This window comes from Azospirillum agricola, from assembly GCF_020005195.1.
GTDB classification, from domain to species: domain Bacteria; phylum Pseudomonadota; class Alphaproteobacteria; order Azospirillales; family Azospirillaceae; genus Azospirillum; species Azospirillum agricola.
The window spans coordinates 531,762-625,000 of record NZ_JAIFZR010000004.1 but is presented as its reverse complement, the minus strand read 5'-3'; the positions used below and the strand labels follow the sequence as shown (position 1 = coordinate 625,000).

Here is a 93,239-nt window from a genome sequence, read left to right as displayed (position 1 = left end):
GTTAATAGTCGTGGGCCAGCGGGTGTGTGACGGATGGGAAAGCGTGTGCGGCCTTATCGGATTGGCCGCGCTGGGGACCCGTTCCAGGAAATAGCCCCCGCATCAGACCGTACCCCAAACCGACACAGGTGGACAGGTAGAGCATACCCAGGCGCTTGAGAGAATGGTGTTGAAGGAACTCGGCAAATTGCCCTCGTAACTTCGGAAGAAGAGGGCCCCGTTCGTGCGCAAGCATGGGCGGGGGGCACAGACCAGGGGGTGGCGACTGTTTACTAAAAACACAGGGCTCTGCGAAGCCACACAAGGCGACGTATAGGGTCTGACGCCTGCCCGGTGCCGGAAGGTTAAGAGGAGGGGTGCAAGCTCCGAATTGAAGCCCCGGTAAACGGCGGCCGTAACTATAACGGTCCTAAGGTAGCGAAATTCCTTGTCGGGTAAGTTCCGACCTGCACGAATGGCGTAACGACTTCCCCGCTGTCTCCAACACCAACTCAGCGAAATTGAACTCTCCGTGAAGATGCGGAGTTCCCGCGGTCAGACGGAAAGACCCCGTGCACCTTTACTACAGCTTTGCAGTGGTGCTAGGGATCTCATGTGTAGGATAGGTGGGAGGCTTGGAAGCATGGGCGCCAGCTCGTGTGGAGCCAACCTTGAAATACCACCCTTGAGGTCTCTGGCATCTAACCGCGGCCCGTTATCCGGGTCCGGGACCCTGCATGGCGGGTAGTTTGACTGGGGCGGTCGCCTCCCAAAGTGTAACGGAGGCGCGCGATGGTGGGCTCAGAGCGGTCGGAAATCGCTCGTCGAGTGCAATGGCATAAGCCCGCCTGACTGCAAGACTGACAAGTCGAGCAGAGACGAAAGTCGGCCATAGTGATCCGGTGGTTCCATGTGGACGGGCCATCGCTCAACGGATAAAAGGTACGCCGGGGATAACAGGCTGATGACGCCCAAGAGTCCATATCGACGGCGTCGTTTGGCACCTCGATGTCGGCTCATCACATCCTGGGGCTGGAGCAGGTCCCAAGGGTTCGGCTGTTCGCCGATTAAAGTGGTACGTGAGCTGGGTTTAGAACGTCGTGAGACAGTTCGGTCCCTATCTGCCGTGGGTGTAGGAGTTTTGCGAGGATCTGTCCCTAGTACGAGAGGACCGGGATGGACGCACCTCTGGTGCACCGGTTGTCACGCCAGTGGCATGGCCGGGTAGCTAAGTGCGGACGGGATAACCGCTGAAAGCATCTAAGCGGGAAACCCACCTCTAAACCAGACCTCCCTTGAGAGCCGTGACAGACCATCACGTCGATAGGAGGCGTGTGGAAGGGCGGCAACGCCCGAAGCTAAGCCTTACTAATCGCTCGATTGGCTTGATCCCTCACCGACAAAGCGCGCCGCGCGCAGCGGCAAGCCCGCTTCAAGCCCAGACGGCAAACGCCGTTTCGATCCTCAAAACACGTCACTTGCACGACAGCGCGAACGCGAAACGCTCCGGTTGGACGAGACGTCCGGTTCCTGTGCCTCGGTGACCTGGTGGTCATGGCGAGGTGACAAACACCCGATCCCATCCCGAACTCGGCCGTGAAAAGCCTCTGCGCCGATGGTACTGCGTCTTAAGGCGTGGGAGAGTAGGTCGCCGCCAGGTCTCCAAGGCACAGGGTCAAAACCAGACATCACAAAACTCTCCAAACCAAACGCTTCCGAAAACGCGCGCCATCTTCATCGAACACGCGACACCTTCACCGGTGGCCCGTTGCGTCACAGACGCGGCGGGCCATTTCGCGTTGGGGGCATCCGACCGTCTGATGCCTATGTTCCGGCCATCCAACCGGTCCCTTCATCACGCATCATGCCGCGCCATCGGTAATCGTTGCTGGGAATCCATAAGCGGAAATCCGCCGATGGATGGACGGTGATCAGCGGAGATCCGCCGATGGCACCTCCGTGTAGGGTTCATAGAAACAAGGCGCTTCAACGGTTTGTCGGTCAAACTGACGATGGCATGCCCCTTGCTCTCTTCCTGGTCAACCGCGGCGAAGGGCTGCGGATCACGACCCTGGGGAGAGAACGATGCTTCGCAAGAGCCTGCTTGCCGCCGCCATCGCCGCTGTTACGCTCGCCGCGCACGACGCTTCGGCCGCTGATCTGGTGCGGCTCGGCAATTTGAAATTCGCCCATTACGGGGCCGTCTCCTACATGAAGGAGATCGCCGGCAAGTACGACCTGAAGATCGAAGAACGGGTGTTCCCCAAGGGCATCGACATCCTGCCCGCCATTGTCGCCGGCGAGATCGACGTGGCCGCCAGCGCGGTGGACGCCGCCATCGCCGGTCGCGCTTCGGGCGTGCCCATCTACGCGGTGGCCGGCTTCGCCAAGGGCGGGGCGCGCATCGTCGCCAAGCCGGGTGCCGGGATCAAATCCATCGCCGACCTGAAAGGCAAGAAGGTCGCCACCCCGCGCGGCGGCGCGCAGGAACTGATCTTGCTGGCCGAACTGGCCAAGCACGGGCTGAGCTGGTCCGACCGCTCGGGCAAGGACGTGCAGATCGTCTACATGGCCTACGCTGACATGAATCAGGCCCTGCTCTCCGGCAACATCGACGCCATGTCGCAGTCGGAACCGCAATCGAGCCAGGCGATCAATAAGGGCTTCGGCGTCGAGGTCATCAAGCCCTACGACACCGAGCTCGGCGAGCCGGTCCGATCGCTGGTCGTGACCGAGGAGTTCTACAACAAGAAGCCCGAGGTGGCCGAGCGCCTGATCCGCTGCTTTGTCGAGGCGACGGCGACCTTCATCGCCAACCCGGAACTGGCCGAGAAGTACGTGCGCGAGCAGATGTTCAAGGGTCAGATCACCAGCCAGGACTTCAAGGACGCGATCGGCAACTCCCCTTACAGCTACGACCTCTCGGTTGCCCATGTGCAGGTTACGACCGACCTGATGCAGAAGTTCGGCGTCGGCCGGATGGACAATCCGCCCAAGGCGACGGAGTGGGTGAAGCTGGATCTGCTGGAGAGGGCCAAGGCCGCCGCCAAGCCCGTTGGCAGCAAGACCGCCGACACCAAGACCAACTGAGGCCCGTCCGGTGCCGGAAAGGATCGCACATGTCCCGAGCCAAATCCCCCTTCTCGCCCGCCGCCGTGCTGCGCGGCGCGCTCGTGCCCATGCTGGTCGTCGCCTTGTGGCAGGGGCTGTCCATGTCCGGGCTGATCAACCCGGTCGTTCTGCCCTCGCCGGTGGCGGTGGTGGAGCGCTGGTGGGCCTATCTATTGCCTCCCGATCCCTATGATCCGGCGCAGGGAAGCTGGTTCCTGTGGGCGCTGTCGGGCGAGATGCTGTTCGACGCCTGGTCCAGCCTGTACCGCGTGGTGCTGGGCTTCGCCGTCGGCGCGGGGCTGGCCCTGCCGCTGGGGCTGGCGATGGGCGGCAAGCCGCGCGTCCACGCGCTGATGGATCCGCTGTTGCAGATTTTGCGGCCGATCCCGCCCATCGCCTACATCCCGCTGGCGATCCTGTGGTTCGGGCTGGGCAACGCGCCGGCCGTGTTCCTGATCGCCATCGGCGCCTTCTTCCCGGTCCTGATGAACACCATCGCCGGGGTGCGACATGTGGACGGCATCTATCTGCGCGCCGCCCGCAACCTGGGGGTCGGCAGAACGACGATGTTCATCCGCGTCATCCTGCCCGCCGCGACCCCCTACATCCTGGCCGGCGCCCGCATCGGCATCGGCACCGCCTTCATCGTCGTGATCGTGTCGGAGATGATCGCGGTCAACTCCGGCCTCGGCTTCCGAATCCTGGAAGCGCGCGAGTTCATGTGGTCGGACAAGATCATCGCCGGGATGTTCACCATCGGCCTGCTGGGGCTGGCCATCGACATCGGCATGAACCGTCTCAACAACCATCTGCTGCGCTGGCATCGCGGGCTGGAAAACTGATCCTGGGGAGGAACGAAGGATGACGCCCATGCTGAAGACCATCGCCGATGGCCAGCCCTGGACCGGCGCCGGCACCGCTCCCGTCCAGATCAGCGTGCGCGGGGTGGAGAAGAGCTTCTCCGCCGGCGCCCAGCCCATCGTGGCGCTGAAGGACATCGATCTCGACATCCGAAAGGGGGAGTTCGTCTGCCTGCTCGGTCCGTCGGGCTGCGGCAAGTCCACCCTGCTGAACGCCGTCGCCGGCTTCCAGCCCCCGACGCGCGGCACGGTCAATGTCGATGGCCGCGTCATCACCGAGCCCGGCCCCGACCGGGGCATGGTGTTCCAGGAATACGCCCTGTTTCCCTGGATGACGGTGGCGCAGAACGTCGCCTTCGGCCTCGAGATCAAGACGATGCCAAAGGCCGAGATCGCGGAGCGGGTCGAGTGGCTTCTGGGCAAGCTGCATCTTCAGGACTTCCGCAACCGCTATCCCAAGGATCTGTCGGGCGGCATGCGCCAGCGCGTCGCCATCGCCCGCGTGCTGGCGCTCGACAGCCCCATCCTGCTGATGGACGAGCCCTTCGGCGCGCTCGACGCGCTGACCCGCCGCACCTTGCAGGACGAACTGCTGCGCATCTGGGAGGAGGTCGGCAAGACGATCCTCTTCGTCACCCACTCCATCGAGGAGAGCATCTATCTGGCCGACCGCATCATCGTGATGACCTACCGGCCGGGCACCATCAAATGCGACGTCCAGGTCGAGATGCCCCGCCCGCGCGACGCCTCGGCGCCGGAGTTCAACCGGTTGAAGCGCGAGCTGTCGCAGATGGTGATGGAGGAGCAGCAACGCTTCAGCCAGGACGAGATCCGCTCCGTCACGGCGGATTGACCGCGCGAAGGCCGGACCGGATGGCGCGCTCCTTCAGCGGGGCAGGAAGCGGGTCCGGTCCAGCCCGTGGCGCGCCATCTTCTCGTTCAGCGTGCGGCGCGGGGTGTTGAGCGTCTCCATCACAGCCTTGATGTCGCCCTTGCAGCGCTCCAGCGCCTGCTCGATTGCCCGCTTCTCGAAGGCGTCCACCTGATCGGCAAGCGCGCGCGGGGAGCTGGCCTCGCTTCCGGCGGCGCGGCGGCGCAGCAGCCCTGCCACCCCGCCGCGCCCGACCGCCAGCGTGTGGCGTTCGGCGAGGTTGCGCAGCTCGCGGACGTTGCCCGGCCAGTCGTGGGCCAATAGGGCGTCGATGTCGGCCGGCTCCAGGGGGCGGGGCTCGCGGCCGTGGCGTTCGGCGAACTCGGTGGCGAAATAATCGAAGAGCAGCGGGATGTCGTCACCGCGCGCCCGCAGCGGCGGAATGTGCAGCTCCGCCACGTTCAGCCGGTAATAGAGGTCGGCGCGGAATTTCCCCTCGTCGCTGAGGTCGAGCAGGTCGATTTTGGTGGCGGCGACCAGCCGAAGATCGATCGCGACCGATTTGTTGGAGCCGAGCCGTTCGATGGTCCGTTCCTGCAACGCGCGCAGCAGCTTGACCTGGATGGCGAGCGGCATGCTCTCGATCTCGTCCAGGAAGAGGGTGCCGCCGCTGGAATGCTCCAGCTTGCCGGCGCGGCGCTGGCTGGCGCCGGTGAAGGCGCCGGCCTCGTGCCCGAACAGTTCGCTCTCCGCCATGCTGTCGGGGATGGCGCCGCAATTGACCGGGACGAAAGCCCCCTTGGTGCGCGTGCCGAAATCATGCAGGCAGCGGGCGACCAGTTCCTTGCCGGTGCCGGTCTCGCCGTGGATCAGCACGCTGGCGCTGGTGGCGGCGAGATCCATCAGGTCACGCCGCAGTTCCGCCATGGCGGGGGAAGTGCCGACCAGCCGCGTCTCGATCCCGTCGCCGGCCGCGCGCAGGCGCAGGCCCCGGTTTTCCAGCACCAGCCGGCGTTTCTCCGCCGCCCGGCGGATCACCGCGACCAGATGATCCGGCTCGAACGGCTTCTCGATGAAGTCGTAGGCGCCGCGCCGCATCGCCTCCACCGCCAGCGTCACATCGCCGTGACCAGTCACCAGGATCACCGGCAGGTCGGCGTCGCGCTCCAGGGCGCGCGCCAGGACCGCCATTCCGTCCATGCGCGGCATCCGCACGTCGGTGACCAGCACGCCTGGGAAGTCGGGCGACAGCCGGTCGAGTGCGGGCTGCGGCGTCGCGAACCCTTCGGCGGCGAAACCCGCCAGTTGCAGCCATTGCACCACCGACAGACGCATGGCCATTTCGTCGTCGACGAACAGGACGGGGGATGCCTGGGGATCGGTCCGCATCTCAGATCTCCTCGGCGTCGGGAAGCAGAAGAATGAAGCAGGCGCCACCGTCCGGGTTGTTCTCCGCCCGCAACGTGCCGCCGAAATCGCGCACGATGCCGTAGGACAGCGACAAGCCGAGGCCAAGGCCTTGGCCGACCTCCTTGGTGGTGAAAAAGGGATCGAACAGCCGGGACCGGTGCGCCTCGGCGATGCCGGTGCCGCTGTCGCGGATGCGGATCTCCCACCCTTCCGCGACCGGACGGGCGGCGAGGTCGAGGCGGCGGTCGGCCACACCGTCCATGGCGTCGGCGGCGTTGCGCAGCAGATTGACGAAGACCTGCTCCAGCCGCACCGCGTCACCGCGCACCCGTGCCCCGGCCGGGATCGCCTGGATCACGTCGATCCCATCCTCGCGCAGACGGGGTGCGAGCAGGGCCAGCGCGCGGTCCATGGCGCGGGCGACTGGCACCGCCTCGACCCGCGCCGGCCCCTTGCGGGCGAAATCCTTGAGGTGGCCGGACAGCATCGCCATCCGCTCCGCCAGATCGCCGATCATGGCGAGGTTGTCGCGCACCAGCCCGGTCTCCCCCCGTTCGGCCAGCAGGCGGGTGGAGGCGACGAAGGTGCGGATGGCGGCCAGCGGCTGGTTGATCTCATGGGCCAGCGCGGCCGACATCTGGCCGAGCGCCGCCAGCTTGCCGGCCTGGACCAACTCCTCCTGCGCCTCCCGCAGGACACGGTTGGCGGCAACCAGCTCGGCGGTCCGCTCCTCCACCCGGCGCTCCAGAGTGACGCGTGCCTCGCGCTGAACGCGCAGGGTCTGGCGGCGCTGATGTCCCAGGGCCAGGAACGCGGCGGCCAGCAGCACGCCCATGGCGGCGAGGATCGCGGCGCCGGTCGCCCGTGCCCGCACCGGTTCAGGGTCGGACAGGAAGCGGATGGTCCAGCCGAATTCCGGCAAGGGCCGTTCCTGCATCAGGAACGACCGCCGGCGGACCGGCCGCGTGTCGGGGTCGCCCTCGGACGGATCGTCGGGCAAGCTGACGAGACGCGCGCCGCTCTCCACCTCCGGCCCGTCCTGCAGGCCGAGCGCCGCCAGTTCCGTCCGGTCGTATTGCCGCGTCCGCGCCAGTCCTTCCCGCACCGGGCCAGGCAACGGGCGCAGGGCGCGGTACTTCCAATCAGGATGGCTGGACAGAAAGACGATGCCGTGGCCGTCGGTGACCAGCACCCGCTCGCCGCCGGCCGCCCAGTCGCGTTGCAACGGCTCCAGGTCGATCTTGACCACGGCGACGCCGATCAGTCGCCCGTCCAGCCGGATCGCCTGCGACAGGAAATAGCCAGGCAGGCCGGTGGTGACGCCGATCCCGAAATAGCGGCCGGCGCCTTCCTCCACCGCCTGCCGGAAATAAGGCCGGAAATCGTAGGTCTGGCCGACGAAGCTTTGCGCTGGATCGGCCCAATTGCTGGCTGCCAGTGCGACCCCCTTGGCGTCCACCACATAGAGCGCCGCCGAGCCGGCCGACAGGTTCGCCTGTTCCAGCCGCCGGTTCACCGCATCCCGCCGGGCGTCGGTCGGTGTCTCGAGCAGGCCGAGAACCTCATGGTCGCGGGCGACCAGAACGGGAAGATAATCGTAGCGCCCGACGGCGTTGCGGATGCTGCTGGCGTAGAGCCCCAGACGCTGGTCGCCGTTCAGCGCCAACTCGGCGCGCGCACCGGTTTCCGCCCAGTGATAGGCCACCCAGCCGGTAAGCGCGGTGGCCGCCGCAAGCGTCAGGGCGATGAGCGCGACCCGGCGCCGCCTTGCGCCGCGTGGGTCAGGGGAGGTGGAGACGAAGGCCATCCCATGTCTATGCGGGCGACGTCCCGGACTGTCCAGCGCCGTGCTGCGACCACCCCCGGTTTTCCGGCGGGCGGAGCCGCTCAGGGGGCCCGGGATGTGGTGCCGCGCCCGAGCGGACGAGCGCCTGGAGGGGATGGGCCGAGCACGGTCATCGAGATACGCATCCATCCAGGCCACCGGATGGACGCGTATCAAACGCTTGAAGCTCCAAGTCAGGGCGACCGCTCGATTCCTGGAATGCCCATGATCTCTTCGGCCAGGAATTCCACCAGCAGCCTGACGCGCGAGACGCCGGCCCGTTCCGGCACGATCAACATGTTGAGTGGCACGGAGGGCGGAGCAAGGTTCGGCAGGATGGTTTCGAGACGGCCATCGGCAAGGAGGTCGTCCACCAGCCAGATATGGGCCGGACCGACGCCGCGACCGGCGAGATAGGCTTCGCGCGCGGCCAGCCCGTGATCGGTCCGCAGGCGCCCCCCGAAGGACACGAGGTGGGTTTCGCCGTCCGGCGCTTCCAGCGTGAGCGCATCGCTGCCGGCGATGTTCGACATGCGGATGCCTTCGAGACCCGCAAGATCGTCCGGCTTCGTCGGCCTGGCATGCCATGCCAGATAAGCGGGCGAGCCGACGAGGATGCGTCGGCTCGCCCCAAGCGTCCGCAGTTTCATCGAACTGTCGGCGAGCGGGCCGAGGCGGATGGCGATGTCCACGCCTTCACGCACGAGGTCGATGCGCTCGTCGGTCAGGCCGAGATCGATCGCGATTGCGGGATGGCGGTCCTGAAAAGCGAAGATCAGCCGGCTGATGTGACGGACCCCAAGCGCGGCCGTGCAGGACACGCGCACTGTGCCGGCTGACGCTCCACTCCCCATGCGCGCCTCGTCGCCCGCCTGTTCGACGAGGCGCAGGATCCGCAGAGCCTTGGCGTAGTAGCGGCTGCCCTCGTCGGTGAGTGTGACGCGCCGCGTGGTTCGGCTGAACAGCGCGACTCCGAGCGCTTCCTCCAACTCGCGGATATGCCGCGTGACGCTCGACTGCCCGATGTTCATCTCGCGTGCAACGGCCGACAGGTTTCCACGCTCGGCGACGCGGATGAAGGTGCGCATGCGTTCGAGGGTAACGTTTGATTGATCCATCTTATGGCATTGTCCTATCCATTCCCAATCCATAGCGGATCAATGGTCGTGCGCCTAGCTTGCGGAACATCCCCTCCCAAGCGAACAGGTGCTCATCATGAATGTGTTGATGGTCTTCGCCCATCCCGAACCCCGTTCCCTCAACGCCGCCCTGCGCGACGTCGCGATCAGGGAATTGGAGACCCGGGGCCACGCGGTGCGGGTTTCGGACCTCTACGCCATGAACTGGAAAACCGCGGTGGATCGCGCCGACTTTCTCAACCTCGACGCCGACGGGCGTCTGAAGGTGGCGGCCGCATCCAGCGAGGCCTTCATGGCCGGCGCGCTGACCGAGGACGTCAAGGTCGAGCAGGAAAAGCTGCTTTGGGCCGACACGCTGATCCTTCAGTTTCCGCTCTGGTGGTTCACCATGCCGGCGATCCTCAAGGGGTGGATCGACCGCGTTTACGCCTATGGCTTCGCCTATGGCGTCGGCGAGCACAGCGACCGGCGCTGGGGTGACCGCTACGGGGAGGGTCGCCTCGCCGGCAAGCGCGCGATGCTGATCGTGACGACAGGCGGCTGGGCCGAGCACTATTCGCCGCGCGGCATCAACGGCCCGATCGACGATCTGCTGTTCCCCATCAACCATGGCATCCTGCACTATCCGGGATACGACGTGCTGCCGCCTTTCGTCACCTACCGGGTGGATCGTCTCGACGAAGCCGGGTTCGCGCAGACGGCGGAACGCCTGCGCGAGCGGATGCGCACGCTCGACACCACGCCGCCGATTCCCTTCCGCCGCCAGAATGGCGGAGAATATCTGATTCCGAGTCTTCAGCTTCGCCCCGATCTGGGGAGTGCCGAAGCGACCGGCTTCTCGCTGCATCGGGATGAACGGAGCCCTTCGGAAAGCGGCTCCGGGAACGGATGATGCGGACGTGACCTGCGCCAGCGTTCGGGGGGGCCGCCAAATGCCGTGCCGCGTCCGAGCGCTTGATGCGGAAGGGTCCGGAGGGGTCGGGCCGTGCGGCGCGCGACGGCGAGCCTGTCGCGCGGAGCGGCAACCTCCGGGCCTGGATCGTCCGTCGACGCGCCGCCGGAGCGTGCCGCTCGCGCCGGGTTGGCGGCGCGGGGGCGCGCAATCCGGCGCGCGCCCGGCAGAACCCGGTGTCGCCGAACGGGGTTTGAAACCGCGCATCGGCCGGATGCGGCCTCGGCTTCCCACGTCCGCACTTTCGGTGGGGGACTCCAGCCAAGAGCCCTTCCATGGCTGCCCGACAACTGACCGTACGCTTTCCCACCCCGGAACCGATAAAGCAGTGCCAGCATCAATCTGATATGTTGGCTGAATGATGTTCATATTACCAATTGATCATGGAGGCATATTATCTTTTAAAGATGCGTTGCCGGTCACGCGCTTGATTGTGATTTGGGTGCGTTGTAAGAATTTGTACTGCGTCCGATTGGTGGTTCAGCATCCGGCGCCCGCTCTTTCACATCCCGGCCGACCGTTCGTGATGCATATATCCAACACCACCGTCACCCGCCGAACCATGCTGATGCTGCTCGCCGGCGCCCTGGCGCTGCTGGGAATCGTCACGATGTCGGGATGGCTGGCGGAAAGCACGCGGCAATACTCCCAGGCGGTGGGGCGGATGACCGCCATACGGGTTGCCGCCGGCACCCTTCTCAGCCAGTTGCAGGACGCCGAGATCGGGCAGCGCGGCTATCTGCTCACGGGGGACCGCCAGTATCTCAAGCCCTACGAAGCGGCCACCACGGCGGTGGACGACACGATCGCCCGTCTGCACGGCTTCGCCGAGGGGGAGGACGCCGTCGCGTCGGACATCCTCGACCGTCTCGCCGTGCTTGCGACGGCAAAGCGGACGGAATTGGCGGAGACCATCGCCTTGATGGAGACCGGGCGCCGGGACGAGGCCCTGGCCGTCGTGCGCACCGGCCGCGGAATGAGGTTGATGGACGAGGCCCGGCAGGCGCTTGCCGACCTGATCACTCCGGCCGATGCCCAACTCGCCGCCCAGCTCGCCGCCATGAACGGGCAGGCCAGGATGTCGCGCTGGGTGGCGGCGCTTGGCGGTCTGTTCATCCTGCTTGTCGTGGGCGGGGCCGTGTGGATCGTGCTGCGCTACACCCGCGACCTCGTGCAGGCACAGCACGCGATCCAGGCGCTCAACGATTCCCTGGAACAGCGGGTGGCGGAGCGCACCGTGGAGTTGCAGCGGGCCAACGATGAGATCCAGCGCTTCGCCTACATCGTCAGCCACGACCTGCGCGCGCCTCTGGTGAACGTGATGGGCTTCACCAGCGAGTTCGACAGCGGGCTGGCGAGCGTCCGCGCCCATCTCGACCGCCAGCCGCCCGACGGGGACGACGCGGCGGCGGCCGAGGCCCGCCGGGCGGCGACCGAGGACATGCCGGAGGCCATCGACTTCATCCGCGCCTCGACGAGCAAGATGGACCGCCTGATCAACGCCATCCTTGCCCTGTCCCGCCAGGGGCGTCGAACGCTGGTCCCGGAAGCCGTCTCGATGCAGTCCCTGCTGGAGAACGCGCTGGCCAGCGTCCGCCACCAGGCCGGCGAGCTGGGGTGCGCCATGGACATCGCCGGCCCTCTGCCATCGCTGGTGTCCGACCGGCTCGCGCTGGAGCAGGTCTTCGGGAACCTGATCGACAACGCGGTCAAGTATCTCGACCCCGCCCGTCCCGGCCGGATCACCATCCGCGGACGGGCCGAGGGAGACCGCCTCCTTTTCGAGGTCGTCGACAACGGGCGCGGAATCATGCCGCAAGACCATCAGCGAATCTTCGAGCTGTTCCGCCGCTCCGGCGCGCAGGACCGCCCCGGCGAGGGGATCGGGCTCGCCTATGTGCGGACGCTGGTCCGGCGCCTGCAAGGCGACGTCACCGTCGATTCGGTTCCTGGACAGGGCAGTGTCTTTCGCATAAGCCTTCCCAAAACCCTGACCCTGTCCCCGGAGACGCCGGCTCATGAAGCGTGACCCCCAGACGGTGTGCATCGTCATGATCGAGGACGACGAGGGGCACGCCCGGCTGATCGAGAAGAACATCCGCCGGGCCGGCGTGACCAACGAGATCCTCCCCTTCACCGACGGGACCAGCGCGCTCGCCCATCTGTTCGGTCCGGACGGAAGCGGCGAGGCCAGCGCCGGGCGGGCGTTTCTCATCCTGCTCGACCTGAACCTGCCGGACATGACAGGGGTCGACATTCTCGCCAGGGTGAAGACGAACCCCTACACCAAGCGCTTTCCCGTCGTGGTGCTGACGACCACCGACGACCGCCAGGAAATCCAGCGCTGCTACGACCTCGGCGCGAACGTCTACATCACCAAGCCGGTGAACTACGAAAGCTTCGCCAACGCGATCCGGCAGCTCGGGCTGTTCTTCTCCGTCATCCAGATTCCCGAGGCGGAGGGATGACGGAGCCCGGCGTCCGCATCCTCTACATCGACGACGACCTCGCCCTGGCGCGGCTGGTGCAGCGGCGGCTCGGACGGCGCGGTTACACGGTGGAGTGCGCGGCGGACGGCGAGGCGGGGCTGGCGCGGCTGGCGCAGGGCGGCATCGCCGTGGTCGGGCTGGACCACGAGATGCCGGGGGCGACCGGGCTGGACATCCTGCCCATCCTGCTGGACCGGGCCGACGCGCCGCCGGTCGTCTACGTCACAGGGGCCGGCGACACGCGCGTCGCCGTCGCGGCGCTGAAGGCGGGGGCGGCCGACTATGTTCCCAAAGAGGTCGGCGACGGCTTCTTCGATCTGCTGACGGCGGCGATCGACCAAGCCCTGGAGAAGGCCCGCCTGCGCCGGGAGCACGAACGGGCGGAGCAGGAGGTGCGCGCCGCGCGCGACCGGGCCGAGTTGCTGCTGCGGGAGGTCAACCACCGGGTTGCCAACAGCTTGGCCCTGGTGGCGGCTTTCGTGCAGATGCAGAAGTCATCCCTGTCCGATTCCGAGGCCCGCGCCGCGCTGGGGGAAACCCAGGCGCGGATCGCCGCGATCGCCGGCATTCATCGGAGCCTCTACACCTCCGGTGAAGTCCGCTCCGTCCGGATCGATGCCTATCTGCAAACGCTGTTGGCCGAGATGCACACCGCCATGGCCTCGCACCGGCCGGGCATGTTTGCCGTCACTGCCGACGCGATCCTGGTGCCGACCGACACGGCGGTGTCCCTGGCGGTGATCGTCACCGAGCTGGTCACCAACGCCTGCAAATACGCCTATCCCGAAGGCCGGTCCGGCAGCATCCGTGTCCGGGCGGAGACCGCCGGGGGGCAGCTCTCGGTGAGCGTGGAGGATGATGGGATCGGCTTTCCGGGTGGCGGCGCGCCGCAGGGAACCGGTTTGGGCACCCGCATCGTCCAGGCCATGGCGACCAGCTTGGGCGCCATGCTGCATCATGACCGTCAACACGCCGGCACCCGGGTGACGTTGACGATGCCCCTGCAACCGCTGTGACGCCCGGACCACGCAGGTTTCCCGACGGTTGCGTTTCCTGAGCGGCCGTGCCGCGGCGCAAACACCTTTCCATGACGAAGCGGTTCTCATGATCGTGTTGGGAATGGCGAGGAGGTCCCCCGCGCGGGCGGCGATGGCGAACGTCTGCGGGCATCCGGCCTGAACGTTCCCGGCGTCGTGCCCCTTGACCATGGAATTCCAGCCGGGTGCCGACACCGGGTGTCCCACCGAAGCCGGTGTCGCGGTCATGGCGAACTCGGGAGGCCGCCGGGTTCACCGCCTGGAATGGGGGCGGTTGGTTCCACAAGCGGCGCATTCCCACCCCAGCGGCGCATCCCTTCCTTGAGGTCCATGCGCGCTGTTGGGCTCGGAATCGGAGCATCGCCATGGCGGCGCAACCCAAACCGGATGGCTCTCGGGAGACGGAAACCCTTCCTCCACCAACGCGTGCCGCGTTGGGCAGATGGCTGCTTGCATCGGCTTTCAGAATTGCCTTGACCTTCTCGATGCATGGGTGCCTGCAAATTTATTTCTTATTTTTGATGTTTTGCGAAATTTTAATTTGTAGTGAAGCGCGTCATATATGTTTATAAAAGAAAAATATATTGTTTACTCTACTACATAAGGCGTGTCGTCCGCCATGGATATTACGATTTATTTGTGGAACACAACCTGTTGATGCAAATAATTCCACGGGTCCAGCGGGAATGGTTTTTCCCGCGTCACTATTGGCCCGGAGTTCATTGAATGTCCAAAATTGCTGACGGGTTCCTGAGCACCAGCGGAAACCAGATCGTTGATGCCAATGGTCAATCGGTTCGCCTGATTGGCGTAAACTGGGGTGGTGCCGCAGGTTCGCCGATCAATGCGCAAGGGGAAGGGGACACCCTCTATGCCCCTATGGGGCTCGATCAACGCAACTACAAAGACATGATGGATCAGATGGTTGCAATGGGTTTCAACACCATTCGCATCCCCATCAGCAACCGTATGCTCGATGCCGACGTGCTGATTGACGACCTTCAGCCAAGTCTTGGCGTGCGCGACCCTTTGCTGAGGCCCGACAGGATCTCCCAATGGCACAATCCTGATCTTTATGACGGCGGAAACGTTCTGACGCCGTTGAAGGTCTTGGACAAGATCGTCGATTATGCCGGCCAAGTCGGCCTCCGCATTATCCTTGATCATCATTTCACCAGCCATGAAGCATCCGCCTATACGGCCTTCATGAAGAATGGACTCTGGTACGATGATGACCCTCAGGGTCTTTCCAGGGTTTATGATCGGGAAACGGTGGAAAAGGATTGGGTTTTTCTCGCCAAACACTATGCCGGAAACCCCGCCGTCATCGGTGCCGACCTTCAGAACGAAACGACATCCATGGATGGGGGGAAGGCAACATGGGATGGAACCGGGTCGGCCACCGACTGGAAAACAGGCGCTGAGGAACTGGCGAACGCGATACATGCCGTGAACAAGGATTGGCTGCTGATCGTGGAAGGGATGGATTGGTCATCCAATCTCTCGGCCGTCGCCACTCAACCGATCCAGCTTGCAGACCCTTCAGCCATGAACAAGCTGATTTATTCTCCACATGCCTATAGCCAATATGACGAATGGAGAATTGATTATGCTCCGGGAAATACGGAAAGCGAGAAAATTCAGAACTGGGCAAACTCGTTTGGATCTCTGTGGGATTCGAGATTTGGGTATATCTACCAACAGAATATCGCTCCAATCCTTGTTGGTGAGTTTGGAATAGTCGTCTCCGACGAGAAAAAAGTGGCTTGGGGAGATAATCTTGTAAAATATCTGAATGGAGATTTTGACCTGAACGGCGTGAGCAATCTCGTCGGCAACCAACTGGGCATGAGCGCGACCTACTGGACATGGAACGCCGACGACAACAACGATGGCTACGGCCTTACCGAAGGAGAGTCCGGGGGGGCATGGCGGGACATCGGATACCAGTATTACCAGCACATTCGCCCTCTGATCCAGCAGACCGGGGGGTATCTGGAGTCGATCGGCGGTGTCGGAAACGACGCGCTGACCAGCGGCGGAGGCCCGGGCCAAGCCGTTTTCCTGGATGGCGGGTTGGGGAACGACACGCTGTACGGTGGCACCGGCGATGACATGCTTTTTGGCGGGGCCGTCAACGCCGACGCCGATCCGGCTGGCAATGCCACTGGTGGTGACGATGCACTGTACGCCGGCGACGGCAACGACCTCGCCGACGGTGGTTCCGGCAACGACACCGTCGATGGCGGTGCTGGCAACGACACCCTAATCGGCGGTGGCGGCAATGATTCGATCCTTGGCGGCGACGGCGACGATACCCTGTTCGGCATGGATGGCACCGACACCCTCCTGGGCGGTGCCGGCCACGACTGGCTGCGCGGCGGCACCGGGAACGACAGCTTGAATGGCGGACTCGGCGACGACACGCTGAACGGTGGCGCGGGAGCGGACACGCTGTTGGGAGGCGGCGGCGACGACACCATCGATTACGGCGGATCGGTCCATGGTGTGTCGGTCAACCTGACGACCAGCACGGCGGCGGGCGGGGACGCTCAGGGCGACGTGATCTCCGGCTTCAGCCACGCCATCGGTGGCGACGGCAACGACACCCTGTTCGGTGACGCCGGCGCCAACCGCCTCGCCGGCGGCGGTGGTAACGACACCCTGGTCGGCGGCGACGGCAACGACACCCTGATCGGAGGCGCCGGCAGCGACCTGCTCACCGGAGGCGCCGGGCTGAATCGCTTCGAATTCACCACCTACGGCAACGCCGGCTCGGCCGACCGGATCACCGACGCGAAGACCGGCGACGTCATCGCGGTGACCGGGCTGACCTTCACCGGAGCCGTGACGTCCGGAAGCGGCGCGGGGCTCGGGCTCGGCGGCATCCGCATCGAGGCGAGCGGCAACGACACCATCCTCCACATCGGCACCGACGCCACGCCGGGCAGCGATCTCGACATCGTTCTGGCCGGCGCCTATACGGCGGAAAACTTCATCGCCAGCGGTTCCACCATCACCATCACCGACGGGCCGCCGCCGGAGGAGCCGGCCTCGGTTTCCATCGCCCCGGCCGTCGTTTCCCAGGCCGAGGGCAACAGCGGCACGACCAGCTTCGTCTTCACTCTGACCCGGACCGGCAGCACGGACACGGCGAAGACCGTGCAATGGTCGGTTGCCGGGTCGGGTTCCGCCCCGGCGGACGCCGCGGATTTCGGCGGCACCTTCCCCTCGGGCACCGCCACCTTCGCCGTCGGAAGCCCCACCGCGACCATCAGCGTTGCGGTTCTCGGCGACACCGCCGTCGAAGCGACCGAAGGCTTCACCGTCACCCTGCAAGCCCTGCCCAACGATCCCACCGTTTTCACCACCGCGACGGCCCAGGGCGTCATCTTGAACGACGATTCCTCCCAGCCGACGCCTCAGACCTATTACCTGACCTCCGGACCCGACAACTGGACCGGCACCACGGTGGCCGATCAGGTCTTTGCCGGCAACGGCAACGACACGGTGGATGGAGGTGACGGCAACGACCAGCTGTTTGGCGAGGACGGAAACGACAGCCTGATCGGTGGCGGCGGCGGCGACCAGCTCTACGGCGGTGCCGGAAACGACACCCTCTGGGGCGGGGCCGGCATCGACCACATCCAGACGGGAAGCGGTACCGACACCATCGTCTTCAAGCTGGGCGACAGCTACGATTACGTGGATGACTTCACGGCCGGGGCCGGCGGCGACGTCATCGACCTTCGCTCCATCACCACGATCCACAGCCTGGCCGACCTGACCCTGACCCAGAGCGGCGCCAATGTCGCCATCGACATCAGCCCGACGGACGGGCTGACGCTTGGAAACCTCCAGGTCTCGTCCCTGGTCGAGGCCAACTTCCTGTTCGCCCCCTCGCAATGGTTCGGCACCAGCGGCGCCGACGTCATCACCGGCGGCGACGGCGTCGACCAGATGTATGCGGCCCAAGGCAACGATACGCTGTCCGGTGGGGCCGGCAATGACCAGATGTTCGGTGAAGACGGCAACGACGTCCTGTTCGGTGGTGCCGGCAACGACGTGATGTCGGGCGGAACCGGAAACGACACACTCGCGGGTGGCATCGGGAACGACTATCTGGTCGGCGGAACCGGCAGCGACACCTTCGTGATGGCTCCCGGCGATGGCTACGACTATGTCGGGGACTTCCAAGCCGGCAGCGGCGGGGACATCATCGATGTTCATTCCATCGCCGGCATGACCAGCCTTGGCGCGGTCATGGCCGGCGCGACCCAGTCGGGCAACGACACCGGCATCTATCTCGGCAACGGCACGGGCATCACGCTGGCCGGTGTCAGCCTCGGCAGCCTCACCGCCGCCAACTTCCGCTTCGCCGCAACGCCCGAGTACGGCACCGCGAACGCCGACCAGATGATCGGCACGGCCGGCGACGATGCCCTCATCGGGCTCGCCGGCAATGACACCCTCGTCGGCTACATCGGAGACGACAGCCTTCTTGGTGGCGAGGGCAACGACCTTCTGTCCGGCGGCGACGGCGCCGACACGCTCGATGGCGGGGCCGGCAATGATTACCTGGAGGGGGGAAGCGGCAGCGACGTGTTCGTCTTCAATCCCGGAGGCGGCTACGACTACATCGGCGACTTCGCCACCGCCGCAGGGGGAGACGTCATCGACCTGCGGGGCTGGACGTCGATCCACGGCATGGCGGATCTGACGCCCCACCTCACCCAATCGGGGAGCAACCTGGCCATCGAACTCGGATCGACCGACGGGATCACGCTCGCCAACGTGCAGATGTCTTCCTTGAACAAGACCCATTTCCTGTTCGCGTAACGGGGCACTGGGATCGGCGCTGGGCCTCCGCCCAACTTCTCCACCGGAAACGAGAGGGTGGGCGGGGGCTCGCGTGCTTCCGCCCATCCGGTGGTGCTGGCCTGGAGGGGCGGCACGGGATATACCAGGGCCTCCCAAAAGCCGTTGCCGGCTTCGCCGGGATCGGAACTGCCCTCACCCCGAGGTCTGGATGCCCCTGTCTCCCGTCTGGTCCGTCCGTCACATGGTCACCCGCATCCATGGCTGCGATCTGGCCGTCACATGGCGGCCGGACGGCTGGCTGTGGTCGGTGACGGTCGCCGGTGAACCGATCGCCAAGGGGACGGCGCGCAGCCAGGAAGGCGCCCAGGACGCGGCCGTCCGGGCGGCGCGACGGCATGTCGACGACGGCGGCAGGATGCAGCTTCCGCTGTTCTGAGCGGCGGACCGGCTCCGGTCAGAAGGCGTAGCGGACGCGGCAGTAGGGCATGTGGCGGGCGAGCAACTCGCGGAACATGGCGATCATCCGGCCCTTGAGGGCCGCCCGGTAGCGGACGTTGACGGCGCCGTTCTCCGAGCGCTTGGGCTCCTGCCAGCGCGGCGTCCACAGCCGCTCCTCCGCCTTGGGGTGCCAGCGCAGATTCAGGTCGTGCAGTTCCTCGTTGTGGGTGAGGAAGATCACCTCGGCGGCGATCTGGGCGCGGGCGCGTTCCGACAGGGCGGCGTCGACTTGGCTGAACAGTTCGGCGTAGGCGGCGGTCCAGCCCTCATAGACCACCACCGGGCTGAAGTTCAGGTGCACCTCCCAGCCGGCGCGGACGAACTCCTCGATGGCGGCGATGCGTTCGGGGATGGGTGCGGCGCGGACATCGAGCGTGCGGGCCAACTCGGCCGGCATCAGGCTGAAGCGGATGCGCATGCGGCCGGCCGGGTCGTAGTCCAGCAGGTCGCGGTTCACGTATTTGGTGGCGAAGCTGCCCTTGGCGTTGGGCAGGCGGCGGAACAGGGCGGTGAGGTCGCGGACGTTGTCGGAGATCAGGGCGTCGACCGAGCAGTCGCCGTTCTCGCCGACGTCGTAGACCCAGGCCAGCGGATCGACCTGGTTCGCGTCCGGCTTGGGCCCGAGCCGGCCGGCGTGACGGGCGATGGCGGCGGTGATGCCGTCGATGTTGACGAAGGTGGTGATCGGGTTGGCGTAGCCCTTGCGCCGCGAGACGTAGCAGTAGGCGCAGGCCATGGCGCAGCCGTTGGAATGGGACGGCGCGATGAAATCGGCGCTGCGCCCGTTCGGCCGCACGGCGAGCGTCTTCTTGACGCCGAGCACCAGCACGCTGCGCTTGGTGCGGACGTAGCTGTCCAGCTGCTCGGCGTCGCCGTGCAGGTCGGGGATGTTCCAATGCGAGGCGATCGTCACCCGCTCGGCGTCGGGGAAGCGGGCCAGGATGGCGCGGCCGCGCGGATGCTCGGCCGCCGCCGGCTCGGCGAGGATGCGGGTAACCTCCAATGGGGGCAGGGCCAGCGGGGGCAGGGCGGTGCTCATGGTCGCATTGTACACCTCGTCGCCATCGTTGCGCAGTCTGCCACGTTTGTTTCCCAATGCGGCGTTGCGATGTTGCGCCCAGGGGGGCGATGGAATGCCGCGTTGTCCCATTCACCTTTCGGGAAGCTCGGCCGGGATCCATGCCATAGAGGCCGGTGCCGACCGTCAGCGCGGAGAGCGGACGCTGCCCAAAAGGTAGCCAAACCCGCCGGCCAGGACCAAGCCCGCCATCAGCGCGGTTCCGCGCACGGCGCCCGCCCCGGCCACCAACCGCAGGCGGTGACGCGGCAGCCCGAAGCGGCCGCGCGTGCGGTGCAGGCCCTCCACCGGCTGGAACAGGTTGTCCGGCCGGCCGGGCCGCTCGCGCTCCTCCGTTTCCTGCCCCTCCACCGCGGCGTGGGCAAGGTAGCGGTCCCCGACGCCCGGCAGCAGGCTGTTGCCCAGGATCGCCTCGACCGTCGTCGTGCCCAGCCAGTAGTCGCGCTTGGGATGCTCGGCCGCGTGCAGGATGGCGTGGGCGATGTCCTCGGGCTGGAAGACCGTCCCCATGGGGCGGGCACGGTGCGGCATGTGGCTGCGCGCCCACTCGAACTGGGGGGTGTTGACCGCCGGCAACTGCACCATGGTGATCCGCACCCGGCTGCCGTCGTGCAGCAGTTCGGAGCGCAGGCTGTCGACGAAACCGACGATGGCGTGCTTGGCTCCGCAATAGGCCGCCTGCAAGGGGATCGAGCGATGGGCGAGGGCGGAGCCCACCTGGATGATCGTGCCCCGGCCGCGCGGGCGCATGGACCGCAGAGCCGTCTGGATGCCGTAGGCCGAGCCGAGATAGGTCACGTCGGTGACCCGCCGCAATTCCTCCGGCGTCAGCGCCGTCACCGGCCCGAACACCGTCACCATGGCGCTGTTGACCCACACGTCGACCGGTCCGAAAGTCTGCTCGAGCCGGTCGGCGGCGGCGGACAGGGCCTGGGCGTCGCTGACGTCGAGGGGCAGGACCAGCCCCCGTCCACCGAGCCGCTCGACCTCGCGCCGGACTGTTTCGAGCGCGTCGCGCGATCGCGCGATCAGCCCGATGGAGGCCTTGTGCCGCGCCGCGAAGGCCAGCGCCGTGGCGCGACCGACGCCGGCGGACGCTCCCGTGATGCAGACGACCGGACCTGACTTCATGCTCTGTGCCCTCGTGACAAGCAACCATGTGCCGGGTCGGCAACGCATGGCGATGGTTCAGGTTCCGGCGGCCGGTGGCTTTCGTGGCCGAACGGGCCTGTCCGCTGGACCCTGCCGTCACGCGGCGGGGGCGGGGCGCAGCAGGGCGATCAGCAGCAGGCCGCCGACGACGAGCCAGCCGATCACCAGGAAGCCGTCGGCGTAGGCGAGGACGTAGGCCTGCTTGCGCACCACCCCGGCCAGGAGCGAGGCGGCCCGTTCCGTGGCCTCGGCGTCGCCGGCCGAGCGGGCGGCGACCCGCGCGGCGGTGCCGGCGAGCCGGCGCACGGTGTCCGGATCGCCGGCCTGGACGTTCATGCCGAGCGTGAAGGAGTGGAACTGCTCCCGCACCCGCACGAAGGTCTGCATGAAGGCGGATCCCAGCTCGCCGCCCAGCAGCCGCGCGGTCTGCATCAGGGCGCCCAGCGTCAGGATGTGGGCCGGGGACAGGTTCTTGATGTTGAAGAAGATCAGCGACGTCATCGCGAAGGACTGGCCGAAGGCCTGGAGCATCTGCGAGGCGAGGAAGGTCTCGCCGATCCAGTCCGCCGTCAGGCGCGCGGACAGGAAGCAGGCCGCGCCGACCGCCGCGAAGCCCGCCGCCATGGTGACGCGGGCGTCGGCGCGGCGCAGCAGGGTGCCGATCAGCGGCGCCAGCAGGAACTGCGGCAGGGCGATCAGCAGCAGCGTGTCGCCGACCTCCATGGCGCGGTAGTTGTTCACGGTGATCAGGTATTGCGGGATCAGGTAGGCGGTGGACAGCATGACCAGCCGCAGCAGCACCAGCAGCAGGCAGAGCAGCGGAATGTTGCCCCGGAAGATCGCGCCGAAGGTGATCCAGGGGGTGGGGCAGGTCAGCTCCTGGACGACGAAGGCGGCGACCAGCAGCCCGCCGGCCAGCAGCAGCCCGACGACGAGGCCGGAGTTCAGCCAGTCCAGCCGGTTCCCCTGGTCGAGCGCGGCGTAGAGCAGGGCGAAGCCGGCGCTGGCGTAGAGGATGCCCCACCAGTCGGCCGTCGCCAGCAGGTCGCGCCGCGTCGGCTCGCGCGGCATCCCGACATACACGCACAGCCACATCAGCGGCGCCAGCAGGGCGGTGTCCCAGAACAGCCAGTGCCAACTCAGGTTCTCGATGACCCAGCCCTCGACGGAGGCCGAGAGGTTCAGCGACAGCTCGATGTTCATGGCGTAGACGGCGATGCCGTAGACCACGAAGCGCGGCGGCAGGTTGCGGACGATGAAGCCGATGGTCAGCGGGATGAAGGTGCCCGACGACAGGCCGGCGAGCGCCTGGCAGGCCAGCACGCCCGGCAGGCTGCCGGTCAGCGGCAGGGCAAGGGCCGCGACCCCGTAGCTGGCCGCCGAGACCAGCAGGATGCGCCGGGGGCCGAAGACCGCGCCGAAGAAGGCGGCGGCCGGCGCCACCGCCATCTGCGCCACCGTGTAGGCGGTGGTGATCCATGCCCCCTCGTCGAAGCCGGCGCCGATGGCGCCACGGATGTCGGCCAGCCCGAAGGCGGTGATGCGGGCGGTCAGGGTGGAGATGATGGCGCCCAGCAGCACGCCGAGGATGCCGACGACCGGGTGGTGGGTGATGACCGGAGCTGCCCTGCGGCGGGCGCCGCGGCGGAAGCGGAGAAGCAGGGGACGGCGCGCCTCGGCGGCCGTCACGACCCGCCCCCGCCGGCCGGGGCGGTTCCGGAACCGACGGTATCGCCCCTCGTCGTGTCGGCCCCCGAGGTGTCGATGCTGACCTCGACCGACATGCCCGGCCGCAGGCGGTCCATCAGCGGGTGCGGGGTGTCGAGGACGATCTTGACCGGGATGCGCTGCACGACCTTGGTGAAGTTGCCGGTTGCGTTCTCCGGCGGCAGCAGGGCGAACTGGCTGCCGCTCGCCGGGGAGTGGGACTCGACACGGCCCGTCAGCGGCGTGTCGGGGAAGCTGTCGACCCGGATCGTCGCCGGCTGGCCGACGCGCAGGCGGGTCATCTGGGTTTCCTTGTAGTTCGCGACGATCCAGACGTTGGGCAGCGGCACCAGGGTGATGATCTGGCTGCCGACCGCCACGAATTGGCCGGGACGGGCCTGCCGCTGGCCGACCATGCCGTCGGCGGGGGCGCGGATGGTCGTGCGGTCCAGGTCGATGCGGGCGAGCGCCAGCGCCGCCTCGCGCTGCTGCCGGGTGGCGCGCGCCTGCCGCTGCTGGACGTCCAGCCCGCCGAGCGTCGCCTTCTGCTGGTCGATCAGGGCGCGCCCGGCGCCGAGCGCCGCCTCGGCGCGGCGGGCCGCCGCCTGGGCCTGTTGCAGGGCCTGGAGGGTGCCGGCCAGCCCCTGTTCGGACAGATCCTGCTGGCGCCGCTCCTCCAGGCGGGCGCGCCAGGCGTCGGCCTCCAGCCCGTGGGCGTTGGCTTCGGCCTGGTCGATCAGGGCTTGCTGGGCGCGCTTCTGGATGTCGAGCAGGGCGATCGCCGCGTCCGCCGCTTCCAGCGCGGCCTCGGTTTCGGCGACGCGGGCGCGGTATTCGTCGTCGGCGATGACGGCCAGCGGGTCGCCGGCCTTCACCCATTGGAAATCGCCGACCGGCACCGAGCGGACGGTTCCGGAGACCTGCGCGGCCAGCGGCGTGGTGTCGGCCTGGAGGTAGGCGTCGTTGGTCGTCTGGCGGACGGCGGAGCCGACCCAGCGGTCCCAGCGGGTGACGAAGGCGGCCAGCAGCAGCAGGGCCAGCGCGAGCACGGCGCTGCGCACCAGCCAGGGGCTCCAGGCCACCGGCGCGGCCGTGGCCGGCGGAGTGGCGGCGGCCGGGGCCGCCAGGGCGCGCTCCGCGCCGTGGTCCGGCCCCCTATGGTCCGGCGGCGTCACCGCGCCGCCACCGCCCTGCGGACCTTGCCGACGTCGGCGGCGGAGACCGGTCGCGCGGCGTTGTCCCAGGCGTTGCGGATGTAGGTGACGACCACCGCCACCTGATCGTCGGACAGCCGCCAGCCGAGCGGTGGCATCGCCGGGGCGGTCGGGCGCGCGTCGGTGGCCACCCCGCGCGAGCCCTCCAGCACCAGCCGGATCAGCGTTGCGGGGTCGTCCGCCTGCACCACGCCGCTGCCGGCCAGGGTCGGGAACAGATGGGTCTGCCCGGCCCCGTCGCCGCCATGGCAGGCGGCGCAGCTGTCCTGGTAGATGGCGCCGCCGGCCCGCATCCGGTCGTCGTCGGCGGCCAGCCGGGCCGGGGCCTCGCCGCCCGGCGGCGGCTGGTCGAGCAGGTAGGTCGCCATCGCCGCCAGATCGGCGTCGGTCATCTTCGAGCTGGAGTTCCGGATCTCCTCCGCCATCGGCCCGGAGGCGATGGTGGCGTGGTTGGCGCCGGTCTTGAGGTAGGCGACGAGCTGCTCCTTCGACCAGTTGCCGATGCCCGTCCGCGTGTCGGTGGTGATGGCCGGCGCGTACCAGGCCTGGAGGTTGGCGCCCTCCAGCGCGCGGTCGTCTTCGTCGGCACCGAGCGCGGTCTTGGGCGTGTGGCAGGTGCCGCAATGGCCAAGCGCCTCCACCAGATAAGCGCCGCGGTTCCATTCCTCCGTCTTCCGCGGGTCGGGGCGGAAGCGGCCCGGCTCGAAGTTCAGCAGGTTCCAGCCGGCCATCGACAGCCGGATGTCGAAGGGGAAGGGAAGCTGGTTGACGTCCACCGCGTTGTTCACCGGTTCCAGCGTGGTCAGGTAGGCCCAGAGGGCGCGGACGTCCTCGTCGGTCATCTTGGTGTAGGCGGGGTAGGGCATCGCCGGGTAGAGCCGCTTGCCGCCCCGGCCGATGCCCTCGTGCAGGGTGCGGCGCAGGTCGTCCTCGGTCCAGGCGCCGATGCCGGTCTCGCGGTCGGGGGTGATGTTGGGCGCCACCAGCGCGCCGAAGGGCGTGTCGAGCCGCACGCCGCCGGCGTAGGGCTTGCCGCCGGGCACGCTGTGGCAGGCGACGCAGTCGGCGGCGACGGCGACGTAGCGCCCGCGCTCGACCAGCTCGTAATCCTGGCTGTCGGCCCGGATGGTGCCGGCGGCCGCGAACAGCGCCACGGCGGCGGCGGCGAAGGCGGCGGCTGGACCGAGCCTGCTCATGCCTGCACCAGCGGGCCGGGGGCCTTCAGGTACCGGCTGCGGATGGCATCGGCCGCCCGAAAGGCCAGCGCGCCCACCGTCCCGGTCGGGTTGTAGCCGGAATTTTGCGGGAACACGTTCGCCCCCACGGTGAAGACGTTCGGCACGTCCCAGCTTTGCAGGAAGGGGTTGACGACGCTGGTCGAGGGGTCGGCCCCCATCGCGGTGCCGCCGACCACGTGGGTGGACTGGTAGGGCACCACCGACCAGGGCCGCGTGCGCGGATACTCGACGACCTCGCGCGCGCCCATGGCGCGGACGATCTCCGCCACCTTCCCGGTGACGTAGGCCGACATCCGCACGTCGTTCTCGGGGAAGTCGAAGGTGATGCGCATCAGCGGCCGGCCGAAGCGGTCCTTGTAGGTCGGGTCGAGGTCGAGGAAGTTGCCGCGGTCGGCGTAGCTGCTCGCCTCGCAGCCGACGCTGAGGTTGCTGAGGTAGCTGTCGCGCATCGCCTTCTTCCACCCCGACCCCCAGGTCGGGCTGCCCGGCGGGGTCGGCCGCTTGGAGATCGGCTCCGCCCCGATCGGCGCGCAGCGCGTGCTGCCGCCGCCGAGGAAGCCCAGCGGGCCATGGTCGAAATTGTCGTTGTTGAACTCGTCGATCGCCATGCCGGTGGCGCCGCCGCCGATGAAGTTGTTGAAATTGTACTTCGCGGGATCGAAGAAGCCGACGGCCTGGTTGGCCATCTGGTAGCAGAAGTTCCGCCCCAGCGCCCCCTTGCCGGTCTGCGGGTCGTAGGGGGTGCCGATGCCCGACAGCAGCATCAGCCGGACGTTGTCGAGCATGAAGGCGCAGAGGACCACCAGATCGGCCGGCTGCTCGAACTCCTCGCCGGAGCTGTCGACGTAGGTGACGCCGGTCGCCTTCCTGCCCGTGGAATCGAGGTTGACCCTCATCACCTCGCACAGGGTCCGCGCCTCGAAGTTCGGCTTGCGCATCAGCACCGGCAGCACGGTGGTCTGGGCGCTGGCCTTGGAGTAGTTGGCGCAGCCGTAGTTGGTGCAGAAGCCGCAGAAGGTGCATTGCCCCATCGTCACGCCCAGCGGGTTGGTGTAGGTGCGCGACAGCAGGGCGGACGGGATGGGGAAGGGCTTGTAGCCCATGCTGGCGGTGGTCTCGGCGAACAGGGTGGGCCCATAGGTCTGCATCATCGGCGGGTTGGGGTAGTCGCGCTTGCGCGCGCCCTCGAACGGGTTGCCGCCCTCCTGTTTCTCGCCGTTCAGGTTGCCGGCCTTGCCGGAGATGCCGGCCAGATACTCGAACCGGTCGTAAAAGGGCTCCATGTCCTCGTAGGTCAGGCCCCAGTCCTGGATGGTCATGCCGTCGGGGATGGCCTGGGCGCCGTAGCGCTCGCCGTAGTGGGAGCGCAGGCGGAAGTCGGCCGGCGAGAAGCGCCAGGTGATGCCGGCCCAATGGACGCCGGCCCCGCCGACGCCGTTGCCGGGGTGGAAGCTGCCGAACTGCCGCATCGGCAGCGCCGTCTGGCCGACGTTGTTGCGCGCGGTGACGGTCAACTGCGCCGGCCGCAGCATCAACTCCTGCCGGGAGTTGTAGCGCAGCTCGTCGGGGGCGTAGCCGATGTTGAAGTCCTTGGCGGTGTCGCGCCAGGGCCCGCGCTCGATGGCGACGACGTCCAGCCCCTCGTCGCACAGCTCGTTGGCGAGGATCGCGCCGCTCCAGCCGAGCCCGATGATGACCACGTCCTTGTGGGGGAGTTTGCTCGCCATCCCGTCAGCCCTTCATCGCCCGGTCGCCATCGCCCAATCGCCCCGGCCGCCGATGGCGACGGGGGGAAGCGGGTATTTTTGGTTGTGCTTGAGAACATGGTCCCGGTAGTCGTAGCGGGTGCCGGGGAAGCCGATCATCCTCCAGCTCACCATGTCGCGGTTGCCGCCGTAGATCGGATCGGCGAAGAACCCCTCCATGGTGTTTTGCAGGATCAGGCTGAAGAAGCCGCCGGAACCCACCGGCCCGTCGAAGGCGACGGCGTCCTTCTCCATCTCGGTCAGCAGCGCGTCCTTCTGGTCGGGCGTCAGGTCGGTGAAGCCCTTGCCGGCCATCGTCCGGCGGCAATGCTCGTCGAGCGCCTTCAGCCCGTGCCGGTATCTGGCGACGGGGGTCAGGTCGCTCTGGTCGCCCTGGGTGGGAAGGCCGGGCTGGAAAGGCCCCAGCCTGTAGAGCCGGCTGGAATCGCCGTAATGCCCGGCGAGCTGGCGGTCGATGAACACCGCGCAGCCGGCGTCCTTGCCGCTGACGCTGAGGTCGTCGGCCGGAATCAGCCGCTCGACGATGGCCTCGACCAGTTCGCCCTCGCGCGGGGTGAAGACGGTCCAGGGGCCGGGCAGCACCCGCTCCGGCGGGTCCGCCGCGCCGGCGTCCCAGGGCAGGCCGGTTCCGAACAGCGTGCGCGCCTTGGCTCCCGACGCCGCCAGCGCCACCAGCCCCATCGCCGTCGAGGCGAGAAAGCGGCGTCGGCTGGTGTGGAAGGGATGGGGACTGCTCATTCTCGGCCATGCTCCCGTCAGCGTGGGAATCGCGGACCGGCGGAGCGTCGCCGGCACGCGGGTTTCCCGGCTCAAACGGTGCCTTGACGGCGTGGTTCCGTCCCCTCCCACGCATGGCTGTGCCGACGGAACAGGCGGGTGGGTGTACCCTGGCCTTCCGGGGTTTGGGACCGCTCCAAAGCGTCGATGCCGGACGCCGCCGGAGGGATGTCCCTTCGGCATTTCCCCGTGGCGGGGCCGCGCTACAGCAGAAGCGCCTTCTCGCGCGCGACGTTGCCGGAGAGGCTGACCACCGCCCGCTCGTCCAGGGCGCGGCGGAGACTGGGAAAATCGACGGTCTCCTCCTGCCGGATGTGTTCGGTGACGACGTGCTTCAGCTCGTGCGCCACGGCCAGCCAGCGCGGATCGTCCTTGGCCATGCGCTCCAGCGCAAAGAGGTGCATCTTCATCTCGGCGTGCTCGCCGTAGAGCCTCCGGGCGTCCTCGTCCAGATGGGCGTCGTCGCGCAGCATCGGGTAGACCACATCCTCCTCGGCCACCGCGTGCGCGGCCAGCCGCCGCTTCAGGCGCAGCAGAAGCTGCGTCCGCCGCACCGTCGCGTCGATGGGCGTCCGCACCATCTCGGACAGCAGGGCGAGGATGTGCCGGTGGTCGTCGGCCAGCGCGTCGAAGGGATCGCGCCCGGCGCTGGCCCGCGCCGTCCCGGCCATCTGCGCCACCAGCGGCGGCAGGAGCCGGCTGGCGATCACCGCCAGGGCCGCGCCACCCGCGAACGCCGCCATTCCCTGCATGGAAAACCAACCGCCAGACCGTGCCATCGCTCCCGCTCCCTCATGATGGTGACGCCGATGGATGGAAAACATGAGGCCGCGCGGGCCGTTCCGCCCACCCGCTTCCGTTGCCGGAAGGACCTGGGTCCGGAAAGCTCGGCCGGAAGCACCCCCGGGGGGCGGCCTGCACAATGGGCATATGCCACCCGGTCAGGGGAGGTTCCGCACCCCGCGCTGTTCAACCTGGGGTCCGGCACGCTTCGGACGGCCGTGGGGGAGGCCGGTTTTCATCCGGCGCCCCCCGCGCAACGACCATCAAGACGAAGGATGAGGCGATGACCAAGCAGACTGGCAACCAGGATCAGCCGAACCGGGCGGACAAGGCGCGGGCAGACAAGGCGCGGGACGAGGCCGAGCGGACCAAGCGGGCGGTCGACAGCATGGGCCTGGGCAACACCCCCCATGGCGGGGATGACCCGCAGCATGGGAACAACAGCAATCTGGCCCAGACGCCGCTGCCGTCGGACACCGGCGGCAAGGGGCATGTCGGCGACACCCCGGTGAAGGATCAGGCGTAGCGGGACCTTCCGGGCCGCGCCCGCACCGCCTGTTGACGTCGCATCAAACCAACGGGAGCGACTGATGAGCGACAAGCCGAAAGACGACCATGCCCCGAAGCCGGGAACCGACGACGGGCGGGACAGGACCCTGACGGAAAAGGAGGAGGACGAGGCCGGTGGCGCGAACAAGACGACGCCGGGCCCGATATACGACGTCTGACCATTTTCAAGCATGGAGAGCATCATGGACGACGAACCCGGCAAGGATCGGCCGACCCCAGGCGCGGTCGGCGGTCGGATGCCCGAGCCGCCGGCAACCCCGTCGCTCGGGCAGGAGCATGAGCCGCAGGGGACCGGGGTGAAGCGCCCGCCCGCCGGGCCGGCGGACGACAAGGCTGCGGACGACACGGCGACGGATGACCGGGCAGGCCAGACACGGGAGCCCGGATACGACGAGGCGTGACCGCGCCGGCAACCGGAACCAAGGAGGCCCCCATGTCCGGGGGCCTCCTGCTTTTGGATCCCGCCGTTTCTGAACGCGGGCGGTCAATGCTCAGCGGCCGGCGGCTTCACCGCGCGTTGACTCGACGGCGTCGAGGCAGCGTGCGGCGTTGGTGAGCGAAGCGGCGGGATCCTCTGACGCCAGAGCGGCCGTCACCCGGTCCCCGCGGGCCAGGAACAGGCCGTCGGACCGCTTGGCGAGCTGCGTGCACCGTTTCGCCGCCGAATCGCCGCGCAGGGTCAGCGCCACGCCGGCCGGCCCGACCTTGAGCGCCGCGATGCCAAGCCGCCGGCAGCGGCAGCGCAGGGTGGCGACGTCGAGCAGACCTTCCACCGTTTCCGGCAGCGTTCCGAAACGGTCCTCCATCTCCTCGCGCAGGGCATCGACGTCGGCGGCGTCGCGCATGCGGGCGATCCGGCGGTGCAGGCCGATGCGCAACTCTGGCTCCGGGATGTAGGCGGCGGGGATGGTCTGCGGCACCGCCACCGTCACCTCGGGTGTCCAGCCCTCGTCCGGCTCCCGCCGCAACGCCCGCAGCGCATCGGCGAGGATGCGCTGGTACAGCTCGGTTCCGACGGCGCGGCGATGGCCGGTCTGGTCGGTGCCCAGCGGGTCGCCGCCGCCGCGCTGGTCGAGATCGAGCAGGCTCAGCGCGAAGCCGCCGCCGAGGCTCTCGATCAGCTCCAGCGAGGCGAGCCGGCGGGCGGCGCGCTCCTCCAGCGGATGGTCGGGATCGGTCATCAGCCAGGCGTAGCCCTGGACCGCTCCCCGGCCCACCCGGCCGCGCAGCTGGTGCAGTTGCCCCAGCCCGAACAGGTCGGGACGGAACAGCAGCAACGTGTTGGCGCGCGGGATGTCGATGCCGGATTCGATGATCGGCGTCGCCAGCAGCACGTCGCTTTCGCCGTCGACGAAGCCCATGACGGCGTCGTCCAGCGCCTGCGGTCCCAGCCGCCCGTGCGCCACGGCGATGCGCAGGCCGGGCACCAGCGCGCGGAGCCACGCCTCCAGCGGCTTCAGGTCGGCGACGCGCGGGACGACGCAGAAGGATTGCCCGCCGCGCGCGTGCTCCCGCAGCAGGGCGGCGCGCGCGATCTCGGGGTCGCGGGGGATCACCGTGGTGCGCACCGGCCGGCGGCGGGCCGGCGGGGTGTCGATGACGCTGAGGCCGCGCGTGCCGGCCAGGGCGCCCTGGAGGGTGCGCGGGATCGGCGTCGCGCTGAGGGCGAGGCTGTGAACCCCCCTGGTGCGACGGCGCAGCGCCTCCTTCTGGTCGGCGCCGAAGCGTTGCTCCTCGTCCACCACCATCAGGCCGAGGCGCTGGAAACGGGCCTCCCTGGACAGCAGGGCGTGGGTGCCGACGACGATGGCCACGGAGCCGTCGGCCATCCCGGCGCGCACCCGCGCCGTCTCCGCCCCGTCCATCGCGCCGGTCAGCGGCTCGATGGTGACGCCGAAGCCGGCGAAGCGGCGGCGGAAGGTGTCCAGATGCTGGCGGGCGAGCACGGAGGTCGGCGCCATCACCGCGACCTGGAATCCGGAGAAGACGACGGCTGCCGCGGCCCGCAGGGCCACCTCCGTCTTGCCGTAGCCGACGTCGGCGCAGACGAGATGGTCCATCGGCCACCCCCTGGCCATCGAGCCGATCACGTCGGCGGCCGCGCGGGCCTGCCCCTCGGTCGGGTCGAAGCCGAAGCGCGCGGCGAAGCGGCGCATGCGGTCGGCGGGCGGGGCGATGACCGGCGCCTTCTCCCGCGAGCGGCGGCGCGCGGCGACGAGCAGCGCCTTGGCGGTGTCGGCGATCTCCCGTTCCAGAACGGCGCGGCGTTCCAGCCAGGAACCGTTCTTGAGGGTGTCGAGCCTGGCGCCGCTGTCGCTCGACCCATGGCGCCACAGCCGGTCGAGATCGGCGGCGGGCACCAGCAGCCGGTCGTCGCGGGCGTAGTCGAGAACCAGGAAGTCGCCCGCCTGGGCATCGCCGGTCCCGTCGCCGCGCTTGTCCGTCTGCCCAATGGTTTCCAGCCCGACCAGCCGGCCGATCCCGTAATCGAGATGCACGACGAAGTCGCCGGTGGACAGCTCCGCCGGGGCGAGCGGTGTCCGGATCGGGGCGTCGCGCGCGGTGCCCGCCGCCCGCCGGGGCGGCACGAGCACGGTGACGCTGTCGCAGACGAACCCGTCGGCTACCCGCAGCGGCATGACGGCGCAGCCGCCGGCGGGCAGTCCGTCGCCGGGCCAGCGGTCGGGTCGGCGCGCCTCGATCCCCAGCGTCCTGGCGGCTGCCGCGGCGAGACGGTCCGCCTCCGCGCCGTCGCCCGCCGCGATGAGCACGCGGGCGCCCTCGGCGATCAATGCGCTCGCGCGGCGAAGCAGCGTGCGCTCCGAGCGCGGTTGTTCCTCGGGTCTTTCCGCCACGACGAGGTCGACCGTGGCGACGCGGCGCCCGGCGAGCAGGGCTTCGAAGGCGGCGGCGTCGATCAGCCGGTGCTCGGGCGGCGGTGCGGGCAGGGGGCTGGGGGTGGTCCGCCGGAGACGACGGTCGATGTGGACCTCCCGCAGATCCTCGGCGCGCGCCTCGATCCGGTCGCGGGCGCCCGCGTCCAGCACGATCGCGGCGTCCGGCGCGCAGTCGAGCAGCAGCGGGCAATCGTCGAAGATGACCGGCAGCAGCCGGTCGAAGGCGTAGGGGCGGCGCCCGGCCTCGATGGCGGCGCGCATGTCCTCCGGAAGCGTGGCGCCGCGCCCGGCGAGGGCCGCGCCCAGACGGTCGAGCGTCGCGGCGTCGGTGACGATTTCGCTCACGGGATGGAGGGTGACGGCGTCCACGGTCCCGGTGGAACGTTGGGAAACCGGGTCGTAGAGTCGCAGCTCGGCGACGATCCCGTCGGCGATCTCGCAGCGCACAGGCCGGTCGCCGTCGCCGGGGAAGACCTCCACCACCGCACCGCGGATCGCCACCTCGCCGGGTTCGTCCACCCGGTCGTCCAGCACATAGCCGGCGCGGGCGAAGAAGGCCCGCCACGCCTCCTCGTCGACGGGCGCGCCGCGCTCGATGCGCAGAATCCCGTTCGTCCAGGAACCGGCGGGCGGCAGACGCTGCAAGGCCAGTTCGGCCGAGGCGAGGATCAGCCGGCCGCCAGGGCCGGACGGTTGCGCCAGGGCTGCCAGCCCGGCCATGCGTCGCCCCAGCACGGCGCGCGACGGCGGCACCCGGTCGCCGGCGGTGGCCTCGTCGACCGGAAGCAGCAGGACGTCGAGGTCCGGCGCCAGATCGCCGACGGCCCAGGCCAGACGGGCGGCGCGGCTGTCGCTGCGCGCCAGGAACAGGACGCCGCCCGGACGCCGGGCGCGTTCCATCAGCCGCACCGCCAGCTCCCCCTCGCTGAGGACCGTCAGGGTATCGCCAGGCGGCTCCGCCGGCGATCGGGACGATGGAGGCGTGTGCGTGGCGGAAGGGGTGCCGTCGAACATCGTGTCATCACTCCGGTCAGGGCTCCGGTCGGATCGGCGGGCCGCGGCTGCGATGCCTTCGACGACAACGGCCCGCAACCCCGTCTGTGCCATTTGCCGTCGCCGCCGCTTCCGGGAAGGCGTCCGCTCTCCGCGAGCCGATCCCGGAGCGGCATTGCCTAAAGACATAGGCGAAGTGCGACGCCGGGCATGGGCGTCCTTCCCCTGGCCGGGGCCGAGGCGGGCATCATGATCCGGTCCCCCGCACTCTTCCCAAACTGCCCGCTCCCGGTTCGGCGGCGGCCGTGGCCGGCGGGCGCAGCTTGCGACGAGCATCGCGCCGCTCAAGGCCGCGCCCGCGACCGGCGGCTGTGGACCGTGCCGGGTTTTCCGGCGGCCATTCCGGTTGAAGCACGCCGCCATGGCAACGCGCTTGGGGCCGGGAAGCGCCGCGGAGCGGCCCGGATCCTCCAAGAGGCGCCGGACGGGGTTTCGATCCTCCGGCGCCTTGGCAGGGGTGCCTCATGCGGCGGCGCGGTTGACCCTGGATTCGGCCAGCGAGGTCAGCTTGAGGTCGGTCGCCTTTTCCTCGTCGAGATTCTTCTGGAGCACGGCGGCGCAATCGCCGCGCCCCAGCTCCTTCGCCCAGGCGATCAGAGAGCCGTAGCGGGTGATCTCGTAATGTTCGACGGCCTGCGCCGCTGCGATCAGCGCGGCGTCGAGGACCTGCTTGTCGGCGACATCGCCGGCGACCTCGTCGGCCTCCTTCAGGATGCCGTCGATGGCCGGGCAGGTGACCGCTTCGGGCGTGACGCCGTGCATCGCGAACACCTGCCTCAGCCGCTCGACCTGGCCCTCCGTTTCACGCAGATGGGTTTCGAAGCCCTGCCTCAGTCCTGGATCGGTCGCCTTCTCGATCATCTTGGGCAAGCCCTTGAGAATGCGGTTTTCGGCGTAATAGATGTCCTTGAGCTGATGGACGAAGAGATCGTTCATCGTTTCGATGTCTTTGGTGAACAGGCCCATGATGGTATCCCTCGCGGTTGGGTTGGTCGCGGTTGGCCTCGGGGCGGCGTGGGGCCGCCATTCTCTTCAATAAGCCGGCATCCCGGAGGGTTCCGGCGGCGAAAGGGCACTGGCCGGATGGCCATGGGACCGGCCAGCCTCACCCCGGCAGCCGGTAGGCGCGGTCGGGCTCCTCGGTCGGGCAATCGTTGTGCTCGGCGTGGAAGGCCGCCGACCGTTCATGGGCAAGCCGGCGCGCCAGCATCACCGAGCCGAGCGGCCGCTGGGCGGCCAAACCATGCCAGGGGCTGTGAAGCAAAGCCGGTCGTCTCCGGCCACACCAGGGACGCGTTCTCCACCGGCACGCTGTCAGATCTGTGGCTTTCCGGTCCTGATGCCGAAACCGATGCAACCGTGGGGCCTTGCCGCCATCGCTGTGTCTGCTCGGATAGGGGGATTTTTCTGAGATTAATACAGCTTTTAAATTTTATAAATCGCCTTGAGTCGATTTTTAGTCCGTTGGAGATTGATTGTGAAATCCACGATTGAAAAACAAATGTTATCGATTCAAATATAATTTCTGAGCCGTCGAAAATCATACGGGAGTAATCATTGTGATTCTCCTGTTGTTCCTCCGTAAAAAAACATACGCACCCTAATCAATGATTTTTGATTGCTCAAAATCTACAGAACAATTGATTGGAGGGTTTGACCCATGATTGTTGCATTGACCCAGCCCCAGAACGATCGGCTGGCCGGGGTTCTGGAGATTCTGAAAACGAACAACAATCCGGCGGCCGGCGACCCGGTGCATACGGCGTTCCTGAAGGACAACGCCGAACGCAGTGGGATGACCGCCGCCCGCTACCCCGGACTGTTCAAGGCCATCGAGACCGGAGGCGCATCGCCGTTTTCCCAATCTGCCGGCGCCGTGGTGACCAGCAATGCGGCCGGGAACACCGGCGCCTTCACCGACGGTCAGTATGTCGAGTTCATTTCGAGCAGTCGGAGCAACTCGGTGGTGACCGCCCGTGCCGTCCTGACCCGGACCCGGCCGGTGGCCCAGGCCACCGTCTGGCTGAACGTCGTCAACGAGAACGGCAACGTCAAGACGTCGCTGGCTTCCGGCGTTCTGGTCAGTTTCGCCACCCAGACGATCATCGTGGAAACCAATCCGGCGACCGCCCTGCCGCCGTTGCCGGCCGGCACGCTGTCCGGCATCATCTCCTTCGCGATCACCTACCAGGACGGCACGACGGAAGCCTCGTCGACGCTGACCCCCTGGGCCTACCAGGCCTCGCGCGACCCGGTCGTCGTCGACCCCGTCATCCGCAGCGACCGCAAGTCGGGCGACCTGAACGACATCGTCATTGGTCTGGCGCGCGGCTACGACAACAACACGGGCAGCAGGAACAAGACCGACATCGATTACTGGTTCTGGCAGAACCAGCACCAAGACACGCACCTGCTCGTTCCGCTGACCGGAAGCATGAAATTCGATTACAAGCTGGCTCCGCTGAACAGCACCAACCCGATCCTGGAATTCTATCTGGCCCGCAGCGAGGGCGGCACGTCCGAGTTGAAGGCTGCGGACACGTTGCCCTATCTGCCGCATTTCGAGATCGATCCCACCGATTCCGAGGGGCGGACGCTGAAGTTCGCGCTGCGGGCGACCGCCACCACGGCCGGCAACGCCATCAATTTCGGCCTCAGCCCGTGGGTCGCCGACACGCGGACCTTCTTCACCGCCCGTGTGACCGTCCTTTTCGACGATCTTACCCATGGGGTGGGCTGGTCGAGCGTCGTCAGCTCGCTGTCGCCGGACACCGATCCGAGCGACGGCGTCGCCTTCATCAAGCCCATCGTCTATGTCTGGCACTGTCTGGTCGCCGGCACGCAGATCACGCTCGCGGACGGCACGACCAAGGCGGTGGAGGACTTCACGTCCGGGGATGTCGTCGTCAGCGGTGGCGGAACCCGGCCGGTGCAGGCCACGCTGGCGCAGCCGCACAGCGGTCCGATCACCGTGCTGGAGTTCGCCGACGGCGCCACCCTCGCCGGATCGGCCACCCACCCGGTGATGACGCCGGCGGGCACGGTCCAGGCGGGGGCTCTGGCGGCCGGCGACACGGTGCTGACCCGCCACGGGACGACGACGGTGACCGCCATCCGCCAGGAGAACCAGACCAACGGCGGCCTGTTCAACCTGTGGCTCGACCCCGAGGGAGAGGGGCCGACGACCATGATCGCCAACGGCATCGTGGTCGGCGACTACCAGATCCAGGTCCAGCTCCTGCGGGACAGCGCCCAGGACGACCGGGCCGTCCGGGCCAAGCTGCCGGAAAGCCTGCACGCCGATTTCGACAGTTGGGTGGCGGACCGGTCGGTTCCGGCCTGATCCAGGCTCACCGCGCGGCCCGGCGGCTCCAGAAGGGGGCGTCGGGCCAGCGGCCCCCGGCGGCGTAATGGCGGGTCCGCTCGGCCAGATAACGGCGCAGCGTGTCCTCGGCCCGCCGGGCGTAGCCGATCGCCGCGGCGCGGGCCTCGGCGCCGTCGCCGGAGAACCAGCACAGGATGGTGTCGGCAGCGGCCAGCCCGTCGTCGAGCGCGCCGGCGATGCCGGAGGAGGTCAGCGGGTCGAACCCGATCAGCGCGTCGCCGACGACGATCCAGCCGGCGCCGACCGCCCGGTCGATGTGCTGCGAAGCGGCTGGGAAAATCGCCGGGGCCGCTTCGCCGCCAAGGTCGCTTCCGGGTGGGGGAACCAGATCCCGCAGGCGCGCTGTGGCCGCCCAGGCGGACCGGAAGGCCTCCTTGCCGCCCAGGCCGGCGGTGCGGGCGATGTCGTCGTCGGTCATCAGCGTGACGATGGCGCGTCCGCTCGGCAGCACCGCCGCGTACCACCAGCCGATCTCCACCGCCTCCACGAAGGAGCGGCCGGCGAAGCCGCCGCCGGCGGGCTCGCCGGCCGGACAGCCCTCCACGGCCAGGGCGATCAGGCGGTCGAGCCGCCGCCGCCGCGCGCCCAACGCGGTCGCCAGCGGTGCCCGCCGGCCGCCGGCATCCACCACCACACGGGCGGTCACGCTGCCCCGGCCACCGGAATGATCACGGAGCCCGACGGTCCAGCCACCCTCGGGCCGCCGCTCGATCCCGGCGAGGCTGGCGGGGGCCAGAAGGCGGGCGCCGCGCTCCGCCGCCGCGTCGCGCAGCCATTGGTCGAAGCGGGCGCGGTCGAGATGCCAGCCATGGCCGCTGCCCCGGCGCAGGAAATCGTCGGCCGTCAGTTCCCCGCCGCTCCACAGGCTGAGATTGCCGTGATAGGGGCGGTGGCCGAGCCGTTCGAGATCGTCCGGCAGGCCCAACCGGGCCAGCAGCGGTCCGACGTTGGGCGCCGCCGATTCGCCGACCCGCAGCGCGGCCCGTTCCGGCGAGCCGTGGGCGGCGCGGTCGACCAGCAGCACGCGGGGCACCCCGGCCGCGCGCAGGGCGAGGGCGGTGGCGGAACCGGCCGGCCCCGCCCCCACGATCAGGACGTCCGCCGCTTCCGCGTCGCGGAGCGCGCCGGGGAACGCCTCAGGGGACATCGGCCACCAGCGGCCGCGCCGGCTCGCCGATCCCGGCGGTGTCGCCCTGCGAGCCGGGCGTGCGGGGAAGCCGGCGCGCCACCTCGACGAAATGGGGATCGTCGGCGGTGCCGATGTTGAAGACGAAGCCGAGCTGGTCCCACAGCTTCACCATGTCCAGGTCGTCGGCGAACTGGATGTAGTCGTCGGCCTTCTGGTTGTACTCGGTGCCGATCCACGACACCTGCGGCCCGAAGGCCGGACCGGTCTCGGCCAGGAGTTTGGTGGGATCGGGCGGCAGATAGACGAATTCCGGCCGCTGCGCCGGCCACCACCACAGGATCCGCCCCTCGATGGGCTGCGAGGAGCACTCGTTGAAGTCGGCCTGCCAGGGGACGGCCATGTAGCGGCTCACGTCGCCCGGTTCCATGCCGGCCGCCGGATCGAAGCCGAGGCTGAGCGGGCCGTCCGTCTCCGGACGCGCCTTGATGCGGAAGGGGCCGTCGTAGATGGCCGGGTTGCGGGAGATCCAGGTCATCTCGATGCCCGGCGAGAAGGCGCCGCCGACGCAGTTGGCCAGCACGCCGCGGGTGATCGGATCGCCGGCGCTTCCGGCCGGCTCGCCCCCCCGCTCGAACCAGCCGTCGGCCCATTGCTGGAGGAAGAAGTACTGGGTGTCGGTCAGGCGCAGGTACTTCGACGTCGCCGCGGTGACGGTGCCGGGTTTCGAGGCGCTCAACGCGTCGTCGCCGGCCAGATAGGGCATGGCGGTGGCGCCGGTGCTGACGTTCACCAGGACATTCTCGGCGCCGGGCGGGCGGATGATGTCGAGGACATAGGAACGGAACCCGTTGAGCTCGGGATTCGGATCGCCGAGCCTCGCGAAGTCGAAGCTGTGCGGCTTCGGCGGGATCGCCGCGACCCAGGGGTAGCGGGCGACGCGCTCGAAGATCGGCTTGATGTCGGTCTCGAAGAAGGGCTTGTAACCGGTGGCCCCGGCCTTCCAGAGCCCGTCCTCGAAGATGTCGGGGCGAAGCCCCTGCTTGCGCACCACCACGTCGAAGATGGTGTCGTGCAGCGTCACCAGATTGGGGATCTGCGGCGCGTAGGAGGGCGGCCCGACCAGCACCCAGGCGCCGCCGACCTCCACGTCGTCGCCGTTCAGCAGACTGATCGTCACCGACACCGGCCCGTCCGACGTGTCGTCCCACCAGCCGTCGTTGTTGGCGTACTGCCCGATCTTCGGCGACTCGCTCTCCGATCCGGAATGCCCCAGGCCGCCCAGCACCAGAAGACGGCCCTCCGCGTCGGTGCGCAGCTCGCCCAGCGTGTCGATGGGGTAGGGCTTCAGCCCTTCCGGTGGAAAGCTGCCGGCGTAGCCCGGCGGGATGGTGTCGCGGGAGAAGGGCTGCGACGGGGCGATGATTCCCTCGATCGACCGCGGGCCGGCGTCGATGATCAGGGCGCGGCGTTCCTCGGTCGTGGTCCGTTTGGCGTTGCGCAGCGGGTGGTTCGACGCGTAGCCGTCCTCGCCCTTCGAGGTCTGGAACTCGTACCAGCTCGACTTCTTGTTGGCGAGATGGACGTGCCAGCGGATCGCCGACACGTCGTCGCTGCTCAGCGTGATCTCCTCCGGTGGTCCGCCGTCGACGCTGCGCATCACGCGGAAGCGCGCCGCCTGCCGGCGCAGACGGCCGCTCGCGTCGCGGAAATCCTGTTCCCCGACCGTGCGTCCGTCGGGAAGGGTGGGAAGGGCGCCTTCCGTCTCGGGACCGATGTAGAAGTCCTGCGGTGCGTTGCCGACGCGGGCGATGCCGATGGCGGGGACGATGGAATAGACGGTGTTGGACATGGTTTTCCCCTCGCTGTCCGATTCTGGCCGGGTGGTGCCGTTTGGGCGGTGCCGGTCGGGTTACAGGCCGAGACCGGCGGCGGCGGAGCGGCTTTTCAGCGTCCGGACGCCGGCGATCACCCCATGCAGCGCCTCCCGGTGCTTGGGAGCCGGAGCCGGCGGGGCCGGTGGCGACACCGGGGCGGCGAGCAGGCGCAGCCCCTGGCCGGCCAGCGAATCGTCGAGGGCGTGCAACGCCGCGAGGAAGCTGTCGAAGCTGGCGTCCTCGACATACTCGAAGGTCGGGGCGGCGTTGGGTCCGACGGCCGCGTCGCCGTCGGGGAAGGCGGGAAGCTGCATCAGCAGGTTGGCCAGCGTCGGCAACTGGTTGTGCATCAGCGGCAGGGCCAAAGTGAAGTAGACGTCCGCCGCGCCGCCCGCCTTGGTGAAGGAGGCCTCCAGGCTTTGCAGCATCACGCTGTAGCCGATGTTGAACGCCTTCACCGCCAGGACGGCCGTGTCGTTGCTGAAATCCGACACGCGCGGGTTGGAGACGATGGGAAGCGTGTCGGGAAAATCCGGCGCGTCGGCCACGCGCAGGAACTTGTAGTAGTGCGACAGCTCGTAGGGCGTGCCGAGGATCGGCCCGTAGGTCCCGTCGGTGCGGGCGCCGTAATGCTCGTAGGCGCCGTAGGGCTGCTGGGGAACCAGCGGATGGGTCGGGTTCACCGCGCCCTCCCCCTGCTGGACGATCTGCTCGATGCCGAGCTGGGCGCTGTCCTCGTCGGTCACCGCCACGGCCTTGCCGCCGAACTTGCCGAGATAGATGTCGGTGCGCTGCTCGGCCGCCGGGTCCTGGGCGAAGACGGTCGACGCGCCATATCGCTCGACGCAGGTCCGGATGCCGTCCCACAGGGCCTTGTAGAGCTGGCCGATGGTCTGGTAGTTGCTGCCCTGCGGCGGGGCCGTGAAGGGGGCGGGGGTCTCGATCGCCATGAAGACGTTGCGGAACACCGCCTGCGAAGCCCGGTACAGCCCGACATAGGGCGTGCCGGCGGTGCTGGCCGAGGGCAGGTAGGTCGGGTAGGTGGGCACCGCGCTTCCGGTCAGCTTGGGTTGCCCGCCGATGCCGACCAGGATGTTGGCCGCCTGATTGAGGTGGAACATCTCCTCCACCACGACGCTGCGCAGCGCCTGATAGGCGGCCGAGCTCTTGTCGGTGATCGAATAGAGCGCCGTCAGATAGGCGGGCACGGTGGTGAATTCGACCTGGATCGCCAGTTGTGCTGCGGCGCGCAGATCCTCCAGGGTCGAGATCGGCGTGTAGGCGACCGACAGGGGCGCCGCCTTCCCCTGCGCCCGTTCCAGAAGACGTTCCTCAGCCATGTTCCGCGTCCCTCCCGATCGGTGATGCCGCTCTCGCGCCGCTGTTCCGGCGCGCGTTGATGCGTCGCGTGCGACGACTATCGGGAAGAAATTTCGAATAATCAACGAGTCAATAATTCTAAATTTCCCAACATACCATGATATGGCATTGTGTTAATATTGAAATAATCCCTTCATATGGGTGAATTCATCGGTTACGTCTGTAGGATTCTCCGATAATAATAAGAAGAAATTTTGTTTTTGAACGCATGGATATGAATTATTCCGATTGATTTTTAAGAATGCCGCGCCAGTATGGCCATATACACAAAAAACGGGAGTTTTTGCGCATGGCAAGCGTTCGTGCCGCGGCATGGCCAATCGTTGTGCTGAGCGTTTCCGCATTCGCGACCTCCAATGCGGGTGCCCAGCAGGCGAACATCACGGAAAGCGTGACGATTCAGCAGCAGGATGTGATGTCCGGTGGCGTTCCGTTGCGACGGATCCTCGAATCAGGCGCGCACTTCTTCAGCTATCCGTACTTCCCTCAGGATGGCTGGGGGGAGGGGGCGGACGGCCCGCGCGCGTGGCAGCGCAAGGCGCTCTACCCGAACTCCCCGTTCAGCCCCTACGCGACGGCGGATGGCGGCGTGCCGCCGCCGATTCCCTTCCTGCGCCTCAACGGCATCGACAGCCAGAGCTGCTACGAGTGCCACACGTCGATCGGCGCCACCGTTCAGCCGGATCTCGCCGCCGCCACCCCGCCGGGACCGGCGACCCGCACCCAGCCGGCGATCGGCGGAGCCGCCGGCATCGGCAACAACGCCTTCATCAACAGCCAGTTTCCCAACCCCCTGACCCAGTTGATCCGCAACCCGCCGCATGTGTTCGGGACCGGCTACACCCAGGCGCTGGCCAACGAGATTACCGGGCTGCTGCTCGGACAGCAGGCCCACCTCGCCGACCTCGCCCGCTACACGCCCGACAAGGCGGTAACCCTCCCGCTGTCGGCCAAGAATCTGTCCTTCGGCTGGCTCGGCGCCCGGTACGACAGCAAGAGCCAGGCGGTCGTCTACGATTACGGCCGGCTGACCGGGGTCGCCCAGGATCTGGTCGTGCGCCCGTTCCAGTGGAAGGGCATCGCCTCGTCGGTCCGTCACTTCGCGGCCGCCGCGACCCAGTTCCATTTCAGCATGGAGGCGGTCGAGGTCGTCGGTGAGAACAACGACAACGACGGCGACGGGGTGATCAACGAACTGAGCTACGGCAACATCGGGGCGCTGACCAGCTTCGTGGCGCTGACCCGGCCGCCGGTGGTCGAGACGCCGGCCGATCAGACCGGCAAGGCCAGGCTGGCCCGTGGCGCCGCGATCTTCGCCGGCACGGCGACGGACGCCGGCCTTCCGGCCGGCAGCGCCATGTGCGCGTCCTGCCATGTCCCGGTCCAGACCCTCGACCGGCCGGTGGTGACGATCGAATGGGGCACCGTGCTGGACCACCCCGACCGGGTGGGCTCCGATGCCGGGATCGCGCTGCCGTCGCGGGACGCGGGACGCGGCGCGGAAGCGCGCCGCCGGACCGTGGCGGCCCCGACCCTGGTCAACCCGTTGCCCGGCACCGACCATCTGCCGGTGGTGCGCGAGACGCGGGCGCGGCTGGCCAAGGCGGCGGCGGGCGCCGGCGAGGCCATCCGCCAGGGCGCGCCGGACACGGCGGTCGCCGCCCTCTACGCCAGGGCGGTGGCCGACGCCGACACGGTCGCGGTCGGTGGGCTGGAGATCAACCTGAACACGCTGGCGAGCCGGGCGTCCCCGTCGATGCCGTGGCGCGGTCTGGACGGCGGAAAGCCCGATGACACGACGACCCCGCCACCGGCCTACGCGCGCGCCCGGCTGCCGCATGACACGCCGGACGGCCCCCTGGCGGTGCCGCTCCTGAGCGACCTGCGCCTTCACGACATGGGGCCCTGCCTCGCCGACATCGCGCCGCAGGGCACGGATGTGGCGGCCATCGCCGTTCCCCCGCAGCAATTCCTGACCCGGCCGCTGTGGGGCGTCGCCGACAGTTGGCCCTATCTGCACGATGGGCGCGCGCTGGATTTGGTCCAGGCGATCCGTTTCCACGGCGGCACCCGCCCGGACGGCCTCGCCGCCGAGTTCCCCTACCAGTGCGCCGGCAGCGAGGCGGACCCGGTGATCAACGCCTTCTACGCCTTGGGCCATGACGATCAGCAGGCGCTGATCGCCTATCTGTCCAGTTTGCGTCTGCCGCCGCTGCCCGGAGCGGTGGTGCCGTTCTGACCGGCGGAAGCGGGGGCGGCTTCGGAGAACAGGCCGAAGCCGCCGGTTTCCACCTCAATGGCTGGTCCCTTCGGAATAGCGGATCTTGTTGAAGACGTTGTACTTCCCCACCGGCTTGCGCATGGGCAAGCGCTTCACCTCCTCGAAGCTGGCGGTGTCGTAGACGACCAGGGCGCCGTCATCCTCCCAGACGCTGACCAGCGCGTGGCGGCCGTCGCGGGTGAACTCCACATGCGACGCCGTCTTGCCGGGCCATGGCGTCAGCGTCCGGACGATCTCCAGCGTCCGCTTGTCGAGAATCTCGATCGTGTCCCGGCGCGGGCTGAGCGAGGCGTCGGTCCAGGCATAGGGCGTCGTCTCGTGGCTGCGCATGAAGAAGCCGGGGCCGAGCGTGTCGATGCGCTTGACCGTCCTCCAATCCGTCATGTCGATGACGCTGACCGCCGCCCCCTTCAGGTGCGGCGTCGCCATCACCCGGCGGCCATCCAGCATCCAGCTGATGCCCGACCCCAGATGCGGCATGCCGGGCAGTTCCACCTCGGCGATCTTGCGGCCCGCCGTCAGATCGACCACCTGCCCCTTGCCGCCGTCGCGCGAGGCGCCGATCAGGTTGGCGTAGGGCGGGTCGAAGAAGAAGTCGTCGAGCGGCTCGTCCAGCTCGATCCGCCGCACGGCGAAGGGCTCCTTGCCGTCGGCCGCCGCGCCGGTGGGGATCTCCCAGATTTCCGGCACGTCCTTCAGGGCGAGGATGAAGCTCTGGCGTGGCGGGGCGGCGTAGACGGCGCTGACCCGCGCGCCGCCCCTCGGCGTGACGACCGGGATGGTCCTCAGCGGCGTCAGGTCGCGGGCGTCGAGCAGCACCAGCGTGCGCGGCAGCGTGTTGCCGACGGCGACGAAGCGCCCGTCGGCCGACACCGCGATGTTGCGGGTGTTGATTCCGGCCCGGATCTCCGCCACCTGGACCAGCCCGTAGAGGTCGTAGACCGACACCCAGCCGTCGCGCGAGGCGAAATAGGCGAAGCGCCCGTCCGGCGAGTACTTGACCCCGCCATGCAGCGCGAAGCGGCTGGGAAAGCGGGCCAGCGGCTCGAAGCGGTCGCCGTCGAGGATGGTGACGTGATGGTCCCCGGCCTCGACCACGGTGAAGAGATTCAGCGGGTCGGCCGTGTGCACGGGCCGGGCGACCAGCGCCGAGGGGGGCGTGTGCACGACGTGGCTGGCGGCCATGTCGGTGTCGGTCCATGACGGCTCCTGCGCCGGCGGGGCGAGGATATGGGCGGCGAGGGCGGCGATCTCCGCCTCGCCCAGCGTGCCGGCGAAGCCCGGCATCTGGGTGGCGGGCCGCCCTTGCGCGATCAGCCGCACGGTGTCGGCGAGCTTCATCCGTCCGAGATTCTCGGGCAGCAGCGCCGGACCGATGGCGCCCAGCCGGTCGCCGCCATGGCAGGCCGCGCAATGCTCGGCGTAGCGGGCGGCGGGCCCCTCCTGCGCCGGGGCCGGTCCCGGCGTCAGGAGGGCGAGCGCCGCCGCGGCGAGGAGGATGCGTGCGTGCATGAAGAGGATCTCCGGCGTAAGGAGCGGTCACGCGGACAGGCGCAGGCCGGTCTTCTTGAGGATGCGGGTGCTGTAGAGCACGTCGTGCCCGAGGCTGTGTCCGCCCAGCAGGTCGGCCATCGTCCGGACGCGGGCCTCGACCTCGGCGCGGTCCCTGGCATGGACCATGGCGAACAGCGTGTAGGGCCAGTCCGGCGGATGGGCCGGGCGGCGGTAGCAGTGGGTGACGAAGGGCAGGCCGGCCAGCAGACGCCCGGCCTCGTCGATGGCGGGCTCCGGCACCCGCCACACGCTCATCCCGTTGGCGGCGTAGCCCAGCCGGTAATGGTTGGGCACGGCGGCGATGCGGCGGACGATTCCGGCCTCAAGCATGCGTCCGAAGCGGGCGATCACCTCCTCCTCGGCGATGCCGAGCCGGAGCGCCAGCTCGGCGAAGGGCCGGGGCACCAGCGGCAGACCGGCCTGGGTCTCCACGACCAGCCGGCGGTCGGTGTCGTCGAGCGTGCCCGTGTCGGGGGTGTGGCCGGTCATGCCGTGAACCTCAGATCCAGCGCGTATTCCGCGAGCTTGGGGAAAAGCCGGACGGCGAGCCCGGTCCGCGCCTCGATGGCCTCGGCCACGGCGAACAGCCGCTCGGGCGTCTCGGTGGCGAGGACGAACCACATGCTGAGCGCGTGCTCGCGCGCGTAGTTGTGGGCGACCTCCGGGAAGCCGTTCACCAGTGCCGCGACCTCCTCGAAGCGCTCCGCCGGCACCGCCATGGCGGCGAGCGACAGGCCGCCACCCATGCGTTCGGCGTTGTAGAGCGGCCCGAAGCGGCTCAGCACCCCGGACCCGCGCAGGGCGGTGACACGGTCGATCACCGTTCCCTCATCCAGTCCGAGTTCCGCCGCCACGTCGGCGAAGGGGCGGGGGGTCAGCGGCAGTCCGTCTTGCAGGCGGTTGATCAGGGCGCGGTCGATTCCGTCCAGTTCCATCACGCTCTCCGGTCCCGGCCATAACAGGGGGCCGTCTGCTTGAAGCGGCGGGCGGTGAACAGCAGTTCGCGCGGCACGCCGGCCAGATCGCAGCCCGCCGCCAGTTCCTCCACCAGCGCGCGCACCTCGTCGCGGTCGCGGCCATGGATCATGGTGAAGAGGTTGTAGGGCCAGACCGGCGGGCGGCGTGGGCGGCGGTAGCACAGCGACACCCCGCGCCGCCCGCCGAGCGCAGCCCCCACCGCGTCCACCCGCTCGTCCGGCACGTCCCACACCACCATGGCGTTGGCGGTGAAGCCGAGCGCCGCGTGATCGACGATGACGCCGAAGCGCGACGCGGCGCCCGTCTCCACCAGCTCACGGATGGCGGCGATCACGTCGGCCTCCGACCGGCCGATGGCCTGCCCGATCGCCAGGAACGGCCGGGCCACCAGCGGCAGCCCGTCGCGCAGCCGGCGCAGCAGCCGGCCGTCGGATCGGTCGGCGGGCCGGTCCCGCTCCCGTTCCAGTGTTTCGGTCAACGCCATAGCGGAAACCCCAGATCCAGGTGGTAGCCTCGTTCCATCGGCAGGTCGAGCACGGGCAGGCCGGTCGCGGTCCCGATTTCCGCCAGCACGGCGCGCACGCGCTCCGCATCCTCGGCGGTGACGACGAACCACAGGTTCAGCCGGTGCTCGCGTTCGTAATTGTGGTTCACCTCATCGAACGCGCCGACCAGCGCGGCGACGCGCGACAGGTCGGCGGGTGGCACGGCCATGGCGGCCAGCGTGCTGCATCCCACCCGGTTCGGCCGGAACGTGGCCCCGATGCGGGCGACGGCGCCCGTCGCCATCAGGCGGCCCAGCCGGTCGAGGATGTCGGCCGAACTGCCGCCGAGCCGGGCGGCCAGCTCGGCGAAGGGGCGCGGGACCAGGGGAAAGCCGCGCTGGAACTCGTCGAGCAGGCGGCGGTCGGTGGAATCCGTGACGATGCTCATCGCCTTGCTCTCCCTCACAGGCCGATGCGGTTGGCGCGCGCGGTGAAGAAGATGCCGCTCGGCTTGTCGGCCGGCAGGGCATCGACCTCGGCGAAGCTGCCGGTGTCGTAGACGCGCACGCGGTCCTGGTCGCGCACCGACACCCAGACCTGCTCGCCGCGCGGCGTGAATTCCAGGTGCAGCACGCCCGGCCCCGGCTCCAGCGTCCTGACCAGGGTGGAGGTCGGCACGTCGATCACCTGGACGAAGCCGTTGTCGGGCAGCGCGAAGTTGACCCAGACCTGCCTTCCGTCCGGCCGGGCCATGACGAAGACCGGCTGGCCCTTCACCGGGATGCGGGCGACCTCGGTCCAGGTCGCGGCGTCGACCACCAGCACCTCGTGGCGGCCGATCGCCGGCAGGTAGAGCCGCCCGCCGGCCTGGGCCCAGCCGCGCAGGTGCGGCATCTTGTAGACCGGCAGCGGCTGCTCGCCACGGCCGTAGCCGCCGAGGATGCGGCGCACCCCGGCGTCGGGGTTCCACAGATCGAGCAGGGCCAGCCCATCCTCGCCGAACAGCCCGGCGATGTAGTGGCGCCCGTCCGGCGTCACCAGCCCGTCGTAGGGCTGGCGTCCGATGTCCGGATACTTGCGCAAGGTGGGCCGTGCCGGGTCCGACAGGTCGGCGATCCAGATCTCGCCGGCGTCGTACAGCGTGAAGACGAAGCGGTTGCCCGGCGCGTCGGCCAGCCCGACCACCTTCGAGCGCGCGGTTCCGTCGCCGTAGGTCGCCGGGATGTCGGCCAGCAGCTCCAGCGTCGCGGAGTCGAACACCTTGACCCCGCCGGGCTCGTAATTCTGCACGGCGACCAGCCGACCGTTCTGCGAGATGGCGCCGCCGATGCTGTTGCCGGCCTGCATGACCCGCTTGACGATGGTCGCGGTCAGCAGATCCACCTTGGAGAGCCCGCCGTCGCGCCCGAAGACGTAGGCGAAGCGGCCGTCGCGCGAGAAGACGGCGGCGGCGTGGCTCAGGTCGCCCAGCCCCGCCACCTCGGCCAGCGTCTTGCGCCCGGAGGTCTCCACCACCAGCAGCCGGCCCACCGCGCGCTCGATCACGATCCCCAGATCGTTGGTGCCGCGCAGGGAGTCGGCCGCCGCCGGCATGGCGAACGCGGCGGCAGCGAGCAGCAGGCCGAACAACGGCCGTCGGAAACAGGGTGTCATCGGTCCAGTCCCTCGCGCAAACGGTCGATCATCCAGCGCGCCTCGCCGACGGTCAGCAGGGCGCGCCAGGGCGGCATCGGCGTGCCGGGGACGCCGTCGAGCACGACGTCGGCCAGCGCGTCGGGCGCCTTGGCCGCCAGATCGGCGGGCAGCAGCGGCGTTCCCAATCCGCCCTTCAGCGTCATCCCATGGCAGGCGCCGCAATCCTGCCGCAGCATGTGGAGCAGCGCCGCCCGCCGCCCCGGGGGCGGGGCATCGTCGGCCAGGGCAGGGGCCGGGGCGGGCACCGCCGCCGCCAGCAGGATGGCCGCCAACAGGCCGCGCGGCGACAGGCTACGCATGGACCCGTCCCCGCAGCGGGGGTTCCTCGGCCGCCACTCCCGGCTGGAACCAGGAGAGCTGGGGGGCCAGCGCCACGACGCGCCCGACGATGACGAGGCAGGGCACCGGCAGCCCGGTCGCGGCCGCCCGCTCCGGCAGGGTCGCCAGCGTGGCGAGCAGCCGTGTCTGGCGGGCGGAGGTCCCGGCGGCGACCACGGCGGCCGGCGTCTCCGGATCCATCCCCGCCGCGATCAGCCGGGCGCCGATGTCGGCGAGGTTGGCCAGGGCCATGTAGAGCACCAGCGTGGTGTTCGGGTCGGCCATGCCGGCCCAGTCGAGGTCGAGCGGACCGTCCTCCTTGCCGTGCCCGGTGACGAAGCGCACGCCGGTGGCAAGCCCCCGGTGCGTCAGCGGGATGCCGGCGTAGGCGCCGCAGCCGGTGGCGGCGGTGACGCCGGGGACGATCTCGAACGGAACGCCGTGCTCGACCAGCGCCAGCGCCTCCTCGCTGCCGCGCCCGAAGATGAAGGGGTCCCCGCCCTTGAGGCGGACGACGGTGCGTCCGCTCAGGGCGAGGTCGACCAGCAGGCGGCTGATTTCCTCCTGCGGCAGGGTGTGGCGCTTGGGCGCCTTGCCGACGAAGATTCGCTCGGCGCTGCGCGGGATCAGGCGCAGGATGTCGGCGCCGACCAGCCGGTCGTAGACGACGGTGCCGGCGCTCCGCAGCAGCCGGTGCGCCTTGACCGTCAGCAGGTCCGGATCGCCCGGCCCCGCTCCCACCAGATAGACTCGTCCGTGTGTCATGGCCCATCCGATCGTCAATGGCGGAGGTCGCCCCCCGGCCGTGTTTGTCCTGTGAGGGGTGTTCGCCCCGTCAGGGTTCGACCACCACCTCGCCCGTCATCCGCGGGTGCGGAGTGCAGCGGTAGGAATGGCGTCCCGCCGTGTCGAAGCGCCGTTCGAAGACGTCGTCCGGCATCAGCCGTTCGGAACGGACGCCGTCCTCGAACACCACGTCGTGGCTGGTGCGTTTCTCGGTGTTCAGCCAGACGACGGTGTCGCCCGGCTTGATCGTGATCACCGCCGGCTCGAAGGCACCCTTGTCGATGCGCACGGCCACCGTCTCGGCCGGCGCCGTCCCGCCGGAGAGGGCGGCGGCGAACCCGAGCAGCAGGGCGGGACCAAACGCGATGCGGTTCATGATGCCCTCCTTGCCGCCGGTCACTGGCGCACGGCGTTGATGGCGGCGTCCGGGCTGTCGAGGCCCAGCTTGTAGTCGATCGACACATGGTGGAACCGGGCGCTGGTGTGGTCGTCGTGGATGGCGAAGCCGATGGTGTAGAGCTTGCCCGGCTCAATCGAGACGTCGCCCGGCCGGTCGGAGACCAGCTTGCGCACCAGCTCCACCGTCCAGAATCCGTCCGCCAGCACGCCGTTGCCGGTGGCGCCCTGTCCGCCGCTCATCACGCGCTCCGACGACACGTAGCCATCCTCGACGCCGTTGCTGCCGGACTTCCAGCGCAGCAGGTCCAGGAACACGCCCTGGTCGAGCAGGGCCTTCAGCTCGTCGGCCGGCCTCACCTTGTCGGCGCCGCCGCGCGGCGGGGACTTCAGCTCGATGGCGGTGCGGGTCTGCGGCAGGTACTTGGTGACGCCGCCGCCGGCCGGCGCGTCGGGCATCGAGCGGGCGTCCATGTGGCAGGTGCTCCAGCAGCCCGAGCGGTCGGCGTCCTGCACCTTGCCCTGGTCGATCAGCATGGCGAGCTTCACCGGATTCTCCGGATCCATCTTGCCGCCCTCGACGAAGGGCGCCGGGGTGTGCGGGCTGGCCGGCCAGCGGAAGCGCAGCGTCAGGTTGGTGCCGTCATGCGCCGCCTGGACGGTCATCGGGATGAAGGCCGGCTTGCCGGGGATCGGCGTCGTCTCGGCCTTCTGGCCGGACGCCATCTTCGCCCCCATGTCGGCCTGCTCGCCCTCGTGGCAGCCCGAGCACTGCTCGCCCTTCTTGAAGCCGCGCGCCCCGCCATGGTCGGGACCGTTGAGGATCCATTCGAAGCCGGTCTGGCCGGGATAGAACAGCGTCACCTTCCTCTCCGCCACGCGGCTCCAGTCGATGGCGGAGGCGGATCCGGAGGCGGCGACCGTTGCGGCGGCCGGAGCCTGTGTCGCGGCCGGAACCGGGGCCGGAGCGGCCGCCACCGGGGCGGGGGCCGGGACCGGAGCGGGGGGAGCCGCCGGAGCCGCGACCGAAACCGGGAGGATGGACGCGACCTTCGGGGCCTCCGGCTTGGGATTGCCGTTCTCGTCGAGATTGTGGTGGACCGGCTTGTGCGCGATGCCCTTGTGGCAGTCGATGCAGGTCATGCCGTCCGCCCTGGCCATCTCGTGCTGCTTCTGGGCGCGCTGCTTCTGCTTGGCGGGCGCCATGCCCTCGAAGCTGTGGCAGTTGCGGCATTCCAGCGAATCGTTGGCCTTGAAGCGCGCCCATTCGTGGCGAGCCAGCTCCAGGCGCTTGGCGTCGAACTTCTCGGGCGTGTCGACCGAGCCGAGCAGCCAGTGGTAGACCTCGTTGGAGGCCTGGATCTTGCGCAGGATCTTGTGCGTCCAGTCCTTCGGCACATGGCAGTCGGGACAGGTGGCGCGCACGCCCGTGCGGTTCTCGTAATGGATGGTCTGCTTGTATTCCTGATAGACGTTGTCGCGCATCTCGTGGCACGAGACGCAGAAATCCATCTGGTTGGTCGCTTCCATCGCGGTGTTGAAGCCGCCCCAGAAGACGATGCCCGCCACGAAGATCACCCCCGCCCCGACCAGCGTCGCGCCCAGAATGCGCACCCGCCGGAGCAGTCCCCAGACCCCCGCCCCCGTCATCTCGCGGTCCTTTCCAAAAAAGCGGGGTGGGCGAAACGGCCCCCCCGGCCGAGGGAGTCCCCGCCGCCGGCCCCCCAGGACCGGGCGGCGGAAGCTCCCCCCAACGGCATCGAACGGCGTCCGGCCAGGCTCAGTAGATGTCGTGCTGGGTGTTCAGCACGTTGAACTTGCCGGTCGGCGTGATCAGCTTGGGATCCTTGATCACGTTCTTCATCTTGCGGGTCTTGTCGTCGATGATGACGATGGCGGACGGATCGGTCTTGCCCGCCCAGATCGAGAACCAGACCTCGTCGCCCTTCTCGTTGTACTCGGCGTGGACGACGCGCTGGATCGCCTTGGTCTCCGGCAGGCCGGCCATCTTGGCGACGTTGATGATCTCCGCCGGCTTGTCCAGGTTGGCGATGTCGAAGACCGACACCGATTCCGCCATGTCGCGGTCCGGGTGGAGCGGCGCGTCGGCCCACAGGTTGGACGATTTCGGGTGGGTCTTGACGAACAGCGAACCGGCCCCGTGGTTCTTCAGTTCGGCGACGACCTTCCAGGCGCTGTCCTTGTGCTTCTCCGGGTCGGTGCCGATCAGCGTGACGACGTCGGAACCGAGATGCGAAGTGGCCCACACCGGCCCGAATTTCGGGTGCACGAAGTTGGCGCCACGGCCCGGATGGGGCTTCGGCTTGGTGTCGACCAGGGCCGCCAGCTTGCCGTCCTTGGTGTCGATCACCGCCACCTTGTCGGACGCGTTGGCGGCGACCATGAAGTAGCGCTTGGACGCGTCCCAGCCGCCGTCGTGCAGGAACTTGGCCGACTCGATGGTCGTTTCCTTCAGGTTCTTGACGTCGGTGTAGTCGACCAGCTTGACCAGCCCGGTCTCCTTGACGGTGACCACCCATTCGGGCTTGATCAGCGAGGAGACGATCGAGGCGACGCGCGGTTCCGGATGGTAGGCGCCGTCCACGGTGAGGCCACGGGTGGAGACGATCTTCAGCGGTTCCAGCGTCTGGCCGTCCATGATCACGTACTGCGGCGGCCAGTAGGAGCCGGCGATGGCGTATTTGTCCTCGTAGCCCTTGAACTTCGAGGTGTCGACCGAACGGGCGTCGAGGCCGGTCTTGATGGTGGCGACGACGGCCGGCGTCTCCATCCACAGGTCGATCATGTCGAGCTTGCCGTCGCGGCCGATCACGTAGATGTAGCGGCCCGACGCCGACATGCGCGAGATGTGCACCGCGTAGCCGGTCTTGATGATGGTCCAGATCTTCTTGGTGTCGCCGTCGATCAGCGCCACCTCGCCGCTGTCGCGCAGCGTCACCGAGAAGACGTTGTTCAGGTTGACGGCGTTCATCTGCCTGGTGGGGCGCTTGTCGGGCGCCACGCCCAGCTTCCAGGACGCCTTCATCTCCTTCATGCCCCATTCCGGGGGCGTGTCGGGCGTCATCTGGATGTAGGTGGCCATGTTCTTCAACTCATCCTTGCTCAGGATGTCGTCGAAGTTCGGCATGCCGCCTTCGGTTCCGAGCCCCAGGATCTTCTCCAGGCGCGGCTGGCCGAGCTTGCGGGTCGCCTCCGGCTCCAGGTTCTTGCCAGTGGCGCCCTTGCGCAGAACGCCGTGGCAGCCGGCGCAGCGCTCGAAGTAAATCTTCGCGCTGGCCTCCTTGTCTTCCTTTGAAAGCGTCGGTTCCGCCGTTTGAGCCGAAGCGGAAATCGGCCAGAATCCCAGCAACGCCGGCAGCGTTATTGCCATGGCCCAAAGAGCCGTGCTGCTCTTTTTCATGAAAACATCCCCCAGAGTGAGAAAACCCAGGTGGCGAGACTGAACCTGGGGTGGTCTTCAAAAACTTGACGCTGGTCAAGACTGGCCGGACCGCACATGAGGTGAGTTGCCGCAGCCTGAAATCGTAGACTTGACCACAGTCAAGTATTTGGCGGGAGCGGCCCGTTAGTGTCGGGTGAGCCAACCCCTACGAGGCGAGCCGGGTGCCGACATGGACACCGACATGGACAGCGCGCTCGCGCGGACCATCGCCGACAGCCCCGTGCTCGGGCAGCTGTCGGCCGCCGACCGCGCGCATCTCCTGACCTACAGCCGCGAGCAGGCGTTCGGCCAGGGCTGCCCGCTGTTCCTGCGCGGGCAGCCGGCCGCCGCCTTCTACCTGGTGCTGAGCGGAACCGTCGGGCTGACCACGGCCGAGAACGGCACCTGCTCCAACGTTCTCGACATCGTCGGGCCGGGCCATCTGGTCGGCGAGGAGGCGGTGCTCGACTGCGGGCGGCACGCGACGGGCGCCTTCGCCCTGGTGCCGGTCTCCGCCGTCGCCATCCAGGCGGAGCCGTTCTTCGCCCATCTCCAGGACCGTTTCGAGGTGGTGCAGGCGATGATGGCCGGCGCCGCGGCCCGGCTGCGCGGCCTGATCCTCGAAATCACCGAGCTGAAGCTGCAATCCACCACCCGGCGCCTCGCCGGCTATCTGGTCCGGCTGGCCGGGAACCGGCAGGGCCGGGTCCACATCGTGCTTCCCTGCGAAAAGCAGTTCCTGGCCGAACGGCTGGGGATGAAGCCGGAGAGCCTGTCGCGCGCCTTCGCGAAGCTGCGCCCGCAAGGCGTGCATTCCGGCCGGCTCGACGACGTCGACATCGACGACATGGAGGCCCTGCGCCGCTTCTGGCAGTCCAGCAACGACCCGTGGGATGACTGAACCATGTCTTGCGTCCTCGCCCGTCTGTGCGCCGACTCCGGCGGCGGCCCCGAACCGGCCCGCCTGCCCATCCGGTGCCGCGGCCGTCTGTGCCGCCGCGGCCTCGACCTGACGGTCATCCGCCACCTGCCGCTGTTCGAGAGCCTGGAGCCGGACGTCATCTGCACGCTGCTGGGCAACAGCCCGGCGGAATTCCACCCGCGCCAGAGCCTGCTGTTCCAGGCTGGCGACCCGGCCGACGCCTTCTTCATCGTGCTGAGCGGCCAGGTGAAGCTGTTCGCCCTGACCGAGAACGGCCGCGAGAGCATCGTCGAGACCGTCGAGCCGGTGTCGACCTTCGCGGAGGCCGCCATCTTCGCCGGGGTCTATCCGATCGCCGCCGAAGTGGTGGAGAAGGCGGCGCTGCTGCGCGTCGGCGCGCGCGGCTTCCTCGCCGGCCTGCGCGCCAACCCGGCCGTGGCCCGCCGCATGCTGGGCTCGCTGCTGCACTGGGAGCGGCGGCTTGCCGGGGAGGTGCGCCGGCTGTGCAGCCGCAGCCCGCTGGAGCGGGTCGCCGAGCTGCTCGTCTCCCTCACCCCGCAGGTGAGCGGCGAGACGGTCGTGATCCTGCCGATGAAGAAGCTGGTCATCGCCAGCCGCCTCGGCATGGAGCCGGAAACCCTGTCCCGCGTTCTGGCGCGCCTGCGCGAGTTCGGCGTGCACACGCGGGGCCGTACCGTGCGGGTCGAGGACGTCGCCCGCCTGCACGCGCTCTGCACCCCGCCGCCCGGCGCGTGACGCCCGTTTCCGGCCCGCCGCCACCGCAAGGATCCCTCCGATGTTCCGTCTCAGCCAGTTCATCCGCACGCTCGTCGCCCCGCCGGCGGAACCGGGGGAGCCGGTGAAACGTCCGGCCGCGTCGGCGGGACCCGTGGTCATCTGGAACCTCGTGCGGCGCTGCAACCTGTCCTGCCTGCATTGCTACTCCTTCTCGGCCGATCACGATTTCCCCGGCGAGCTGTCGACCGCCGAGGCGTTCCGCGTCCTCGACGACCTGAAGGCGTCCGGCGTTTCGGTGCTGATCCTGTCGGGCGGCGAGCCGCTGATGCGGCCCGACCTGTTCGACATCACGCGGCGGGCCAAGGAGCTGGGCTTCTATGTCGGGTTGTCGAGCAACGGCACGCTGATCGACGCGACCCGGATCGGCGCCATCGCCGCCGCCGGCTACGATTACGTCGGCGTCAGCCTGGACGGGCTCGCCCCCACGCACGACCGTTTCCGCCGGCGCGCCGGCGCCTTCGACGAGGCGCTGCGCGGCATCCGCCTGTGCCGGGACGCCGGACTGCGGGTCGGGCTGCGCCTGACGCTGACCGAGCAGACGGCGGCCGATCTGCCGGCGCTTCTCGCCCTCATGGAAAGGGAGCGGATCGGCAAGTTCTACCTGTCGCACCTGAACTACGCCGGGCGCGGCAACGCGCACCGCCGCATGGACGCGATGAGGCGGACCACGCGCGCCGCCATGGAACGGCTGTTCGAAACGGCGCTCGCCGACGCGCTCGCCGGCCGGCCGCGAGAGATCGTGACCGGCAACAACGACGCGGATGGCGCCCATCTCCTGATGTGGGCGGCACGGCGTTTCCCGGAGCGCAGCGCCGCGCTGGAACGCCGGCTGGTCCGCTGGGGCGGCAACGCATCGGGGGTCGGCATCGCCAACATCGACAGCCGGGGCGACGTTCACCCCGACACGATGTGGGGCCACCACACGCTGGGCAACATCCGCGCTCGCTCCTTCGCGGACATCTGGGAGGACCGGTCCGACCCCATCCTGGCCGGGCTGAAGCAGCGTCCCCGCCCGGTCGGCGGACGCTGCGCCGGGTGCCGCTTTTTGGCGATCTGCAACGGCAACACCCGCGTGCGCGCCGAGAAGCTGACCGGCGATCCCTGGGCCGAGGATCCCGGCTGCTACCTGACCGAGGTGGAAACCGGGATGACGGAAACCGGAACGGGCCCGCGGTTCCATGCCTGAGGAGCCGCTCCGACCCGTGCGGCCTTCCAACGATCGGGGCGTACGCGTCGGGGCGCCGTCGGGTTTTTCCGTTGCCGCGTTCCTCACGCCGCCGCGCTGTTGGTCCGTCCGGGCCAGGTGATCTCCTCGACCGCGCCGTCCTCGCCGAGGAAATAGCGGCGCAGCGGCGTCAGGTCGGCGCCCAGCTCGTAGATCAGCGGCTGGCCGGTCGGGATCTCGAACAGCGGGATGTCCTGGTCGGCCACGTTGTCCAGATGCTTGACGAGGCCGCGCAGGCTGTTGCCGTGCGCCGCGACCAGCACGCGGGCGCCCAGCCGCAGGGCCGGCTCGATTCCCTCGCGCCAGAAGGGGATGACCCGCGCGGTGCAGTCCTTCAGGCTCTCGCCGCGCGGCAGGTTCGATTTGGCGATGCCGGCGTAGCGGCGGTCGGACACCGCGGCGCGCGGATCGTCCGGTTCGATCGGCGGTGGCGGCACGTCCCAGCTCCGCCGCCACTGGAACACCTGCTCCGGGCTGTGGCGCTCCGCCGTCTCGGCCTTGTTCAGCCCCTGGAGCGCGCCGTAGTGGCGCTCGTTCAGCCGCCAGTGCTTGTGGACCGGCAGCCACAGCCGGTCCATCTCGCGCAGCACGCCGTGCAGGGTCTCGATGGCGCGCGACTGAACCGAGGTGAAGCCGACGTCGATGTCCACCCCGCCGGCCTTCAGCCGTTCGGCGGCGCGCCGGTTCTCGGCCATCCCCTTTTCGGTCAGGCCGACGTCGGTCCAGCCGGTGAATCGATTCTCGGCGTTCCAGACGCTTTGCCCATGCCGCAGCAGAATCAGGCGATGCATGCCGGTTCTCCCCTGCAATCCGTCCCTATCGGCAACGGCGGGAAGGGCTCCGGGTTCCCCGATGTCACGGACGGTCGCGATCGGGATGACGATCGGGCCGGAAGATTGCGCGTCCAGACAGTCATTGTGTCAATCACGAAACAACGCCGACACACTCGGACAACAATCGGGCGATAACCTTCTTTTTGTCCGAAATCGCAATCGATACAGGCGCATGCCGAAGGAGGGGAGGGTGGGCGTCAACCGTGCAACCTGTCCCGCGCCGTTCCCTGCGCCGCCGTGCCGATCCGCCCGTCTCCGATCCGCCTGTCCGGGTCGCGACGGACCGGACCTGCGTTGATCGAACCCAACCCCATCACACAACCTTGCGTTCCGAGGCCGCGATGCTGCATCATCATGACTTCCTCTCCAGAACCGTATCGACCGATCGGGAAATCACTCTGGAGGCGCTTCGTGTGTTCACCTATCTGAGCCGGAGGCTCCATTTCGACCGATCCGTTCCGGTGCTCCAGTCCGAGCTGGCTGATGCGCTGGGCATGCAGCGCCCGAATGTGAACCGGGCGATCAAGCTGCTGGAGACCAAGCAGATCCTTCTGCGGGAATCCAAACTGGGTCGGGCGATCACGTTCCGGCTGAATCCGGGACTGGAGGGCGGCCGGGCCTGAGTGTTGGCCAGGGATTGAATGATCGTCGAGACCAGAGAACTGTTCTTCACCAATTCGGCCCTGAAAAAAGCCATCGCCTGGTACCAGAAGGTCCCCAACCAGCCAGACCTGCCGCTTGGCGTCGTCACGATGGTGACGCCCAAGCCCGGCGGCAGCTTGGTGGTGACCATTCAGCAGAGCGGCGCCTCGAAGGGGCGCGAGATCGCCTTCACGGCCAGCAAGACGCTGGCCTTGCTGCTGCTGTTCTGCCGCCGCCAGAAAATCCCGATTCCGCGCGACGCGGTGAAGGATCTCGACAATGGCGAGGACGGAATCTACTTGGTCATTCGCGGAGAAACCGCGACGACGGCCCCGCCGCCCTGACCGGGGCGGCTGCCGGAGTCGATTCCGGAGCGGTGGCCGGGAGGGCCGGAGGAGAGGCGGGGCGCGCCGCCTTCATGGCCGTCCTCAGCGCCGCTTCCGACCGCCGGTCGGGCATCAGTTCCAGCAGCAGCAGGGACCGCCCGCCGACGGAGATCGCGTCGCCGCCGCGGTCCATCGTCACGCCCAGCCGGTCCGGTTCGGCGGTGTCGAGCAGGCGCAGCCATTGGCTGCCGCCGACCACCGCGGGCAGGGTGAAGGGCACCGCCTCGTGGTGGGCGTTGACGATCAGCAGCAGCGTCGCGTCGGACGGCGCCCGGCGGACCCCGGTCGCCTGCGCCCGGCCGTCCAGCAGCATGCCCAGGCAGCGCGCCATCGGATCCAGCCATTGCTCGGTCGTCTTCTCGGTTCCGGCGGGGGTGATCCAGGTGACGTCCTTGACCTCCATCTCCGGGTTCACGGCTCCGGTCAGGAAGCGGCCCCGGCGCAGAAGTGGATGGCTCTGCCGCAGCGCCACGACCCGGCGGACGAAGCCGATCATCGCCTGGCCGTCCTCGTCGATTCCCTCCCAGTCGATCCAGCTGACGTCGTTGTCCTGGCAATAGGCGTTGTTGTTGCCGCGCTGGCTGCGGCCGAACTCGTCGCCGGCCAGCAGCATCGGCGTGCCCTGCGACAGCAGCAGGGTGGCCAGCAGGTTGCGCTTCTGGCGCTCGCGCAGCTCCCGGATCTGCGGGTCGTCGGTGGGCCCCTCGACGCCGTGGTTCCATGAGATGTTGTGGGAATGGCCGTCGCGGTTGCCCTCGCCGTTGGGGGCGTTGTGCTTGTCGTTGTAGGACACGAGATCGGCGAGCGTGAAGCCGTCATGCGCGGTCACGAAGTTGACGCTGGCCCAGGGCCGGCGGCCGCGCCGGTTGAACAGGTCGGCGCTGGCGGTCAGCCGGGTGGCGAGTTCGGGCAGCTTGCCCTCGTCGCCCTTCCAATAGGCGCGCACGGTGTCGCGGAACTTGTCGTTCCACTCGGCCCAGCCCGGCGGGAAGCCGCCGACCTGATAGCCGCCGGGGCCGCAGTCCCACGGCTCGGCGATCAGCTTGACCCGCGACAGCACCGGATCCTGCCGGCAGCTGTCGAGGAAGCCGCCGCCTTCGTCGAAACCCTGGGCCTCGCGCCCGAGGATCGTCGCCAGATCGAAGCGGAACCCGTCGACGTGCATCTCGGTCACCCAGTAGCGCAGGGAATCGGTGACCATCTGAAGCACGCGCGGGTGGCTGAGATTCAGCGTGTTCCCGGTTCCGGTGTCGTTGATGTAGTAGCGCGGATCCGGGGCCAGCCGGTAGTAGGAGGCGTTGTCGATGCCCTTGAAGGACAGAGTCGGCCCCAGCTCGTTGCCCTCGGCCGTGTGGTTGTGGACGACGTCGAGCAGAACCTCGATCCCGGCCTCGTGGAAGCGGGCGACCATCTCCTTGAACTCGTAGATCCGCCCGGTGCCGAGGTAGCGCGGATCGGGCGCGAAGAAGGAGATGGAGTTGTATCCCCAGTAGTTGCGCAGTCCCCGTTCCAGCAGGCTGCGGTCGTCGACGAAGGCGTGGGCGGGCAGCAGTTCCACCGCCGTCACCCCGAGCGAGCGGATGTAGTCGACCACCTCCGGTACCGCCAGCCCGGCAAAGCTGCCGCGATGCTGCGGCGGCACGGCGGGGTGGCGCATGGTGTAGCCGCGGACATGCGCCTCGTAGATGATCGTGCGGTCCCAGGGAATGGCGGGCGGCCGGTCGGCGCCCCAGGTGAAGGCTGGGTCGATCACCACGCATTTCGGCATGCCCGGCGCGCTGTCGCGCCGGTCGAAGGACAGGTCGCCGCGCGGCGAGCCGACCCGGTAGCCAAAATGGGCGTCCGACCAGCGCAGCGGTCCGATCAGATGCTTGGCGTAGGGATCGAGCAGCAGCTTGTGCGGGTTGAAGCGGTGCCCGGCCTGCGGATCGTAGGGGCCATGGACACGGTAGCCATAGATGGTGCCCGGCCGGGCGTCGGGAAGATAGCCGTGCCACACCTCGTCGGTGTATTCGGGGAGAGGGATGCGTTCCAGCTCGCGCCGCCCCTCCGGGTCGAACAGGCACAGCTCGACCTTGGTGGCGTGGGCGGAGAACAGGGCGAAATTGACCCCCAGCCCGTCCCACGTCGCCCCGAGGGGGTAGGGCAGCCCCTCCCGGACACGCGAACGGCCGAATGTTTGCGGGGCAACGGCGAAGTTCTTCAAAACGCGCCTCACGATATTGCCGAACCGGATTCCCGCGCCGCCGGTATTCCTCTAAGGGAGAGGCGACGTTATGAGCATGGTCATAGTCGTCAAGGTCAGTCGCGCCTGATGCGTTTGTGTGTTATGACTGTTCTCACAAATAGAGATAGTGGTGAAGAAAGAAAGTGTCGGCGGCCGGGATTGTCGGCGCGAAATTTCGGATAGGCCAGCCTGTCATGCCTTTGGGAATGACGTATGCGGCAGCGCTGGTGTTTACGAACCCCCACCCCATGGTTGTGTCGCCACCGAGGATTGGAATTTGCTCACATCGGCCCCGCCCCCAGCGCCTTCGCCCACGACAGAAACCGCAACCGAAGGTGGCGTGACCGTCCGTGGTGACGGTGTGCCCGGCAGGCCGGCCTGACCCGGCGGGCCCGCCGCTTTCCATCCGTGCGCCGGCCCCGCCGCCGGTGTCCTTCTTCGCCGCTCCACCCCCGCAGCCCATGCCCCTTCCCTCCATCGCCACTCCCAAGACCGTCCTGGCCAGCGTGATCGTCGCGCTGGGCCTGCTGGGGGCCATGGCCTGGGGCGCCGTGACCGTTCTTGACTACGACGACACGATCGAGCGGGCGGAGCGCGATTCCCGGCAGGCGGCCGCGCTGCTCGACGGTCATGCCCAGGCGGTGCTGGAAGGCGGATCGGCGGCGCTGGTCCCGATCGTCAACCGGATCGAGCAGGCCGGGCTGGCGCGCTGGGCGGAGAGCGGGCTGGACGACGCGCTGGCGGCGCCCGGACCGAACAGCCTGTCGATCCTCGACGCGTCCGGCCGCGTGGTCTTCGGCCCGGCGGTGACCTTCGACGGCGACGGCTTCGGCGGGCTGTCGGAGGGGACCGAGACGAGCCGCCGCCGGACCACGCTGGTGTCGGCCGGTCTGGCCGGGGATGAACGCGTCATCCTGCTGGTCCGCCGCCTCTACCGGGCCGACGGCTCACTCGATGGCGCGGTCCTGGCCGGGGTTCCGGTCGCGGCGCTCACGCCGGTGCTCAACGCCTTCGGCGACGGGCTGCAACGGTCGGCCGGCCTGTTCCGGCCCGACGGCACCCGGCTGTCCGGCTTCGGTGCCGAGGCTCTCGGCCATCTGCCCCCGCTGGCCCCCGGCGGCGAGGCGGTGGAGACGGATTGGCGGATCGGCGACGCGCCGCCGGCGCAGGCCGGCGCGTCGATCCTCGGGCTGAAGCGCATGCGCGACCTTCCGGTGGTTTCCGCGGTGTCGGTGCCGCGCGCCACGGTCCTTGCGCCCTGGAACATGCGGTTGCAACGTGGCCTCGCGGTGGCGATGACCGGCTTCCTCGCCCTGCTCGGCCTGTCCTGGGTCGGGTTGACCAGCCTGCGCCGCGAGGCCGCCGTCCGCCGCGACCTGACCGACTCCAAGGCCCGGCTGGAGCAGAGGGTGGAGGAGCGCACCGCCGATTTGCGCGCCGTCAACCACAAGCTGATCCGGGCCCTGGAGGAGAAGGAGCGGGCCAACCAGGCCAAGGGCCGTTTCCTGTCGGCGGCCAACCACGACCTGCGCCAGCCCTTCCAGGCCTTGCGGCTGTTCCATCACCTGCTGATGGAGCGTCTGAAGGAACCGCGCGACCGTTCCATCGCCGAGAAGATGGGGGAGGCGCTGGACGCCGGGGAGAAGCTGCTGCACGCGCTGCTGGAGGTGGCGACGCTCGACGCCGGGGTGGTGCGGCCGGAAATCGCCAACGTTCCGGTGGCGGCGGTCCTGAACGACGTGGCCGGCGAATTCCAGACCGCCGCGGCCGAGAAGGGGTTGCGGTTGCGTGTCATGCCCTGCGCCCTCAGCGTGCGGACCGACCGCGCCATGCTGACACGGATGCTGCGCGATCTGGTGCGCAACGCGGTGGCCTTCACGCCGTCCGGGCGGGTGACCCTCGGCTGCCGCCGCCATGGCCAATGGCTGCGGATCGAGGTGTGGGACACCGGCTCCGGCATCCCCAGCGAACAGCTCGACAACATCTTCGAGGATTTCGTCCAGCTCGGCAATCCGGAGCGCGACCGGCGCCAGGGGCTGGGGCTGGGGCTGGCGAAGGTGCGGCGCAAGGCCGCCCTGCTGGGCCACGCGGTGGAGGTGCGGTCGCGCTTCGGCATCGGCTCGGTCTTCGCCGTCAGCGCCCCGGTCGTCATCCCGGAGCGCGCGCCCGAGCCGGCCATTCCTGAGGAGGGCGGGGAGGCCCCGGCCGACGCCGAGCGGCTGATCCTGGTGGTCGAAGACGACCCCGTGCAGCGCAGCGGCATGCTGCTGCTGCTGGAAAGCTGGGGGCACCGGGTGATGGAGGCCGCCGATGGCGAGGCCGCGGTGGCGCTGGTGCGCGACGCGGAGGAGAAGCCGGACCTGATCGTCACCGATTTCCGGCTTCCCGGCCGCCTGACCGGGGTGCAGGTGGTGACCCGTGTCGGCGAGCTTCTCGAACAGGCCGTTCCGGGCATCATCCTGACTGGCGACACCGCGCCCGAGCGCATCCGCGAGGCGGTGGCGACGGGATGCCGCCTGCTGCACAAGCCCTTCACCCCCGACCGGCTGCGCGGTGCCCTGGCGGCGGTGATCGCCGAGCGGTCCGGCGCCCGGGCCGTGCACCGGCAGACGGCGGCCTGAAAGGGCGTCAGCGGACGGGGGGCGCAAAAACCGGGGGATGATTAACCATTTCTGAAGCGGTATGGGGGAAGGCTGTGATTGTTGATGGACGCCCACCCGCCATGACCGCCTCCACCGCCATCGCTTGCGCTGCGATCATCCGATGACCCAGAACCGCGCCCTCACCCGCCTCGACCAGACGCAACTCGACAACGCGGTGCGGCGCCACGAGATGTTCCGCAACGCGCGGATCGGCGGCGCCCGCGCCAGCCTGTCCTTCTGCGACCTGTCGGGGCTGGATCTGTCCGGACGCGATCTGGCTCACGCCGACCTTGTCGGGGCCAGCCTGCGTGGAGCCGACCTGTCGGGGACCCGGCTCGACTGCGCCGCGCTGTTCGCCGCCGATCTGCGGCAGGCCAACCTGGAACGCGCGAGCCTGATCAAGACCGACCTGCGCGGCGCCTGCCTGCGCGGGGCGATCCTGATCGGCGCCAACCTGTTCGAAGCGGACCTGCGCGACGGCTCCCTGGCGGAAAAGGACCGCTCCGGCCATCTGCGCATGGTGCAGATCGACACGAATCCGGCCGAGGCGAACGGCGCCGACCTGTCGGGCGCCAACCTGACCAACGCCCGCCTGTCCGGCGCCGTGGCGATCCACACCGACTTCTCCGACGCGGTGATGCGTGGCTGCAAGATGGTGCGGGCCACCATGCGCGGCGCGAACTTCGCCGGCTCCAACATGGAGGGGGCCGATCTGTCGGGGGCGGATCTGCGCGGCGCCTGCCTGCGGGGCGCGGTGCTGACCGGCGCCACCATGACCATGACCGAACTGGCCGACGCCGACATGGAGGATGTCCTGACCGACCGGCCGGTCGGCCGGGTGGTGGCGGAGCTGGGCCGCGGCCTCGACGAGCTGCTGGCCGACCACATGGCCTGGGTGGGGTCGGGCGGGGCGCAAGGAACGCCGCTCGATCTGTCCGGCTTCGATCTGCGCCACGCGCCATCGCTGGCCCATGCCTGCCTGACCATGCTGCGGGCGGTGGGGGCGACGCTCTACGGGCTCGACCTGACGGGCGTTCAGTTGCAGGCGGCGGTGCTGGAGAGCGCCGACCTGCGTGGGGCCATCCTGGCCGAGGGCGACCTGCGCGGCATCAACCTGAAGCGCGCCAAGCTGAACAACACCGACCTGCGCCGGGTCAACCTGCGCCCGCTGGTGTTCGACGAGCATCGGTCGCGCCCGGCCGACCTGTCGGGGGCCCGGCTGCGTTACGCCGATTTCAGCGGATCCAGCCTGCGCGGCGCCAACCTGTCGGGGGCCGACCTGTCCTTCGCCAACCTGATGGGCTGCGACTTGGCAAAAGCCGACTTCAGCGCCGCCAAGCTGTTCGGGGCCAGACTGGAACGCCGCGCCCTGACCGACGTCGTCCTCGACGGCGTTGCCGGGTTGAAGCTGTAGGGGGCTTGGCGGCGGTTCGGGCTGCGGGCACCGTCCGTCCCCAGCCCGCCTCACGCCTCACGCCTTGGCGCGGGCGACCCTTTTGGTCAGCCGCCGCAAGTCCAGCGCCGCCCGGTCAGCGATGCGCTGGGCCTCGACCAGGATCTCCGCCAGATCGCCGACCTCGGGCGCGACGTCTCCCGCCGCGTCGGACAGCGCGTCCAGTTCCTTGGCCGCCTTCTCGATCAAACCGGTCACCACGGTTTCGGGGCCGGCGGCGCTGTCGAATCCTGCCACGGCAAAGACCTCTGTAAAAATATGGTTATGATGAGTGTGTCGCGATCCGCTGGGATGCGCAACGGGTTTCCTTGAAAGCGCTCGGTTCCGGGCGGTACAAGGACCGCATCCGCACGCAACGGCCAGGGTGAATCATGTCGGACACGGTCGAGGCGCGGATCGACGCTCTGGTTGGGTATCTTGCCGACCGGCACTTCGATTCCGACAAGATCAACCGCTTCGCCGCCCTGTGCGAGACGATCCGGCGCGAGGTCGACCAGCCGACCCGCCTTGCCCTGGCCGAACGGCTGCGCCGCGACGCGCCAGCCAACGACACGGTGCGGTTGCACTCCGTGCTGTTCCTGCTGACCGGCGATCTCTATCACTACGAACGGATTCTGCATTACCTGCTGCTCGGCGGCGACGGCGTCGATCCGGCCCTGCTGCATTATTCCTACTGGTGCCTGTCGCGGCAGCTCTTCCTGGGATCGGCGCTGGGCGACAAGACGGCCAGCTTCGTCGCCTGCGACCTTTACCGCTTCTACGAATCGATGGTGCGGCTGATCGCGCGGCGCTGGTCGCTGGCGCCGCCGCCCGCCGCTCCGCGCGACGGGCCGATCCGCCGGGTGGCCCTGGTCACCAACCAGTTCATCAACGACCAACACCAGCCGACGCGCGACTGTTTCGACTTTGCCAGCCGCTTGCAGGACGAGTTGGGGCTGGAGGTCGCCATCATCAACAGCTGCACGCTGCCGAGCCGGCTCGAAAACCTCTTCATGCCGCCGATGATCTTCCATCTGCCGGAAGACCTCGAGGGCGTTATCGCCATGGAGATGTTCGGCCGCCGGGTGAAGGTCGCGTCCTTCACCGAGCGGGCCTTTTCCCAGGCCAAGCTGCAAGGGATCGTCGAGGCGATCGACGGGTACGATCCCGACCTGATCGTCTCCTTCGGCGGCTCCAACATCGTGGCCGACCTGTTCGCGGAGGCCGGCGCCCGGCCGGTGGTGTGCATCCCGTCCACCTCCGGCCCGACCATTTCGCTGGCGCACATTCTGCTGGGGTTCGACGAGCAGGATTACACGGCGTCGATCTCCGAGCTCTACCGCGCGCCGTTCGTCCGTCGCTTCCGCCCCTTCACCTTCGGCTACACCCTGCCTCCGACACGGGGGGATATGGGCGATCCCGGATTCGGCGGCGCGCCCTTCGTTTTCGCCGTGGTCGGCACCCGCCTCGACCAGGAGGCGACACCCGACTTCCTGGCGCTGATCGACGACATTCTCGACCGCTGCCCGGGCGCGCTGGTCGCCTTCGTCGGCGAGGTGCGGGACCTTCCCGGACGCTTGGCCGGCCTGCGCAACGGCGACCGCACCCGCAGCCTCGGCCATGTGACCGACATCCGGGCGCTCTACCGCCGCTGCCACGCCTTCCTGAACCCCGCCCGCCAGGGCGGCGGCGGCGGGGCGGGTTACGCCCTGGCCGAGGGCGTGCCGGTGGTCAGCTTCGCCTGGGGCGACGCCGCCAGCGTCGCCGGCCCGGCCTTCACCGTGCCCGACCGGGATTCCTACCTTGCTCGTGCCGTCGCGCTCTTCGCCGATGCCGGCGCTCGGGAGGCCGCGTCGTCGGCCGCGCGGGCGCGCTTCGCCGAGGTCGGCGACCGCCGCCGCTGCGCCGAGCGGCTGCTGGCCTACGGGGAGGAGGCCCGCGCCTTGCTGCGCGCCGGGCATCGAAATTAAGCTTCCTTCACCCTTTGGCGCGACACTGTTCCTGTCGAAGCCGCAGACGCGAAAGCCCAACCCGTGCCAGTTCCCGCAGCAGCTCCCGCGCCGGTTCCCCTCGTCATCGATGGACGCCCGATCGGTCCCGGCCATCCGCCCTATCTGATCGCGGAGATGTCGGGCAACCACCAGGGCGACCTCGGCCGCGCCCTGGCGCTGGTCGACGCCGCCAAGGCAGCCGGCGCCGACGCGGTGAAGCTGCAAACCTACACCGCCGACACGATCACCATCGCGCATGACGGCCCCGGTTTCCGGCTGGAGGGTGGGCTGTGGGCCGGGCGGACCCTGCACGACCTCTACCAGGAGGCGCATACCCCCTGGGAATGGCACGAACCGCTGTTCGCCCGTGCCCGTGCCCTCGGCCTCACCGTCTTCAGTTCCCCCTTCGACGACACGGCGGTGGAGTTGCTGGAGCGGCTCGACGCTCCGGCCTTCAAGATCGCCTCCTTCGAGCTGATCGACCACGCCCTGATCCGCCGGGCCGCCCGTTCGGGCAGACCGCTGATCGTCTCCACCGGGCTGGCGACGCTGGGGGAGATCGCCGAGGCGGTCGAGGCGGCCGACGGGGTTCCCCTGGCGCTGCTGCATTGCGTCAGCGGTTACCCGACCCCGCCGGAGGACTGCAACCTCCGCACCATCCCACATCTGGCCGAGATGTTCGGCGTGACCGTCGGCCTGTCCGACCACACCCATGGGATCGCGGTCCCGGTCGCGGCGGCCGCGTTGGGCGCCACCGTCATCGAGAAGCATTTCACCCTGTCGCGCGCCGACGGCGGAGTCGACAGCGCCTTCTCCCTCGAGCCGGCCGAGTTCCGGGCGATGGCCGAATCCGTGCGCGCCGCCTGGTCCGCCCTCGGCCGCGTCCATTACGGGGTGGAGCCGAGCGAGGCTGGCGGCCGGGACTACCGCCGTTCGCTCTATGTGGTGGCCGACATCGCGGCCGGTGGGGAATTGACCGCCGCCAACATCCGCTCGATCCGGCCCGGCTTCGGGCTGGAGCCCAAGCATCTCCCCGCCGTTCTGGGCCGCCGCGCCGCCCGGCCGCTGGCGCGCGGCACCCCGCTGCGCTGGGATCTGCTGGCCCCGGTGCCGGAGGGGGCGCCATGACCGCCGCCCGGCCGCGCATCGTCGCCATTTCCCAGGCGCGCATGACCTCCACCCGGCTGCCGGGCAAGGTGTTGCTGGAGGCCGCCGGCAAGCCGCTGCTCGTCCATCATCTCGAACGGCTGCGGCGCACCCCCGGACTCGACGCGGTCATGCTGGCGACCACCGTCAACGCCACCGACGATCCGTTGGTCGCCTGCGCCGGCGCGCTCGGCGTGCCGGTGTTCCGTGGGGATGAGCAGGACGTGCTGGGCCGCTTCGCCGGTGCCGCGGCTTCGGCGGGTGCCGACATCGTGGTGCGCGTCACGTCCGACTGCCCGCTGATCGACCCGGACCTGATCGGTGCCCTGGTCGCCGCCTTTCTCAAGGGCCGGGAGGAGACCCCGCCGATCGACTACCGGTCGATCGACGTCACCCTTCATCCGCGTGGCCTCGACGCCGAGATCCTGACCCGCGCCGCGCTGGACGAGGCGGCACGCCTCGCCACCGATCCGGACGAGCGCGAGCATGTCACCCCCTATGTCTACCGCCGTCCGGACCGCTTCCGGCTGGGGGTGCCGCTGGCTCCCGCGGGCGGCTCCCACGTCGTCTTCCAGGGCGGGCACCGCTGGTGCGTCGACGAGGCCGCCGACTACGACCTCGTGCGCCGCCTGCTGGAAACGCTGTACCCGGTCAATCCCCGGTTCGGTTGGCAGGATTGTTGCAGAATCCTGGCCGAGCATCCCGATTGGATGGACATCAACCGCAGCATCCGGCAAAAGACGCTCCATTGAGCGACGACGTCAAGAAACAGGAGAATGTTCATGGACCGTAAGGAGTTCCTTCTCGCTCTCGATGAGACGCTCGAACTGGAGCCCGGCACCCTGACCGGTGACGAGACTCTGGAATCCCTCGAAGCTTGGGATTCGCTGGCGGTCATCAGCTTCATCGCCCTGGTGGACGAACGGTTGAACCTCGTCGTCGAGGGGGAGAAGCTGGCCCGGGCGAAGACGGTGTCCGACCTTCTGGCCCTGGCCGGCGTGGCGGTCACGGCCTGACATGCCGCGTCCTGTCGCCGGCGGAGGCCGCCTGCGCGGCGGTGTCGCCGGCATCGAGGGTGGTCCGGCCAGCTATATGTCGGCCGGATCGGGCGGCGTGCCGGTGCTGCTGCTCCATGGGTTCGCGGGAGATCGGCTGACCTGGCAGTTCAACCTGTCGGCCCTGGCCGCCGATCGCCGCACCGTGGCGGTCGATCTGCCGGGGCATGGCGCCTCGACGCTCGACGTCGGCGACGGGGATGTTCTTTCCTTCGTACCTTGGTTGATCCGATTCACCGATGCCATTGAAATTCCACGCTTCCATATCGTCGGTCATTCGATGGGCGGTTATGTCGGGCGGGAGTTGGCGCGGCGCGACCCGGAACGGGTCGCCAGCCTGACCCTGCTGGCCAGCGCCGGCCTGGGAACGCCGTTCGATCTCGGCTTCCTGAGGCATGCCATCGCGCCCGCCGATGCTCTCGAGGGACGTGCCTGCGCCGAGCGGCTGTTTGCCCGGCCATCCCCCCTGACCGGCCGCATCGGCGAGGTTCTGCACGCCCAGGGTGCCGATCCGGCTCGGCGCAGGGTCTTGGAGCGGATCATCGAGCGCTCCTTCGCCGGGCATGCCGATGGTGGCCCTCCGGTGGAATGGAGCGGCTATCGGATGCCGATCCAGAGTCTCTGGGGGCGCGAGGATCGGATCATTCCCTTGCCGCCGGTCGAGCGTCTGCCGCCCGGTGCTCCGTTCCACATCTTCGACAACACCGGCCATTTGCCCCATACTGAAGCCGCCAGCCCGGTGACCGCCGCGATCCGGGCCTTTCTGTCCTCTTGCGACGCCCCGCCGGATTTCCGATGACCGACAGCATGTTCGCCCTGATTGCCGAGGAACTCGGCCGCATCGCCGCCGACAAGGGCGAGGTCCTGCCCGAACTGCGCGCCGACAGCGTGTTCCTGGACGGCGGCCTGCCGATCGATTCGCTCGATCTCGCCACCTTGCTGGTGGTGCTGGAGCAGCGCACCGGGCGGGATCCCTTCCGTGCCGGTCTCCGCCATTTCACCACGGTCGGCGAGTTGGCGGCGCTCTACGCCGTCCCGGCATGATCGCGGAACGGCCGTCCTGGATCCATCCCGGCTTCCGTCTGGTCGAGGGTGAGGCCTGTTTCGGCTGGAGCGAGCTGGTTTCCCTGCCGGTTCCGGCTGGCGGGATCGTGCCTGCGGATCGGACGTCGCTGACCGTCGCGGCGTTGGCGGCTGCGCAGCGCGCCGACGCCGGCCTCCTGTTGCGACGGCATGCCGGCCCCGGAGAGGATTGGGTGCCGCCTCCGGGCTTCACGGTTACCCTGGAAAGTTCGGGCACCACCGGAACTCCAAAAAGAATAACGCATGATTTCAATGTCTTGCGGGACCGCATCCGTGCGCCGTATGATGCCGGGGCCCGCTGGCTCCTGACCTACGAGCCGGCGGCCTTCGCCGGCCTTCAAGTGATCCTGACCGCCGCGGCGGCGGGCGCTCTGCTGGTCGCCGCCGCGCCGGGCGGTGGGATTGCCGGTCTCGTCCGCACCGCACGGCAGCATGCTGTGACCCATGTCAGCGGCACGCCAAGCTTCTGGCGTGCCTTCCTGACGGCCGGGGGCGATCTTCCCTCCCTGCGATCGATCACGCTGGGGGGCGAAGCGGCGGACCAGGCGCTTCTCGACCGGTTGCGCAGAGATTTTCCGGCGGCGAGGATTCGCCATATCTATGCCTCGACCGAGGCGGGCGCCCTCTTCGCCGTGACCGATGGGCAGGCGGGTTTCCCCGCCGCATGGCTCGTCGACGGCCGCGAGGGGACCGCCCTGCGCATCCGCGAGGGAGTGCTTGAGGTCCGTGGCCCGCGCGCCATGGTCGCCGCCTCCACCGAAGTCGGCACCGGGGATGGCTGGCTGAACACCGGCGATCTGGTGGAGGTGACGGGGGGGAGAGTCCTCTTCGCCGGCCGCCTCGACGGGCTCGTCAATGTCGGGGGGGTGAAGGTGTCGCCGGAGCGGGTGGAGCAACGGCTTCTCGCCGTCCCCGGGGTGGCGGACGCGGCGGTCATGCCGGTCGCCAGCCCGATCACCGGCTTTCTGCTGACCGCGACCGTGGTGCCGGATGCGGACGTCGATGAGGCAGCCCTGCGCGACGCCCTGCGCGGCGCCTGCGCCGGCCTGGTGCCCGCCGCCCGGCCGCGCGCGATACGCTTTGCCGACAGCCTCCCGCTGAGCGTGGCCGGCAAGAAGAGCCGAAAGGGGCCGTCATGATCAAATCCGCTCCCCACCCCCCGACCGCCAGCCCTCTGCCGAAGCGCCATGTCGTCGTCACCGGCGGCAGCCGCGGCCTCGGCCTCGGCCTGGTGGAGGCGCTGCTGGCCGAGGGCTACCGCGTCTCCACCTGCAGCCGGTCGCCTTCCGAGGCGCTGGAGCGGCTGTCCTGTCCCGACCTGCTCTGGCACCCCTGCCGGATCGGCGACGGTGACGAGGTTCGCGCCTTCTTCGACGCCGCCGTGGCCTGGGGCGGCGCCTCACCGCTCTGGGGGCTGGTCAACAACGCCGGCATCGCGCGGGAAGGGGTGCTCGCGACCTTCCCCGACATCGACGCGGCCGAGGTGATCCAGACCAACCTGACCGGAGCCATCCAGACCGCGCGCGCCTTCCTGCGCGCCAAGCTGACGCGGCGGGGTCCGGGGCAGGGCGGTGGACGGATCGTCAACATCTCCTCGATCATCGGTCAGCGCGGCTACGTCGGTCTGGCGGCCTATTCGGCCTCCAAGGCCGGTCTGGACGGGCTGACCCGCGCCCTGGCGCGCGAGGTCGGCCGGCTGGGCGTCACGGTCAACTCGGTCGCGCCGGGCTATCTGACCACGGAAATGTCGGGAACCCTGTCGGCGGGACAGCGCGACCAGATCGTGCGGCGGACACCGCTCGGCCGGCTGGGTGAGGTTGCCGACATCGTGCCGGCGGTGCGTTTCCTGCTGGGCGACGGCGGTGCCTACATCACCGGCCAGACCATCACGGTGGATGGCGGCATCACCTGCTGAGGACGCCGCTTGGTCAGACGACCCGAACGAGGAGCCGATCATGGTCGCCAGCAATCTTGACGGCGTGGCCCTGCGGGGGGTGGTGGGCTGTGTTCCCGAGGGCCGGGATACCACGGCCGATCTCGCCCTGCGTTTCGGGGACGAGGCCGCGGCCAGGATCGCCAAGGCGACCGGGATCGAGGCGCGCCACATCGCCGCTCCCGGGCAATGCACCAGCGATCTCGCCGAAAGGGCGGCCCGGCGCCTTCTCGACGGGCTGGAATGGGAGGCGGCTTCGGTCGACCTCCTGGTGCTGGTCACCCAGACCCACGACCATGCGCTGCCCGGCAACGGCGCGCTGCTGCATCATCGGCTCGGCCTGCGCAAGGGTGCCGCCGTGCTCGACCTCACCCAGGGCTGCTCGGGCTTTGTGTACGGCCTGTGGACGGCCTCGGCGCTGTTGAAGACCATCGGCCGCCGGGCCCTGCTGATCGTCGGCGACACCACCTCGCGGCTGGTCGATCCCGGCGACCGCGCGGTGGCTCCCCTGTTCGGCGACGCCGCCGCCGCCGTGGCGCTGGAAGCCGCAGCGGACGGCGGGCCGATGACCTTCGATCTTGGCAGCGACGGGGCGGGGGCGCCCTACCTGACGGCGTCCGGCGGCGCGATGCGCCATCCGGACAGGCCCGCCCGCCTCTTCATGGACGGAACCCAGGTCTTCGCCTTCACCCTGCGCGAAGTCCCGGGCAGCGTCCGCGCCGCGTTGGGGGGAGCCGGCTGGAGCATGGGCATGGTCGATCACCTCGTGCTGCATCAGGCCAACGCCCAGATGATCCGCCATCTCGGGCAGAAGCTCGGCGCCTCGCCGGAACAGACCACCCTGGCCCTGGCCGGGTTCGGCAACACCAGCTCCGCGTCCATTCCCCTCGCCCTGGCCGACGCCCTCGCCACGCCGTTGCGCTCGGAACGGCGGCGGCTGCTGCTGTCGGGCTTCGGCGTCGGCTGGTCCTGGGGCAGCGTGGCGCTGTCCGCCGGACCGCTGGCCCTGTGCGAAATGGTTGTCCTGCCCGGCAGGAAATGCCCGGCAGAAACTGCCGCCCCGGCAACGTCCGCCGAAGGATCGGCAGTTTCTGCCGGGATCTAGGCAAAAATTGCCGAGCCGCTTTTGCCGGGCGGCAGGCATTTCCAAGGGAAGCCCGGCAATTTCGATCTGGCCCGCTTTTTGCCTACCTCCTGAGCGGGGGAATTAGTCCCCCTTCGTCCTTGCCGCCCTTTGCCGGGGCGCGGACGGATGACGATCCTCCAAAGGAGCGACATCTCATGGCAAACGAAGTCTCCCTGACCTCCTCCATGCGCACGAATCTGCTTCAGTTGCAGAGCGTGCAGGATCAGGTCGCCAAGAAGCAGAACATTCTTTCCACCGGCAACAAGATCAACACCGCGCTGGACGGCCCGACCTCCTTCTTCGCGGCCAAGGGCCTGACCCAGCGCGCCGGCGACCTGTCGGCGCTGAAGGAGTCGATGGGCCAGTCGATCAGCACCATCAAGGCGGCCGACAAGGGCCTGACCGCGATCGACGGCCTGATCGACCAGGCCAAGGGCCTGACCACCTCCGCTCTGGCCTCGCTGTCCGACGACGCCGCCTCGGTCGCCACCCGCAAGGCGCTGGCCGCCCAGTTCAACACGCTGCGCACCCAGATCGACAAGCTGGCCGGTGACAGCGGCTACGCCGGCAAGAACCTGATCGGCGGCACCGGCCTGCGGATGGAGAGCACCTCGGACTCGCGCGCCTCGGTCAACTCCATCACCGGCCTCGACAACGCCCGCGTCACCAACGTCTCCTCGACCGACACCTACTCGCTCCGCGTCAAGGGCGACGGCTCGATCGAGGGCAACGCCGAGGACATCTCCGAGGCGCAGACCGCGCACGGCCTCACCGGCTTGAAGCTGGAAGGCACGATGTCCAAGACGGCCGGCAGCTTCGCCGACGTGCAGATCGAGGTGCGCGGCGCCAAGGGCAAGGAGCGCTCCTTCATCGTCACCGACGGCAAGGAAAGCCGGACGATCAACTATTTCGACAACAGCCAGTCGCTCTCCACCAGCACCGTCGCGGCGACCTCGGGCAACCCGCAGACCTCGAAGGTCACGGTCGGCAAGGGCACGGTCGAAGCCGGCGACATCTTCTCGATCACGGTGGAAGGCGAGACCTTCAGCTACACCGCGACCTCGTCGGACGTCGCGGTCGGCCAGAACGTCCAGAACCACGTCGCCACGGCCCTGAAGGACTCGATCAGCAACGCGCTGGCCAACACCACCCGCTTGTCGGGCAAGGATCTGGCCTCGGTGTCCGTCGATCCCAACGGCGGCACGGTGACGCTGACCGGCACCACCGTCGCGGGCAACCCCCGCGAGGTGACGCTGACGGTGAACACCACCAACGCGCTGAGCAAGCGCATCTCGGAAAGCTTCGCCTCGGGCGCGGTGGTCTCCTTCACCGTCGACCGTCTGGCGATGGAGGACGCCGTCAACGGCGGCAACGGCGTCTCGACCATCCAGAAGAACGTCGACATCCAGATCCAGGTCAGCAACCAGGACGGCGCCCAGGTTTCCCGCGACGGCCTGAACGACCGCGGCGACAGCAAGCTGGCCAACGGCGAGCAGTCCTTCGCCTTCGGCAGCGGCACCGTCCGCGTGCGGGTGGACGAGAAGACGATCATGCAGGCGGCCACGGCCAACTGCGGCGGCAACATCGTGACCAAGCAGGTGTCGAACCCGAACACCTCCAACGACCTGACGGTCCAGCTGAACGAGAAGAACACCGCCTCGATTTCCGTTGCGGCGGTGGATCTGACCGCCGGCGGCCAGGGCCTGAAGGTTGACGAGGCGCAGAACGACTGGATGGACCGCTCCGACATCGAGGCGGCGATCTCCAGCCTCGACAACGCCAAGGCGACGGTCCGCTCCGCTTCGCAAGGGCTGTCGACCAACCTGAACGTCATCACCACCCGCGAGAACTTCACCAAGGAGTTCAGCGACGTGCTGACGGAAGGCGCCAGCAAGCTGACGCTGGCCGACCAGAACGAGGAGGGCGCCAGCCTGCTGATGCTCCAGACCCGTCAGCAGCTCGGCACCATCGCCCTCTCGCTCGCCAACCAGTCGCAGCAGTCGATCCTGCGTCTGTTCTAAGGCGTGGAGTTCGGGTAGGATCATACCCGGCGGGCGGCGGCTTCCAAGCCGCCGCCCGTTTCTTTTTTGGGTCCGTCGCCTGGCGTCCGCCGGGTCGTACCGGAAATGCATCGGGTCGATTCTCATGCCGCTGAAGTTCGTTCTGCGCCCCAACGAAAAGGTCATCATAAACGGGGCCGTGATCGGTGCCGGAGACCGTCCGGGCTCCTTCTTTCTCTACAACACCGCCAATTTCCTGCGCGGGCGCGAGGTTCTGAAGGAAGAGCAGATCGACTGCATCGAAAAGAAACTCTATTTCGTCATTCAGCTCGTCTACATCTTCCCGGAAGACACCGAGCTGAACCTCCAGCGTTTTGTCTCGATCATGGAGGAGGTGCGGGCGGCACGGCCCGACAGCCACAAGACGCTGAACGAGATCGAACAGCTCGTGATGGCCCGGAACTATTACCGCGCGTTGAAACTCTGCCGGAAGATGTTCAAGGGAAGCATCGAAACCTCGGACGAACCATCGGCCTCCGTTTCGGAACCGTGACGTCCTTGCACGGAGGAGCACCGTCGGTGTTCACAGCGGTTCGGCTTGAAGAGGCACTGGACCATCACCGGTCCGGACGGCTTGACGAGGCGATCGCGCTGTACGAGCGACTTCTCGCGCAGAACTCCAGTCACGCCGATCTTCTCCATTTGTCGGGATTGGCCGCCCACCAGGCGGGCAATTCCCGGTTGGGGTTGAAGCGCATACGCGCGGCGGTGGCGGTCCAACCCAATTTTCCGATCGCCCTCAACAGCCTTGGCACTCTTCTGGCCGATCTCGGAAGGAATGCCGAAGCGGCGGCGGTCCTGGGCGCCGCCATCGCGTGCGACCGCGGATACGCCCAGGCCCATGGCAATGTGGGCACCGTGTTGCAGGCGCTCGGCCGGTTGGCCGAGGCCGAGGCGGCCTACCGCCGTGCCCTCGAGTGCGATCCGGACAACGCCGCGGCGCGGATCAACCTCGGGGTTTTGCTTCGGCAAACCGGCCGAAGCGCTGAAGCGGCCCACCATCTGCATGATGTGGTCAAAGCCAACCCACGCCACCCCGGTGCATGGCGTCACTTGGCGCTCTGCCTGAGCGACCTCCGGCATCCCGACACGGAGGCCTGCCTGCGCCGCGCACTGGCGGACACTCCGGACGATGCCGACCTGTCGCGCGAACTGGCCCTGCTGCTGATCGGGCAGAGCCGTTGCGCGGAGGCGGAGGCCATGCTCGAAGCGGCGGTCGCCGCGGCCCCGGCCGATGGCCTTCTGCGGTTCGCGCTGGGAAGCGCCGTGCAAGGGCAGGGGCGGCTGGAGGAGGCGGTCACCCGCTACCGCGAGGCGCTTGCCCGCGATCCCGGCCTGGCGGGAGCCTGCAACAATCTCGGCGTGGCCTTGCTGGATCTGGGCCGCCATGCGCCGGCTCTTGCCGTGTTGCGCCTCGCCCTCGCTTTGCAGCCCGACGATGCGTTGAGCTGGAACAACATCGGCACGGCATTCGACGCCGGCCGCCGGTGGAGCGACGCCATGCCGGCCTTCAAGCGGGCCTTGAGGTTGCGTCCGGATTACGGCAAGGCGCTGAACAATCTGGCTGGTGTCTGGAAAGCCTGGAAGCGGTTGGATCGCGCCGAGGCGTTGCTGCGTCTGTCCGTCGCTGCCCAGCCGGACTATGAGGAATCCTATGCCAATCTCGCTTCCGACCGTCAGGAGCGCGATGATCTGGCCACCGCCGAGCGGCTGTTCCGGCGAAGCCTGCGAATCCGTCCGGGCAGTGCCGCCGCCCTGACCGGTTACGGTCTCGTCCTACAGGTGCAGGGCCGGATGGCCGAGGCCGAGGCGGCGCATCGCAAGGCGTTGTCCCTCGATGACCGCAGCGCGGAGGCCCATGCCAATCTCGGCATGCTGCTGTGGCAGAGCCGCATGGACGCCGAAGCGGCTGAAGCCAGCCTGTCCCACGCCATCGCGTTGAATCCCTCGGCCGGGCCCGCTCATCTGAACCGGGGGATTGTCCGGCTCACACGCGGCGATTTGGCCAGCGGCTGGGACGATTACCGGTGGCGTTTCCGGGCCAAGGGGTACGAAGACCGTCCGATCGCCGCCCCTCTTTGGGATGGTGAGGATCTGTCGGGCCGCCGTCTGCTGGTCTGGGGCGAGCAGGGGGTCGGCGACGAGATCATGTTTTCCTCCTGCTGGCCGGACCTGATCCCTCGGGTCGGCCATCTGGTGATCGAGTGCGACCGCCGGCTGGTTCCGCTGTTCGCCCGCTCCTTCCCCAAGGCGACGGTGCGGGCGCAGACGATCGGTCCGGATGGCCGCGAAACCATCGATCCTCCCGATGTGGACGCCCACATCCCGGCCGGTCAGGTTCCACGCCTGCTGCGGCGTTGCCTGGCGTCCTTCGGGCCGGAAGCCTCGTGGCTGGTGCCCGATCCGGCGCGGCTGGCGCTCTGGCGCGAGCGGCTGGCGCGGCTGGGGCCGGGATTGACGGTCGGAATCGGCTGGCGCAGCCAGGTGATGACCACCGAACGGCGCGGAGCCTACACGTCGTTGGACCAGTGGGGGGCGATTTTCGCCGTGCCGGGGATCCGGTTCGTCAACCTTCAGTATGACGAGTGCTCGGCCGAACTGAACGCCGCCGAGGCGCGCTTCGGGGTGCGCATCCACCGCTGGTCCGACCTGGACCTCAAGAATGATTTCGAGGGGGCGGCGGCGCTCACCGCCAACCTCGATCTGGTGATCTCGCCGGCGATGTCGGCGGGCGAACTGGCCGGGGCGCTCGGCGTGCCGGTCTGGCGCTTCGGCGGCAGGGACTGGACCCAGCTCGGCAGCGGCGTCCGCCCCTGGTTCCCCTCCATGCGGCTGTTCCAGCCGCGCCCCGGCGAAACGCTGCAAGAGGCGCTCGGTGCCATGGCCCGTGCCCTGGAAGGCCTGCGGACCGTTTCCGATCCGGTACGCGCGCCCATGGCGGCTCTGGATGCCGACCAACGCACCGAGGAAGCCGTCACGCTTTACCGCAAGGGCGATGCGGCTGCCGCCGAAGCGCTGGTCCGGTCCGTTCTGGACGGTGCGCCCATGCATGGAACGGCGCTGCATCTGGCCGCCGTCCTGACGGCGCGGCGTGGCGACGCGGAGGACGCCGCGGCGCTGTTCGAGCGGGCCGCTCGCGTCGCGCCTCTCAACGCGGCCGCCCACGCCGGACAGGCCGACGCCTTGCAAAAGCTGGAGCGTCTCGACGCCGCCGACGACGCCCAGCGGAGGGCCATCGCCGCCCGGCCGGACGCCGCCGAGCATTGGATCAACCGTGCGGCGCTGCTGCGGACGCTTGGCCGGGGCGACGAGGCGCTTCGCGGCATCCTCCGCGCGATCCGGCTGCGGCCCGACCTGTCGCTGTCCCACACCCATCATGGGCATCTCATCAGCGACCCGGTGGCGATTCTGGCGAGCTTCCGCCGCGCCGCCGCGCTCGATCCGGCCGCGCCGGACCTTCTCAGCAACCTTGGCAGCGCCTTCCACGCGATGGACCGTTTCGCGGATGCCGAGCGCGTTCTCGGCTGGGCGCTGCGCGGCGCGCCGGACATGGCCGTCGCCTGGACCAACCGGGGAAACGCCCTGGGCGGGCTTGGCCGGCTGACCGAAGCGGAAGCCTGCCATCGCGCCGCCATCGGCCATTGCCCGGACCTGGCGGAGGCGCACGCCAACCTTGCCTTCCTGCTGGATCAAGCCGATCGCCGGGATGAGGCGCTGGACGCCTACCGCCAAGCCTTGGAGGCCAACCCGAAGCACGCGCAGGCCCACTACAACCTGTCGCTGATGCTTCTGAAGAACGGGACGCCGCGTGCCGGCTGGAACGAGCATGAATGGCGGATGGCAACGCCGCAGTTCCGAACGCAGCGGCGCCGGCTCGCCGCCCGCGCGTGGCGTGGCGAGAACATCGCGGCGTCGAGGCTTCTGGTTTGGCGGGAGCAGGGGGTCGGCGACGAGATCCTCTTCGCCTCCTGCTACGCCGACGCGATGAAGCGCGCCGGGCATCTGGTCATCGAATGCGACCGCCGGCTGGTCTCCCTGTTCGCCCGGTCGTTCGCCGGTGCCACCGTGCGTCCCGAAACGGTCGAACCGCGCGACGCCGATGTCCAGATCGCCGCCGGCAGTCTGCCGCGCCTGCTGCGTCCCGACCTGAAGCGCTTTCCGGCGCACGCATCGTGGCTGGTGCCCGATCCGGCGCGGCTGGCGCTCTGGCGCGAGCGGCTGGAGGCGCTGGGGCCGGGGCTGAGGGTCGGGGTCGCCTGGCGCAGCCAGCTCGTCACCGCGCAGCGCAAGGCCGCCTACACGTCGCTGGACCAGTGGGGGGCGATCTTCGCCGTGCCGGGGATCCGGTTCGTCAACCTGCAATACGGCGAGTGCGGTGCGGAGCTGGAAGCGGCGGAAGTGCGCTTCGGGGTGCGCATCCACCGCTGGTCCGACCTGGACCTCAAGAATGATTTCGAGGGGGCGGCGGCGCTCACCGCCAACCTCGATCTGGTGATCTCGCCGGCAATGTCGGCGGGCGAGCTGGCCGGGGCGCTCGGCGTGCCGATCTGGCGCTTCGGCGGCAGGGATTGGACCCAGCTCGGCAGCGGCGTCCGCCCCTGGTTCCCCTCCATGCGGCTGTTCCAGCCTCGCCCCGGCGAAACGCTGGGGGACGTGCTGGGGCATATCGCGGCGGCCCTGTGCCCGCCGGTCTGCCCACCGCCTCCGATGGAGAAGCCGGACCGGCTGTTGGAGCGGGCGGTGCGCAGCCATCGTGCCGGGCACAGGGCCGCCGCGGCGGCCCTGTATGAGCAGGTGCTGGCCCAGCGTCCTCAGGATCCGGTAGCCTTGCATCTGTCGGGTCTGCTCGCCCATCAGACCGGACGCCCGGCCGAAGGGGAAGCACGGATCATGGCGGCCCTGGCCGCGCTCCCCGACTATGCGACGGCGCATATCACCCTGGGCTCGGTCCGGCTCGCCCTGGGCCGACCGGAAGACGCTACGGCCGCCTTCCGCCGGTCGCTGGCCCTGCAACCCGGCGAACCGGCCGCCTGGAGCAACCTTGGCAACGCCCTGGATGCCCTGAACCGTCCGGAGCGGGCGGAGGCGGCGCATCGCCGGGCACTCGCCGCCGATCCGGACCTTGCCGAAGCGCACGATAACCATGGGGTCGTTCTGGCCCGTCTGGGATGCGTGGCCGAGGCCGAGGCCGCCCATCGTCAGGCGTTGCTGCGCGCGCCGGAGATGGCGTCGGCCTGGATGAACCGTGCCGTCGCACTCCGCCGTCTGGGACGGAGGGATGCCGCCGAACGCAGCGGGCGTACGGCCCTGTCTCTCGATCCGGCCATGGCCGACGCCATGGCGAACCAGGGGCGGCTGCTGCGCGAGCAGGGTCTTCCCGGCATGGCGGTGCGCTGGTGCGACCGTGCCCTGGCCCTGGTTCCGGGGCTGCCGACGGCGGCGTTCAACGGCGGCGTCCTGCGGCTGGCGCGCGGATGGCTTCGCGCCGGATGGGAAGGGTACGATCGTCGGTTCGAGGCCCGCGACGTCGCCGGCGGCGTGCGGCGGCCGGGCGTGCCGCCGTGGACCGGGAGCGATCCCGCCGGGCGCCGCATCCTGGTTTGGCGCGAGCAGGGGATCGGCGACGAGCTGATGTTCGCCAGCGCGCTGTCGGACCTGATCGCGCGCGCCGGCCATGTGGTGGTCGAATGCGACCGGCGTCTGGTTCCGCTGTTCGCGCGTTCCTTCCCGCAGGCGACGGTGCGGGCCGCCCCCGATCATCCGCAGGCCGGGGCCGAGGGTGTCGATTGCCACATCGCGGCCGGATCGCTGCCGCGCTTCCTGCGCCGTTCCCTTGCCGACTTCCGGAAGGAGCCGGGTTTCCTGCGCGCCGACGCAGCCGAGGCGGCGGCGTGGCGGCGGCGGGTGGCGGAACTGGGGTCGGGATTGACGGTGGGGGTGGCGTGGCGCAGCGGTCAGCTTGATCCCGACCGCATCGCCAACTACACCCGGCTGGAGGCATGGGAGCCGGTCTTCGCCATTCCCGGCATCGTCTTCGTCAACCTCCAATACGGGGATTGCGCGGAGGAGCTGGCGGCGGCGCGGCGGTGTTTCGGCATGGCCCCGCACGCCTTCGAGGATCTCGATCTGAAAAATGATCTGGACGGTGCGGCGTCGCTGACCGCCGCGCTGGATCTGGTGATCGCCCCGGCCACTTCGACCGGGGAGTTGGCGGGCGCGCTCGGCGTGCCGGTGTGGCGGCTGGCGCAGGGCGCTGACTGGACCACGCTCGGCACGGCGGTCCGGCCCTGGTTTCCGTCCATGCGGGTTTTCGCGGCATCCACCGGCAAAACCGTCGCCGACTGTCTGCCGGCGGTCGCCGCCGAACTGCGGCGTCTGTCCGGCTTTTCCACCTGATTGGCCTCGACCGCACAAGCGGGAGGCATCAAAAAAGCCGGGCGAGGCATTGAACCCTCACCCGGCCTTCTTCAAAACGCTTTTCCGTGGGGGGAGATCAATTCACCCTGCTTCTCGTCAGGCGGTCAATTTCTTCCTTGACGTGCAGCTTTTCAAGCTTGAGGCGCTTGACCGCGCTCTCATCCGGCCAGGACCGCTTTTCTTCATCGAGGATGGCACGGTCAAGGCGCAGGTGCTTTTCTTGCAGGGAAACAACACGAGCATCGGTGTGCATGTTCTGCTCTCCGTCTGATCGAACCGCTTCCCGTCTGAGTATGACGGGCCGGTGACATCAGTGTTGACCGATCCAGTCGGCCGAACAACCCTAATCTTGCGTCTTATGCGGTCAAACCATACAAAAAACTGCCTCGATCGATTGTGCGTGTGACGTTGCGTCGCACAAAGGAGAGGTTGCCATCTTTTCGCGCAACACCATGCGTATGGCTGCAAGGCGGTGCGGATCCTCAGCCAAGGACTTGGCCTTTGCGATATAATCCTCCTCGGAATGCGCCACCCAGCCGGGTTCCCCCAGGCTGTGCAGCAGCGACGCGGTCATTCGTCCGATGAAGCGTTCGCCGGCCAGCGTCACCACCGGAACCCCCATCGACAGCGCATCGAAGCTGGTCAGACAGCCGCCATAGGGAAAGGGGTCGAGCGCGATGTCGACCCGCTCGTGCAGGCGCAGATGCTCCTCGTGGCTGGCGGCCGGCGGAACCAGAAGCAGCCGGTCGCCGCCGATGTCGTGCCGCGCGAAGGCGGCGGCCATGCGGACTCGCCCTTCCTCGCCGGCCAGTCCCGCGCCGCGCGACTTCAGCATCAGGCGAGATCCGGGCACCGCATGAAGCAGCGCCGACCACAGCGCGACGACCCGCTGGTTGACCTTGGCGTCGAGGTTGAAGGAGCCGAAGGTGACACGGCCCAGCGTGGCGCAGGGCGGTGCCGGCAGCCCCCCCGCGTCACGCCGGGCCGGCGGTTCGAACAGGAACATATGGGGCAGGCGCACCAGCCGCTCGGCAAAACGCTCCGTGCTGTCCGCAGGGTGGAGCACCGGGTCGGTCAGCCACACATCCATGGCGTCGACACCGGTGGCGTGCATTCCGTGATAGCTGACCTGGAGGGGCGCCGCCCGGCGGGTGAACAGCCCCATCCGCTGGCCGCTCGTGTGACCGATCAGGCAGACCAGGACATCGACGCCGTCGGCACGGACACGGTCGGCCAGTTCGTCGTCGCTCATCGCCCGCGTGTCGCACCAGCCGTCGGCAAACCCCCGCAGCCCGTCGAACGCCGGTGCGGCGAAAGGCAGGTTGCCGTAGACCAGCGGAACGACACGCGACCGGTCATGCGCCCGCAGCAGGGGGCCGACCTGATCGAGCAGCCGGTTTCCCGGATGCAGGTAGCCCGACACGTACCCCACGCGCAGCGGCCGTCCGCCGAGGGCGGGCCGGGGCAGAGCGGGCCGGGGGAGGGCAGGATCGCGCCGTGTCCGCCCGAAACGGTTCCGCCATTCGGCGATCTCGTCGGCCAGCGTCGCGTTGTCGAGGTCGGGCAGCAGGAGCAGGGTGGTCAGGCGGGTGCTGTGGACCCAGGGCTCGCCGCTGAGCCGGGTGGCCGCGCGCAGGCCGGTCATCGCTTCCGCGATGGCGCCCAGATTCTTGGACGCCAGGGCGCCGTTGTAATGCGCGGCGAAGGCCGCCGGGTCGAGAACCACGACGCGGCGGTAGGCCCGCCGCGCATCCTCGAAACGGCCGAGTTCGAACAGGGTCAGCGCCAGCGCGTCAGCGGCGTCAACGTCCATCGGATCGATGGCGAGCGCCTGTTCGTACGCGTCGAGTGCCGCCTCGGGCTGCCGGGCGGCGTTCCGGGCGCGGCCAAGGTCGAGCAGGGCGACGAACAGGTCACGCCGGGCGTCCTCGCGGTCGGGATGCAGGCGGGCGGCGGCGGAGAAGCCACGCACGGCCTCGTCATGCCGGCCGGCTCTACGCGCGATCACCGCCAGATTGTGCAGAACCTCGCTGTGGGCCGGCCGCAGCATCAGCGAGCGTCGATACCAGAGCGCGGCGTCCTCCGTCCTTCCCATCCCGTGCAGCAGCGTCCCCAGCCGCGCCGGCACGGCGCCGGCCTCCCGATCGAGTTCGGCGGAGCGGCGGAGCGCGGAAACCGCGGCGCCGGGCTGGCCGGCGCCCTCCAGGGCCAGCCCCCAATGGTAGAAGATCGCCGCCCCGCCGCCGCTCATCGCCGCCCGCCCGAACCCCCGGGCCGAGGCGGCCGGATCACCGCGCTCCCGCTCGGCGTGTCCCAGCCCGTCCTGCGCCTCGACCAGCGTCGGGTTCAGCGCGACGGCATGGCGGAAGCGGCGGATGGCTTCGCCCGGCCGGCCGAGCGCCCGCAGAACCTTGCCGTGGTTGACCCGCGGGTCGGCGGCGAGCGGAGCGGCGGCGGTCGCGCGCGTCAGCAGCCCGTCGGCCTCCTCCAGCCGTCCAAGCTGGGCGACCAGAAGCCCGCACAGGTGCAGGGCCTGCGCCTGCTCCGGATCGGCGTCGAGGATCCGGCGGTACAGCAGTTCCGCCTCGTCATAACGGCCGGTCTGGTGATGGTCGAAGGCGATGGCGAGGGCTTCGGCGATGGTCGCCATGGCAGCGGGACCTCAGGCGGATGGGAAGGGCAGGGACAGGGCGGCAAGCGCGCGGATGGCGCGGGTGACGGCGGCGGCCATGTCTTCGCCGGGTCTCGGCTGGATCAAACGCATGGACGGGAACCAGGGGCGCACGCCGCTGCCGAGCTGGGTCCAGTCCCTGCCGCCCAGCCGCCAGACCGGCACGCCGAGCGCCCCGGCCAGTTCGCCCGCCGACATCGCCGGCGAGATCACAAGGTCGAGCGCCGTCATCAGCGCAGCCACCCCCTCGAAATCATCCTTGAGGTCCAGGTCGTGCCATCGGTGCAGGCGGCGGCCGCCACGCTCGACGGCGGACAGCTCGGCGGTGCAGTCGCCATATTGCAGGTTGACCGCCACCACGCCCGGCAGATCGAGCAGCGCTTCCCAATCCTCAAGGGAGGTGTAGGCGCTCCGACGTTGCGCGGTGACGAGTTGGCTGCGCCAGCCGAGCCCGACCTTCAGCCCCGGCCCGAGCGCCGCCAGCCGCTCGCGCCAGAACGCCACCCGCGCCGGGTCGGCGGCCAGATAGGCGTCGCGTTGCGGGAAGGCGGCCAGCCGGTTGCGGAACAGCGCGGGCAGTCCGCCGGCCGCCACCTGAAGGTCGCAGTCCGGCGGTTCGACGGTTTCGCCACCATCGCGGCCAACGGTTTCCGCCCGCACCGACACCCAGGGAAAGGCGCGGGCGAACAGGCTGACCAGCCGCCGGTCGCACTCCAGCGTCACCGGGCCGTCCAACCCTTTCAACGCGTCGAAGCAGGAGGCGAACAGGATTTCGTCGCCGACCCCCTGTTCGCTCCACACCAGAAGACGGCGACCCTCCAGCGCCTCGCCGTGCCATTCGGGGCGCGGAATCCGGCGCGCGCGCTGGAGTTGGCGAGCGGAAAACCGCTTGCGATACCCCGCCCAGCCCGCCGTGATGTCGCCATTGGCAAGCGCCAGCAGCCCGAAATTCCAGGCGGCCAGCGCGAAATCCGGATCCAGGCGCAGCGCGCGCCTCAGATGAAGAGCCGTGTCCGCCGCCCGGCCGGTCAGGTTGGCGACGGTGGCGAGGTTGTTTTGGGTGTCCGGCGCCTCCGGCCGCAAAGCCACGGCGCGCCGGTAATGGATCGCGGCCTCGGCGTAGCAGCCCTCGGACTCGCAGGCATGGCCCAGGTTGGTGTGGGGAGCCGGGTTGTCCGGAACCAGCATGATGGAGCGGCGGTGCAGGGGTTTGGCGTCCGCCGGCCGGTTCGACCTTTGCAAACGCAAGCCGAGATGGGTGAGCGCCTCCGGGAAATCGGGGCGCAGCGCCAACGCGCGGGTGAAGGAGCGCAGGGCGGCGTCCGGCTGTCCCCTGGAGTCCTGCACCAGCCCCAGATGGTTCCAGGCGGCGGGAAAATCCGGCACCCGCCGCAACGCGTCGGCCATCAGCCCCTCGGCCTCCTCCGGCTGCCCGCATTGATGATGGATCAGACCCAGCAGATGCAGCGCGTCGGCGTGGCCGGGCTCGGCGTCGATCACCGCCTGGTAACCGGCCCGCGCCTCCTCCAGCCGGCCGGCCCGGTGCCGGTCGATGGCGTCCGAAAGCAGGGCGTTCGTGTCGGGCCGTGGCGTCCGCACGGCGTCCGCAGCGATTCCTCCCGCCGCGCGCAGCGCCCGCGCGATGGCGTCGAGCGCCTCTTGCAGCGTTTCGCCGGGTCGTGGCTGGAACAGCCGCATGGAAGGGAACCAGGGGCGGACGCCGCTGCCGAGCTGGGTCCAGTCCCTGCCGCCGAAGCGCCAGACCGGCACGCCGAGCGCCCCGGCCAGTTCGCCCGCCGACATCGCCGGCGAGATCACCAGATCGAGGTTGGCGGTGAGCGCCGCCGCCCCCTCGAAATCATTCTTGAGGTCCAGGTCGGACCAGCGGTGGATGCGCACCCCGAAGCGCGCCTCGGCGGCGTTCAGTTCGGCCGAGCACTCGCCATACTGAAGGTTGACGAACCGGATCCCCGGCACCGCGAGGATCGCCCCCCACTGGTCCAGCGACGTGTAGGCGCTACGCCGTTCCTCGGTGACGAGCTGGCTGCGCCAGGCGACCCCGACCCTCAGCCCCGGTCCCAGCCGCGCCAGCCGCTCGCGCCAGAGCGCCAGCCGCGCCGGATCGGGCACCAGCCAGGGGGCTTGCGGCCCGAAGCTCGGCAGGGAATTCCGCAGATGGAAGGGCAGGCTGCCGGCCGGCACCTGGAGGTCGAAATCGGGCGGCTCGATGGTTTCGGCCAGAGCCGCGGTGCAACTCTCCGCCCGCACGGTCGCCTTGGGAAAGGATCGGGTGAAGAGGGGGACCAACCGCGCGTCGCATTCGATGGTGACCGGGCCGCCACTCGCGGCCAGCAGGTCGGGGTAGCAGGAGGCGAAGAGGATCTCGTCGCCGACCCCCTGCTCCCGCCACACCAGCAGACGCCGGCCGCGCAAACCCTCTCCGCCCCAGAATGGCCGGTCGATGCGGCGGTGCGGACGCACCTCCCCGGCGGCGAAGCGCCGCTCGTAGCCCGCCCAGCCGCGCGGCAGGTCGCCGTGCAGCAGAGCCAGCCTCCCGAGATTGTAGGTCGCGGTGGCGAGATTCGGGTCCTGCGCCAGCGCCGCCTCGTAGCATTCCTCCGCCTCCTTGAAGCGGCCGAGGACCTGGAGCGCGTTGCCGAGGTTGTGGCGGGCCTCGGCGAAGTCCGGGCGCAGGTCCAGCGCCTTGCGGTGGCAGATTTCCGCCTGGTCGGGACGCCCCAGCCGTTTCAGCACGCTGCCCAGGTTGTTCAGGGCCGCGGGGTGGAGGGGGTTGCGCCTCAGCGCCTCGCGGTAGGCGATCTCCGCCCCCTCATGGGCTCCCTGCTGCTGGAGGATGGCCCCGAGATTGTAGTGGGCGTTGGCGTCGTCCGGATTCTGGGAAACGGCGACGCGGTGCTGGGCGGCCGCTTCGCCCAGACGTCCGGCGTCGGCCAGGGCATCGCCCAGGTTGGTGTGCGCCTCGGTCATGCCGGGGGCGAGCCGCACCGCGTGCGACAGCGCGGCGATGGCCTGGTCCAACCGGTGCAGCGCCCGCTCGCTGTTGCCCAGATTGTACCAGGCCTTGGCGTAGTCGGGCCGCAGCGCCAGCGCCGACGCGAACAGCCGCCGGGCCAAGCCGTGCCGGCCCAGCGCTGCCAGCGTGTTGCCGAGATTGTGACGGGCGGTGGCGCTCTGCGGGTTCAACAGGATCGCGTTGCGGTGGGCCTGGGCCGCCTCGTTGCGTCGGTCGGCGGCCGTCAGCGCGCTGCCCAGATTGTCCCAATAGTCGGCAACCCCCTTCTCGCGCTCCAACGCCTGTCCGATCAGTTCGACGGCGGTGGCCGGCTGGCCGGTCTGGAGCGCCAGGACACCCAGCAGATGCAGCGCGTCGGCATGCTGCGGGTCGGTGGTCAGGACGGCGCGGTATCCCTGCTCGGCCTCCATCAAGCGACCGGCCTGATGATGGGCCAGGGCCTGTGTCAGGATGCTGTCGCTCATCGCCCACCCGCTCCGCCTTGCCCCGGCGCCGTCCAACCGGCGCGCTCCCATCCAAAGGGAGTGCCATGATCGGGCCTGTGCGGTAAAGATGCCACCGATATCGTTCGGTTGCCCGTCCGGAGATGTGCCCATGGCCGCATCACGCCTGTCCCTGCGTGGAAAGAAGGAACGCGCCGGTGGCGCCGCCACGCCGGCGGCGCGCCTGTCGCGGAACGCCGACGCGCTGGCCGCCGCCGGCCGCCACGCCGAGGCCGAGGCGGCTTATCGCGCGGCTCTGGCCGCCGACCCGACGCAGGCCGGCACCCACAACAACCACGGCAACGCGCTGCGCGCGCTGGGCCGGACGGAGGAGGCGGTCGCCGCCTACCGCGCCGCGCTGGGACATGGGTTGGACATCGCGCTGGTGCATTACAATCTGGCGTCCGCCCTGCGGCAGGCCGGGCGGACGGCGGAGGCGGACCGCGCCTACCGCCGGGCGCTGGTCATGCAGCCGGACCATGCCGAGGCCTGGAACAACCACGCCAACCTGCTGCGCGACGAGGAACGGCTGGAGGCGGCGGCGGTCGGCTACCGGCGCGCCGTGACGCTGCGGCCGGACTGGAACGACGCCCACGACAATTTCGGCTCGGCCCTCTACCTGTTGCACGAGCGCGGGCGGGTGGAGGCGGCGGCGCGTCTGGCCGGGCTGTGGCGGCGCGAGCATCCCGGCAACGCGGTGGCCCGCCACATCGGGGCCGCCATCGCCGGCGAAGGGGCGGAACCGCGCGCCCCCGACGCCTATGTGCGCCAGACCTTCGACCTGTTCGCCGGGGAGTTCGACGAGAAGCTCGCCGAACTCGGCTATCGGGCGCCGGAGCTGCTGGCCCGCGCCGTCGCGGCGGACAGCACCTCCGGCAACGGCGCCTCCGGAGACGGCATGCTCGACGTGCTCGACGCCGGATGCGGCACCGGCCTGTGCGCGGCGGCGCTGCGTCCGCTTGCCCGCCGCCTGACCGGGGTCGACCTGTCCGGCGGCATGCTGGAGCGCGCCCGCGCGCGCGGCCTCTACGACCGCCTGGAGGAGGCCGAACTGGTCGCCTTTCTGGACACCAACCCCGCGGCCTTCGACCTGATCATGGCGGCGGATGTGCTGTGCTACTTCGGCGTTCTGGACGATGCGCTGTCCGCCGCGTCGGCGGCGCTGCGCCCCGGCGGCCGGCTCGCCTTCAGCGTGGAAGCGCTGGGGGATGGGGAGGAAGCGCCCCACCGCGTCGCCACCCATGGACGCTACGCCCACCGCGAGGCCTATGTCCGCGCCGCGCTGGCGGCGGCGGGGCTGGCGGTCGCGTCGCTCGGCCGCGACACGCTGCGCCTGGAGAGCGGCGTGCCGGTGGCCGGGCTGGTGGTTCTGGCCCGGAAACCGGACGTCTGACGCGGACCGCTCAGGCCTGACCGCCCCGGGAAGCGGTGGAGCCGTCGAAAGGCCCGTCGGCGCCGTCCGGAAAGGGCAGGCCGAGCCCGTCGTGGGTGCGGTCGTGGATCAGCGCGTGGTCCCGGATGGCCGGCCAGACGAACCGGCGCAGGAATCCCTGCTCCGGCCGCCGGCTGGTGTCGGCACGGGCGAACCGCTCCGCCAGACCGCGCAGTTCCGGCAGCAGGCCGGCGATCCCGCCCCACTGGCCGGCCGGGATCAGGTCGGTTTGCAGGACATGGGTGCGCATGATGTGGAAGGGCTGCTCCGACGCGATCCAGGCCTTGACCGCCGCCACCTCCCCGGGGCCGACCCGCGAGCCGCAGTCGCGGCAGAGGAAGCGGCGAACCGTCGGATCGTCCGAGGCGAAGAAGCGCCAGTAGGGACCGTTCCGCACCCCGCTGCCGGGCGCCATGGCGACCAGTTCGGCGCCGCTCGCGGCCAGTTCGGCAAGGATGGCGGCGGGCGTCGAGTCATCGTGGTAGACCCGGCAAACCCAGCCGGGATAGAGGACCGGAACCAACCTCGCGTTCTCGAGCGCCCCTTGCCTGTGCGGCGCGCTGCTTCCCCACAGGCCGAAGACCACGACGTCGCGGGTCCGGGCCTCGGCGGCGCGCGGTGCCGCTGGCAACTCCGGCAGGGCGGGAGCGTGCGCGACCGCCTGCCGGTTCTTCTCGCGCAGGGCGGCGCCGGCCCAGACGTTCGCCTCCGCCTCGCGGCCAAGGGCATAAAGGGCCGGAATCAGATTCTCCAGCGCATCGAGATGGGTCGGGTCGATGCGGACGGCGTGCGACAGGACCGCCACCGCCACGGCCAGCCGGCCGGTCTGGCCCAGGGCAATGCCCAGATTGAAGGTCGCCGACAGGAAATCCGGCACCAGCATCACCGCCCGGCGGTAGGGAGCCAGCGAATCCTCGCGCAGGCCGGCGGCGTAGAGCGCGTTTCCCAGCAGGAAGGCGAGGTCCGCGTCAAGCGGCGCCAGTTCGACCGCGCGGAACAGGAAGGGCAGGGCGAGAGACGCGCGGCCAGCCTCGATCAGCAGCCGGCCGCGCTCGTGCAGCGACGCCGCCAACCGCTCCCGCGCCGCCTCCAGATCCGGAGCCGCGCGCACGGCCCGGTCGAGCGCCGTGATGGCGCCGTCCCCGTCTCCCAAGCTCCGCAGCGCACTGGCGTGGTCGGTCCAGGCCTCGGCGAAGTCCGGCCGCAAGGCGAGGGCGTGGCGGTAGGCGTCGGCGGCCTCGCCCATCCGTTCCAGCCCGCGCAGCAGGTTGCCCCGGTTGGCGTGGATGTCCTCGGCTTCGGGGCGGAAGACCAGCGCCCGCGCGATCAAGGGCAGCCCCACCTCCCCCTGGCCGAGCTGCCCGGTCAGGACGCCCAGGAAATGCAGGGCGTCCGGCTGGTCGGGGTCCGCGTCCAGGATGCGGCTGTAGAGCTCCTGCGCTTCGCCGAAGCGACCGGCGATGTGGAGGTCGAGAGCGATCGTCAGGGCTTCGGTGATCGTGGCCATGCGAAAGCCTTAAGCACCCAAATGAATCCGCGCAAGCCCGCAGGCGGACCATCCGAATCAGGACGGAGGCGTTGCCCGCCGGAGGATGGCAATAGGCCTTTCGGCGCAACCCCGAATAAGGGTAAACGAACCCTTTACAGGCGCTCTTATCCGTCATACCTTAACAAACAGGTAATTCCTGACATCGGGTGACACGGGTCATGAACGTGGCGACCGCCACATCGACGGCTTCGGGGCCGTCTCCATTCATGATGGCCACCGGCGGCGGCACCGTCGGGAAAGCGGCCGAAGCCCTGATTCCCGACCCGATCGGCCAGGTTGCGGCCGGTCAGACCGGCAATTCCGGCACTGAGCCGTTGGTCAACCGCTTCCCGTCGATCGCGTTTTCCTATGATGTCGATGCGTCGCGCCTGGTCATGCTGTACCGGGATCCCGCGAACGGAAAGACCGTCTCGCAGATTCCGACCGAGGCCGCGCTGAAGCAGTACAAGGAGGCGCAGGAACAGGAAAGAACCGCCTCCCGCGCCGCGACGCTGCGGGTCACCGTCGGTGGTTCGGACAGCCGGGGGGGCGACGGCGTGTCCCAACGCGACGCCAACGCCAGAACGCCCATGACGACGCCTGCGACGGCGGGCGGTTCGGCACCGCCGTCTTCCTCTTCCGGCGCCGCCGTTTCCGTGGCACATTTCTCCCCGGCCACCACGCGCCCGGCCGCCGCATCGACCGGCGTCGCGCGTGTGAATGTGGTGATCTGATCCTTAGCCGGGTCACGCTTCGGGGACTTGCGCCATGAGCCTGGACATCGCCTCCTCCACCGCCGGTGCGGCCATCAGCCTGCGCCAAGCCCAGGGGCAGTTCGATTTCGGCCTGAAGGCGCTGGATCAGGCAGCCCAGCAGCAGACGGACGCCGTGACCACTTTGCTGGGGGGAACGGAAAGCGGCGGCGGAAACGTCACCGCCACGCGCGGCCAGAACCTGAACATCACGGTCTGACGCATCGCCTCCTACGCATCGCCTCGTCGGATGCCGTGCGGTCCGGCCGGGCGGCCTTCACCCCGGCTGGACCATGCGGCCGGCTCACACCTTCGAATCGAGAAGCGACTTCAGCATGTCGTCCTGTGTCCGGACGACGGCGATTCCGGCGCCATAGGCGCGGCTGGCGGCCATCTGGTTCACCCGCTCCCGCACCGGATCGACGTTCGGCGCCGCCACCATGCCGCGGGCGTCGGCGTAATCCGCCTCCGGGTCGTGTTCCTGGAGATAGGCAGGGGTGATCGGAGTGAAGGTTGCGCGCGTGCCGGGATTGGTGCCGCTCTGCGCGACCGCCAGCGCCTGATGGGCTTGCGGCTGCCCTTCCGGCACAGCGCCGGCAGCATCGGGAACGGCACCCTTGCTGCGCAGATTTGCGACGTTGGAGGCCGAAGCCTCGATCCGCCTGGTCTGGGCGGTCATTCCGCTGAGCGCGGTGCCGAGGGTGGCGACCATGGTTCACGGGGCCGTGGACTGTTGCACCGTCCGCATCCTACCATGGGACCGGTCCGGAGCGAAGCCGTCCCGCCCCGATCAGGAAGCGGTTGCGGTTGGCGCCCGTTGGGCGTAGTCGGACCGGCATGCCCGACACCGTTCCCCCACCTGTGCCCGGCCCCAGCACCGCCTCGCCCGGCGCTGCCCAGGACGCCGCCCTCGCCCTGTTGTTCCTGACCCGCGTTCCGCTTCCCTTGACCGGGCCGCTCGCGGATGGGGCGGCGGCCCGCGCCATGGGGTGGTTTCCGCTGGTCGGCGCCCTGGTCGGCGTGACGGGGGGGCTGGTCTTCGCCGTCGCCACGCTCGCCCATCTCCCGCCGTTGACGGCGGCGCTGCTGGCCCTGGCGGCAACGGCGTGGCTGACCGGCGGATTGCACGAGGACGGGGCCGCCGACGTCGCCGACGGCTTTGGCGGCGGGCGCGACCGGGCGCGCAAGCTGGAAATCATGCGTGACAGCCGGGTCGGCAGCTATGGGGTGCTGGCGCTGGTGTTCTCGGTGGCCATCCGAGCCTCGGCGCTGGCCGCCCTTGCCGGACCGATCGGATCCGACGTCGGGACTGCGATTGGGAACGCCATCGCGGCGCTGGTCGCGGCCGGCGCCCTGTCGCGGGCCGGGATGGCGGCCGTCGCCCGCCGTCTGCCGCCGGCCCGCAGCGACGGCCTCGCGGCGGCGCAGGGCCGGCCCACGGCCGCGACCGCCGCGCTGGCCCTGGCGCTGGGCGGTCTGGCCGCCGTGGCGGTGCTGGGTTGGATGGCTCCGGCCGCGATCCTGGCGGCGGCCGGAGCCGGATGGCTGGTCGCGGAACTGGCCCGGCGCCAGATCGGCGGGCACACCGGCGACGTGTTCGGGGCGATCCAGCAGGTGGGCGAAGCCGCCGTGCTGCTGACCGTCGCGGCCTGGGTGGCGGCCGGGGCATGAGCGTCACCCGCTGGTGGCTGATCCGCCACGCCCCCGTCCCCAACCCGCAAGGGGCAATCTGCGGGAGCAGCGACCTGCCCGCCGACACCGGCGACCGGACCAGCGCGGCGGCGCTCGTGGCGATCCTGCCCGCGCGGGCGATCTGGCTGACCAGCCCCCTGCGGCGGTCGCGGCAGACCGCGCTGGCCTTGCGCCCGGATCTCCAGGCCCACGCGGACCCGGCGCTTGCCGAGCAGGATTTCGGCCGTTGGGAGGGGCTGTCGCACGCGGAGGTCGCTGCCCGCCACCCTGGGGAGGCCGCAAGATTCTGGACGGACCCTGCCGGCAACGCGCCGCCCGGCGGCGAGAGCTTCGCGGCGGTGATGGGGCGGGTGGCCGGGTGTCTGGAGCGCTGGACCGCCGCCCATTCCGGGTGCGACCTGATCGCGGTGATCCATGGCGGTTCGATCCGCGCGGCGGTGGCGCTGGCGCTGGATCTGACGCCCCAGGCGGCGCTGCGGCTGCGGGTCGATCACTGGTCGCTGACGCGGCTGGATCACCACGCGGCGGCGGGCGGCGGCTCCTGGTCGGTCGGCGGGGTGAACACCGTGCCTTGAACGCCGGGCCCGGAACCTTTCCGCGGGAGCGGCGTTGACGGAACTCTGTTGGGCTACCGAACGAGAGGCAGAGCATGGTCACCACCCGCACCGGCACCGACCGCGAGGCCGCCGAGAAGCTCTGGAGCATGATCAAGGGCATCCGCGTCACCATGATGACGACGCTCGACGACAACGGCCGGCTGAATTCCCGTCCGATGGCGACCCTGTCCCACGGCGGTTTCG

At 69.2% G+C, this 93,239-nt stretch carries 75 protein-coding genes and 2 rRNA genes (2 of these 77 cut by a window edge); 41 read left to right on the top strand and 36 right to left on the bottom strand.

The window, feature by feature from the left end:
• The 5 genes from JN22_RS11650 to JN22_RS11630 form a co-directional block, all read left to right on the top strand.
• A 23S ribosomal RNA gene (locus JN22_RS11650) occupies positions 1 to 1,372 on the top strand; it begins 1,371 nt to the left of the window's first position.
• Positions 1,373 to 1,523: 151 nt separating this feature from the next.
• Positions 1,524 to 1,639 (top strand): 5S ribosomal RNA (rrf, locus tag JN22_RS11645).
• A 425-nt stretch (positions 1,640 to 2,064) separates the two neighbouring features.
• A complete protein-coding gene (locus tag JN22_RS11640) occupies positions 2,065 to 3,069 on the top strand; it encodes an ABC transporter substrate-binding protein (protein WP_085554079.1) in 1,005 nt (334 codons plus the stop codon).
• A gap of 29 nt (positions 3,070 to 3,098) precedes the next feature.
• Positions 3,099 to 3,932, top strand: a complete 834-nt coding sequence (locus JN22_RS11635) for an ABC transporter permease (RefSeq protein ID WP_085554078.1) — start codon at positions 3,099 to 3,101, stop codon at positions 3,930 to 3,932.
• 28 nt (positions 3,933 to 3,960) lie between these two features.
• Complete coding sequence (locus tag JN22_RS11630; protein WP_085554652.1) at positions 3,961 to 4,803, top strand: ABC transporter ATP-binding protein; 843 nt, start codon at positions 3,961 to 3,963, stop codon at positions 4,801 to 4,803.
• A gap of 33 nt (positions 4,804 to 4,836) precedes the next feature.
• On the opposite strand, the gene JN22_RS11625 is transcribed toward JN22_RS11630, so the two are convergent.
• The 3 genes from JN22_RS11625 to JN22_RS11615 form a co-directional block, all read right to left on the bottom strand.
• Positions 4,837 to 6,210 (bottom strand): sigma-54-dependent transcriptional regulator, encoded by a 1,374-nt coding sequence (locus JN22_RS11625; RefSeq protein WP_085554077.1) that lies wholly within the window; start codon positions 6,208 to 6,210, stop codon positions 4,837 to 4,839.
• 1 nt (position 6,211) lies between these two features.
• On the bottom strand, positions 6,212 to 8,038 hold the full coding sequence (locus JN22_RS11620) for a sensor histidine kinase (protein ID WP_085554076.1): 1,827 nt from the start codon (positions 8,036 to 8,038) through the stop codon (positions 6,212 to 6,214).
• Positions 8,039 to 8,250: 212 nt separating this feature from the next.
• Positions 8,251 to 9,174 (bottom strand): LysR family transcriptional regulator, encoded by a 924-nt coding sequence (locus tag JN22_RS11615; protein ID WP_085554075.1) that lies wholly within the window; start codon positions 9,172 to 9,174, stop codon positions 8,251 to 8,253.
• Positions 9,175 to 9,283: 109 nt separating this feature from the next.
• Here JN22_RS11615 and JN22_RS11610 point away from each other — a divergent pair, with 109 nt between their 5' ends.
• The 6 genes from JN22_RS11610 to JN22_RS11585 all read left to right on the top strand — a co-directional run bounded on the left by JN22_RS11610 (position 9,284) and on the right by JN22_RS11585 (position 18,930).
• On the top strand, positions 9,284 to 10,087 hold the full coding sequence (locus JN22_RS11610; protein ID WP_449658093.1) for an NAD(P)H-dependent oxidoreductase: 804 nt from the start codon (positions 9,284 to 9,286) through the stop codon (positions 10,085 to 10,087).
• A gap of 586 nt (positions 10,088 to 10,673) precedes the next feature.
• Positions 10,674 to 12,176, top strand: coding sequence for a sensor histidine kinase (locus JN22_RS11605; RefSeq protein ID WP_085554073.1), 1,503 nt, complete (start codon positions 10,674 to 10,676; stop codon positions 12,174 to 12,176).
• Positions 12,166 to 12,615: a response regulator gene (locus JN22_RS11600; RefSeq protein WP_085554072.1), complete on the top strand. Its 450-nt coding sequence runs from the start codon at positions 12,166 to 12,168 to the stop codon at positions 12,613 to 12,615. The genes JN22_RS11605 and JN22_RS11600 overlap by 11 nt, the downstream gene beginning before the upstream one ends.
• The gene (locus JN22_RS11595) at positions 12,612 to 13,652 is read left to right on the top strand and encodes a sensor histidine kinase (protein WP_085554071.1); all 1,041 of its coding nucleotides are present in this window, start codon (positions 12,612 to 12,614) and stop codon (positions 13,650 to 13,652) included. Before JN22_RS11600 ends, JN22_RS11595 begins: the two co-directional genes overlap by 4 nt.
• A 747-nt stretch (positions 13,653 to 14,399) precedes the next feature.
• On the top strand, positions 14,400 to 18,512 hold the full coding sequence (locus tag JN22_RS11590) for a cellulase family glycosylhydrolase (protein WP_085554070.1): 4,113 nt from the start codon (positions 14,400 to 14,402) through the stop codon (positions 18,510 to 18,512).
• Between the two features lie 190 nt (positions 18,513 to 18,702).
• Positions 18,703 to 18,930, top strand: a complete 228-nt coding sequence (locus JN22_RS11585; RefSeq protein ID WP_085554069.1) for a DUF2188 domain-containing protein — start codon at positions 18,703 to 18,705, stop codon at positions 18,928 to 18,930.
• 18 nt (positions 18,931 to 18,948) lie between these two features.
• Here JN22_RS11585 and JN22_RS11580 read toward each other — a convergent pair whose 3' ends face one another.
• From JN22_RS11580 to JN22_RS11545, 8 genes are all read right to left on the bottom strand, one after another.
• On the bottom strand, positions 18,949 to 20,031 hold the full coding sequence (locus JN22_RS11580; RefSeq protein ID WP_085554068.1) for a spore photoproduct lyase family protein: 1,083 nt from the start codon (positions 20,029 to 20,031) through the stop codon (positions 18,949 to 18,951).
• A gap of 165 nt (positions 20,032 to 20,196) precedes the next feature.
• A complete protein-coding gene (locus tag JN22_RS11575) occupies positions 20,197 to 21,201 on the bottom strand; it encodes an SDR family oxidoreductase (protein WP_085554067.1) in 1,005 nt (334 codons plus the stop codon).
• A gap of 117 nt (positions 21,202 to 21,318) precedes the next feature.
• Positions 21,319 to 22,911, bottom strand: coding sequence for an MFS transporter (locus JN22_RS11570; RefSeq protein ID WP_085554066.1), 1,593 nt, complete (start codon positions 22,909 to 22,911; stop codon positions 21,319 to 21,321).
• A complete protein-coding gene (locus JN22_RS11565; RefSeq protein ID WP_223677684.1) occupies positions 22,908 to 24,104 on the bottom strand; it encodes an HlyD family secretion protein in 1,197 nt (398 codons plus the stop codon). Before JN22_RS11565 ends, JN22_RS11570 begins: the two co-directional genes overlap by 4 nt.
• Positions 24,101 to 25,339: a cytochrome c gene (locus JN22_RS11560; protein ID WP_085554064.1), complete on the bottom strand. Its 1,239-nt coding sequence runs from the start codon at positions 25,337 to 25,339 to the stop codon at positions 24,101 to 24,103. The genes JN22_RS11565 and JN22_RS11560 overlap by 4 nt, the downstream gene beginning before the upstream one ends.
• On the bottom strand, positions 25,336 to 27,108 hold the full coding sequence (locus JN22_RS11555) for a GMC family oxidoreductase (RefSeq protein WP_085554063.1): 1,773 nt from the start codon (positions 27,106 to 27,108) through the stop codon (positions 25,336 to 25,338). Before JN22_RS11555 ends, JN22_RS11560 begins: the two co-directional genes overlap by 4 nt.
• Before the next feature lie 12 nt (positions 27,109 to 27,120).
• Positions 27,121 to 27,885: a gluconate 2-dehydrogenase subunit 3 family protein gene (locus tag JN22_RS11550; RefSeq protein ID WP_085554062.1), complete on the bottom strand. Its 765-nt coding sequence runs from the start codon at positions 27,883 to 27,885 to the stop codon at positions 27,121 to 27,123.
• A gap of 242 nt (positions 27,886 to 28,127) precedes the next feature.
• Positions 28,128 to 28,703: a hemerythrin domain-containing protein gene (locus tag JN22_RS11545; protein WP_085554061.1), complete on the bottom strand. Its 576-nt coding sequence runs from the start codon at positions 28,701 to 28,703 to the stop codon at positions 28,128 to 28,130.
• 287 nt (positions 28,704 to 28,990) lie between these two features.
• On the opposite strand from JN22_RS11545, the gene JN22_RS11540 reads away from it, so the two are divergent.
• The 3 genes from JN22_RS11540 (at position 28,991) to JN22_RS11530 (ending at position 29,678) form a co-directional block, all read left to right on the top strand.
• Positions 28,991 to 29,233 carry a hypothetical protein gene (locus JN22_RS11540; protein WP_085554060.1) on the top strand — a complete coding sequence of 81 codons (243 nt, stop codon included), beginning with the start codon at positions 28,991 to 28,993 and terminating at the stop codon, positions 29,231 to 29,233.
• Positions 29,234 to 29,297: 64 nt separating this feature from the next.
• Complete coding sequence (locus tag JN22_RS11535) at positions 29,298 to 29,435, top strand: hypothetical protein (protein WP_179166128.1); 138 nt, start codon at positions 29,298 to 29,300, stop codon at positions 29,433 to 29,435.
• 24 nt (positions 29,436 to 29,459) lie between these two features.
• Complete coding sequence (locus JN22_RS11530; protein ID WP_143268264.1) at positions 29,460 to 29,678, top strand: hypothetical protein; 219 nt, start codon at positions 29,460 to 29,462, stop codon at positions 29,676 to 29,678.
• Positions 29,679 to 29,768: 90 nt separating this feature from the next.
• Here the strand turns inward: JN22_RS11530 and JN22_RS11525 are convergent, their stop codons facing one another.
• The 3 genes from JN22_RS11525 to JN22_RS11515 form a co-directional block, all read right to left on the bottom strand.
• Entirely contained in the window at positions 29,769 to 33,188 is a 3,420-nt protein-coding gene (locus tag JN22_RS11525; protein WP_085554058.1) for a DEAD/DEAH box helicase, read from the bottom strand.
• Positions 33,189 to 33,689: 501 nt separating this feature from the next.
• Positions 33,690 to 34,193, bottom strand: a complete 504-nt coding sequence (locus JN22_RS11520) for a YciE/YciF ferroxidase family protein (protein WP_085554057.1) — start codon at positions 34,191 to 34,193, stop codon at positions 33,690 to 33,692.
• A 139-nt stretch (positions 34,194 to 34,332) separates the two neighbouring features.
• Entirely contained in the window at positions 34,333 to 34,491 is a 159-nt protein-coding gene (locus JN22_RS11515; RefSeq protein ID WP_179166127.1) for a hypothetical protein, read from the bottom strand.
• 396 nt (positions 34,492 to 34,887) lie between these two features.
• Between JN22_RS11515 and JN22_RS11510 the strand changes: the two genes are divergently transcribed.
• Entirely contained in the window at positions 34,888 to 36,570 is a 1,683-nt protein-coding gene (locus tag JN22_RS11510; RefSeq protein WP_143268263.1) for a Hint domain-containing protein, read from the top strand.
• A 7-nt stretch (positions 36,571 to 36,577) separates the two neighbouring features.
• Here the strand turns inward: JN22_RS11510 and JN22_RS11505 are convergent, their stop codons facing one another.
• The 3 genes from JN22_RS11505 to JN22_RS11495 are packed head-to-tail and all read right to left on the bottom strand — an operon-like array spanning position 36,578 to position 40,955.
• The gene (locus tag JN22_RS11505) at positions 36,578 to 37,759 is read right to left on the bottom strand and encodes an FAD-dependent oxidoreductase (RefSeq protein WP_085554055.1); all 1,182 of its coding nucleotides are present in this window, start codon (positions 37,757 to 37,759) and stop codon (positions 36,578 to 36,580) included.
• Positions 37,749 to 39,590: a LodA/GoxA family CTQ-dependent oxidase gene (locus JN22_RS11500; protein WP_085554054.1), complete on the bottom strand. Its 1,842-nt coding sequence runs from the start codon at positions 39,588 to 39,590 to the stop codon at positions 37,749 to 37,751. The genes JN22_RS11505 and JN22_RS11500 overlap by 11 nt, the downstream gene beginning before the upstream one ends.
• Positions 39,591 to 39,650: 60 nt before the next feature.
• Positions 39,651 to 40,955: a ferritin-like domain-containing protein gene (locus JN22_RS11495; protein WP_085554053.1), complete on the bottom strand. Its 1,305-nt coding sequence runs from the start codon at positions 40,953 to 40,955 to the stop codon at positions 39,651 to 39,653.
• A 431-nt stretch (positions 40,956 to 41,386) separates the two neighbouring features.
• On the opposite strand from JN22_RS11495, the gene JN22_RS35210 reads away from it, so the two are divergent.
• Positions 41,387 to 43,234, top strand: coding sequence for a di-heme oxidoredictase family protein (locus tag JN22_RS35210; RefSeq protein ID WP_179166126.1), 1,848 nt, complete (start codon positions 41,387 to 41,389; stop codon positions 43,232 to 43,234).
• 54 nt (positions 43,235 to 43,288) lie between these two features.
• Here JN22_RS35210 and JN22_RS11485 read toward each other — a convergent pair whose 3' ends face one another.
• The 11 genes from JN22_RS11485 to JN22_RS11430 form a co-directional block, all read right to left on the bottom strand.
• Positions 43,289 to 44,788: a nitrite reductase gene (locus JN22_RS11485; RefSeq protein ID WP_085554051.1), complete on the bottom strand. Its 1,500-nt coding sequence runs from the start codon at positions 44,786 to 44,788 to the stop codon at positions 43,289 to 43,291.
• Between the two features lie 27 nt (positions 44,789 to 44,815).
• Positions 44,816 to 45,319 carry a siroheme decarboxylase subunit beta gene (gene ahbB / locus JN22_RS11480; RefSeq protein WP_179166125.1) on the bottom strand — a complete coding sequence of 168 codons (504 nt, stop codon included), beginning with the start codon at positions 45,317 to 45,319 and terminating at the stop codon, positions 44,816 to 44,818.
• On the bottom strand, positions 45,316 to 45,765 hold the full coding sequence (locus JN22_RS11475; protein ID WP_179166124.1) for an Lrp/AsnC family transcriptional regulator: 450 nt from the start codon (positions 45,763 to 45,765) through the stop codon (positions 45,316 to 45,318). The genes ahbB (JN22_RS11480) and JN22_RS11475 overlap by 4 nt, the downstream gene beginning before the upstream one ends.
• The gene (gene ahbB, locus JN22_RS11470; protein WP_143268261.1) at positions 45,765 to 46,292 is read right to left on the bottom strand and encodes a siroheme decarboxylase subunit beta; all 528 of its coding nucleotides are present in this window, start codon (positions 46,290 to 46,292) and stop codon (positions 45,765 to 45,767) included. The genes JN22_RS11475 and ahbB (JN22_RS11470) overlap by 1 nt, the downstream gene beginning before the upstream one ends.
• Positions 46,283 to 46,741: an AsnC family transcriptional regulator gene (locus JN22_RS11465; protein WP_143268260.1), complete on the bottom strand. Its 459-nt coding sequence runs from the start codon at positions 46,739 to 46,741 to the stop codon at positions 46,283 to 46,285. Before JN22_RS11465 ends, ahbB (JN22_RS11470) begins: the two co-directional genes overlap by 10 nt.
• A 14-nt stretch (positions 46,742 to 46,755) precedes the next feature.
• The gene (locus tag JN22_RS11460) at positions 46,756 to 47,946 is read right to left on the bottom strand and encodes a cytochrome D1 domain-containing protein (RefSeq protein WP_085554050.1); all 1,191 of its coding nucleotides are present in this window, start codon (positions 47,944 to 47,946) and stop codon (positions 46,756 to 46,758) included.
• The gene (locus JN22_RS11455) at positions 47,943 to 48,287 is read right to left on the bottom strand and encodes a c-type cytochrome (RefSeq protein WP_085554049.1); all 345 of its coding nucleotides are present in this window, start codon (positions 48,285 to 48,287) and stop codon (positions 47,943 to 47,945) included. The genes JN22_RS11460 and JN22_RS11455 overlap by 4 nt, the downstream gene beginning before the upstream one ends.
• A complete protein-coding gene (gene cobA / locus JN22_RS11450) occupies positions 48,280 to 49,071 on the bottom strand; it encodes a uroporphyrinogen-III C-methyltransferase (protein WP_085554650.1) in 792 nt (263 codons plus the stop codon). The genes JN22_RS11455 and cobA overlap by 8 nt, the downstream gene beginning before the upstream one ends.
• A gap of 70 nt (positions 49,072 to 49,141) precedes the next feature.
• Entirely contained in the window at positions 49,142 to 49,468 is a 327-nt protein-coding gene (locus tag JN22_RS11445) for a cupredoxin domain-containing protein (RefSeq protein ID WP_085554649.1), read from the bottom strand.
• Between the two features lie 20 nt (positions 49,469 to 49,488).
• Positions 49,489 to 51,138 carry a NapC/NirT family cytochrome c gene (locus JN22_RS35205; RefSeq protein ID WP_085554048.1) on the bottom strand — a complete coding sequence of 550 codons (1,650 nt, stop codon included), beginning with the start codon at positions 51,136 to 51,138 and terminating at the stop codon, positions 49,489 to 49,491.
• A gap of 130 nt (positions 51,139 to 51,268) precedes the next feature.
• Positions 51,269 to 52,909 carry a cytochrome D1 domain-containing protein gene (locus tag JN22_RS11430; RefSeq protein ID WP_085554047.1) on the bottom strand — a complete coding sequence of 547 codons (1,641 nt, stop codon included), beginning with the start codon at positions 52,907 to 52,909 and terminating at the stop codon, positions 51,269 to 51,271.
• Between the two features lie 211 nt (positions 52,910 to 53,120).
• Between JN22_RS11430 and JN22_RS11425 the strand changes: the two genes are divergently transcribed.
• Genes JN22_RS11425 through nirJ form a run of 3 tightly spaced genes read left to right on the top strand, consistent with a single transcriptional unit; the run spans position 53,121 to position 55,836 of the window.
• Positions 53,121 to 53,831: a Crp/Fnr family transcriptional regulator gene (locus tag JN22_RS11425; protein WP_085554046.1), complete on the top strand. Its 711-nt coding sequence runs from the start codon at positions 53,121 to 53,123 to the stop codon at positions 53,829 to 53,831.
• 3 nt (positions 53,832 to 53,834) lie between these two features.
• Entirely contained in the window at positions 53,835 to 54,608 is a 774-nt protein-coding gene (locus JN22_RS11420) for a cyclic nucleotide-binding domain-containing protein (RefSeq protein ID WP_085554045.1), read from the top strand.
• Between the two features lie 40 nt (positions 54,609 to 54,648).
• Complete coding sequence (nirJ, locus tag JN22_RS11415; RefSeq protein WP_085554044.1) at positions 54,649 to 55,836, top strand: heme d1 biosynthesis radical SAM protein NirJ; 1,188 nt, start codon at positions 54,649 to 54,651, stop codon at positions 55,834 to 55,836.
• Positions 55,837 to 55,919: 83 nt separating this feature from the next.
• Here the strand turns inward: nirJ and gpmA are convergent, their stop codons facing one another.
• On the bottom strand, positions 55,920 to 56,666 hold the full coding sequence (gpmA, locus tag JN22_RS11410) for a 2,3-diphosphoglycerate-dependent phosphoglycerate mutase (protein WP_085554043.1): 747 nt from the start codon (positions 56,664 to 56,666) through the stop codon (positions 55,920 to 55,922).
• Positions 56,667 to 57,049: 383 nt separating this feature from the next.
• Between gpmA and JN22_RS11405 the strand changes: the two genes are divergently transcribed.
• Both JN22_RS11405 and JN22_RS11400 read left to right on the top strand, forming a co-directional pair.
• Positions 57,050 to 57,331: a helix-turn-helix domain-containing protein gene (locus JN22_RS11405; RefSeq protein WP_223677683.1), complete on the top strand. Its 282-nt coding sequence runs from the start codon at positions 57,050 to 57,052 to the stop codon at positions 57,329 to 57,331.
• 18 nt (positions 57,332 to 57,349) lie between these two features.
• Positions 57,350 to 57,694, top strand: coding sequence for a hypothetical protein (locus JN22_RS11400; RefSeq protein ID WP_085554041.1), 345 nt, complete (start codon positions 57,350 to 57,352; stop codon positions 57,692 to 57,694).
• On the opposite strand, the gene glgX is transcribed toward JN22_RS11400, so the two are convergent.
• A complete protein-coding gene (glgX, locus tag JN22_RS11395; protein ID WP_211099657.1) occupies positions 57,654 to 59,942 on the bottom strand; it encodes a glycogen debranching protein GlgX in 2,289 nt (762 codons plus the stop codon). The genes JN22_RS11400 and glgX overlap by 41 nt on opposite strands.
• A gap of 482 nt (positions 59,943 to 60,424) precedes the next feature.
• On the opposite strand from glgX, the gene JN22_RS11390 reads away from it, so the two are divergent.
• Positions 60,425 to 62,584, top strand: coding sequence for a hybrid sensor histidine kinase/response regulator (locus JN22_RS11390; RefSeq protein WP_085554039.1), 2,160 nt, complete (start codon positions 60,425 to 60,427; stop codon positions 62,582 to 62,584).
• 142 nt (positions 62,585 to 62,726) lie between these two features.
• A complete protein-coding gene (locus tag JN22_RS11385) occupies positions 62,727 to 64,019 on the top strand; it encodes a pentapeptide repeat-containing protein (RefSeq protein ID WP_085554038.1) in 1,293 nt (430 codons plus the stop codon).
• 57 nt (positions 64,020 to 64,076) lie between these two features.
• On the opposite strand, the gene JN22_RS11380 is transcribed toward JN22_RS11385, so the two are convergent.
• Positions 64,077 to 64,295 (bottom strand): hypothetical protein, encoded by a 219-nt coding sequence (locus tag JN22_RS11380; protein WP_085554037.1) that lies wholly within the window; start codon positions 64,293 to 64,295, stop codon positions 64,077 to 64,079.
• Between the two features lie 134 nt (positions 64,296 to 64,429).
• On the opposite strand from JN22_RS11380, the gene JN22_RS11375 reads away from it, so the two are divergent.
• From JN22_RS11375 to JN22_RS11320, 12 genes are all read left to right on the top strand, one after another.
• The gene (locus JN22_RS11375; protein WP_085554036.1) at positions 64,430 to 66,007 is read left to right on the top strand and encodes a glycosyltransferase; all 1,578 of its coding nucleotides are present in this window, start codon (positions 64,430 to 64,432) and stop codon (positions 66,005 to 66,007) included.
• Between the two features lie 63 nt (positions 66,008 to 66,070).
• A complete protein-coding gene (gene pseI / locus JN22_RS11370; protein ID WP_085554035.1) occupies positions 66,071 to 67,156 on the top strand; it encodes a pseudaminic acid synthase in 1,086 nt (361 codons plus the stop codon).
• Positions 67,153 to 67,926: a cytidylyltransferase domain-containing protein gene (locus JN22_RS11365; RefSeq protein ID WP_085554034.1), complete on the top strand. Its 774-nt coding sequence runs from the start codon at positions 67,153 to 67,155 to the stop codon at positions 67,924 to 67,926. Before pseI ends, JN22_RS11365 begins: the two co-directional genes overlap by 4 nt.
• 30 nt (positions 67,927 to 67,956) lie before the next feature.
• The gene (locus JN22_RS11360; protein ID WP_085554648.1) at positions 67,957 to 68,190 is read left to right on the top strand and encodes a phosphopantetheine-binding protein; all 234 of its coding nucleotides are present in this window, start codon (positions 67,957 to 67,959) and stop codon (positions 68,188 to 68,190) included.
• 1 nt (position 68,191) lies between these two features.
• On the top strand, positions 68,192 to 69,028 hold the full coding sequence (locus JN22_RS11355; RefSeq protein WP_085554033.1) for an alpha/beta fold hydrolase: 837 nt from the start codon (positions 68,192 to 68,194) through the stop codon (positions 69,026 to 69,028).
• A complete protein-coding gene (locus tag JN22_RS11350) occupies positions 69,025 to 69,273 on the top strand; it encodes a hypothetical protein (RefSeq protein ID WP_085554032.1) in 249 nt (82 codons plus the stop codon). The genes JN22_RS11355 and JN22_RS11350 overlap by 4 nt, the downstream gene beginning before the upstream one ends.
• Positions 69,270 to 70,451, top strand: coding sequence for a class I adenylate-forming enzyme family protein (locus JN22_RS11345; RefSeq protein WP_085554031.1), 1,182 nt, complete (start codon positions 69,270 to 69,272; stop codon positions 70,449 to 70,451). The genes JN22_RS11350 and JN22_RS11345 overlap by 4 nt, the downstream gene beginning before the upstream one ends.
• Entirely contained in the window at positions 70,448 to 71,227 is a 780-nt protein-coding gene (locus tag JN22_RS11340) for an SDR family NAD(P)-dependent oxidoreductase (protein ID WP_085554030.1), read from the top strand. Before JN22_RS11345 ends, JN22_RS11340 begins: the two co-directional genes overlap by 4 nt.
• 40 nt (positions 71,228 to 71,267) lie before the next feature.
• Positions 71,268 to 72,350: a ketoacyl-ACP synthase III gene (locus JN22_RS11335; RefSeq protein WP_085554029.1), complete on the top strand. Its 1,083-nt coding sequence runs from the start codon at positions 71,268 to 71,270 to the stop codon at positions 72,348 to 72,350.
• A 176-nt stretch (positions 72,351 to 72,526) separates the two neighbouring features.
• Positions 72,527 to 74,392 carry a flagellin N-terminal helical domain-containing protein gene (locus tag JN22_RS11330; RefSeq protein WP_085554028.1) on the top strand — a complete coding sequence of 622 codons (1,866 nt, stop codon included), beginning with the start codon at positions 72,527 to 72,529 and terminating at the stop codon, positions 74,390 to 74,392.
• A gap of 124 nt (positions 74,393 to 74,516) precedes the next feature.
• Positions 74,517 to 74,924: a flagellar biosynthesis repressor FlbT gene (locus tag JN22_RS11325; protein ID WP_085554027.1), complete on the top strand. Its 408-nt coding sequence runs from the start codon at positions 74,517 to 74,519 to the stop codon at positions 74,922 to 74,924.
• Complete coding sequence (locus JN22_RS11320; RefSeq protein ID WP_317852924.1) at positions 74,921 to 80,827, top strand: tetratricopeptide repeat protein; 5,907 nt, start codon at positions 74,921 to 74,923, stop codon at positions 80,825 to 80,827. Before JN22_RS11325 ends, JN22_RS11320 begins: the two co-directional genes overlap by 4 nt.
• Before the next feature lie 97 nt (positions 80,828 to 80,924).
• Here JN22_RS11320 and JN22_RS11315 read toward each other — a convergent pair whose 3' ends face one another.
• From JN22_RS11315 to JN22_RS11305, 3 genes are all read right to left on the bottom strand, one after another.
• Positions 80,925 to 81,101, bottom strand: coding sequence for a YdcH family protein (locus JN22_RS11315; protein ID WP_085554025.1), 177 nt, complete (start codon positions 81,099 to 81,101; stop codon positions 80,925 to 80,927).
• A gap of 111 nt (positions 81,102 to 81,212) precedes the next feature.
• Positions 81,213 to 83,498, bottom strand: a complete 2,286-nt coding sequence (locus JN22_RS11310; protein ID WP_085554024.1) for a tetratricopeptide repeat protein — start codon at positions 83,496 to 83,498, stop codon at positions 81,213 to 81,215.
• A gap of 12 nt (positions 83,499 to 83,510) precedes the next feature.
• Positions 83,511 to 87,017 (bottom strand): tetratricopeptide repeat protein, encoded by a 3,507-nt coding sequence (locus JN22_RS11305; RefSeq protein WP_085554023.1) that lies wholly within the window; start codon positions 87,015 to 87,017, stop codon positions 83,511 to 83,513.
• 130 nt (positions 87,018 to 87,147) lie between these two features.
• Here JN22_RS11305 and JN22_RS11300 point away from each other — a divergent pair, with 130 nt between their 5' ends.
• Positions 87,148 to 88,428: a methyltransferase gene (locus JN22_RS11300; protein WP_085554022.1), complete on the top strand. Its 1,281-nt coding sequence runs from the start codon at positions 87,148 to 87,150 to the stop codon at positions 88,426 to 88,428.
• Between the two features lie 10 nt (positions 88,429 to 88,438).
• Here the strand turns inward: JN22_RS11300 and JN22_RS11295 are convergent, their stop codons facing one another.
• Positions 88,439 to 89,974: a tetratricopeptide repeat protein gene (locus tag JN22_RS11295; protein ID WP_143268259.1), complete on the bottom strand. Its 1,536-nt coding sequence runs from the start codon at positions 89,972 to 89,974 to the stop codon at positions 88,439 to 88,441.
• Positions 89,975 to 90,174: 200 nt separating this feature from the next.
• Here JN22_RS11295 and JN22_RS11290 point away from each other — a divergent pair, with 200 nt between their 5' ends.
• A complete protein-coding gene (locus JN22_RS11290) occupies positions 90,175 to 90,729 on the top strand; it encodes a flagellar protein FlaG (protein ID WP_143268258.1) in 555 nt (184 codons plus the stop codon).
• Positions 90,730 to 90,763: 34 nt separating this feature from the next.
• On the top strand, positions 90,764 to 90,967 hold the full coding sequence (locus JN22_RS11285; RefSeq protein WP_085554020.1) for a hypothetical protein: 204 nt from the start codon (positions 90,764 to 90,766) through the stop codon (positions 90,965 to 90,967).
• A gap of 84 nt (positions 90,968 to 91,051) precedes the next feature.
• On the opposite strand, the gene JN22_RS11280 is transcribed toward JN22_RS11285, so the two are convergent.
• Positions 91,052 to 91,459, bottom strand: a complete 408-nt coding sequence (locus JN22_RS11280; protein ID WP_085554019.1) for a flagellar basal body rod protein FlgC — start codon at positions 91,457 to 91,459, stop codon at positions 91,052 to 91,054.
• A gap of 125 nt (positions 91,460 to 91,584) precedes the next feature.
• On the opposite strand from JN22_RS11280, the gene cobS reads away from it, so the two are divergent.
• From cobS to JN22_RS11265, 3 genes are all read left to right on the top strand, one after another.
• A complete protein-coding gene (gene cobS / locus JN22_RS11275) occupies positions 91,585 to 92,418 on the top strand; it encodes an adenosylcobinamide-GDP ribazoletransferase (RefSeq protein WP_085554018.1) in 834 nt (277 codons plus the stop codon).
• Positions 92,415 to 93,014 carry a histidine phosphatase family protein gene (locus tag JN22_RS11270; protein ID WP_085554017.1) on the top strand — a complete coding sequence of 200 codons (600 nt, stop codon included), beginning with the start codon at positions 92,415 to 92,417 and terminating at the stop codon, positions 93,012 to 93,014. Before cobS ends, JN22_RS11270 begins: the two co-directional genes overlap by 4 nt.
• Positions 93,015 to 93,088: 74 nt before the next feature.
• Positions 93,089 to 93,239, top strand: the 5' end (the start) of a protein-coding gene (locus JN22_RS11265) for a pyridoxamine 5'-phosphate oxidase family protein (protein WP_085554016.1). 365 nt of this gene lie beyond the right edge of the window; the window shows 151 of its 516 coding nt (coding positions 1–151); it begins with the start codon at positions 93,089 to 93,091; its stop codon lies beyond the right edge, outside the window.

Bases quoted from the DNA above. Each gene is read 5' to 3' on its own strand.
- cobS (WP_085554018.1), top strand. From the start codon at position 91,585: ATGCCCGACACCGTTCCCCCACCTGTGCCCGGCCCCAGCACCGCCTCG.
- JN22_RS11545 (WP_085554061.1), bottom strand. From the start codon at position 28,703: ATGGCACGGTCTGGCGGTTGGTTTTCCATGCAGGGAATGGCGGCGTTC.
- JN22_RS11625 (WP_085554077.1), bottom strand. From the start codon at position 6,210: ATGCGGACCGATCCCCAGGCATCCCCCGTCCTGTTCGTCGACGACGAA.
- JN22_RS11510 (WP_143268263.1), top strand. From the start codon at position 34,888: ATGATTGTTGCATTGACCCAGCCCCAGAACGATCGGCTGGCCGGGGTT.
- ahbB (WP_143268261.1), bottom strand. From the start codon at position 46,292: ATGGCGTTGACCGAAACACTGGAACGGGAGCGGGACCGGCCCGCCGAC.
- JN22_RS11290 (WP_143268258.1), top strand. From the start codon at position 90,175: ATGAACGTGGCGACCGCCACATCGACGGCTTCGGGGCCGTCTCCATTC.
- JN22_RS11560 (WP_085554064.1), bottom strand. From the start codon at position 25,339: ATGAGCAGGCTCGGTCCAGCCGCCGCCTTCGCCGCCGCCGCCGTGGCG.
- JN22_RS11505 (WP_085554055.1), bottom strand. From the start codon at position 37,759: ATGTCCCCTGAGGCGTTCCCCGGCGCGCTCCGCGACGCGGAAGCGGCG.
- JN22_RS11495 (WP_085554053.1), bottom strand. From the start codon at position 40,955: ATGGCTGAGGAACGTCTTCTGGAACGGGCGCAGGGGAAGGCGGCGCCC.
- JN22_RS11325 (WP_085554027.1), top strand. From the start codon at position 74,517: ATGCCGCTGAAGTTCGTTCTGCGCCCCAACGAAAAGGTCATCATAAAC.
- JN22_RS11550 (WP_085554062.1), bottom strand. From the start codon at position 27,885: ATGAGCAGTCCCCATCCCTTCCACACCAGCCGACGCCGCTTTCTCGCC.
- JN22_RS11555 (WP_085554063.1), bottom strand. From the start codon at position 27,108: ATGGCGAGCAAACTCCCCCACAAGGACGTGGTCATCATCGGGCTCGGC.
- JN22_RS11335 (WP_085554029.1), top strand. From the start codon at position 71,268: ATGGTCGCCAGCAATCTTGACGGCGTGGCCCTGCGGGGGGTGGTGGGC.
- JN22_RS11530 (WP_143268264.1), top strand. From the start codon at position 29,460: ATGGACGACGAACCCGGCAAGGATCGGCCGACCCCAGGCGCGGTCGGC.
- JN22_RS11520 (WP_085554057.1), bottom strand. From the start codon at position 34,193: ATGGGCCTGTTCACCAAAGACATCGAAACGATGAACGATCTCTTCGTC.
- ahbB (WP_179166125.1), bottom strand. From the start codon at position 45,319: ATGACCGGCCACACCCCCGACACGGGCACGCTCGACGACACCGACCGC.
- JN22_RS11535 (WP_179166128.1), top strand. From the start codon at position 29,298: ATGAGCGACAAGCCGAAAGACGACCATGCCCCGAAGCCGGGAACCGAC.
- JN22_RS11540 (WP_085554060.1), top strand. From the start codon at position 28,991: ATGACCAAGCAGACTGGCAACCAGGATCAGCCGAACCGGGCGGACAAG.
- JN22_RS35205 (WP_085554048.1), bottom strand. From the start codon at position 51,138: ATGACGGGGGCGGGGGTCTGGGGACTGCTCCGGCGGGTGCGCATTCTG.
- JN22_RS11300 (WP_085554022.1), top strand. From the start codon at position 87,148: ATGGCCGCATCACGCCTGTCCCTGCGTGGAAAGAAGGAACGCGCCGGT.
- JN22_RS11600 (WP_085554072.1), top strand. From the start codon at position 12,166: ATGAAGCGTGACCCCCAGACGGTGTGCATCGTCATGATCGAGGACGAC.
- JN22_RS11285 (WP_085554020.1), top strand. From the start codon at position 90,764: ATGAGCCTGGACATCGCCTCCTCCACCGCCGGTGCGGCCATCAGCCTG.
- JN22_RS11445 (WP_085554649.1), bottom strand. From the start codon at position 49,468: ATGAACCGCATCGCGTTTGGTCCCGCCCTGCTGCTCGGGTTCGCCGCC.
- JN22_RS11315 (WP_085554025.1), bottom strand. From the start codon at position 81,101: ATGCACACCGATGCTCGTGTTGTTTCCCTGCAAGAAAAGCACCTGCGC.
- JN22_RS11355 (WP_085554033.1), top strand. From the start codon at position 68,192: ATGCCGCGTCCTGTCGCCGGCGGAGGCCGCCTGCGCGGCGGTGTCGCC.
- JN22_RS11455 (WP_085554049.1), bottom strand. From the start codon at position 48,287: ATGCGTAGCCTGTCGCCGCGCGGCCTGTTGGCGGCCATCCTGCTGGCG.
- JN22_RS11575 (WP_085554067.1), bottom strand. From the start codon at position 21,201: ATGAAGTCAGGTCCGGTCGTCTGCATCACGGGAGCGTCCGCCGGCGTC.
- JN22_RS11310 (WP_085554024.1), bottom strand. From the start codon at position 83,498: ATGGCGACCATCGCCGAAGCCCTCGCCATCGCCTTCGACCATCACCAG.
- JN22_RS11580 (WP_085554068.1), bottom strand. From the start codon at position 20,031: ATGAGCACCGCCCTGCCCCCGCTGGCCCTGCCCCCATTGGAGGTTACC.
- cobA (WP_085554650.1), bottom strand. From the start codon at position 49,071: ATGACACACGGACGAGTCTATCTGGTGGGAGCGGGGCCGGGCGATCCG.
- JN22_RS11475 (WP_179166124.1), bottom strand. From the start codon at position 45,765: ATGGAACTGGACGGAATCGACCGCGCCCTGATCAACCGCCTGCAAGAC.
- JN22_RS11375 (WP_085554036.1), top strand. From the start codon at position 64,430: ATGTCGGACACGGTCGAGGCGCGGATCGACGCTCTGGTTGGGTATCTT.
- JN22_RS11595 (WP_085554071.1), top strand. From the start codon at position 12,612: ATGACGGAGCCCGGCGTCCGCATCCTCTACATCGACGACGACCTCGCC.
- JN22_RS11640 (WP_085554079.1), top strand. From the start codon at position 2,065: ATGCTTCGCAAGAGCCTGCTTGCCGCCGCCATCGCCGCTGTTACGCTC.
- JN22_RS11405 (WP_223677683.1), top strand. From the start codon at position 57,050: ATGCTGCATCATCATGACTTCCTCTCCAGAACCGTATCGACCGATCGG.
- JN22_RS11340 (WP_085554030.1), top strand. From the start codon at position 70,448: ATGATCAAATCCGCTCCCCACCCCCCGACCGCCAGCCCTCTGCCGAAG.
- JN22_RS11605 (WP_085554073.1), top strand. From the start codon at position 10,674: ATGCATATATCCAACACCACCGTCACCCGCCGAACCATGCTGATGCTG.
- JN22_RS11360 (WP_085554648.1), top strand. From the start codon at position 67,957: ATGGACCGTAAGGAGTTCCTTCTCGCTCTCGATGAGACGCTCGAACTG.
- JN22_RS11525 (WP_085554058.1), bottom strand. From the start codon at position 33,188: ATGTTCGACGGCACCCCTTCCGCCACGCACACGCCTCCATCGTCCCGA.
- JN22_RS11485 (WP_085554051.1), bottom strand. From the start codon at position 44,788: ATGCACGCACGCATCCTCCTCGCCGCGGCGGCGCTCGCCCTCCTGACG.
- JN22_RS11500 (WP_085554054.1), bottom strand. From the start codon at position 39,590: ATGTCCAACACCGTCTATTCCATCGTCCCCGCCATCGGCATCGCCCGC.
- JN22_RS11620 (WP_085554076.1), bottom strand. From the start codon at position 8,038: ATGGCCTTCGTCTCCACCTCCCCTGACCCACGCGGCGCAAGGCGGCGC.
- JN22_RS11390 (WP_085554039.1), top strand. From the start codon at position 60,425: ATGCCCCTTCCCTCCATCGCCACTCCCAAGACCGTCCTGGCCAGCGTG.
- JN22_RS11365 (WP_085554034.1), top strand. From the start codon at position 67,153: ATGACCGCCGCCCGGCCGCGCATCGTCGCCATTTCCCAGGCGCGCATG.
- JN22_RS11350 (WP_085554032.1), top strand. From the start codon at position 69,025: ATGACCGACAGCATGTTCGCCCTGATTGCCGAGGAACTCGGCCGCATC.
- JN22_RS11280 (WP_085554019.1), bottom strand. From the start codon at position 91,459: ATGGTCGCCACCCTCGGCACCGCGCTCAGCGGAATGACCGCCCAGACC.
- nirJ (WP_085554044.1), top strand. From the start codon at position 54,649: ATGTTCCGTCTCAGCCAGTTCATCCGCACGCTCGTCGCCCCGCCGGCG.
- JN22_RS11345 (WP_085554031.1), top strand. From the start codon at position 69,270: ATGATCGCGGAACGGCCGTCCTGGATCCATCCCGGCTTCCGTCTGGTC.
- JN22_RS11420 (WP_085554045.1), top strand. From the start codon at position 53,835: ATGTCTTGCGTCCTCGCCCGTCTGTGCGCCGACTCCGGCGGCGGCCCC.
- JN22_RS11295 (WP_143268259.1), bottom strand. From the start codon at position 89,974: ATGGCCACGATCACCGAAGCCCTGACGATCGCTCTCGACCTCCACATC.
- JN22_RS11585 (WP_085554069.1), top strand. From the start codon at position 18,703: ATGCCCCTGTCTCCCGTCTGGTCCGTCCGTCACATGGTCACCCGCATC.
- JN22_RS11270 (WP_085554017.1), top strand. From the start codon at position 92,415: ATGAGCGTCACCCGCTGGTGGCTGATCCGCCACGCCCCCGTCCCCAAC.
- JN22_RS11610 (WP_449658093.1), top strand. From the start codon at position 9,284: ATGGTCTTCGCCCATCCCGAACCCCGTTCCCTCAACGCCGCCCTGCGC.
- JN22_RS11460 (WP_085554050.1), bottom strand. From the start codon at position 47,946: ATGACACCCTGTTTCCGACGGCCGTTGTTCGGCCTGCTGCTCGCTGCC.
- JN22_RS11425 (WP_085554046.1), top strand. From the start codon at position 53,121: ATGGACACCGACATGGACAGCGCGCTCGCGCGGACCATCGCCGACAGC.
- JN22_RS11305 (WP_085554023.1), bottom strand. From the start codon at position 87,017: ATGAGCGACAGCATCCTGACACAGGCCCTGGCCCATCATCAGGCCGGT.
- JN22_RS11430 (WP_085554047.1), bottom strand. From the start codon at position 52,909: ATGAAAAAGAGCAGCACGGCTCTTTGGGCCATGGCAATAACGCTGCCG.
- JN22_RS11590 (WP_085554070.1), top strand. From the start codon at position 14,400: ATGTCCAAAATTGCTGACGGGTTCCTGAGCACCAGCGGAAACCAGATC.
- gpmA (WP_085554043.1), bottom strand. From the start codon at position 56,666: ATGCATCGCCTGATTCTGCTGCGGCATGGGCAAAGCGTCTGGAACGCC.
- JN22_RS11465 (WP_143268260.1), bottom strand. From the start codon at position 46,741: ATGAGCATCGTCACGGATTCCACCGACCGCCGCCTGCTCGACGAGTTC.
- JN22_RS11630 (WP_085554652.1), top strand. From the start codon at position 3,961: ATGCTGAAGACCATCGCCGATGGCCAGCCCTGGACCGGCGCCGGCACC.
- JN22_RS11635 (WP_085554078.1), top strand. From the start codon at position 3,099: ATGTCCCGAGCCAAATCCCCCTTCTCGCCCGCCGCCGTGCTGCGCGGC.
- JN22_RS11385 (WP_085554038.1), top strand. From the start codon at position 62,727: ATGACCCAGAACCGCGCCCTCACCCGCCTCGACCAGACGCAACTCGAC.
- JN22_RS11330 (WP_085554028.1), top strand. From the start codon at position 72,527: ATGGCAAACGAAGTCTCCCTGACCTCCTCCATGCGCACGAATCTGCTT.
- JN22_RS11400 (WP_085554041.1), top strand. From the start codon at position 57,350: ATGATCGTCGAGACCAGAGAACTGTTCTTCACCAATTCGGCCCTGAAA.
- JN22_RS11615 (WP_085554075.1), bottom strand. From the start codon at position 9,174: ATGGATCAATCAAACGTTACCCTCGAACGCATGCGCACCTTCATCCGC.